The organism is Paraburkholderia sp. BL21I4N1 (genome assembly GCF_002973525.1).
Classification (GTDB): domain Bacteria; phylum Pseudomonadota; class Gammaproteobacteria; order Burkholderiales; family Burkholderiaceae; genus Paraburkholderia.
The window spans coordinates 115,063-230,405 of sequence record NZ_PVEN01000001.1 but is presented as its reverse complement, the minus strand read 5'-3'; the positions used below and the strand labels follow the sequence as shown (position 1 = coordinate 230,405).

103 protein-coding genes (2 of these 103 only partly in view) are annotated in these 115,343 nt (G+C 62.5%); 49 read left to right on the top strand and 54 right to left on the bottom strand.

Going from position 1 to position 115,343, the window contains the following annotated elements; genetic code table 11:
- The 6 genes from B0G83_RS01045 to B0G83_RS01020 all read right to left on the bottom strand — a co-directional run.
- On the bottom strand, positions 1 to 469 hold the 5' portion of the coding sequence (locus tag B0G83_RS01045; RefSeq protein ID WP_258167738.1) for a dienelactone hydrolase family protein. Its footprint begins 347 nt before the window's first position; only the first 469 of its 816 coding nucleotides appear in the window; it begins with the start codon at positions 467 to 469; its stop codon lies off the left edge, out of view.
- A gap of 259 nt (positions 470 to 728) precedes the next feature.
- Positions 729 to 1,832 (bottom strand): nucleoside hydrolase, encoded by a 1,104-nt coding sequence (locus B0G83_RS01040; RefSeq protein WP_105505587.1) that lies wholly within the window; start codon positions 1,830 to 1,832, stop codon positions 729 to 731.
- Between the two features lie 131 nt (positions 1,833 to 1,963).
- On the bottom strand, positions 1,964 to 2,902 hold the full coding sequence (gene rbsK / locus B0G83_RS01035) for a ribokinase (RefSeq protein ID WP_105505586.1): 939 nt from the start codon (positions 2,900 to 2,902) through the stop codon (positions 1,964 to 1,966).
- A gap of 31 nt (positions 2,903 to 2,933) precedes the next feature.
- Positions 2,934 to 3,935, bottom strand: coding sequence for an ABC transporter permease (locus B0G83_RS01030; protein WP_105505585.1), 1,002 nt, complete (start codon positions 3,933 to 3,935; stop codon positions 2,934 to 2,936).
- 2 nt (positions 3,936 to 3,937) lie between these two features.
- The gene (locus tag B0G83_RS01025; protein WP_105505584.1) at positions 3,938 to 5,551 is read right to left on the bottom strand and encodes a sugar ABC transporter ATP-binding protein; all 1,614 of its coding nucleotides are present in this window, start codon (positions 5,549 to 5,551) and stop codon (positions 3,938 to 3,940) included.
- Positions 5,552 to 5,620: 69 nt separating this feature from the next.
- Positions 5,621 to 6,586, bottom strand: coding sequence for a sugar ABC transporter substrate-binding protein (locus B0G83_RS01020; RefSeq protein WP_105505583.1), 966 nt, complete (start codon positions 6,584 to 6,586; stop codon positions 5,621 to 5,623).
- A 194-nt stretch (positions 6,587 to 6,780) separates the two neighbouring features.
- Between B0G83_RS01020 and B0G83_RS01015 the strand changes: the two genes are divergently transcribed.
- Positions 6,781 to 7,653, top strand: coding sequence for a LysR family transcriptional regulator (locus tag B0G83_RS01015; RefSeq protein WP_105505582.1), 873 nt, complete (start codon positions 6,781 to 6,783; stop codon positions 7,651 to 7,653).
- Between the two features lie 6 nt (positions 7,654 to 7,659).
- Here the strand turns inward: B0G83_RS01015 and B0G83_RS01010 are convergent, their stop codons facing one another.
- The 6 genes from B0G83_RS01010 to B0G83_RS00985 all read right to left on the bottom strand — a co-directional run bounded on the left by B0G83_RS01010 (position 7,660) and on the right by B0G83_RS00985 (position 15,208).
- Complete coding sequence (locus tag B0G83_RS01010; RefSeq protein WP_105505581.1) at positions 7,660 to 8,415, bottom strand: glucose 1-dehydrogenase; 756 nt, start codon at positions 8,413 to 8,415, stop codon at positions 7,660 to 7,662.
- 96 nt (positions 8,416 to 8,511) lie between these two features.
- A complete protein-coding gene (locus B0G83_RS01005) occupies positions 8,512 to 9,999 on the bottom strand; it encodes a SulP family inorganic anion transporter (RefSeq protein WP_105505580.1) in 1,488 nt (495 codons plus the stop codon).
- A gap of 212 nt (positions 10,000 to 10,211) precedes the next feature.
- Positions 10,212 to 11,756 (bottom strand): efflux transporter outer membrane subunit, encoded by a 1,545-nt coding sequence (locus tag B0G83_RS01000; RefSeq protein ID WP_105505579.1) that lies wholly within the window; start codon positions 11,754 to 11,756, stop codon positions 10,212 to 10,214.
- Positions 11,753 to 12,829, bottom strand: coding sequence for an HlyD family secretion protein (locus B0G83_RS00995; protein WP_105506516.1), 1,077 nt, complete (start codon positions 12,827 to 12,829; stop codon positions 11,753 to 11,755). The genes B0G83_RS01000 and B0G83_RS00995 overlap by 4 nt, the downstream gene beginning before the upstream one ends.
- Before the next feature lie 5 nt (positions 12,830 to 12,834).
- On the bottom strand, positions 12,835 to 14,472 hold the full coding sequence (locus B0G83_RS00990; RefSeq protein WP_105505578.1) for an MFS transporter: 1,638 nt from the start codon (positions 14,470 to 14,472) through the stop codon (positions 12,835 to 12,837).
- A 61-nt stretch (positions 14,473 to 14,533) separates the two neighbouring features.
- Positions 14,534 to 15,208 carry an antibiotic biosynthesis monooxygenase gene (locus tag B0G83_RS00985; RefSeq protein ID WP_105505577.1) on the bottom strand — a complete coding sequence of 225 codons (675 nt, stop codon included), beginning with the start codon at positions 15,206 to 15,208 and terminating at the stop codon, positions 14,534 to 14,536.
- A gap of 283 nt (positions 15,209 to 15,491) precedes the next feature.
- Here B0G83_RS00985 and B0G83_RS00980 point away from each other — a divergent pair, with 283 nt between their 5' ends.
- Positions 15,492 to 16,424, top strand: a complete 933-nt coding sequence (locus tag B0G83_RS00980) for a LysR family transcriptional regulator (protein WP_105505576.1) — start codon at positions 15,492 to 15,494, stop codon at positions 16,422 to 16,424.
- Here the strand turns inward: B0G83_RS00980 and mug are convergent.
- Both mug and B0G83_RS00970 read right to left on the bottom strand, forming a co-directional pair.
- Positions 16,385 to 16,915, bottom strand: a complete 531-nt coding sequence (gene mug, locus B0G83_RS00975; protein ID WP_105505575.1) for a G/U mismatch-specific DNA glycosylase — start codon at positions 16,913 to 16,915, stop codon at positions 16,385 to 16,387. The genes B0G83_RS00980 and mug overlap by 40 nt on opposite strands.
- A complete protein-coding gene (locus B0G83_RS00970; protein ID WP_105505574.1) occupies positions 16,912 to 17,937 on the bottom strand; it encodes a GlxA family transcriptional regulator in 1,026 nt (341 codons plus the stop codon). Before B0G83_RS00970 ends, mug begins: the two co-directional genes overlap by 4 nt.
- Positions 17,938 to 18,285: 348 nt before the next feature.
- On the opposite strand from B0G83_RS00970, the gene B0G83_RS00965 reads away from it, so the two are divergent.
- Complete coding sequence (locus tag B0G83_RS00965; protein WP_105505573.1) at positions 18,286 to 18,591, top strand: helix-turn-helix transcriptional regulator; 306 nt, start codon at positions 18,286 to 18,288, stop codon at positions 18,589 to 18,591.
- Between the two features lie 13 nt (positions 18,592 to 18,604).
- Here B0G83_RS00965 and B0G83_RS00960 read toward each other — a convergent pair whose 3' ends face one another.
- From B0G83_RS00960 to B0G83_RS00930, 7 genes are all read right to left on the bottom strand, one after another.
- Positions 18,605 to 20,167 (bottom strand): DHA2 family efflux MFS transporter permease subunit, encoded by a 1,563-nt coding sequence (locus tag B0G83_RS00960; RefSeq protein ID WP_105505572.1) that lies wholly within the window; start codon positions 20,165 to 20,167, stop codon positions 18,605 to 18,607.
- Positions 20,168 to 20,257: 90 nt separating this feature from the next.
- Complete coding sequence (locus tag B0G83_RS00955; protein WP_105505571.1) at positions 20,258 to 21,508, bottom strand: HlyD family efflux transporter periplasmic adaptor subunit; 1,251 nt, start codon at positions 21,506 to 21,508, stop codon at positions 20,258 to 20,260.
- Between the two features lie 19 nt (positions 21,509 to 21,527).
- Complete coding sequence (locus tag B0G83_RS00950; protein WP_105505570.1) at positions 21,528 to 23,030, bottom strand: efflux transporter outer membrane subunit; 1,503 nt, start codon at positions 23,028 to 23,030, stop codon at positions 21,528 to 21,530.
- Positions 23,031 to 23,069: 39 nt separating this feature from the next.
- Positions 23,070 to 23,507 (bottom strand): MarR family winged helix-turn-helix transcriptional regulator, encoded by a 438-nt coding sequence (locus tag B0G83_RS00945; protein WP_105505569.1) that lies wholly within the window; start codon positions 23,505 to 23,507, stop codon positions 23,070 to 23,072.
- A 653-nt stretch (positions 23,508 to 24,160) separates the two neighbouring features.
- The gene (locus B0G83_RS00940; RefSeq protein ID WP_258167634.1) at positions 24,161 to 25,177 is read right to left on the bottom strand and encodes an aminotransferase; all 1,017 of its coding nucleotides are present in this window, start codon (positions 25,175 to 25,177) and stop codon (positions 24,161 to 24,163) included.
- A gap of 214 nt (positions 25,178 to 25,391) precedes the next feature.
- Complete coding sequence (locus tag B0G83_RS00935) at positions 25,392 to 26,636, bottom strand: FAD-binding oxidoreductase (protein WP_105505568.1); 1,245 nt, start codon at positions 26,634 to 26,636, stop codon at positions 25,392 to 25,394.
- 97 nt (positions 26,637 to 26,733) lie between these two features.
- Positions 26,734 to 27,522 carry an ABC transporter substrate-binding protein gene (locus B0G83_RS00930; RefSeq protein WP_105505567.1) on the bottom strand — a complete coding sequence of 263 codons (789 nt, stop codon included), beginning with the start codon at positions 27,520 to 27,522 and terminating at the stop codon, positions 26,734 to 26,736.
- 237 nt (positions 27,523 to 27,759) lie between these two features.
- Here B0G83_RS00930 and B0G83_RS00925 point away from each other — a divergent pair, with 237 nt between their 5' ends.
- The 5 genes from B0G83_RS00925 to leuB all read left to right on the top strand — a co-directional run bounded on the left by B0G83_RS00925 (position 27,760) and on the right by leuB (position 34,113).
- Entirely contained in the window at positions 27,760 to 28,749 is a 990-nt protein-coding gene (locus B0G83_RS00925) for an ornithine cyclodeaminase family protein (RefSeq protein ID WP_105505566.1), read from the top strand.
- A gap of 5 nt (positions 28,750 to 28,754) precedes the next feature.
- A complete protein-coding gene (locus tag B0G83_RS00920; RefSeq protein ID WP_146120138.1) occupies positions 28,755 to 29,966 on the top strand; it encodes a succinylglutamate desuccinylase/aspartoacylase family protein in 1,212 nt (403 codons plus the stop codon).
- A 244-nt stretch (positions 29,967 to 30,210) separates the two neighbouring features.
- Positions 30,211 to 30,855: a transcriptional regulator gene (locus B0G83_RS00915; protein ID WP_105505564.1), complete on the top strand. Its 645-nt coding sequence runs from the start codon at positions 30,211 to 30,213 to the stop codon at positions 30,853 to 30,855.
- Positions 30,856 to 31,861: 1,006 nt separating this feature from the next.
- Complete coding sequence (locus B0G83_RS00910; protein ID WP_105505563.1) at positions 31,862 to 32,773, top strand: LysR family transcriptional regulator; 912 nt, start codon at positions 31,862 to 31,864, stop codon at positions 32,771 to 32,773.
- A 266-nt stretch (positions 32,774 to 33,039) separates the two neighbouring features.
- Positions 33,040 to 34,113 (top strand): 3-isopropylmalate dehydrogenase, encoded by a 1,074-nt coding sequence (leuB, locus tag B0G83_RS00905; RefSeq protein WP_105506515.1) that lies wholly within the window; start codon positions 33,040 to 33,042, stop codon positions 34,111 to 34,113.
- A 90-nt stretch (positions 34,114 to 34,203) separates the two neighbouring features.
- Here the strand turns inward: leuB and B0G83_RS00900 are convergent, their stop codons facing one another.
- The 11 genes from B0G83_RS00900 to B0G83_RS00850 all read right to left on the bottom strand — a co-directional run bounded on the left by B0G83_RS00900 (position 34,204) and on the right by B0G83_RS00850 (position 45,558).
- Positions 34,204 to 35,175: a fatty acid desaturase gene (locus B0G83_RS00900; protein ID WP_105505562.1), complete on the bottom strand. Its 972-nt coding sequence runs from the start codon at positions 35,173 to 35,175 to the stop codon at positions 34,204 to 34,206.
- 69 nt (positions 35,176 to 35,244) lie between these two features.
- A complete protein-coding gene (locus B0G83_RS00895) occupies positions 35,245 to 35,877 on the bottom strand; it encodes a glutathione S-transferase family protein (protein ID WP_105505561.1) in 633 nt (210 codons plus the stop codon).
- 28 nt (positions 35,878 to 35,905) lie between these two features.
- Entirely contained in the window at positions 35,906 to 37,222 is a 1,317-nt protein-coding gene (locus B0G83_RS00890) for an LLM class flavin-dependent oxidoreductase (RefSeq protein WP_105506514.1), read from the bottom strand.
- A gap of 67 nt (positions 37,223 to 37,289) precedes the next feature.
- Positions 37,290 to 38,066: a 3-oxoacyl-ACP reductase FabG gene (gene fabG, locus B0G83_RS00885; RefSeq protein WP_219848993.1), complete on the bottom strand. Its 777-nt coding sequence runs from the start codon at positions 38,064 to 38,066 to the stop codon at positions 37,290 to 37,292.
- A gap of 63 nt (positions 38,067 to 38,129) precedes the next feature.
- A complete protein-coding gene (locus tag B0G83_RS00880) occupies positions 38,130 to 39,650 on the bottom strand; it encodes an FAD-binding oxidoreductase (RefSeq protein ID WP_105505559.1) in 1,521 nt (506 codons plus the stop codon).
- 77 nt (positions 39,651 to 39,727) lie between these two features.
- Positions 39,728 to 40,624: a fumarylacetoacetate hydrolase family protein gene (locus B0G83_RS00875; RefSeq protein WP_105505558.1), complete on the bottom strand. Its 897-nt coding sequence runs from the start codon at positions 40,622 to 40,624 to the stop codon at positions 39,728 to 39,730.
- A 9-nt stretch (positions 40,625 to 40,633) separates the two neighbouring features.
- Entirely contained in the window at positions 40,634 to 41,059 is a 426-nt protein-coding gene (locus B0G83_RS00870) for a thioesterase family protein (protein WP_105505557.1), read from the bottom strand.
- 38 nt (positions 41,060 to 41,097) lie between these two features.
- Entirely contained in the window at positions 41,098 to 42,921 is a 1,824-nt protein-coding gene (locus B0G83_RS00865; protein WP_181156651.1) for an acyl-CoA dehydrogenase, read from the bottom strand.
- A gap of 79 nt (positions 42,922 to 43,000) precedes the next feature.
- Complete coding sequence (locus B0G83_RS00860) at positions 43,001 to 44,218, bottom strand: beta-ketoacyl synthase (RefSeq protein WP_105505555.1); 1,218 nt, start codon at positions 44,216 to 44,218, stop codon at positions 43,001 to 43,003.
- Positions 44,218 to 44,448 (bottom strand): acyl carrier protein, encoded by a 231-nt coding sequence (locus B0G83_RS00855; RefSeq protein ID WP_105505554.1) that lies wholly within the window; start codon positions 44,446 to 44,448, stop codon positions 44,218 to 44,220. The genes B0G83_RS00860 and B0G83_RS00855 overlap by 1 nt, the downstream gene beginning before the upstream one ends.
- A 39-nt stretch (positions 44,449 to 44,487) precedes the next feature.
- Positions 44,488 to 45,558, bottom strand: coding sequence for a beta-ketoacyl-ACP synthase III (locus B0G83_RS00850; protein WP_181156650.1), 1,071 nt, complete (start codon positions 45,556 to 45,558; stop codon positions 44,488 to 44,490).
- A 476-nt stretch (positions 45,559 to 46,034) separates the two neighbouring features.
- Between B0G83_RS00850 and B0G83_RS00845 the strand changes: the two genes are divergently transcribed.
- The 18 genes from B0G83_RS00845 to B0G83_RS00760 all read left to right on the top strand — a co-directional run bounded on the left by B0G83_RS00845 (position 46,035) and on the right by B0G83_RS00760 (position 67,837).
- Complete coding sequence (locus B0G83_RS00845) at positions 46,035 to 46,322, top strand: DUF1330 domain-containing protein (protein WP_105505553.1); 288 nt, start codon at positions 46,035 to 46,037, stop codon at positions 46,320 to 46,322.
- A 1-nt stretch (position 46,323) separates the two neighbouring features.
- Complete coding sequence (locus B0G83_RS00840) at positions 46,324 to 46,638, top strand: DUF1330 domain-containing protein (RefSeq protein WP_105505552.1); 315 nt, start codon at positions 46,324 to 46,326, stop codon at positions 46,636 to 46,638.
- A gap of 81 nt (positions 46,639 to 46,719) precedes the next feature.
- On the top strand, positions 46,720 to 48,153 hold the full coding sequence (locus tag B0G83_RS00835) for an MFS transporter (RefSeq protein WP_105505551.1): 1,434 nt from the start codon (positions 46,720 to 46,722) through the stop codon (positions 48,151 to 48,153).
- 75 nt (positions 48,154 to 48,228) lie between these two features.
- Complete coding sequence (locus B0G83_RS00830; RefSeq protein WP_105505550.1) at positions 48,229 to 48,717, top strand: flavin reductase family protein; 489 nt, start codon at positions 48,229 to 48,231, stop codon at positions 48,715 to 48,717.
- Between the two features lie 101 nt (positions 48,718 to 48,818).
- Positions 48,819 to 52,403: an indolepyruvate ferredoxin oxidoreductase family protein gene (locus B0G83_RS00825; protein WP_105505549.1), complete on the top strand. Its 3,585-nt coding sequence runs from the start codon at positions 48,819 to 48,821 to the stop codon at positions 52,401 to 52,403.
- Between the two features lie 304 nt (positions 52,404 to 52,707).
- Positions 52,708 to 55,080 (top strand): bifunctional salicylyl-CoA 5-hydroxylase/oxidoreductase, encoded by a 2,373-nt coding sequence (locus B0G83_RS00820; RefSeq protein WP_105505548.1) that lies wholly within the window; start codon positions 52,708 to 52,710, stop codon positions 55,078 to 55,080.
- Positions 55,077 to 55,859, top strand: coding sequence for an SDR family NAD(P)-dependent oxidoreductase (locus B0G83_RS00815; protein ID WP_105505547.1), 783 nt, complete (start codon positions 55,077 to 55,079; stop codon positions 55,857 to 55,859). The genes B0G83_RS00820 and B0G83_RS00815 overlap by 4 nt, the downstream gene beginning before the upstream one ends.
- Complete coding sequence (locus B0G83_RS00810; RefSeq protein ID WP_105505546.1) at positions 55,856 to 56,413, top strand: MarR family winged helix-turn-helix transcriptional regulator; 558 nt, start codon at positions 55,856 to 55,858, stop codon at positions 56,411 to 56,413. Before B0G83_RS00815 ends, B0G83_RS00810 begins: the two co-directional genes overlap by 4 nt.
- Before the next feature lie 28 nt (positions 56,414 to 56,441).
- Positions 56,442 to 57,293 (top strand): enoyl-CoA hydratase family protein, encoded by an 852-nt coding sequence (locus B0G83_RS00805; RefSeq protein WP_105505545.1) that lies wholly within the window; start codon positions 56,442 to 56,444, stop codon positions 57,291 to 57,293.
- Between the two features lies 1 nt (position 57,294).
- Positions 57,295 to 58,503, top strand: a complete 1,209-nt coding sequence (locus B0G83_RS00800; RefSeq protein ID WP_105505544.1) for an acyl-CoA dehydrogenase family protein — start codon at positions 57,295 to 57,297, stop codon at positions 58,501 to 58,503.
- Positions 58,500 to 58,943, top strand: coding sequence for a thioesterase family protein (locus tag B0G83_RS00795; RefSeq protein ID WP_105505543.1), 444 nt, complete (start codon positions 58,500 to 58,502; stop codon positions 58,941 to 58,943). The genes B0G83_RS00800 and B0G83_RS00795 overlap by 4 nt, the downstream gene beginning before the upstream one ends.
- A complete protein-coding gene (locus B0G83_RS00790; RefSeq protein WP_105505542.1) occupies positions 58,940 to 59,335 on the top strand; it encodes a RidA family protein in 396 nt (131 codons plus the stop codon). Before B0G83_RS00795 ends, B0G83_RS00790 begins: the two co-directional genes overlap by 4 nt.
- A gap of 122 nt (positions 59,336 to 59,457) precedes the next feature.
- Complete coding sequence (locus B0G83_RS00785; protein WP_105505541.1) at positions 59,458 to 61,098, top strand: AMP-binding protein; 1,641 nt, start codon at positions 59,458 to 59,460, stop codon at positions 61,096 to 61,098.
- Positions 61,099 to 61,182: 84 nt separating this feature from the next.
- Positions 61,183 to 61,860 (top strand): glutathione S-transferase, encoded by a 678-nt coding sequence (locus B0G83_RS00780; RefSeq protein WP_105505540.1) that lies wholly within the window; start codon positions 61,183 to 61,185, stop codon positions 61,858 to 61,860.
- Positions 61,861 to 62,045: 185 nt separating this feature from the next.
- Positions 62,046 to 63,539 carry a DHA2 family efflux MFS transporter permease subunit gene (locus tag B0G83_RS00775; RefSeq protein ID WP_105505539.1) on the top strand — a complete coding sequence of 498 codons (1,494 nt, stop codon included), beginning with the start codon at positions 62,046 to 62,048 and terminating at the stop codon, positions 63,537 to 63,539.
- Positions 63,540 to 63,634: 95 nt separating this feature from the next.
- Entirely contained in the window at positions 63,635 to 64,468 is an 834-nt protein-coding gene (locus tag B0G83_RS00770) for an AraC family transcriptional regulator (protein WP_105505538.1), read from the top strand.
- A gap of 110 nt (positions 64,469 to 64,578) precedes the next feature.
- The gene (locus tag B0G83_RS00765; RefSeq protein WP_105505537.1) at positions 64,579 to 66,615 is read left to right on the top strand and encodes a M3 family metallopeptidase; all 2,037 of its coding nucleotides are present in this window, start codon (positions 64,579 to 64,581) and stop codon (positions 66,613 to 66,615) included.
- 139 nt (positions 66,616 to 66,754) lie between these two features.
- Positions 66,755 to 67,837: a serine hydrolase gene (locus B0G83_RS00760; RefSeq protein WP_181156649.1), complete on the top strand. Its 1,083-nt coding sequence runs from the start codon at positions 66,755 to 66,757 to the stop codon at positions 67,835 to 67,837.
- A 21-nt stretch (positions 67,838 to 67,858) separates the two neighbouring features.
- On the opposite strand, the gene B0G83_RS00755 is transcribed toward B0G83_RS00760, so the two are convergent.
- Both B0G83_RS00755 and B0G83_RS00750 read right to left on the bottom strand, forming a co-directional pair.
- A complete protein-coding gene (locus B0G83_RS00755) occupies positions 67,859 to 68,623 on the bottom strand; it encodes a ParA family protein (RefSeq protein ID WP_105505535.1) in 765 nt (254 codons plus the stop codon).
- 88 nt (positions 68,624 to 68,711) lie between these two features.
- Positions 68,712 to 69,428, bottom strand: a complete 717-nt coding sequence (locus tag B0G83_RS00750; protein ID WP_181156648.1) for an AraC family transcriptional regulator — start codon at positions 69,426 to 69,428, stop codon at positions 68,712 to 68,714.
- 133 nt (positions 69,429 to 69,561) lie between these two features.
- On the opposite strand from B0G83_RS00750, the gene B0G83_RS00745 reads away from it, so the two are divergent.
- On the top strand, positions 69,562 to 70,236 hold the full coding sequence (locus B0G83_RS00745; protein WP_105505533.1) for a class I SAM-dependent methyltransferase: 675 nt from the start codon (positions 69,562 to 69,564) through the stop codon (positions 70,234 to 70,236).
- A gap of 6 nt (positions 70,237 to 70,242) precedes the next feature.
- Here the strand turns inward: B0G83_RS00745 and B0G83_RS00740 are convergent, their stop codons facing one another.
- The 6 genes from B0G83_RS00740 to B0G83_RS00715 all read right to left on the bottom strand — a co-directional run bounded on the left by B0G83_RS00740 (position 70,243) and on the right by B0G83_RS00715 (position 76,142).
- Positions 70,243 to 71,001, bottom strand: coding sequence for a GGDEF domain-containing protein (locus B0G83_RS00740; RefSeq protein WP_105505532.1), 759 nt, complete (start codon positions 70,999 to 71,001; stop codon positions 70,243 to 70,245).
- A gap of 11 nt (positions 71,002 to 71,012) precedes the next feature.
- Positions 71,013 to 71,399: a DUF1987 domain-containing protein gene (locus B0G83_RS00735; protein ID WP_105505531.1), complete on the bottom strand. Its 387-nt coding sequence runs from the start codon at positions 71,397 to 71,399 to the stop codon at positions 71,013 to 71,015.
- Positions 71,400 to 71,419: 20 nt separating this feature from the next.
- Positions 71,420 to 71,983 carry a SiaB family protein kinase gene (locus B0G83_RS00730; RefSeq protein WP_105506512.1) on the bottom strand — a complete coding sequence of 188 codons (564 nt, stop codon included), beginning with the start codon at positions 71,981 to 71,983 and terminating at the stop codon, positions 71,420 to 71,422.
- 14 nt (positions 71,984 to 71,997) lie between these two features.
- Positions 71,998 to 73,113, bottom strand: coding sequence for a SpoIIE family protein phosphatase (locus tag B0G83_RS00725; protein ID WP_105505530.1), 1,116 nt, complete (start codon positions 73,111 to 73,113; stop codon positions 71,998 to 72,000).
- Between the two features lie 301 nt (positions 73,114 to 73,414).
- Positions 73,415 to 75,013 (bottom strand): FAD-dependent monooxygenase, encoded by a 1,599-nt coding sequence (locus B0G83_RS00720; protein WP_219848992.1) that lies wholly within the window; start codon positions 75,011 to 75,013, stop codon positions 73,415 to 73,417.
- Between the two features lie 211 nt (positions 75,014 to 75,224).
- Positions 75,225 to 76,142, bottom strand: coding sequence for an AraC family transcriptional regulator (locus tag B0G83_RS00715; protein ID WP_181156646.1), 918 nt, complete (start codon positions 76,140 to 76,142; stop codon positions 75,225 to 75,227).
- Between the two features lie 101 nt (positions 76,143 to 76,243).
- On the opposite strand from B0G83_RS00715, the gene B0G83_RS00710 reads away from it, so the two are divergent.
- The 3 genes from B0G83_RS00710 to B0G83_RS00700 all read left to right on the top strand — a co-directional run bounded on the left by B0G83_RS00710 (position 76,244) and on the right by B0G83_RS00700 (position 78,485).
- Entirely contained in the window at positions 76,244 to 76,993 is a 750-nt protein-coding gene (locus B0G83_RS00710; protein ID WP_105505528.1) for an SDR family oxidoreductase, read from the top strand.
- Positions 76,994 to 77,049: 56 nt separating this feature from the next.
- Positions 77,050 to 77,808 (top strand): SDR family oxidoreductase, encoded by a 759-nt coding sequence (locus B0G83_RS00705; RefSeq protein WP_105505527.1) that lies wholly within the window; start codon positions 77,050 to 77,052, stop codon positions 77,806 to 77,808.
- A gap of 68 nt (positions 77,809 to 77,876) precedes the next feature.
- Positions 77,877 to 78,485 carry a septal ring lytic transglycosylase RlpA family protein gene (locus tag B0G83_RS00700; RefSeq protein WP_105505526.1) on the top strand — a complete coding sequence of 203 codons (609 nt, stop codon included), beginning with the start codon at positions 77,877 to 77,879 and terminating at the stop codon, positions 78,483 to 78,485.
- Positions 78,486 to 78,504: 19 nt separating this feature from the next.
- Here the strand turns inward: B0G83_RS00700 and B0G83_RS00695 are convergent, their stop codons facing one another.
- Complete coding sequence (locus B0G83_RS00695; protein ID WP_181156645.1) at positions 78,505 to 80,658, bottom strand: ATP-binding protein; 2,154 nt, start codon at positions 80,656 to 80,658, stop codon at positions 78,505 to 78,507.
- Positions 80,659 to 80,833: 175 nt separating this feature from the next.
- On the opposite strand from B0G83_RS00695, the gene B0G83_RS00690 reads away from it, so the two are divergent.
- Positions 80,834 to 81,331 carry a GNAT family N-acetyltransferase gene (locus tag B0G83_RS00690; protein ID WP_105505524.1) on the top strand — a complete coding sequence of 166 codons (498 nt, stop codon included), beginning with the start codon at positions 80,834 to 80,836 and terminating at the stop codon, positions 81,329 to 81,331.
- A 196-nt stretch (positions 81,332 to 81,527) separates the two neighbouring features.
- Entirely contained in the window at positions 81,528 to 83,468 is a 1,941-nt protein-coding gene (locus B0G83_RS00685) for an SMP-30/gluconolactonase/LRE family protein (protein WP_105505523.1), read from the top strand.
- A 102-nt stretch (positions 83,469 to 83,570) separates the two neighbouring features.
- Here the strand turns inward: B0G83_RS00685 and B0G83_RS00675 are convergent, their stop codons facing one another.
- Entirely contained in the window at positions 83,571 to 84,473 is a 903-nt protein-coding gene (locus B0G83_RS00675) for a LysR family transcriptional regulator (RefSeq protein WP_105505522.1), read from the bottom strand.
- A 239-nt stretch (positions 84,474 to 84,712) separates the two neighbouring features.
- Between B0G83_RS00675 and B0G83_RS00670 the strand changes: the two genes are divergently transcribed.
- The 3 genes from B0G83_RS00670 (at position 84,713) to B0G83_RS00660 (ending at position 88,661) form a co-directional block, all read left to right on the top strand.
- Complete coding sequence (locus B0G83_RS00670; protein WP_105505521.1) at positions 84,713 to 86,482, top strand: adenine deaminase C-terminal domain-containing protein; 1,770 nt, start codon at positions 84,713 to 84,715, stop codon at positions 86,480 to 86,482.
- 183 nt (positions 86,483 to 86,665) lie between these two features.
- Entirely contained in the window at positions 86,666 to 87,376 is a 711-nt protein-coding gene (locus B0G83_RS00665; protein ID WP_105505520.1) for a YitT family protein, read from the top strand.
- A gap of 208 nt (positions 87,377 to 87,584) precedes the next feature.
- A complete protein-coding gene (locus tag B0G83_RS00660; protein WP_374954890.1) occupies positions 87,585 to 88,661 on the top strand; it encodes a porin in 1,077 nt (358 codons plus the stop codon).
- Between the two features lie 76 nt (positions 88,662 to 88,737).
- Here B0G83_RS00660 and B0G83_RS00655 read toward each other — a convergent pair whose 3' ends face one another.
- The 5 genes from B0G83_RS00655 to B0G83_RS00635 form a co-directional block, all read right to left on the bottom strand.
- The gene (locus B0G83_RS00655) at positions 88,738 to 89,760 is read right to left on the bottom strand and encodes an alpha/beta hydrolase (RefSeq protein ID WP_105505519.1); all 1,023 of its coding nucleotides are present in this window, start codon (positions 89,758 to 89,760) and stop codon (positions 88,738 to 88,740) included.
- Between the two features lie 61 nt (positions 89,761 to 89,821).
- Positions 89,822 to 90,247 carry an organic hydroperoxide resistance protein gene (locus tag B0G83_RS00650; RefSeq protein WP_105505518.1) on the bottom strand — a complete coding sequence of 142 codons (426 nt, stop codon included), beginning with the start codon at positions 90,245 to 90,247 and terminating at the stop codon, positions 89,822 to 89,824.
- A gap of 157 nt (positions 90,248 to 90,404) precedes the next feature.
- Positions 90,405 to 90,971, bottom strand: coding sequence for a TetR/AcrR family transcriptional regulator (locus B0G83_RS00645; protein WP_105505517.1), 567 nt, complete (start codon positions 90,969 to 90,971; stop codon positions 90,405 to 90,407).
- Between the two features lie 98 nt (positions 90,972 to 91,069).
- The gene (locus B0G83_RS00640) at positions 91,070 to 93,343 is read right to left on the bottom strand and encodes a xanthine dehydrogenase family protein molybdopterin-binding subunit (RefSeq protein WP_105505516.1); all 2,274 of its coding nucleotides are present in this window, start codon (positions 93,341 to 93,343) and stop codon (positions 91,070 to 91,072) included.
- Complete coding sequence (locus B0G83_RS00635; protein WP_105505515.1) at positions 93,344 to 93,871, bottom strand: (2Fe-2S)-binding protein; 528 nt, start codon at positions 93,869 to 93,871, stop codon at positions 93,344 to 93,346.
- A 139-nt stretch (positions 93,872 to 94,010) separates the two neighbouring features.
- On the opposite strand from B0G83_RS00635, the gene B0G83_RS00630 reads away from it, so the two are divergent.
- Complete coding sequence (locus B0G83_RS00630) at positions 94,011 to 94,907, top strand: LysR substrate-binding domain-containing protein (protein ID WP_105505514.1); 897 nt, start codon at positions 94,011 to 94,013, stop codon at positions 94,905 to 94,907.
- Here the strand turns inward: B0G83_RS00630 and B0G83_RS00625 are convergent.
- Positions 94,894 to 95,781, bottom strand: a complete 888-nt coding sequence (locus B0G83_RS00625) for a LysR substrate-binding domain-containing protein (RefSeq protein WP_105505513.1) — start codon at positions 95,779 to 95,781, stop codon at positions 94,894 to 94,896. The genes B0G83_RS00630 and B0G83_RS00625 overlap by 14 nt on opposite strands.
- A 238-nt stretch (positions 95,782 to 96,019) precedes the next feature.
- Between B0G83_RS00625 and B0G83_RS00620 the strand changes: the two genes are divergently transcribed.
- From B0G83_RS00620 to B0G83_RS00580, 9 genes are all read left to right on the top strand, one after another.
- On the top strand, positions 96,020 to 96,976 hold the full coding sequence (locus B0G83_RS00620) for an amidohydrolase family protein (protein ID WP_105505512.1): 957 nt from the start codon (positions 96,020 to 96,022) through the stop codon (positions 96,974 to 96,976).
- Positions 96,976 to 97,902, top strand: coding sequence for an amidohydrolase family protein (locus tag B0G83_RS00615; RefSeq protein ID WP_105505511.1), 927 nt, complete (start codon positions 96,976 to 96,978; stop codon positions 97,900 to 97,902). Before B0G83_RS00620 ends, B0G83_RS00615 begins: the two co-directional genes overlap by 1 nt.
- Before the next feature lie 104 nt (positions 97,903 to 98,006).
- Positions 98,007 to 99,401 carry a UbiD family decarboxylase gene (locus B0G83_RS00610; RefSeq protein ID WP_105505510.1) on the top strand — a complete coding sequence of 465 codons (1,395 nt, stop codon included), beginning with the start codon at positions 98,007 to 98,009 and terminating at the stop codon, positions 99,399 to 99,401.
- Positions 99,398 to 100,000, top strand: coding sequence for a UbiX family flavin prenyltransferase (locus B0G83_RS00605; RefSeq protein ID WP_105505509.1), 603 nt, complete (start codon positions 99,398 to 99,400; stop codon positions 99,998 to 100,000). The genes B0G83_RS00610 and B0G83_RS00605 overlap by 4 nt, the downstream gene beginning before the upstream one ends.
- A gap of 40 nt (positions 100,001 to 100,040) precedes the next feature.
- On the top strand, positions 100,041 to 101,177 hold the full coding sequence (locus B0G83_RS00600; RefSeq protein ID WP_105505508.1) for a GTP-binding protein: 1,137 nt from the start codon (positions 100,041 to 100,043) through the stop codon (positions 101,175 to 101,177).
- Positions 101,178 to 101,292: 115 nt separating this feature from the next.
- Positions 101,293 to 102,633 (top strand): nucleobase:cation symporter-2 family protein, encoded by a 1,341-nt coding sequence (locus B0G83_RS00595; RefSeq protein WP_105505507.1) that lies wholly within the window; start codon positions 101,293 to 101,295, stop codon positions 102,631 to 102,633.
- 95 nt (positions 102,634 to 102,728) lie between these two features.
- Entirely contained in the window at positions 102,729 to 104,108 is a 1,380-nt protein-coding gene (locus tag B0G83_RS00590; protein ID WP_374954889.1) for an amidohydrolase family protein, read from the top strand.
- A gap of 13 nt (positions 104,109 to 104,121) precedes the next feature.
- Positions 104,122 to 104,853: an Asp/Glu/hydantoin racemase gene (locus B0G83_RS00585; protein WP_105505505.1), complete on the top strand. Its 732-nt coding sequence runs from the start codon at positions 104,122 to 104,124 to the stop codon at positions 104,851 to 104,853.
- A 300-nt stretch (positions 104,854 to 105,153) separates the two neighbouring features.
- A complete protein-coding gene (locus B0G83_RS00580) occupies positions 105,154 to 105,936 on the top strand; it encodes a DUF3050 domain-containing protein (RefSeq protein WP_105505504.1) in 783 nt (260 codons plus the stop codon).
- A 120-nt stretch (positions 105,937 to 106,056) separates the two neighbouring features.
- Here the strand turns inward: B0G83_RS00580 and B0G83_RS00575 are convergent, their stop codons facing one another.
- A complete protein-coding gene (locus tag B0G83_RS00575) occupies positions 106,057 to 106,959 on the bottom strand; it encodes a DMT family transporter (RefSeq protein ID WP_105505503.1) in 903 nt (300 codons plus the stop codon).
- Positions 106,960 to 107,200: 241 nt separating this feature from the next.
- On the opposite strand from B0G83_RS00575, the gene B0G83_RS00570 reads away from it, so the two are divergent.
- Complete coding sequence (locus B0G83_RS00570) at positions 107,201 to 107,926, top strand: helix-turn-helix transcriptional regulator (protein ID WP_105506509.1); 726 nt, start codon at positions 107,201 to 107,203, stop codon at positions 107,924 to 107,926.
- A 93-nt stretch (positions 107,927 to 108,019) separates the two neighbouring features.
- Here the strand turns inward: B0G83_RS00570 and thrS are convergent, their stop codons facing one another.
- Positions 108,020 to 109,234 carry a threonine--tRNA ligase gene (thrS, locus tag B0G83_RS00565; RefSeq protein WP_105505502.1) on the bottom strand — a complete coding sequence of 405 codons (1,215 nt, stop codon included), beginning with the start codon at positions 109,232 to 109,234 and terminating at the stop codon, positions 108,020 to 108,022.
- Positions 109,235 to 109,603: 369 nt separating this feature from the next.
- Between thrS and B0G83_RS00560 the strand changes: the two genes are divergently transcribed.
- Entirely contained in the window at positions 109,604 to 110,089 is a 486-nt protein-coding gene (locus tag B0G83_RS00560; RefSeq protein ID WP_035560247.1) for a GNAT family N-acetyltransferase, read from the top strand.
- A 27-nt stretch (positions 110,090 to 110,116) separates the two neighbouring features.
- On the opposite strand, the gene B0G83_RS00555 is transcribed toward B0G83_RS00560, so the two are convergent.
- The 3 genes from B0G83_RS00555 to B0G83_RS00545 form a co-directional block, all read right to left on the bottom strand.
- Positions 110,117 to 110,701: an isochorismatase family cysteine hydrolase gene (locus B0G83_RS00555; protein ID WP_105505501.1), complete on the bottom strand. Its 585-nt coding sequence runs from the start codon at positions 110,699 to 110,701 to the stop codon at positions 110,117 to 110,119.
- A gap of 85 nt (positions 110,702 to 110,786) precedes the next feature.
- Positions 110,787 to 111,119 carry a hypothetical protein gene (locus B0G83_RS00550; RefSeq protein ID WP_105506508.1) on the bottom strand — a complete coding sequence of 111 codons (333 nt, stop codon included), beginning with the start codon at positions 111,117 to 111,119 and terminating at the stop codon, positions 110,787 to 110,789.
- 232 nt (positions 111,120 to 111,351) lie between these two features.
- Entirely contained in the window at positions 111,352 to 112,893 is a 1,542-nt protein-coding gene (locus B0G83_RS00545) for a PLP-dependent aminotransferase family protein (RefSeq protein ID WP_105505500.1), read from the bottom strand.
- A gap of 122 nt (positions 112,894 to 113,015) precedes the next feature.
- Here B0G83_RS00545 and B0G83_RS00540 point away from each other — a divergent pair, with 122 nt between their 5' ends.
- The gene (locus B0G83_RS00540) at positions 113,016 to 113,738 is read left to right on the top strand and encodes a GNAT family N-acetyltransferase (RefSeq protein WP_105505499.1); all 723 of its coding nucleotides are present in this window, start codon (positions 113,016 to 113,018) and stop codon (positions 113,736 to 113,738) included.
- On the opposite strand, the gene B0G83_RS00535 is transcribed toward B0G83_RS00540, so the two are convergent.
- On the bottom strand, positions 113,735 to 114,268 hold the full coding sequence (locus tag B0G83_RS00535) for a GNAT family N-acetyltransferase (RefSeq protein ID WP_105505498.1): 534 nt from the start codon (positions 114,266 to 114,268) through the stop codon (positions 113,735 to 113,737). The genes B0G83_RS00540 and B0G83_RS00535 overlap by 4 nt on opposite strands.
- A 315-nt stretch (positions 114,269 to 114,583) precedes the next feature.
- Between B0G83_RS00535 and B0G83_RS00530 the strand changes: the two genes are divergently transcribed.
- A protein-coding gene (locus tag B0G83_RS00530) for a GNAT family N-acetyltransferase (protein ID WP_105505497.1) crosses the window boundary here: on the top strand, positions 114,584 to 115,343 show its 5' end (the start). The gene runs 1,433 nt beyond the window's last position; the window shows 760 of its 2,193 coding nt (coding positions 1-760); its start codon is at positions 114,584 to 114,586; its stop codon lies beyond the right edge, outside the window.

Sequence of the window (115,343 nt, the reverse complement as noted above, 5' to 3'; positions counted from 1 at the left end):
GGCCGCCACGGCCGCCCGAGAAATTGACGACGGCGATAACGCCCGGCGGAGAGTAACTGGCGGTAGCAAGCGAGGCGAATCCGCCCGCCGACTGCCCCACCAGGATCACATGATTTTTGTCGATTTGCGGCAATGTGTCGGCGAACGCGATCGTGGCCAGCAGATCCTGAGCCGCCGCATTGCCGGCCGCGACGAAGTCGGGCCGCTTGCACGAGCCGGTGTCTTCGGCGAACGTGCCGCCCGTCGCGCCATAACCCCGGCGTATCGGCACGATCACCGCAAAGCCCATGTGCACGAACTCGCGAATCTGCGCAAGCTTGCGATAACGGCCGACCTTCACGCGGTCGCGGGCATTCGGAGGATTGCCGTGACTGAGCACGATGAGCGGAAACGGCCCGGCGCCGTCGGGCATATAGGTCGTCGCGACGATCTCGCGCTGGCTCGTGCCGAAGAGTCCGTTTTCCGTCATTGGCACCACACGACGGTTTCGTGCAGGTCCGTCGCCAGGGGGTCCGATTCCGCCGCGATAGCGGAACATCGCCACAGCGCGAGCGTGACCGCGCAGGCAAACAATCCAGCGCGGAGCAGGTTCTTATTGTTCATATTGCCTTTTGAAAGACTTTATCTGCACGAGTTTGAAGAGAAGCGACCAAGGTCATTCGTCGTCACCGACGCTACCTTACTGCTTTTTCCTCTTGCTGCGGCAGGTCTGGTCTTTCCCGGCCGCGTCACGGCAGCGTAATCGGCACCGGGCGTGTCAGCAGGTCGACGTAGAGGCCAAAGAACCGGTTGTTGTCGAACTGCGTGACATACGTGATTCTGTTCGGCGAAGCGCCGGACGCAGGCTGATCCGGATAAACCGTCACATGCCCCTGATTCTCGCCGCTCGTGGTGTCGATATCGAGGTAAGCGCTTTGGGTCTGTGTGGCATACGTCGGATCGAGGAAGTACGCGATCGTCAACGTATCGAACAGATCGGTGTTGTCGGCGAACGCGCCCGCATTCGCAATGCCATAGGCCTTCGTCACCGCCGTTTGCTTGTTCGGGTTGTTGACGATCTGGTCGTACACGCTTTGCGTGAGCGGCACCGTGTTGGTCACGTCGAGCGGAATGACGGCCTGCGGAATCGTGGTCTGCAGTACCGTGCGCACGGCAAGCGGATCGAACCACCAGTTCAGCTCGGCCACGGCGTTCGCATTGCCCGGCACCGCCATCGCGCCGCCCATGTAGACAATCCGTTTGATCAGGGGCACGATCTCCGGCGCCTTCATGATGGCCGTGGCGAGATTGGTCGGCGGACCGACTTCGAGAATCGTCACCTGATTCGGGTAGCGCTTGATGGTCTGGATCATGAAATCCGCCGCGCTCTGCGTTTGCAGTTTCGTCGACACCGCGAAGCCATCCGGCGGCGGGACGAGTTGAGACTGTTGAGTCGGCTCAGGCCGGCTCCATGCGCCGAAATAGCCTTGCGGATTAGCCGCCTGCTGCGCGCGAATAGCCGCCACGTCGTATTGCAGCGGATAATCCGCGCCGCCGTAGACGCCCACCGCATTCTGCACGCCCATCCGTTCCACGGCCTTCAACGCGTCCGATTCTTCCTGCAGCAGCCAGTCGTTGCCGGTGACCACCGTGAGCCCGAGCAGATTGACCTTGCCTTGCCCCATCAGTTGCGTGGTCATGGCGAAGAGCTGGCCGTCGTCGCCCATTGTGTTGAAGTCAGAGTCGATGATGATTTTCGGCGCGCCGGCCAGCGGATCGGTAGCCGTTACGCTACCGCCGCAGCCAGCCAGAACTGTCGATATCATCAGGATGCCTAGACATTGTGATTTCATGTTTTTCGTCCAGTTTTAGAGCGTGATTAACGAAGCAACGCCCTCGCGAGAGGGTGTCGATAAATCAACGTCGAGCCACCCGGGGCGGGTGGCGGTACGGACAGCCTCACATTACACAACAGGCGCCCGTGTCAGGCTGCGCTATCCACTTCAGCGCGATTCGGAATGGACGGCTGCGCACCGGCGCGCGTCACGGAGATCGATGCCGCGCGTTGCGCGAGGCTGATGGCGCCTTCGAGCGGCTGGCGCGCGGCGAGCTGCGCGGCAAACACGCCGATAAACGTGTCGCCGGCGGCGGTCGTATCCACTGCCTGCACTTGCGGCGCGGGAAAATGCTTGCCTTCACCGCCGTCCACCAGCAGATAGGCGCCCTGCGCGCCCAGCGTGACGATCACGTTGCGCGCGCCGCCGCGTTGCAATTCCGTCGCGGCCCGTCGCGCGCCGCTTTCCGACTCGACAGGCAGACCGGCCAGGATAGCGGCTTCGACTTCGTTCGGCACCAGATAGTCGACCAGCGGCAGCCATTCCGGCGGCAGCGGACCGGTGGCGGGCGCCGGATTTAACACGGTGATCTTGCCCAGCCGACGCGCCAGCGCGAGGGTCGCGTGGACCGCATCCGGCGGCGTTTCCAATTGGCACACCACCACATCACAGGCCTTGATCGCGGCTTCGTGGCGAGCGACGCCTTCAGGCGTCAGTTCGCCATTGCTGCCCGCCACCACGACGATCGTGTTCTGTCCGTCGTCCGACACCGTCACCATCGCGACGCCGGTCGGCTGCGTGGGATGCACCTCGATCCCGCTGCAGTCGATACCCTCGGTTTCCAGATCCTTGACCCGCTGAGCCCCGTTCGCGTCTTTGCCGACACAGCCGACCATGGCCACCTGCGCGCCCATCCGCGCGGCCGCGACGGCCTGGTTGCCGCCCTTGCCGCCGGCGACCTGCGAAAACTCATGCCCGCCGATGGTCTCGCCGGGACGCGGCAAATGCGGCGCGCGCGCGACCAGATCGGTATTGATGCTGCCCACCACCAGGACGCGGCCCTGTTTCGTCTCTTTTGACACGTTCATTCTCCTGCTCACCATTCAGCGAATGGTCGATTTATACGGCGCGACGCCGGCTTCGATAGGTATCCAGCACGACGGCCACCACGATGACGGCCCCCGTGATGATGCGTTTGGTCGGCTCGGTCGCGCCGATCTGGGCCAGGCCCGCGGCCAGCACCGAAATGATCAAAACGCCAAAAAAGGTGCTCGTCACCGAACCGCGCCCGCCCATCAAACTGGTGCCACCAATCACCACTGCCGCGATCACCTGCAGTTCGATACCTTGCCCGGCATTCGGGTCCGCCGCTTCGAGCCGGGAAATCTGGAACAGCGCGGCCAGACCGGCCAGCAGGCCCATCAGCGCGAATACGGCGATCTTGTAAGGACGCGGATTGACCCCCGCGAGACGCACCGCCTCTTCATTCGTACCGATGCCGACGAGATAGCGGCCAAACACCGTGCGCGTCAACAGAAACTGGGCGGCCACCATCACCGCGATCGCAATCAGGAAGGCCGGCGAAATGCCGAACGCGATCGGGTTCGACAGAAAATCGAAAGCATCGCCGATATAAGCGGTGCGCGAATTCGTGAGTTGATACGCGACACCGCGCGCTGCTTCGAGCACACCGAGCGACACGATGAACGACGGAATCCGCCAGGCCACGGTGATTGCGCCGGTTACGCAACCGGTCAGCGTTGCGCCGGCCATGCCGAGCAGCGCCGACGGCAGCGCCGGCCAATGCCACTGCAAGGCCGCGACGCTGGTCAGCGCCGCGCCGAGCGCAAGCACGGAGCCCACCGACAGATCGATGCCCGCGATAATCAGCACGAAGGTCATGCCGACCGACATCACGACGAGGTCGGGAATCTGATTGGCAATCGTGCTGAACGTGTCGTAGCTCAGGAAGTGTGAACTCAGCAGCGAGAACAGCACGATCATGCCAAGGAGCGCGCCGAGCAGTCCGAGGTAGTTCGAGAAGCCGAGGCGCGTGCCGATCGACTTCGCCTTTTTCGGGGGTTCGCTCTGCAGCGTGGGCAGGCTGGTTGGTGCGGTCATGCTCAATACTCCACTAATTTTCTTTCGTCGGGCGCTTTCGCGTCGGGTTCGATAGGCGCGTGCAGCATGTCGTCGCGCTTCGCGTAGCCTGCGAACGCCGCGGCCAGCAGCGCGTCCTGAGTCCAGGCGCCGCGCTCGAACAGACCGGTCATGCGGCCGGCCGACATCACGCCGATCCGGTCGCAAATCGACATCAATTCGCGCAGATCGCTCGACACCACCACCAGGGCGCGACCTTCTCTCGCCAACGCGCCCATCAACGCATAGATGTCGAACTTCGCGCCCACGTCGATGCCGCGCGTGGGTTCGTCGAACAGCAGCACCGAACAGTCGCGAGCCAGCCAGCGGCCGATCACCACCTTCTGCTGATTGCCGCCCGACAACTCCGACACGGGCTGCGCCGGTCCCGCGCTACGAATGCGCATGGCGTCGATCTGCCGCGTGGCGAGCGCCGCCTCGCGACGGCCGTCCACCACACCCTTGCTCGACACCGAGCGCAGATGGCCCAACGAAATGTTGGCGGCGATCGGCTGGCTCAGTAACAGCCCCTCGCCTTTGCGGTCTTCCGTAATCAGCGCGATGCCGTGCTTCACGGCATCCGAAGGCGACGTGATCGTCACGGGCGCAGGTACGCCACCTCGACGCCCGATCGACACCGTACCGGCGTCCGCGCGATCCGCACCGTAGACGAGCCGCAGCAGCTCCGTGCGCCCTGCGCCGATCAATCCACTGATGCCGAAAATTTCCCCGGCCTTCACCTCGAACGACACGTCGCGCACCGCCGGTTCGCGGGTCATGCCGCTGACCTTGAACGCCACCTCGCCGATACGCCGCTCGCCGAGGTCGATCCGCTCGCCGATATCGCGCCCGACCATCAGCGTGACGAGGCGATCGGTCGTGAGATTCGCCATCTCATCGACATGCACGAGCCGGCCGTCGCGCAATACGGCGGCACGCCGCGCGATCCGCTTCAATTCCTCGAGCCGGTGCGAGATGTACACCAGCGCCACGCCCTGCGCCTTGAGCCGCTCGACCTGCTCGAACAGCAGATCCACTTCGCGGGCGGTCAGCATCGCGGTCGGTTCGTCGAGAATCAGCACGCGGCAATCGCCGATCAGATTGCGCGCGATCTCGACCATCTGCTGATGCCCGATACCCAAGGTACCCACCAGCGTGTCGGGGTCGATCGCGTCGAGCCCGACTTGCGCCATCGCATGGCGCGCGTCCTCGCGCAATCTGGCGCGATCGATCCAGCCGAACGGGCCGCGTCGCGGCAAGCGATTCAGAAAAAGGTTCTCAGCTACCGAGAGCGTGGGCAGAAGATTCAGCTCCTGCATGACCATGCGCACGCCCAACGCCTCGGCCTCCTTGCGGCTGGCCGGCGCGTACGGCGTGCCCGCCAGCGACATCGAGCCGGCGGTCGGCGTAACGAGGCCACCGACGATTTTGGACAGCGTGCTCTTGCCCGCGCCGTTTTCGCCGGTCAGTGCCAGCACTTCGCCCGCGTACAGATCGAGCGACACATCGGCCAGCACGGGCTCGGCATAAGTCTTACCGGCGCCATGCACCCGTAACACGGGCGCGGCATCGGCGACGGAGGGGATCGGAGTAGACATCAGATTGATAAACCGACAGATACCAGCCGGCGTGGCCGCTCGACGGAGCCGCCACGCACGAGGCGGGTCTTATTTGGTAACCAGATCGACCGGCGTTTCGACGACGCCCGACAACTCGGATTGCTTCTTGTGTTCGGCGAGCGCCTTCAAGGCGGTGTCGATACCGAACACAGCCTGTTTCGCGGCGTACTGATTGGCGGTCGCGAGCACGCGGCCGTCGGCCAGCATCGGCTTGATCGCGTTGATGTCGTCATAGCCCACCACCTGCACCTTGCCCGCCTTGCCGGCTGCGCGCACCGCGGACACCGCGCCGATCGCCATGTTGTCGTTGCCGCACAGCAGCGCCTTGACGTCCGGATTCGCGTTGAGGATCTGGCTCGCCACCGCGTTGCCCTTGTCGATCTCCCACTCGCCCGATTGCAGCGACACGACCTTCATGCCGCCCGTTGCCATGGCCTGCTTGAAGCCGGCGCTACGTTGCTGCGCGTTGGTGGTGGTCGACACGCCTTCGATAATGGCGACGTTGTCGCCCGACTTCAGGTGCTTCGCGAGGTAGTCGCCGACTTTCTGCGCGCCCTTCGCGTTATCCGGGCCGACGAACGGGATGTTCAGATCTTTCGACTTGAGCACGTCCGTGTCCAGCTTGTTGTCGATATTGACGACGATGATGCCGGCGTCCACGGCCTTCTTCAGGACCGGCACCAGCGCCTTCGAATCGGCCGGTGCGATCACCAGCGCGTCGACCTTCGAGACGATCATCTGTTCGACGATACGAATCTGGTTAGCCGTGTCCGTCTCGTCCTTGATACCGTTCGTGACGAGGTCGAATTTCGTCGGATTCTGCTTCTGATAATCCTTCGCGCCGGTTTCCATGGTCAGGAAGAATTCATTGGCCAGGGACTTCATGACCAGCGCGACCTTCGGCTTATGGGCGGCCTGAGCGAATGCCGACTGCATCGGCAAAATCGACACGGCGAGGAAAGCGGCGCTGGCTACGATGGCGCGACGGCGCGCCGGATGAAATTGACGAATCATTAAGTGTCTCCGTGTCGCTCATTCGCTCTGCTGCGAGCCCTTGAGTCGTGTGATGTGCAGGAACGCCGCGCTTGCCGCCGCCTGCAAAAGCCTTCATGGCTTTCCGCGCGATAACCGACAAGCATGGCAAAACTAATCCTATCCTTGGGAAGTGGGTTATGCTATGCCAAATTTCAAAACCTTGCGTTTCAAAAATGGAACACGTCGATTGGGACGACCTGCGGATTCTGGTGGCGATCGCCCGCGGAGGAACCATGCGGGCTGCCGCCACCGCCTGCGATCTGAGCGCGCCGACCCTGTCGCGCCGGCTCACCGAACTCGAACGAAAGCTCGGCGAGCCGCTGGTCGACCGGGTGCCGTCGGGCTGCACCATGACGGCGTTCGGCGCTCGGGTGCTGGCCTGGGCGGAACAGATGGAGGACCTCGCCCACAAGATCGAGCGCGCCGCGGACGTGAACGGCGGCGCGGCCGCTCACGGCACGGTGCGGATCAATGCGGTCGAATGGCCGTCGTACATCCTGCTGAAACTGCTGGGTTCGTTTCAGGACCGACTGCCCGGACTCGCCATCGAAGTGCTGACTTCGCGCCGCCCGTATAGCCTGGCGCGGCGCGAAGCGGACATCGCGCTGTGGTCGGAATGCCCTGAAGAGGGCGATCTCTACGTTCGGCGGATCGGCCGGATTCGTTTCGGGCTGTTCGGCTCGCGCGACTACTATCTGCGCCACAAGGCGGCGATCGTGAAGAAGGAGTGGGACAAGCTGTCGTTTGTCGGCTACGACGACCGGCAGCCCGATCATCCCGCCACGCAATGGCTGAAAGCGCTGCCTGGCGCGCCGGCACCGTCGCTGCGCAGCAGCTATGGCATGGGCGTGTTCGACGGCGTGCTGGGCGGTTCGGGGCTCGGCGTGCTCGCGCAACTGGCCGGCGATACGACGAGCGACCTTGTCTGCGTGGAAAAGCACATCAAGGCGCTCGATCAGGATGTGTGGATGGTGCTGCATCCGGCGCTGCGCGATAGCGAGCGGATCCGGACCGTGGCGAATCTGATCGCGGAGATTTTCCGCTAGGGGTGGCTACAGCGTCGCCGTCACGCCGCCGTCCACGTAAAGAATATGGCCGTTCACGAAGTTCGACGCATCGCTCGACAGAAACACCACCGCGCCCACCAGGTCTTCCACGTCGCCCCACCGCTTTGAAGGCGTGCGTCCGATCAGCCAGTTGCTGAAGGTCTCGTCTTTGACCAGCGCCTCGGTCAATTCGGTCTTGAAGTAGCCCGGACCCAAGCCATTGACCTGTATGCCGTGCTGCCCCCAGTCGATCGCCATGCCTTTGGTCAGCATCTTTACCGCGCCTTTGCTCGCCATGTAAGCCGCGATGTTCGGCCGGCCCAGTTCGCTTTGCACGGAGCAGATGTTGACGATCTTGCCGCGCTTGCGAGCAATCATGTGTCGCGCCACCGCCTGTCCAACCAGAAACACGCTGTCCACGTTGGTCTTCATCAGTTCTTCCCATTGCCTATGGGAAAACTGTTCGAGCGGCGCACGACGCTGCATGCCGGCGTTGTTCACGAGAATATCGATCGCGCCTATTTCGCTTTCGATGCCGGCAATCGCCTTTTCGACCTCAGCGGCGGAGGTCACGTCGAAACTCGCCGCATGAACGGTAGCGCCGTCGTCACGCAACCGGTTGACCGCCTCCGTCAGGCGCGCTTCGCTGCGCCCGTTCAGAATCACTTCGGCCCCCGCGCCGGCCAGACCTTTGGCCAACGCAAACCCAATACCGGTACTCGAACCGGTAACCAGAGCGCGACGCCCCGACAGATCGAACATCTTCAGATTAGCGTTCAACTCAGTTCCTTGTCGACGTTACGTCACGAAGGCGCGCGCCTTCGCCTGACCGTAGTCATCGTAACGCGCCCGCCGATATCACGCATGCTCGATCGCGGCGCCCGCTCGTTGCAGCAGGGCGGCACACCGCTCGGAGAGGTTGTCGAACCTGAGCGACTTGCCGGATTTGCCGTAGCGCTCCGCGAGTGTCTCCAGCGCATCGATCGCGGAATGATCCGCGACACGGAGATACTGGCAATCGATCGTCACGTCGGCCGGATCGTGTTGCGGCGTGAACAAGGCTGCGAAGTTCGCCGTCGACGCAAAGAACAGCGTGCCGTGCGGTCTGTACGTCTTCTTGCCGCTGTGCGTCTCATCGACGTCCGTACGGATTTCGCGCGCATGCTGCCACGCAAAGTTGAGGGCGGCGATCACAATGCCGCACAAGACGGCAATCGCCAGATCCGTGAAGACGGTGATCACCGTGACGGCCACCACGACCAGCGCGTCATGGCGAGGGATTTTGCTCAGGCTACGCAGCGAGCCCCACGCGAACGTCTGTTGCGCCACGACGAACATCACGCCCACCAGCGCGGCAAGCGGAATGCGTTCAATCAACGGCGACAGAAACAGGATAAACAGCAGGATCATCACGCCGCTCGTCGCCCCCGAGAGCCGCGACCGCCCGCCGGAACTCAGATTGATCATGGTCTGGCCGATCATCGCGCAGCCCCCTAATCCACCAAGAACGCCGGACACGATGTTCGCCACGCCGAGCGCCACGCATTCGCGATTGGGCTGCCCGACGGTCTCCGTGATGTCGTCGGTCAGGTTGAAGGTGAGCAGTGTTTCGAGCAGCCCAACGATCGACATCAGTACCGCATAAGGCAACACGATGCGCAACGTCTCGACGTTCCACGGAACGGCCGGCAGATGAAACACGGGCAGACTGCCCGCAATGTGCGCCATATCGCCGAGATTGCGCGTCGGCAGATGCATCAATTGGCTCAGTACGCCCACGCTGACAATAGCGACGAGTGCGGGCGGCACGGCCTTGGTGACGCGCGGCAGCAGATAGACGATCAGCATGGTCAGCACCACCAGCGCGCACATCACGACCAGCGGCGTGCCGTGCAGCCACTGCACGCCGGACGGCGTCGCGGCCTTGAAATGCGCCAGTTGAGCCATCGCAATGATGATCGCCAGCCCATTGACGAAGCCGAGCATGACCGGGTGAGGCACCATGCGAATCAGTTTGCCGAGTCGCAGCACGCCGAACAGCACCATCAGCAGGCCACCGAGCACTACCGTGGCGAGCAGATACTGCACACCGTGCTGCACGACCAGCGCGACGATCACCACGGCCATCGACCCGGCGGCGCCCGAGATCATGCCGGGCCGGCCGCCAAAAATCGCCGTCAGCGCGCAAATGATGAAGGCCCCGTAAAGGCCCGTTAAAGGGTTGACCTGAGCGACCAGTGCAAACGCAATACACTCGGGAACCAGTGCGAATGAGGACGTCAGGCCGGCCAGTACGTTCTGCCTGACATGGGAGAACCACTGCTCGTGGAAAGATTCAATCTTCATCTATGGGAATCGAAGCCAGACAATGCGGGGCGCGGCGAAATACGGCCGATCGTTGCGTGAGCATCGACTCGAAACGCGAACGCACGATCCGGAAACCGCGCGCGAGCGCCTCAGCAATCGCCTCAGCAAATTTATGCGGACGCTGAGTTTACAACATCTGCCGACTTCGCTCCCGCGGCCCCCCCCTGACTTCGCCGCGCCGGCTCGGTCCGTCAACGCGACGCGGTGGCGCGATTGGCGTATGACGACTCCCAGCCTCCGCCGAGCGCTTTACACAATGTGATCAGATTCGCATCCGCCGTGGCCCGGCTTTGTTCCATGTTGCTTTGCGCGTCGAGCAACTGTTTCTGCACGTTCAACACGTCGAGATAGTCGAGCGCGCCGGCCTTGTAGCGCTGCTGCGCGACCGCGAGCGCGCGCTGGTTCAGCGTTACCACCTCCGCGAGCCTGTCGCGGCGCTGTTGCTCGGCGTCGTAGACCACCAGGGCATCGTCCACCTCGCGCCAAGCTTCGAGCACGGTGCGCCTGTAGACGATCGCCGCTTCCTGCTGTTGCGCTTCGCGCAGATTCAACGTGCCCTTGAGGCGTCCGCCCTCGAAGATCGGCATGGTGATCGAGGGTCCGACGACAAACTGCCCCGATGCCCAACTGGCGAGACTCGACAACTGAAGGCTCTGGAGACCCGCGCTGCCGTTGAGCGAGATACGCGGATAAAAGTCGGCCTTTGCCATACCGATCGATGCCGTCGCCGCATGCAGTTCCGCCTCCGCCTTTCTGATGTCGGGCCTGCGTTGCACCAGCTCCGACGGAAAACCGATCGGCACCTGGCCGGGCAATTCGGGAACGTCATGCGCTTCGCCGAGCGTCGGCTGAAGTGCGCCGGGCTCCTCGGCGAGCAACACGCCGATCGCGTTGATCGTGGTCGTGCAGCGCGATTCGAGCGTCGGGATCAGACTTTCGATCGACGCCGCCTGCGCCGACGCGTTGGCCACGTCGAGATCGGTCGTCACGCCTTCCCGGGCGCGCACCTGCGTGAGCTTTGCCGTGTCGCGGGCAATCTCCAGGTTTTGCCGCGCGATACGCAACAGCGCCTGGGTGTCGCGCAACTCGATATAGTCTCGCGCGAGTTCAGCACGGGCCGATAACAACACCGCGTTTCGATCGTCGTAAGACGCATCGGTCAACGCGGACGCCGCTTCCACGCCACGCCGCACCCGCCCCCAGATGTCGAGCTCCCACGACGCGTCGAAGCCCGCCTGATAAAGGTTGTAAGCCGGTGAGCCCTTGGAACCCGGCAACGGCGCGACGCCAAGCGGCGTCGCACCCGAGGCGGATTGCGACTGCGTGCCGGTGGGGCTGACGCCGAGCAAACCCAGAATGCCGTTCGGGCTTCCGCGCTCCCGGTCGTACGAGGCGGCGCCATCCAGCGTGGGATATTCCGCCGCTCCCGCCACGCGCCGCTCCGCACGGCTTTGGCGAAGTCGCGCGGACGCCGCGGCCACATCGAGGTTCGCGTCGGCCAGTTGCTGTTCGAGCGCGTTCAACGTGGGATCGTTGAACAGCGTCCACCAATCCTGATTGAAGCTCGCCTCGACGGCCTTGCTCGGTGCCTGCGCGGATGCAGTGCGCGCGAACACCTGCGGCGGTGTGGCCGACGTCGGGGATTCGAAATTCGGTCCGACAGTGCAGCCGGTTATCACGAGGCACGCGAGCATCTCCAGCAGCAACGCGCGAAAAGAAAGGTCGCTCGTCTTCATTTTGTTTCTCCTGCGTCGGCCAATGCCTCCACATGCCCGCCAACGGCCACTTCCGCTTCCACGGAGAGCCCCACGCTCAACGCCGATGCCGCTGCCTGCCCACGGTCGATGGTGATCTTGACCGGTACGCGCTGCACGACCTTCGTGAAGTTGCCTGTCGCGTTGTCGGGTGCGATCGGCGCAAAGCTCACGCCGGTCGCGGGGGCGAGGCTATCCACGCGGCCGTGAATCACCACGCCGGGAAAGCTGTCCACCTTGATCCGCACGCTTTCGCCAGGCCGCATGTGCGTGATCTGGTTCTCCTGAAAGTTGGCGACGACATAGGCGTCCGACAGCGGCACGATCGCCAGCACCGGCGCACCCGGCGTCACGAATGCGCCCACCCGTGCGGAACGGCGCCCCACCTTGCCGTCGACCGCCGCGCGAATTTCCGTGTAGGAGAGGTTGAGCGTGGCCTGCTCCAGCGCCGCCTCGGCACGCGCGAGCGCACCGGCCGCTTTGTCGCGCTGCGTGCGTAATACCGCCAGGTTCTGCTCGGTCGACGCCAACGCGGCCTGGTCGTGCGCCTGCTGCGCGAGCTGCCCGGCGAGCGTGCTCGACGCGTGCTGCTGCTCCTGGGCCGTACCCGCGCCCGCATCCGACAGGTTCTGGTATCGCGCCGCATTGGCTCGGGCAAACTGGATCGACGCGTCGTCGGCCTTGAGCGTGGCGCGCGACTGGTCGACAAGCGACGGTTGCCGCGCGATCTCGGCGTCGTAGTTCGCGACGGAAGCGTTCGCCGCCGTCACGTCGGCTTGCGCGCTCATCAACGCGGCCCGGAAGTCGCGATCGTCGATCCGCACCAGCAATTGGCCGGCTTTGACCGACTGGTTGTCGTCGACGAATACTTCGGCGATCTGACCGGCGACGCGCGGCGCCACCAGCGTGAAATCGGCCTCGACATAGGCGTCGTTGGTGGACTCGCTATTCGAGCCATGGACTAATCCCGTGCAGGCCCATGCACCGACGCCGACCGCAACGGCCAGCGCGGCAATACGAATCGTCTTGAGAGGAGAAGGAGCAATGGTCGACATGATTTTCATCCCTTGGTGGGAGCAGAAGGCGTGCTGCACCACGGCGGATAAATACGCACAGGTAACACGGGCACGAGGAAAAGAAGAGCGATGGCGACACCCGCCATCACGCGATAAAGATCCGCCGAGGTCAGCACCAGCGCCTGCACGTGAATCCGGTGGGCGAGTTCGCCGAGACCGTGCGCCGCGTCGATGCTCTGACTCGTCACCAGCGCGTGATTGCCGAGCTGGTCCACGAGCAGGTTCGAATGCAGACGTTCGCGACGAGTCCCCAACCCTTCGATCAGCGACGTCGCGACGGCGGCGGAGAACGTCTTGATCGAGTTGAACATGGCCGAGGCAAACGGGCCCTCCGTGGGCGGCAAGCCGGTCGTGACACCCATCAGGATCGCCAGGATCACCATGGGTTGCGCGACGATCTGGATCGATTGCAGCCAGTAGAAGTTGTCGCGAATCCAGTCCGACGTCATGAAGCTTCCCAGCACGCAGGTGGCGGTCATGAGACACAAACCGATCGCCATCACCCAGCGGTGATCGGCCCGCCGCAGGTTCAGAACGGCCGCCGTCAGCGGCAGCACGATCAGTAGCGGCATCGCGACCAGCAAAGACAAGGGAGCGGTTTGCAGCGGCCGGTAGCCATGAACTTTGGCGAGATATTGGCCGGGTATCGCCGCCACACCGACCAGCAGGATCACCGCGCCGGCGAGCGTCGTCAGTCCATGCGCGAAGTTTCTGCGCGACAGCAATTGCAGTTTGAAAAAAGGCAGCGGATGAAACCACTCGTTGACGAGGAACGTCACCAGCAACAGCCCGCCGCCGACGAACATGACGCGAATCAATTCGGAATTGAATCCATCGAGGCGATCGCATTGCAACAGCCCGGTCACGAGCATCGCGACGGCGGGAAAACCCGTCAGAAATCCGCTCCAGTTGAAGGCACCGAGACGTTCCAGTTTGAGCGGATCGGACGGCAGTCCCCACTGGATCGCCACGCAACTGACGATACCGAGCGGCACGATCTGCCAGAACGCCATTTGCCAGCCGGCGTACTCGGTCCACAACGCGGCAAGCGGTGTGCCGAGCGCCGGCCCGAAAGTCGCCGTCAGCGCGTAGCCGGCGAGCCCGTACAGCTTCACTTTGGGCGGCAGGTAACGCAGCGCCACGATGATCAGCATTGGCGGCAGACAGCCGCCGGCGATTCCGTGCATCGCACGCAACGCGTAGAGCGTCGGCAGGTTCGGCGCGAACGGACAAAGGATTCCGAAGAGCATCGTCGCGACGACGGCGCCGATCGTGAATCGCTTGAGCGTGAACGTGATCCCGAACCACGGCGCGAACACCATCGCCGTGACGTTGGCCGCTTCGAACAGCGTGGTCAGCCAGGTGCCGTCGTCATGGCCGATCGAGAGCGCGCCCTGAATGTCCGCCAGCGACTGCGCGGTGACCTGTTCGTTGAGAATGGCCAGCAAAGACGCGAGCAGCATGCCGACCAGACCGGACGCCAGACGAGGCGTCAGCGCGGGCTGTTTGGGGGTCGACGGTGCGGGCGCCTCGGTGCGCGCCACAACAGCGGGAACCGTTACCGCCGACCGTGCGGCGGCCCGCGTCTGCGTTCCCGTTGTCAAAAGCTTGCCGGTAGTCATGGGGAGTCCTGTCGCTGCTCGTGTTTCGTTAGGATCGGGGTTTGATAGCGGAGCGCGCCGCTCAAGCCTTGGGTTGCACTTCCGCGAAGTATTGCGGCGCTTCCCGGCGATCGAACATGCCGTATTCCCGAACGATGCGGACGCTGCGCAGACGCGAATCGTTCGTCATCGCGCGGGTCGGTTCGAATGCTTCGAATGCGGCCTGGTCACGCCATGTCACGACCACGATCACATCGCCGGGCGACATCAGCGCGTCGAACACGTCCCACGAAACGAGACCCGGCGCGTCGACATCCACACCAAGCGATTTCGCCACCTGTTCCGCGCCGGCTTCCTTGAGCCATGCCGACGAGCATTTCGCATCGAGCAGCATCACCGCCGTGCCTTGGCCCGTCTCCGTCACATCGAGGCGCTGCTCGAGCAGGACCTGGCCCGCGGGAATGTGCGTATCGCTGACCACCTGGCCAATGCGCAGGCGATAGTCGGCAAACACGCGATCACGCGCGGCCTGCTGAATCTTGTGATGCGCCGTCGTGGTCCGCCAGCGCACCAGCGATTTCTCGTCACGCCAGCTCGACAGCGAGAGCAGCCATCCGGCCCGGCTCAAACTGGCATAACGGGTATTGTCGATAAAGCCGTCGATCTTCTCGAGTTCAGGACGCAGCATTCTGGCCATGCCGAGATAAGCGTCGAACTGTTCGGGGATGGGGTTGACTTCAAGCATTGCGGAAAACATGGCACACCTCTTTCATTGGGTTGGTCGCCGCATCACCGACACCTTGCGACTGGGTTAATTGTGTTGGATCGATCGACTTTGCAGGCACCCGAACGGGTCGGTATTGGGCCAATGAGCGAAGGATTTTTGCCAACCGATTTATCGCGGTATCGATCACCTTCACCGGCTGAAAGAGTCTTTTTCGAACGGGTAAAGTCGGCGTGGGGGCGCGAGATTCATGGACACCGATCGCAGCGCATAAAATCAGCGCGTACGAATACGTTGAAGAAGATGGAGAAGCGAAATGGACAAACTGCGTGAGATGGAAATATTCGTCGCGATCGTCGACCAGGGGAGCTTTACCGGCGCGTGCGACAAACTCGGCCTGTCGGCGCCGGCGGTCTCGCGGGCGGTCAATTCGCTGGAGTCGCGGCTCGGCACGCCGCTGCTGGCGCGAACCACGCGTTCGGTTCGTCCGACAGACGCCGGCTTGACCTACCTCGAAGCCTGTAGAAAAGTGCTGGACGTCATCACGGATGCCGAAGCCACCGTGGCAGCCGACTCAGCCAACCCCGTGGGCACGCTGACCATTTCCGCGCCGGTCCTGTTCGGTCAGCGGTATGTCGCGCCGCTGATCAACGCGTTTCTGCTGCGCTATCCGGACGTCGCCGTCAACGCGGTGTACAACGATCGAACCACGCGGCTTCTGGAAGAAGGGGTGGATATCGCGATCCGCATCGGGCATCTCGGCGACTCGTCGACATTCGCTTTGCCGCTGGGTTTCGTGCGGCGCCGGACGTATGCCGCGCCCGCCTATCTGGGCGAGCATGGCGAACCGCTTCACCCGAAGGATCTCGTCCAGCACCACTGCGTCTCTTTCACCGGCGTTTCCGCGCCGCTCGAGTGGGTCTTCAACGAAAACGGCACCCGGCTGCCCGTCCGGCTTCAGCCGCGGATGATCGTGGATCTGGGGCCCGCCGCCATTCTCTCGGCCGTGGACGGCGTGGGGATTATCCAGTTGCTGTCGTACCAGGCGGCGCCTGAAGTGGAGAATGGCAAACTCCAGCCAATCCTCACCGCGTTCGAACCCGAGTCGACGCCGGTCAGTCTGCTTCATGTGGAGCGGCGAAGCACCAGCGGCAAGATCCGCGCATTCGTGGAATTCGCGACCGAGACTTTGCGCAACAACGCGCATCTTCAGGGCGTGGACGCTACCGCAAGCCGCGCTTCGCGATAAGCGGCGACCAGCGCATCCAGGCTGAATCCTCGGTTCAGTCCGCTGGGATTGGGCAGGACCCATGCGTGCGCGCCACCGAATGGCGTGGCCTGCCGTCCCCATTCAGGATTCGGCGCGCCCGAGAGGGCCGAGAACGCCATCTTCCCAAGAAAGGCGACGTAGCGTGGCGCGTATTGTTCGATCTTCCGCTGAAAAGCCTCACCCGCCCTTTCGATCTCCGAGCGCGACAACTCGGCGGCCCGCGCGGTCGCCCTCGGCACGACGGTGGTGAGACCGCATCCATAGCGAAGCAGCGTATGGTCGTCTTCGGGACGAATCTGTTCAGGCGTGAAGCCTGCCAGATGCAGCACGCGCCAGAACCGGTTGCTTCTGCCCTCGAAATGATGGCCGGTCGACGCCGCACGCATGCCCGGGTTGATGCCGCAAAATACCAGCGACAGCCCCGGTTCGAGCAGGTCGGGAAGAGCCTGGAGAAGGGGCGCGTCGCTCACGGCGCGGAAAATCCATGAAACGCGACGTGCACGCTGGTTCCGCTAGGGGTTCGTGCCTGCGTGCCTGCATCGCCGCGAAATCGCTGCCGATATTGTTTGGGCGTGACGTCCAGGCGGCGGGCAAAGGTGGTGCGCATATGCGCGGCACTGCGGAAACCGCATTTGAACGCCACGGTCTTTAGCGGCGCGTCGGAGTTTTCGAGCAACTTTCTCGCGCTGTCCACGCGCACCTGCTCGACGAATGCGGACGGCGTGACCTTGGCATACTTCGCGAACACCCGCGAAAAGGTCCGCCGGCTTACGGCCACCGCGCCCGCGAGTTGTTCGATCGACAATGCGTCGGTTAGATGTTCGGTCACGTAGCGATAGACCTTGCCGATAATCGGATCTTCGTCCCTGCCGGCGCCGACATACGGGCTGTATTGCGACTGACCACCCTCGCGCTGGATATAGACCACCAGACGTTTGGCGACATGCACCGCGAGATCGTGCCCCCAGTCTTCGGCGACCAGCGACAGACACAGGTCGATGCCGGCCGTCACGCCCGCCGAGGTAAATAAGCGCCCGTCGCGAACGAAGATCTTGTCGGGCTGCACACGGGCTTGCGGAAATTCGTGAGCCAACCGTCCCGCGTCCGCCCAATGCGTTGTCACCGCCTTGCCGTCGAGCAATCCCGCGTGGGCCAGCACGAATGCGCCGTTGCACACCGAACCGAAGCGTGCCGCGTTGCGCGCCTGATGTTGCAGCCACGTCAGAAACCCGGCGGAAGGTTGGGCGTCGGGCAATTGTGGGCCGCCCGCGACCAGCAGCAGATCCCATTGCGCGTCGGTGTCCGCATAGCCGAACGGCACGGCAACCTGCATGCCGTTCGAGCAGGTCAGCGTGCCGGCGCGCGCCCCCACCAGGGACACCTCATACCGCTGTTCCTTGGACAGCATCGTGTTCGCTTCCGCGAACACGTCCAGAGGGCCCGCAACGTCGAGAGCCTGCGCACCGTCGAATATAACAATGGCGACTTTCATGCCGTGACCTTCGTGGAGTGGATTAGCCCGTTTCCGATAGCAACGTGGCCGATCGAGCGCTCCCGAACGACCGGGGCGGCCCGTCTGGCCACTATTTTCGAGCGACAGCCGAGCTTACCCCAATCGCCTGAAAACGGGCACGCAGCAGCCGGCAAGAGTCTTTTTCATTCAGGCAAGAGTCGGCCCATCACGGCGCCGTTGGCCTGAATCTCGTGCTGATTGGCCTGAGAGGGTCGGATTCACTGGTTTCCTCTCCCACGCCCGCTGATTAGACTTGGCTTCGATGGAAGCGGGCACGGTTGCCTCTTCCAACGTTGAAGCGCTCGGCTTCCATTGAGGTACCCGCCCATGTCCACCGTCGACGAAAATCTGATTCACAAGGCGCTTGCCAATCCGTTCCGACGCGACGTGTTGCGTTGGTTGAAGACGCCGGAGCAACACTTCTCGCGAGCCGGCATCGACCTGGGTCACGGTGTGCCCGTCAATGCCATCCGGGCGCGCAGCGGACTGTCACAATCGAACGTATCGGCACACGTCGCGGCATTGGTCGACGCGGAGTTGCTGGTGGCAACCCGCGTCGGTCAGTGGGTATTTCTGACGCGCAACGAAGCAGTGATTCACGCCTTCGCGGTACAGATCAGATTGCATCTGTAGGCGCCGCTCGCAATCAATGCCCACCCGCGCCGGCGGCCGCCGCTGAAGCGTCCTTCGACGGTTTCGTTAGCCAGATCAGCGGCACGATCACAATGAAGATCACGCCGGAGAGCCAGAAGATGTCGTTCAATCCGAGCATCGCGGCCTGCGCGTTCAAGGACTGCTCGAAGTACGCCATTGCCTGAGCCGAGCTTCCCCCCAGCGCGGCATGCAAGGCATCGAGCCCCTGCGTGAACACCGGATTGTTCACGCTGGTCTGCTCGGCGAGTTGCGAATGATGCAGGATCGTCCGGTTGTTCCAGCCCGTGCTCACGAGTGACGTCCCCACCGCCCCGGCAAACACCCGCACGAAGTTCGACAGACCCGCCGCGGCCGGTATCTTGTTCGGTGCGAGACCCGACAGAATGATCGCGGTGAGCGGCACGAAGAACAGCGCGGTTGGAATGCCCTGCAATAACGTGGGCAAAACGAGCGTCCACGTATCGACGCCCGTGGTGTAGTGCGAGCGCATGAAGAACACCGCCGCGAAACCGACGAACGCGAGCGTGGCCAGCACGCGGGCGTCGGACTTCGGCATGATCTTCGCCATCACGGGGGCGAGAAGCACGGCAAAAATGCCGAGCGGCGCGGTCGCAAGACCCGCATCGACCGAGCGATAGTTGAGGAAGCCTTGCATCCACTGCGGCAAGATCACGAGGTTCGAGAAAAACACCGCATAGGCAATGGAAATCGCCACGGTACCGCCAAGGAAATTGCGCCCCGCGAACAGACGGATGTCGATAATCGGATTCTTTTCGGTGAACTCCCAGATAAGGAAGAACACGAAGCTGATCACCGCGAACACCGTTAGCGCGATGATTACCGGCGAACTGAACCAGTCAAGGTCCTTGCCTTTGTCCAGCATGATCTGCAACGAACCGACCCAACAGATGAGCGACAGCAGACCGACCTTGTCGATGGGCAGACGCTTCGTCGGCGTTTCACGGGTGCGATAGATAAACCACGTCACCCCCGCCGCGAAAATGCCGACCGGAATGTTGATATAGAAAATCCACGACCAGGAATAGCTGTCGGTAATCCAGCCACCCAGCGCCGGACCGGCAATCGGGCCGACCGTCGCCGTCATCGCCCACAACGCCAACGCGGTCGAGCTTCGTTCCCTCGGATACGAGCCAAGCAGAATGGCTTGCGACAGCGGAATCAGCGGACCGGCCACCGCGCCCTGCACGATCCGGGCGGCGAGCAGCGTCGGCAGATTCGGCGCGATGCCGCACAGCCATGACGACAGCACGAACAGCAGAATCGCCCACACGAACAGTCTGATCTGGCCGACCCGCTGCGTGAGCCAGCCGGTCAGCGGAATCGCAATCGCGTTCGCCGCGGCAAACAAGGTAATGACCCACGTGCCCTCATCCACCGAAACGCCCATGTTGCCCGCGATCGTGGGCACCGCCACGTTCGCGATCGACGAGTCCAGCACGTTCATGAAAGTGGCCAGCGCCACGGCGATAGTAGCGAGGACCAGCTTGCCGCCGGTGAGCGGCGGCAGCGGCGCGGAATTCGTCGAAGCATTCATTGGATCACCTTGACAGGCTGCTGAGTGTTGGAGTGTTGACTCATCGTCTGACTTGTCAGATATCTGGATAAAAAAATAGAGGCGACGAACTCAACCCGCGCTGTGTTTCGTCTTGTCGCGCGCGGCGGTTGTTGCCGCAACCGTGCGGTTAGCCGGCATGTTCTGCGCGATGATGCTGGCGATTTCCGCGTCGGCCTGCGCGCCGTACTGGGCGAACACATCCGTGCGATACGACGTGTTGACGGCGGCGGCGAGTTGCGTGCCGGTTTCGTCGTGCGTGTCGACCTCCACGTCCATGGAAAGGCCGATTCGCAGCGGGTGCGCGTTCAGTTCGTTCTGGTCCAACTGGATGCGTGCCGGCAGACGTTGCACGACCTTGATCCAGTTACCGGTCGCGTTCTGCGCGGGCAGGACGGCGAATGCCGCGCCCGTGCCGGCCGAGAAGCCCACCACCCGGCCGTGGTATTTGACCTTCGAGCCATAGGCGTCCGCGGTCAGTTCGACCGGTTGACCGATACGCATGTGCTTCAGTTGCACTTCCTTGAAGTTGGCGTCGACCCAGACGCCGTTCAGCGGCACGATCGCCATCAGCGGCGTGCCGGGCCCGACGCGCTGGCCGACCTGCACCGAACGGCGCGCGACGTAACCGGTAACAGGAGCCGGCAACGTATTGCGCGCGTAGCTCAGGTAAGCGTCGCGGACCTTCGAGGCCGCGGCCTGCACATTCGGATGTTGTTCGATCGTGGTGCGATCGGTGAGCGCGTGGTTGGCTTCAGCCTGCTGGCGGGCGGCGTCGAGCGCAGCTTGCGCGGCGTTCACCGTTTCACGGGCATGGGCGATGTCCTCACCCGACACCGCGCCGGTGTCCGCGACGGCCTGACGGCGCTTGAGGTCGTCGTTGGCGCGTGACAGATCGGCCTCGCGCTGAGCTACCGTCGCCGCGTAGAAATCGTTATTCACATAGAGCCCGCTTACCTGGCGCACCGTCTGCCCCAGTGTGGCTTCGGCGTTCGAGAGCGCGACCTTGGCGTCGGCGTTGTCGAGTATCACGACCGGGTCGCCCTGCTTCACGACCTGAGTGTCGTCGGCGTTGACCGCGATGACCGTACCGCTTACTTGCGGCGTCAGTTGCACGAGGTTGCCGCTGACGTAGGCGTCGTCGGTGGATTGATAGAAGCGCGCCGACGTGTACCAGTACGCGCCGTAGGCCGCCGCCGAGAGCACGATTGCCGCGCCGAGCAGCGTGAGCAGCAACTTGCGTTTGCCGGGGTTTTGCGTGTCGTCCCGCTGGCCGGTTTGGGGTGCTTCGGCCGTCGTCCGTTCGGTGGTGATTTCACTCATGATGATTCTCCTGTGCGCTTTAGTGAGTCGCGACGGGGTTGGTTTGTGCGACGGATGTCGCGCCGTTCCGGTTGTTTTCGCTCGTATCGGTGTAGCCGCCACCTAGCGCCACGGCGAGCGCGATCTGCTGATCGCGGCGGTTCATCTTCAGGTTGGCGACGGCCTGATCGGCCGCCAGCGCGTTCACGTCCGCGCTGAGCACCGTCAGCTGATTCGTGAGACCGGCCTTGTATTGCGTGATCGCAAGCCGGTCGGCGCTGCGCGCGGCGTCTTGCGCGGCTTGAGCGTCGACGAGTTGCGCATCGGTCGAGCGCACCTGCGCGAGTTGCGTGGCAACGTCGGAGAGTGCCGTAACCAATGTCTGGTTGTAGGTGGCGACGGCGTAGTCGAAGTCGGCATAGCGGCCCTTCAACTGCGCACGCAGCGCACCGCCGTCGAAGATCGGTAGATGAATCGCGGCACCGGCCGACTCCGTGCGGCTCGCCGCCGTCAGCAGACGACCGAAGCCGAACGCGTCGAGGCCAGTCGCGGCGCTCAGGTTGATGTCGGGATAAAACTCGGCCTTCGCGACTTTGACTTCGTGCGTGATCGCATCGACGCGCCAGCGCGCGGCTGTCAGATCCGGGCGACGGCTCACGAGATCGGCCGGCAGGTCGTCCGGCAGTTGCACTTCATCGCCGATACCGAGCGTAGGACGTGCGATCGCAAGACCGCGATCAGGTCCCGCGCCGAGCAACGCCCCCAGTTGATAGCGCGTCGTGACGATGCTGCCGTCGATCGAGGACAACGCCGCGCGACTCGTCGCCAGATTCGCCAGCGCGGTCTTGCGTTCGACCTCGGTATCGAGACCGGTCGCGATGCGGCCGGCGGTGATGCGGTCGATCTGCTCGCGCTGGCCGATTTCATCCGCCGCGATGTCGCGCAGCACGTAAAGACGGGCCAACTGGTTGTACGAACGGGCGATCGACGCATCGAGCGTCAGCTTGACGACTTCGCCGTCGGCCTCGCTCGCTTGCAGTTGCGACATCGACGCCTTCAACGCTTCGCGGTTCTTGCCCCACAGGTCGAGGTCGTACGAAGCGCTCAGCAAACCCTGATTCTCCGACTGCCATGAACCGGCGTACGGCGGCGGAACCAGGGCTGTCGATGAATACTGCTGACGGGTGTACGAATAGCTCGCGCCGACTTGCGGCAGCGTATTCGCCTTCGCCGTCTCGGTGTAAGCCGAGGCGGCGGCGATCCGGGCGCGCGCCTGTTCGAGCGTCGGGCTGCCCTTCAGCGCTTCGGCGAGCAACGCCTTCAATTGCGCGTCACCGAACTGGTCGGCCCAGTCGGCAGCGGGCCAGTGCCCGGCTTCGGCCGGCAAGCTTTGCTGCGTCGCGAAACTTTGCGGCTGGGCCATTTGCTTGTCGCTGTGAATGCCGGCGTAGTTAGCACACGCCGACAGCACGGCTGCAAAGATTGCAGTCAGGCCGAGCTTCGCCACCGACATCGCTTTCTTCCTCTTTAATTGCATGTTCATTTTCTGACCTGTCAGATAATTGGGCAAAAAAAATCAGGTTCAGTCCGCCACGAACTTGAACAGCAGGCGCTGAAATTCCTTGAACTCAGCTTTCGTAAAGTGCTTCAGACGATTGTTGAGCACGACCGGCGCGACCTCGGGAATGCGGTTCGCCACTTCCTCGCCTTCGTCCGTCAGGCTCAGATTGACCACGCGACGATCCTCGACGCTGCGCGAGCGCGCCAGCAGCCCTTTGCTTTCGAGCTTGTCGAGCATGCGCGTCATCAGGCCCGTGTCGATGGCCAGCAGTTTGGCCAACTCGAACGGCGTGGTGGCCATGCCGCGGTGCATGGCCAGCAGAACACCCATTTGCTGGCTGTTGATCTCGAGGTCTTTCAACGCCGCGTCCATTTCGGCGATCAGAATGTTGCGCGCCTTGTTGATCGCAAAACCGACGCTCTGGTCAGGCGAAAAGCTGTCTTTCGAATAGTGGGCCATGGTGTCAATCCCTCAATGGCTACTGCGGAATCGCAGTGACTGACAGAACATTATCTGCACAATCAGATAATGTCAATGAAGAATTTTTGAGTCAACGTCCCGAGAAGCGATGTGACACGATATTGCTCAAGCAGTGCGGATCAACCCTGATCCAAGAGAATAAAGTCGGTCACGCTGTAGCAGGCGGGGCTGAGCGGCAGATCGTTGAGAGCGGACTTCGCGTCTGGATGACGAATGTAAATCCTGAAGTCAGGCCCACATCGTCTTATGTCCCGCCACTAAACGGGGAAGACCAGCGGACGACTGCGATGCTACTTTGGTCGTTGCAGACTCCACCATCTGACTTTGTCTGACAGGCGGTTTAGACAAACCGAATAGGCGCTAACGACCCATGGCGGACGGTCGTCAGTCCTACCTTGGTTGACGGCTGCTGAATGCAAAACAGCCGTTCGAAATACCGGCGGTCTCAACGTTTGTCACAGCCCCAATCAGGAAAAAACGCATAAAGGGACGAGCATCGGAATTCCGCCATTTGCGCGGCTTCTCGACTTACAGACAAGTGGATCGCAGGCCATTCAACGCCCCCTGACGGCCTGCGTGAGTGGACTACACGGAGCCCTTGCGGATTCGATAATACGATCGTCCGAGAAGGATCAATTTTGCCTCGCAAGAAATTCCGACAGTTTGCCGAGCCCCGCTTCGAGCACCCGCCGGTTGTTGGCGTATCCAAGGCGAACATAACCTTCCATGTCGAGTGCGCTGCCTGGTGTGAGCATCACACCGGTCTGTTCGATCAGCGCGGTACAGAACTCGAGTGAGGACATCCGCAGGTCATACTTCAACAGCGCGGTTGTTCCCGACTTAGGTTTGATATATGAAATCGCAGGTTCTCTAGCAATCCACGCGTCCACCATCGCCAGGTTGGTTCGCACGATGTCGTGGTTGCGGGAAAGAATCGCCGCGCGGTTTTCCAGCGCGATCGACGCAAAGTGATCGTCAATCATCCCGACGCTGATCGTGTTGTAGTCCCGATGGATCGAGACCGCACGGATCAGATCTTTAGGGCCGGCAATCCAGCCGAGACGAAGCCCCGCGAGCGAGTACGTCTTCGACATACTGCCCGTGCTGATACCACGCTCGTAGACGTCGGCAATCGATACGGTATAGCCATCGCCGTGCTGATCCGTGCCGCGATAGACTTCATCGCACAATACGTACGCGCCGCAGGAGCGCGCGATCTCGCTGACCTCGGTCAGGAATGCCTCGTCCATCAACGAACCGGTGGGATTATTCGGATTGTTGATCGCGATGAGCCGGGTTCTGTCGTTCACGAGGCTGCGTAGTTCCGCCAGATCGGGAAGAAAGTCATTTTCTTCCCGCAGCTTCAGAATGCGCACATCGGCGCCGTAGCTTTCGGGAATCGAGTAATGCTGCTGATAGGTGGGCAGAACCGAGATTACCGTGTCACCCGGTTCGACCAGCGTCTCGTACACCAAAGCATTTCCGCCAATCGCGCCGTGCGTCACGATCAGGTTCTGCGGCGACTGATGGTCGTACATCGCCGAAATCGCTTCACGCAAACGCGCCGATCCTTCGATGGCGCCATAGGTGAGTTTGAGTGCCCGTAGCTCGTCGAGAATACTGTCCTGCTTGCCGGCGAGCGTCAGCACTGGTCGACGGTCAGCGATTCCACACAGGTTTCCGCAAGGTTGTACGTGCACTTCGTCTCGTACTGATCCATCCACCGCTCAACGCCGAAGTCCCTGATCTTCATCTCACACTCCTCCGATATTCAATTAGGTCACTGTTCCAGACTGAGAACCAGTCAATAACAACTCGCGCTTCTCGCCAAGCCGCTTCTCGCGGCGCTGGCCAGAGCCGTGTCTAACTACAGAACCGTTCAGGGCGGAACGGACGCGCATCTACAAAGGTTTCTGTCCCGGTCATCATTTCCGCCAGCAGTCGCCCGGTCACGGGCCCCAACGTCAAGCCATGGTGGTTATGACCGAATGCAAACCACAATCCGGCATGGCGCGGCGCTCGCCCAATGACGGGCCGCATGTCGGGTGTACAGGGACGCAGGCCGAGCCACGGATTCGCGTCGAGCCGCTCGCCCAGACCGAAGCTCGGCCGCGCAGTGCGCTCCGCGCGTTCGAGCTGGATGCGCGTCGGCGCGGCATCGCGCCGGGCGATCTCGACTCCGGTGGTCAGCCGCAAGCGTCCTTCCATTGGCGCCACCACGTAACCCTGCTCGGCGTCGACGAACGGCATCGACAGCATCGGTCGGGTGGGGCGGTAGTGCATGTGATAACCGCGCTTGGCACGCAAAGGAATGCGGTAGCCGAGCGGCGCGAAGATGCGGTCAGACCAGGGACCGAGCGCTACCACGACTTCTTTTGCGCTAAATCGTCCCGACGACGTCTGAACTGTCCACGCCGCCGCTTGCGCCTTCAGAGTCGTGGCGTCGCCCGTCAACACCGTGCCGCCGCCTGCTTCGAAAAGACCGGCATAACCTTTGGTCAGTGCCCCGGGATTGACGATGCTCTTCGGGTCCTGCCAGTGCAGCGCGCCACAAAAGCCGTTCGGGAGTCCCGGTTCGCTCGCAGCCAGCGCTGCCGAATCCAGCACCGCAACCCGCAAGCCATGGGTCTTCGCAGTGATCGCGGCAGCGGCCGCCTGGCGCGAAAATTCCGCTGGAGTGCGATAGGCGTCGATCCAGCCGCTGTCGCGAGCGAGATGGCCGAGTTGCGCACGCTCGATGAGGCGATCGTGTTCCGCAACGCTCTGCTGGATCAACGGCAACATGTCGCGCGCGGCGGCCATTAATCGCTCGGCGGACGACTCCCACCAGAAGCGCGCCAGCCAGTTCGCAAAGTGCGGCAGCGCCCGATAGTCCCAGACCAGGTCAGTTGAACGATTCTTTGCATAGCGCAGCAACGTGCCGACATCGCGCGGAAAACCGTAGGGGATGACCGAAGAGCTTTCGATCAGCCCGGCGTTGCCGAAGCTGGTCTCTTCGCCCGGAGCGCGCCGGTCCACCAGCGCCACCCGGCGGCCACGGTCCTGCAACTGCAGCGCGGACGACACGCCGATGATCCCGGCGCCCAGCACGATCACATCGAAATCCATAAACTCACTTCGCTCTGTCTGTCAGGACTGGACGCCGCGCCATCGCGGTTTGCGCAGCAAGCCGGCGCCAGACCTCTCGCACGGGCTCGTGGAGCCTTCACTTCGCGATGATGTCGCGGTCGAAATATTTCCGTGAAAGGCTGCTCAGCGTGCCGTTTTTCTTCAGCGCGTCGAGCGCGGCATCGACTTTCGCGACCAGCGCCTTGTCGCCCTTGCGCAAGCCCCAGCCGGTGCCCTCGCCCAGCGTTGCCGGATCGCTAAGCGGTTTGCCGACGATCGCATACTCGTGGCCGTTGGGCTTGCTCAGGAAACCGTCCTGGGCAGTTTGCGCTTCCTGAACAGCGGCGTCGAGGCGCCCAGCAATCAGGTCGGCGTAGACCTGATCCTGGTCCGGGTACGAGACGATCGTGACACCTGCCGTCGCCCAGTGACGGTTGAGGAAATCTTCCTGCGACGACGCCTGCAACACCCCCACCCGCTTGCCCTGCAGACTCTTCACGTCAGGCAACAGGCCCGAGCCCCGGCGAGCCACCATCACAATCGGCACGACATAGATTGGTTTCGTGAAATCGATCGATTGTTTACGCTTGTCCGTAATATTCATCGCGGAATTGATCACGTCGAATTTGCGGGCTTCCAACGCGGGGATCAGGCCATCGAACGCATTTTCAACCCACACGCACTTCACGCCCAGCTTCGTGCAGACCGCATTGCCGACGTCGATATCGAAGCCCTGCAATTGCCCGCTCGGTGACTTGCTTTCGAACGGCGGGTAGGCTGCCTCGATCCCAAAGCGCAAGGTGTCCTGGGCCTGCGCGCCGACGGTCCCGAGCGAGCCCGTCAACGCAGCAGTGACGAAAAGTGAAAGTTGAAGCTTCCGAAACATAAGAGGTTCCTGTGTGTTTGGGCTACGACAATTGAGGGCATGCACGACGGTTGATCGACCGCTCCGAGAGATCGCATGAGGTAGCTGACACCCCAACCTCACTGCCTATCTGGATTGATAGTCTATTCTGGACAAATATAAAAGCAAGCAATTTGCACAATAAATGTCCAGACTGGACATTTATGCTTACAATCTCCACATCGCCGAACCCCGGCACACGTTGTGGAGCGCTGTTCAATGAGCCCGTCTGAAAATACGTTGCCCCTGATCGTCAATCAGTACGCCGTTCGCGAAGCGCTACCTCATCTCGACGTGCGCAGCGTGCTGGGGCAGATGTTTCGCGCGCTGGGAAGCCACATGGCCGTGCAACCGCCGCAGACGGCGACTCTTTTTCCGCAGGGCGCAGGCGACTTCATCACGTATCTGGGAGTGATGGCAGATGCGAAGGTGTTCGGCGCGAAGCTGTCGCCGTACATCGTCACGCAGGCGAAGCCGATCATTACCGCGTGGACAGCGTTGATGTCGATGGAAACGGGACAACCGCTGATGTGGTGTGACTCGGGTCCGCTGACGATTGAACGCACGGCGGGCGCGACGGCGCTCGCCGTGGAGCAGCTCGCCGCTGACGATGCGAGCCGGCTCGCGATTGTCGGCGTGGGTGCGGTGGGATTGGCTCACTTGCGTCATCTGGCGTCAACCCGGCCGTGGCAGTCCATCCGGGTGTTTTCTCCGGAGCTTTGGGACGACGCGCCCAGGCGTGCGCAGCTCATGGCGCTCGACGAACGGGTCTCCGTTTGCACACGCATCGAAGACTGTCTCGCCGATGCCGATGTCGTCGCGTTGTGTACTTCGTCGGGCACGCCCGTGCTGCGCGAAAACATGCTGAGCAAACCAGCTCTCATCACGTCCATCAGCACCAACGTGGCAAACGCTCATGAAATTCCTCCCGCATGGGTTCCCGACATGGACGTTTATTGCGACTATCGCCGTACGACTCCCGCCAGCGCAGGCGAGATGAGGCTGGCGTCAGAACACCATGGCTGGCGTCCCGAAGCCGTGGTGGGCGATCTCGCCGAACTCATGTGCGGCGAGGCGATCAAGCCATCCTATCGACGGCATGCGTTTTTCCGCTCTATCGGGCTGGGACTTGAAGACGTGGCCATTGCCTATGAGCTATTCAAATATCTGACTACGCGAGCACGCATCCAGGCGATGCCGGGCGCCTAGTCGCGTTGAATTGGAAACCGCGCCCGGCACTCCTTGAGTCAGACTTACCCCGAAAAGCAGGAGATACACCCATGACCTATCGACGCCTGGATATCCGGCTTCCGGCGCCTGCTCCGGGAGTCCAGCTGACTCTTCTCGCCCACCAGTTCGGCAACAGAAGCAACGCACGCAGCGCCTATCTGCATGCCGGGCTCCACGCGGACGAACATCCCGGCTTGCTCGTGCTTCAGCACCTGCTCGAGAAGCTTCGGCAACTCGATGCTGCGGGCGCAATCGACGGTCTCGTAACGGTGGTGCCCTACGCCAATCCGATGGGTATGTCGCAACGGCTGTTTGGCGCGGTCGCGGGCCGCTTCGATTTCGAGAACGGCGAAAACTTCAACCGCAATTTTCCGCTGCTCGATCAGCAGGTCGCGGCGTATCTTGCCGAAGCACCTGATCGCGCGATGTTGCCAGAGCAATGGCGAATCCTGTTCGCCGGTATGCTGGGCCAAGCTGCGGCGACAAGCCCGTCGCAGGCCTTGAAGCACGAACTCGCGAAGCTCGCGATTGCACATGACATTGTGCTCGACCTGCATTGCGATACCGACTGCATCGCGCATGTCTATGCGTCGGAGCTTCAGGCCGAGCGAGCTACGCGGCTCGCCGGCTTGATGGGCTCGCCGGTTGCGATGCTGGAACCGCGCGAGGCCGGCGGCGGTGCATTCGATCAGGTGCACTCCAGCGCATGGGGCACGGTGCAGGCAGCCGGTCTTCTCTCCGAGCGCGACAGCGGCTTTAGCGCCACCATCGAGTTGCGCGGACAGACCGATGTCACCGACGAACTGGCCGCTGCGGATGCGTCGAATCTGTTGCGCTTCCTCGAAAGCGAAGGCGTTCTGACTGCCGAATCCCCGGCAACGCTCAAGATGACGAATCAATCGGTCGAAGTTTTTCCACTCGACGGGGCTTCTCACGTTTCGTGTCCGTGCGCCGGCGTGATCGTCTACCGGAAGGCACCGGGCGATCAGGTCAGTGTCGGTGAGGTGATTGCGGAGGTAGTGCTACTCGATGGCAACGGATTCAACCAGCGTGTGCCTATCCTCAGCACCGTCAATGGGCTGATGATCGTGCGGCAACTCAAAAAGCTCGTGAGGCCCGGCGAAAGAGCGGCACTTCTGGCAGGCAAGCGTTCCGTGCGGGACAGACATGCCGGTAGTCTGCTACTCGATTTCTGAGCGTCAGTAGAACCACACCCGCCGGGGACGATCATCGCCGTCCACGCCGTGCTTCCCGAACGCATCGACGGCAAACTGCTGAATGATTGATCCGAGGCGGCCCGGTCCGCCGCTTCGCCCACTGGCCCGTGGGCGATCGAGCTGAAGTACCGCTCGCTCATGGCAGAATGAGGGACATTTTCGGACCTGCATTACCGTCCACCCACCTGAGTGAACTTTCAGAAAACTGCAAGCCCCCATCCTTATGCGAAAGCCCAAGACAACGGCCTCACGTCGGCTACTTCTGGATCGTTACAGCCGTGTCGCCGATGGCATCGCGCTGCTGTTTTTTCCGTACGTCGAAATCGTCATTCACGACCTCCAAAGTCAAACGGTCGCCTATATCGCCAATAATCTGTCGAAGCGCGAACTAGGCGACGACTCCGCGTTGGAAGAGATAGATCATTCCGCGGAGTCTGGTACGGTAGGTCCGTATGAAAAAATCAATTGGGATGGGCGACGGATGCGATGCGTCAGCACGGTATTGTTCGACGATGCCGGTAGTGCTGTCGGCGTGATGTGCGTGAATTACAACATCGCCGTGTTCGAAGACGTCAAACATGTGATCGATCGTGTGATCTCCGGCGCCGGCGTGGTGAAGCAGCCGGAAGAACTGTTCAGGGACGATTGGCAGGAGCGCATCAACACGTTCCTTCATAAGTGGCTTCAGGAACGACAGCTAGCGCTGAATTCGCTGACTCGCGAGCATCGTCGCGAGATCGTCGAAGCGCTGTGGGCGGAAGGCGCGTTCAAGGGAAAAAGCGCGGCCAACTACGTCGCAAATGTGTTGGGGATGGGACGCGCCACCGTCTATCAGCATATTAGAGATTTGCGAGGCACTGAAGCCTGATGCGGGACAAGCAAGACCGGCATGTACGAATGGATACGTTGACCAGTCCGTCGGTGCAGTAGTACCGGTCGTCGGGCCTTCTGCCTGCGGTTGTCCACAGAAATTGTTCAGAAGGCTGTGGATAACCCGCCGGCAATCGCGGCAAGTGATTGATGCGCCTATTTTTTCCTGAACCGGTGCGGGGCTGGGCGAGACGTCGTCCGGCACGCGGCATCGGTCGCCCGCAAGCCGCTTCGCGACGCGCTTGATACCCCGCATTGCCAATTCCGCCCCATGCGCGATTCATAAAAAACCCAAATCGCATAAACCCCGCCGTCCGTTGTCTTTTCAAAATAGATGACTTAGACTATGCCGAATTAAGTCATAAATAACATTATATTTCTCGCCAATACATCATTAGCTCAGTCCGCCGCCCTCGCGCATTAACAGATTATTAAATCAGACAAACCGATATCTTTAAATCTGGAATTGACATGCCGGGCGACGATGCATGAAGACGCGAGCGCCTGCCTCCCCGGCAGCCGCAATCAGGCAGGTCGGTTTCAGCCTCTTCGCGAGTCATCGGCAAGCAATAATTAAGAAAATAGTAATTGATTTGTAATTTAAATTCGCATCGAAGGAGACCGGTGCGGCCCGTGGTCCAAATCAGTTCGGAAATGCAGCACAGCGCCGCTCGCATCGGGCAGGCGTGGATATATCCGTTGGAATAAACCCTGGTCCGTTCATCGAATGAATATGCACACATCCGGTGCGGACTTAATGTTGTTGATAATTATGCGCGTAGCGTCAATGGCGGATTAACCCGAATCCGCCGATTCGCCGCGCGCACGGCAACCCGCGTCACGAGCGCCTCAGGTCGCCATTCGTCGTATCGACAATCGTCTGGTCACGACTTTCCTTCGCCGGCCATCCGTCCGGTTCGCATTGCCGCCTCATGCCTCACGCCCCACGCGCGGAGGGGCTTCGACAGTCGAATGAGTCTTTTGAACGCTCTGCGAAAGTTACTATGGAAAATTTGATCAGAAAGCTCGACTTGATTTCCCTACGCTTGTTCGTCGCTGTCTGCCAGGAAAAAAATATCGCGCGCGCCGCCGAGCGCGAATTCATCACCCCGTCCGCCGTTAGCCGTCGGGTCGCCGAAATCGAAGCGCTGGTCGGCTTGCCGCTGATCCAGCGACACGCGCGCGGGATCAGCGTGACGCCGGCCGGTGACGCCGTGCGCCGCAGCGCACTCGCGATCGCCAGCAATATCGAAGTGCTGAGCGCCGAGTTGTCGCAGTTTTATTCAGGCGCCAAGGGCAAGGTGCGCGTGGTCGCCAATCTGTCGTCGATCGTTCAGTTTCTGCCGGAGGACATCGCGGCATTCGGGCGTCTGTTTCCCGACGTCAACATTGAACTGGAAGAACACAGCAGCGCGGACGCCGTTCGCGCAATGGCCGAACGCGCGGCCGACTTCGGCATCTGCAACGCGGTCAGCGGCATCGAACAGTTCGAAAGTTTGCCGTACCGCACCGACCGGCTGTTCGTCATGCTGCCGAAGCATCATCGCCTCGCCGAGGCGAGTCATCTGCACCTCTCCGAATTGCTCGCGGAAAACTTCGTCGGGCTGCAGCGCGAAAGCGCGTTGATGCAATTGCTGGAACGCGAGAGCGCCGCGCTCGGCGGTACGCTGAACACCCGAATCCGCGTGCATAGTCTCGACGCGCAGTGCCGCATGGTGCACGTCGGCCTCGGCGTCACCATCGTGCCTCAGCATGTTGGCGAGCTTTACGTCGATACGCTCGACGTCGTGTTGCGCCCGCTCATCGAACCGTGGGCGTCGCGCCAGTTGTTCCTGATTTCCTATGGCCAGGAACAGTTGAGCGCGACGGCGGCCACGCTCGCCAACTTTCTGATTCAACGCGAACGGCCGGACTGAGCCGGCATCGCCCTTCGACAACGCCACCCACGGCAATAGCGTTCCCGGCGCGGCCTTTCGCTCTCGAATCGAGAGGCTTGCCATGCTCAGTCGTCACTACGACTGAGCAGGCGTTCTCGTATATTTGTCGGCGCCAACCAGGCACGCGCAGCACCATCCCGACAGCACGTTTCAGTGCGTGGCGACACCCGCCTGCGCAAGCCCCCCACATCCTCCGCGACCGTGGGCCACCTCTCTTTCAATTCGACAAGGCACATTACATGAGCATCAAAATCGCCGTTTTGCCCGGCGACGGCATCGGTCCTGAAATCGTCAGGCAGGCCGTCAAGGTACTCCAGGCACTGGACCGCCCGTTCACGCTGGAAGAAGCCCCCGTGGGCGGCGCGGGTTACGCCGCGCACGGTCATCCGTTGCCCGAACCGACACTCGCGCTGGCCCGCTCGGCCGATGCCATCCTGCTGGGCGCCGTGGGCGACTGGCAATACGACACGCTCGAAAGACCCCTGCGTCCCGAACAGGCGATCCTCGGCCTGCGCAAACATCTGGCGCTGTTCGCCAATCTGCGTCCCGCGAAGTTGTACCCGGAACTCGCGGGCGCGTCGTCGTTGAAGCCGGAAGTCGTGTCGGGGCTCGACATTCTGCTGATCCGCGATCTGACCGGCGACGTCTATTTCGGCCAGCCGCGCGGCGTACGCATGGCGCCCAACGGTCCGTTCGAAGGCAGCCGCGAGGGGTTCGACACGATGCGCTACAGCGAGCCGGAAATCGCGCGCGTCGCGCACGTCGCGTTTCAGGCGGCACGCAAACGCGGCAAGCGCCTGTGCAACGTGGACAAATCCAACGTGCTCGAAACCTCGCAGTTCTGGCGCGACATCGTGATCAAGACGAGTGCGGACTACCCGGATGTCGAGCTGTCGCACATGTACGTCGACAACGCGGCCATGCAGTTGGTGAAGGCACCGAAATCGTTCGATGTGATCGTCACCGGTAATCTGTTCGGCGACATTCTCAGCGACGAAGCGGCCATGCTGACGGGCTCGATCGGCATGTTGCCGTCGGCGTCGCTGGATGCGAACAACAAGGGTTTGTACGAGCCGTCGCACGGCTCCGCACCGGACATTGCCGGCCAGGATATCGCGAATCCGCTCGCGACGATTCTCTCCGCGGCGATGATGCTGCGCTATTCGCTGAATCTGCCGGACGAGGCCGCTCGCGTCGAAGCGGCGGTGGAGCGCGTTCTGGCGCAAGGTCTGCGCACTGCCGACATCTGGGAGGCCGGCACGCGCAAGGTCGGCACGAATGAAATGGGCGACGCGGTCGTCGCCGCGCTCACCGCTTAAATCCTCACGCTCGTCAACGCTGTCGAAGCGTTGACGCCGGCGCCCGCTCCATTCGGGAGCGCGAGCGCCGGCTCGGGCACCTCAACGACATCAACGCGCGGCGCGCTGCGCGATCTGTTCGGCCGACGGCACTTGAATGTTGCGTGCCAGACGCAGCCCGCCGAGCAAGCGGATGAACCAGAAGCCCGGATCGATCCGATACCACGCGAGACCGAACGAAGCCGAACGCGGAAACGCGTGGTGGTTGTGATGGTAGGACTCGCCGAAAATAAACGGCGCGAGCACCGCGAGATTGCGGCTGCCCTCGGCAGTCTCGAAACGGCGCTTGCCGAGCAGATGGCAGAACGAATTCAGCGACCACATGCCGTGCGCCAGCACGAACATACGGACCATGCCTCCCCACAGGAAGCCCGTGAGGAGACCCCACCACGATTGCTCGACCAGCGCGCAAGCCACAGCCGGAATCGCGAGGCCGACCACGACCCACTTCCGGTAGTGGCGATTCACGAACACCATGCGCTCGTCGCGCATCAGGTCGGGCGCGTACTGGCTCACATTGGGAAACGGATGCGCGATCATCCACGTCAAATGCGCGTGCAGCAAACCCTTCAACTTGCCGCGCAAACCGGGGCCCGCGAGATTCGGCGAATGCAGATCGCCTTCGCGGTCCGAACACTCGTGATGCCGCCGATGAATCGCGATCCACGCGAGCACACTGCCCTGCCCCGCCATCGACCCGCAAATCGCAATCAGACTGCGCACGAGCGGACCCGTCTCGTACGACTTGTGTGCGAACAGCCGATGAAAGCCCGCCGACACGCACAAACCGGTGACGATCCACATCGCGAAGAACGCCACGATTTCCGGTGCGCCGATAGGATGAACCCACAACAGCAACAACGCACACAGCGTACCGACAGCAGGTCCCACACCGAACAGCAGGAAATGCCGCCGCTGCAGTTTATGCAGATGCGGACTGTCGATGACCCGCCGTGCTCCCGCTGCTACCGGCGCCTCGCCGGGGACCACGGCTTCGCTGTCCGCTTCCAGATTGACCGACATGATTATCCTTATGACGGGTGACTCAACGTCACCCCGCAATTGATCAAAAGCGCGCTTTCGACGACGCCGTTACCAGATCGAGATGTTCTCAGCCGCAAGCGCCGCCTGAACCGCAGGGCGTTGCTCCATTCGTCGGGTGTGCTCGCACCAGTGGCCGAACTGGCTCATGTCGAGCTTCAGCTGATTGCCCCACTTGAAGAAGATCAGCAAGGTCGGATCGACGATCGAGTAGCCGTCGTCCAATGCCCATTGCCGGTCGGCGAGCCGCTCGTTGATTTCCGCGTAGGCGATCAGCAGGTTTTGCGTGCCCTTTTCCTTCACGCCGGGCTGCCCGTGCTCCTCGTTCGTGAAGCGCTCGGGACGCACATGCTGACCGACGGGACCGGCCAGAATCGTGCTCAGCCAGTTGGTCCATTCGATCGCGCGCGACACGCCCATTGCGGAATCCGGCACCAGCTTGCACTCGGGGTTCGTGAGCGCGAGGTAGTAGAGAATCGCCGCCGATTCCGTGAGAATTTCCGAGCCCGTATCCAGTACCGGAATCTTCCCTTTCGGATTGATGCGCTTGAATTCGGGCGACTGCGTCGCGCCCTCCTTGATCGACACGGTGATCGCTTCGAACGGCTTGCCGATCTCGGTCAAAATCACATGCGACGCGAACGACATGTGGCCGGGGCAATAATAGAGTTTGGGATGTCTCATGTTGGCTGGTGGCTTCCGGAGCAAACCGTCATTCGACGCGACTGTCGGGGCGCGGCAAACCGATCGTGTCCCGCAGCGTGCCGCCCTCGTAGCGGGTGCGGAACAGTCCGCGCCTTTGCAGTTCCGGCACGACCATGCGCGTGAAATCGTCGTAGCCGTCCGGTGCGGAGTGGAACACCATCATGAAACCGTCGCACGCTTCGGTCTTCAGCCACTCCTCCATCTCGTCCGCGACCTCGGACGGCGTGCCGATCATTTCGCCGATACCCGAGCCGGCCGCGCGTTTCGCAAGCTCGCGAACGGTCAGGCCTTCGCGTCGCGCCAGCGCGATCCACTCTCTCTGGTGACCTTTGCTCTGTTCGGTCTCCGGCAGATCCGGCAACGGCTTGTCGAGGTCGAACTCGCTGACGTCCACGCCCAGCTTGAGCGACAGATTCGGCAGATTGCTGTCCACGTGCACGAGATCGTCCATTGCCTGCTTCTTGCGAAACGCCTCTTCGCGCGTTTCGGCGACGTACACCTGATTGGCCGGCAAGATCTTCAGATGATCGGGATTGCGTCCCGCCGCGATCGCGCGCGATTTCACGTCCTTGTAGAACGCGCGCGCGGTATCGATCGTCTTCGCATTGCCGAACACGAGATCCGCCGACTCGGCCGCCATCTGCCGCGCGGCATCCGACGCGCCCGCCAGCGCAATGACCGGCCAGCCTTGCACCGGCCGCGCAATGTTCAACGGCCCCTTGACCGAGAAGTACTTGCCCTTGTGATTCAGCGGCTTGACCTTTGCGGGATCGAAGAACACGCCGCTTTCCTTGTCCATCAGCAGTGCGTCGTCGGACCAGCCGTCCCATAGGCCCGTCACCACCTTGAAGAATTCGGCCGCGCGTTCGTAGCGCTCCGCATGCAGCCGTGCCGACTCCAGCCCGAAGTTGTAGGCCGCTTCGGTATTGACGGTCGTCACGATGTTCCACCCCGCGCGGCCGTTGCTCAAATGATCTAGCGACGCAAACCGGCGCGCGGTCAGATAGGGCTCTTCGTAGCTCGTCGTACCGGTCGCGATCAACCCGATGTTCGTCGTGCACGCGGACAGCGCGGACAACAGCGTCAACGGTTCGAACGACGTGATCGTGCCGCTGCGCTTCAATGCATTCGTCGGCATGTTCATCACCGCGAGATGGTCCGCGAGAAACACGGCGTCGAAGCACGCGTCTTCGAGTTTGCGGACCAGATCCCTGATGATCGGAAAATCGAAATTCGCCTGCGGTGCCGCGTTCGGATGCCGCCACCATGCGGTGTGCAGGCTGATTGGGCGCATGAATGCCCCGAGACAGAGTTTCTTGTTCACGAAGATATCCTTCTGATTGGAATAACCGATCGCGACCCTGGACACTGGGCGCCGCGTCGCTGCGAAACTACGAGATCAAGCCGCCGTCCACGACCAGGACCTGGCCCGTGATGTACGACGCGTCGTCGGAAGCCAGAAACGCGACGGTTCGGGCGACCTCTTCCGGCGTGCCCAGACGGCGCATCGGAATGGTGTCGGCGGCGGCATCGAGTCGGCGCTCGCCGAGCGACTGCGTCATGTCCGTGACGATGTAGCCGGGCGCCACCGCATTGACGCGAACGCCGCGCGACGCGCACTCGGCCGCCAGCGCGCGGGTCAAGCCGATCAGGCCGGCCTTGCTCGCGCAGTAATTCGTTTGTCCCGGCACGCCGATCATCCCCGCGACGGAGGCGATATTGACGATCGCGCCGCGCCGCTGTTCGAGGAAATGCGGGATCACGGATTTGCAGCTATAGAACGAGCTGTCGAGGTTCGCGCCCAGCACGTAACGCCAGTCTTCGGCGCTCAACGCGGTCACACCGCGGTCTCTCTTTACTCCCGCGTTATTGACCAGCACGTCGAGCTCGCCGAAATGCGTGAGACACCGGCTTACGGCCGCGCTCACGGCGTCGCTGTCGCGGGCATCCGCGTTGACCCCGATAACCTGCGTTGCGTCGAACTCGCGCGCCAGTTCGGCTGCGGCGTCCGCATTGCTCAGGTAGGTAAAACAGACGCGATGGTTGCGGCGCGCCAGTTCGCGCACGACTGCCGCGCCGATGCCGCGCGAGCCGCCGGTCACGAAAGCAACCGGCCGTTCCGCGTTGTGTGTGCCGCCTTCTTGATGGATTCCGTTTTGCGTAGTCAAAGTTCGAGCGTCCGGGAGAGGAGTGTCGCGCGTCGTGTCATGAGCAAACGGCGCGTGTTGCATTCAGGCAGTGAGCGGTAGCGGCACGCGCGATTCATCCACGCGATCCACGGCCTCCGATGCGGCGCCGTGGTGTGCGTGACCGTGCAGCACCTTGCCGGGATTCAGGATGTTCTTCGGGTCCAGCGTGCGCTTGATCGCCCGCATCATTTCAACGGCGCCAAGACCGGCTTCCTGCACCAGAAAGTCCATCTTGTGCATGCCGATCCCATGCTCGCCGGTGCAGGTGCCGTCGAGCCGTATCGCGCGCGCGACCAGCTTGCGGTTCAGCGATTCGGCCGTCGCGCGCTCGTCGGCCGAATCGGGATCGATCAAGTATCCGAAGTGGAAATTGCCGTCGCCGACATGCCCGACCAGGAAGTACGGCAGGCCCGTGGCATTCGCTTCCTCGACGGATTCCAGCAGGCATTGCGCGAGACGGCTGATCGGCACGCAGGCGTCCGTGCTGACCGCCCGGCAACCGGGCTTGGTCTGGATCGCCGCGAAATACACGTGATGGCGCGCGCTCCACAAACGCGAGCGCTCCTCGGTACTGGTCGCCCATTCGAACGACCCGCCGCCGAATTCATCGGCGATCGTGCGGACGGTTTCGGCCTGCTCCGTCACGCCGTGTTGCGTGCCGTGGAACTCCATCAGCAGCATCGGCTCTTCCGGCAAACGCAGCCCGCTGTACGCGTTGACCATGCGGACGCTATTCGCGTCGATCAGCTCCATCCGCGCGATCGGAATGCCGGCCTGGACAATCTGGATCGCCGTGCGCACCGCGTGTTCGATCGACGGAAACGAGCACACCGCCGCGCATTCGGCTTCCGGCAACGGATGCACGCGCAACGTGATTTCCGTCATCACGCCCAGCGTGCCTTCGCTGCCGACCATCAGCCGCGTCAGGTCGTAACCGGCGCTGCTTTTCTTCGCTCGCGTGCCGGTGCGGATCACCTCGCCCGCGGCCGTCACCACCTGCAACGCCAGCACGTTTTCGCGCATCGTCCCGTAGCGGACCGCGTTCGTGCCGCTGGCGCGCGTCGCGCACATGCCGCCGATCGACGCGTCCGCGCCCGGGTCGACCGGAAAGAACAGGCCGGTGCCCTTGAGCGCCTGATTCAGTTGCTTGCGCGTGACGCCGGGCTGCACGGTCACCGTCAGATCGTCGGTGTCGATGGCGAGCACCTCGTTCATGCCGCTCACGTCGAGGCTGACGCCGCCCTGCACCGCCAGCAGATGACCTTCGACCGACGAGCCCGCGCCGAACGGGATCACCGGCACCTCGAAACACGACGCCAACTTGAGAACGTCGGCCACGTCCTGCGTGTTCAGGGCAAACACGACCGCGTCGGGCGCGGTGACGTCGACGAACGACGACTCGTCGCGGCCGTGTTGCTCGCGAACCGCCATGGCGGTGGACACCTGCGCACCGAAGCGCTCGACCAGCGCGTCCAGCATGAGCGGCGGCAGCGGACGCTTGCCCGCCGACGGCGCGTGCGAAGCGAGTGCATGCGACGATTCGGAATCTTGATTATTTTTCATTCGTTCACGCCTTGATTGTTTATTCGCGTTACCGGCGCGGTGACACCGGCGGCGATCGCCTATCGCGCTTAACGCGCTTAACGGGCGACGAGCGACGCCTCGCGTCGCGCAGCCGGCATATCGTACGGACGGCAATGCTGCCGCTGCGCACCCAGCCCGGCGATCTCCGTCTCCACGACATCGCCCGGCCTCAGATACGGCTTGTCGGGACGGCTGATCGCCATGCCGCCCGGACTGCCGGTCAGGATCACGTCGCCGGGTTCCAGCACCATGAAGCGGCTCAGGTAATGCACCAGCGCCGCGACGTCGAACACCATGTCGCTGGTGTTGTCGTTCTGCATGAGTTCGCCGTTGACGCGGCAGCTCAGTTGCAGCGCATTCGGATCGCCGATCTCGTCGGCCGTGACGAGGTACGGGCCGAGCGGCGCGAACGACGGAAACGACTTACCCTTGAACCACTGGCCGCCGCGTTCGAGCAACCAGCTCCGCTCCGAGATATCGTTCGCGGTGCAATAGCCGGCGATGTACCGGTTCGCATCCGCCGGCGACGCCAGGTACTGCGCACGTCTGCCGATCACGACGCCCAGCTCGACCTCCCAATCCGTCTTCGTACCGCCCGGCGGCAGCAGCAGATCGTCGTACGGGCCGGCGAGCGCATTGCAGGCCTTGGTCGACACGATCGGTTCTTCCGGCACCGCCATGCCGACTTCGGCGGCATGGCGGCGATAGTTCAGACCGATCGAAATGATCTGTTGCGGACGCACCGGCGGCCCCACGCGCCGCCCGTTCAGATCGACGGCGGGCAAGCGGTCCCCTTCCCACGCCACCTTGCGTTTCAGCAGGGCGATCGCCTCGGGATCGAGGTTGTCCCCGGCCCAGTCGTCCACCCAGCCCGACACGTCGCGAACCACGCCGTCCGGACCGATCGCGCACGGGAATTCGTGCCCAGGCTGTCCTACTCGAAGCAAACGCATGACCGGCTCCTATACCTTGATCGCGCGGCGATCTTCGAAGAAGCGCTCGAGAAACGCCTCTTCCCGCGCATCGATACGACGCAGATGACGGCCCTCGTAGTTATACGGCGCCATGGCCGTCGTCGCGACCGCGTACACGGTGTCGTCGTCCTTGATCTCGTAGTCGATCGTCACCGAGGCCGCGCGAATCTCCGACACCCACATATGAATGTCGATCGGCACATGGCGGTGCACCAGCGGGCTCTTGTAGACAATCGAATGACTCACGACCACCGAGCCGCCGCTGAAAAACGCATCGCCATTCTGCGCGCCCAGCCGCCAGATCAGATCCACGCGCGCCTCTTCGAGCAGCCGCAGAATCGACACGTTGTTGACCACGCCGTAGACGTCCATATCGGCCCAACGAATGGGACACGGGTAAACATGCACCGCCATTACTGACTCTCCAGTCTCGGTTCGAAGGGCTGTTCGCTTTACTGCGCGTCGGCGTTGACCTGGCGGCAGAACTCGGTGGCGTAGTCGTCGTACGCGATCGGGGCGCGCAACAGTTCCGGCGTCAGCGCGAAACCGTCGAGCAGCATCGGCACGTGGTCGCGCAGCGCGACACACAGCGCGTCCAGCACGGCCGGCAACGCCAGAACCTGTTCGCTGCTGATCACGCCGTGCGCCAGATACCAGCCGGTCTGGCGTTGCAGTTCGGCCAGGCCGAACAGTGCCGCCAGCAGCTTCAACGCCGTGCCGACTTCCTCGTTTTCCGCTTCGACCGCCGCCGTGTGCAGGCACTGCAACGCGTGGCGGATGCCGTGCAGCCGCGCCATCTCGATGCCGCCGTTGATCACGTCGTTCCACGCGCCGAAATAGCCTTTGTCTTCCGACGCCTCTTTCTGCTCGCGCGCCGCCGTCCACAGCTTGTGCTCGCGGAACAGCAGCAGTTCGATCAGGCGCGCGCCGTCGGTCAGATCGCTGCCCGCATGCTCATGCGGCACCGGCGTGCTTTCGCTCCACGGTTGGGCGAGCATCTGCGCGGCCGTCGCGGCGAGCAGCACCTGGTTGTCGCCCTCGGCGGTGACGACGCCCGGCAACAGCGTGCCGAAATCGATGATGCGATTGATGCTGAAGATGCCCTGCGCACCGCAACGTTCGCGGCACAGGTTGACGACACCGTCCATCTCCCACGTCGCGACCGCTTTTACGATGTTGATGAGGTTGAGGATCTTCGCCGATGGACGCTCGATCTGCCCGACGTACTCGCGCTTCACGTAGTTGGCGAAGAGCGTCAGCGCGTACGCCTTGGACAGCGCGGTAAACGTCGACAGCTGATGGCTGCGGAATTCGATGATCGGCACGTCGTCGTTGCCGGGCGCGTTGGTCAGACGCTGCTGCGCGTAGCGCAACGCGATGTACGTGCTGGCGCGACCCAGCGCGGTCGCCGCACTGGACACGCACAGGCGGCCCGGAATGATGCGCGACAACGCGCGGTGAAAACGCGTGCGCGGATTCGCGATCGTGGCCTTGAACTTGCCGTCCGCGGTGATCTCGGCGGCGTCGCCCAACAGGATATTGCGTGCCGGAATGCGCACGTGGTCGAACCAGGTCAGACCGTTGTCGAGGCCCTGCACCGGTTTTTCCGGGCACGACACCGCGCGAATGCCTTCGCACAGGCCCTTTTCCGTGGACAGACGCACGAGGAACGGGAACACGCCGCAGTCGGCGCCTTCGACCTTCAGGCGTGCCATTACGACGGCGATCTTCGGAATATCGACGAAGCCGCTATACGACATGAACTTCTGCGCGAGCGGGTCGGGCGTGTTCAGCACGAAGGTTTGCGTCGCATGATCGTAGATGGCTTCGGTGCGCAGCGCGGCGAGGTTGTTGCCGTAGCCGAGTTCCGTGGCCATGTACGGGCTGAACGTAGTCAGCGAGTTCATGTCGTCGAGGTAGTCGGCGATATCGTCGCGTGCGAGGCCGTGGTCGTACACCGTCCCCACGCTCAGGTTGTAATGCACCATTACCAGCGAAAAACACGACACGTCCAGCAGCCCGCACCACTCGGCCAATGCGTAGAGCCGCAGCGGATTACGCAGAATGTCGAGCGGCTTTTCGAGCTTGCGGTGCAACGCGCGGGCGCGCTCGTACGACAGCCGGCCTGCCTGGGCGAGCGTCAGATTCGAGCGGTGCGCGAAGATCGGATCGAACAGGATGTCCCGGACGTCCTCGTGCACGCTCTCGTAATTGCCGTCGAAGACGATCCGGACCAGTTCGTCACGCGTCGTGAGCGAAGCCTGATCCCCTTTCAAAGCTGATACCGTTGACATAACGTCCCTTAGCTGTGTTCGTGGTGAGTGCGCAGATCGAGTCCACTCGACGGGCGCGCTGTTAAGCACCGAAAATGAGCGACGCGTTCTGTCCGCCGAAGCCGAACGAATTGGACAAGGCCACCCGCTTGTCCAGCTTGCGCGGCGCTTGCTGGATCAGATCCAGATCGATCTTCGGGTCGGGGGTCTTGAGATTGGCTGTGGGCGGCGCCGTGCCTTCTTCCGCCGCGAGCGCCGCGAAAACCGCTTCGATCGCGCCGGCCGCGCCGAGCAGGTGGCCGGTTACGCCCTTCGTCGAGCTGACCGGCACGCGGGCGCCGAACAGTTCGCGAATCGCGCCCGACTCCACCACGTCGTTGCCCGGCGTCGAGGTGCCGTGCGCGTTGACGTAACCGACGGCGGACGGCTCGAGCCCGGCATCGCGCAATGCGGCTTTCATCGCGAGCGTCGCGCCGAGGCCCTCGGGATGCGGCGAGGTCAGATGGTGGGCATCTGCCGACGCACCGTAGCCGAGCACCCGGCTACGAATCCGCGCGCCACGATTGCGAGCGTGTTCCTCCGATTCCAGCACCACGATGCCGGCGCCTTCGCCGATCACGAAGCCGTCGCGGGTGGCATCGAACGGACGCGACGCCGTGCGTGCGTCCGTGTTGCGCGACAGCGCCCGCATGCGGGCGAAGGCCGACAGGTAGAAGCGCGTGATTGGCGCCTCGGTGCCGCCCGCAATCACGATGTCGGCCGCGCCGCTGCGCAACAACTCCTTGCCGAGACCGATCGCCGATGCGCCGGATGCGCACGCGGAACACGGCGCGAAACACGGCCCCCGCGCGCCGATCGCGATCGCGACCTGGCCGGCGGCCATGTTCAGCAGACCCATCGGCAGCGTGAGCGCGGACACGTCGTCCGGGCCTTCGCTCAGCAGCATGGCGTGCTGCTCTTCCAGCGTGATCGTGCCGCCCGCGCCCGAACCGATGATCACGGCGACACGGCTGCTGTCCTTCCATTGCTTCGGTTCAAGGCCGGCATCGCGCAATGCTTCGCGCGTCGCCAGCAGCGCGAACTGCGCGTAACGGTCCCACTGCCACGGCGTGGACACGCCCAGATCCGCGTCGGCGAACTCCGGCACGCGGCAGGAAATCTCGACGGGCAGGTCCTTGAGAGACGCATCGACACTCGCCGTCGACTCGCCGGACAGCACGCGCCGCCAGTTATTGGCGACGCCGATGCCGGCGGGCGTCACGAGACCGATGCCGGTAACGGCGGCCGGGAACGGGGCCATCACGCAGCGCCGTTAGCCACGGCCAGAATGTCCGAAATCTTTTCGATTTCGTAGACCTTGGCGTCGCTGATCTTCAGACCTAGCTTGCGCTCCAGCAGCACCACCAGATCGACGGTGGACAGCGAATCGAAACCGAGCGCCTCCAGCGTCGCTTCGGGAACGATCTGCGCCTGCGCGATCTTGAAGCGTTCGGAGATGACCTTACCCAGCGAGTCGATAGATACGTTCATGACTTGTTCTCCCAATCAGGATTGTTCGGTTAGTGAGGGTTATGCGGCTTGTTGAGCCGTTGAAACGCGTGCTTCGGATACTTCGGCTTCCGGCCATTCGATGCCTCGCACGTCGAGCTTCGGCCACGTCATCACGGTCGAGCCCCACGACAGACCCGCGCCGAATGCGCTGATCAGAATGCGGTCCTTTGCGGCGAGCTTGCCGCCGGCAGCCAACTCGGTCAGCAGGAGCGGAATCGATGCCGTGACCGTATTGCCGACCCGGCCGATGTTCACGGCGATCCTGTCGCTCGGAAAACCCAGCTCGTAGCCGATCGTGTTGAGAATCCGCACGTTGGCCTGGTGTCCGACGAACCACGCGATGTCGTCGTATCCCCAGCCGGCTTTACCGAGTACGCTGCGAGCCGATTCCGTCATGCGGGCCACTGCGTGCCCGTAGACCTTCGTGCCGTCCATCTTCAGATACCAGTCTTCGATCGCGAGCTCGCCGTGCCCGAGTCCGTTCGACGCTCGCTGGCGCGAACCGCCCGCATCGATCGACAGCAGGTCCGGCCATTCGCCGTCGCTGCCCAGATCGAACGGTCCCAACGCACCGTCTTCGTCGGCGTGGCCGGCGCGCAGGACCACCGCACCGGCGCCGTCGCCGAAAATCGGCCGGGTATTACGGTCGTTCGGATTGACCATGGTCGAGAACGCTTCGGCGCCGATGAACAGCACGTAACGCGCGATGCCCGAAGCGATCAGGCCGGACGCCGTGGCGAGACCGTAGACGAAGCCGCTGCACGCCGAGTTGATGTCGTAGGCCGCCACCTTGCCGAGGCCGAGGCGAGTCGCCACTTCCGGCGCCACCGCCGGGCAGATCCGGTCGGGCGAGGCCGTGGCCACGACCACCGCGTCGATCTGCGGATGCCCGGCCGAGGCCAGCGCCCGAGTGCCGGCCTCGATCGCCAGATCGCGCGTCGACAGCCCGCCCGTCACCATGCGCCGCTCGACGATGCCGGTCATTCTTTCGATCCAGTCCGACAGGCGCCGCTTTTCGCCGAAGATCTCGTCGTTGCTGACGATTCGTGGCGGAATGCATCCGCCAATGCCGCAGAGCACAGCGTTCATTTAATATTCCCGAGAATTACGTCGATGATTACGGAATAGCTAAAGCATTCGTACGGACGAGTGCCATCCTCTAATTGTTAATTAGTCACCCTTAGTATTTAACCTGGACTTAACAAAATTAGAGACGGTCGATCGCCTCGTTTGTTTTTATGTGCAAAGCGGAAATCCGTTAGATCGCAGACTCGATTTCCGACGCTGGGAAGTCTAACGGAGGATAAAAAAATCAGACATGTCAAAACGAGATGCCACGCATCGCCAATCGTCACCCGGACGCACGGCGAACTTGATATCGTGACGGCCATGTTGATCTGCAATGCTATGCATCGACTGCGCGCCGAGTAAAGCGGCGGCCGGCAGCGGTTTTCCGCCGGCCTTTACTACTCAATATGCATAGTCAAATCGAATCGCATTCAAACGAATAAATCGTGTCAGCAGCGCGATCGGCGTGACTGGCAACTGCACCAGGAGAGAGATCGATGGCCAGGGGTTACATTATCGGCAGCATTACCGTTACCGATCCGGAAGGCTTCAGGCATTATGTTGCCGCCGCTTCGGAGGCAATCAAGTTTCACGGCGCCAGATCGCTGGTCCGCGGCGGGCGCTGCGAAATTCTCGAAGGCGATGGTCTGACGCGCAATGTGATTCTGGAATTCGAGTCGTATGCGGACGCGCGCTCGTACTATTACTCGCCTGAGTACCAGGCGGCGATGAAACATCGCCTCGGTAGCGCGGTCGCCAACATCGTCGTCGTCGAGGGAGTCTGACATGGCCAAGGGATATTGGATCGGTCACGTCGACGTGCATGACTTCGAGCGCTACAAGTCGTACATCACCGCCAATGCGAACGTGTTCTCCCGCTACGGCGGCCGCTTCGTCGTGCGTGGCGGCGAGCGACTCGTCAAGGAAGGCGAAAGCCGCTCGCGCACCGTCGTGATCGAGTTTCAGGACTACGCGACCGCCGTTGCCTGCTACGAGTCGGCCGAGTATCGCCTCGTCAAGGCGAAACGCGACGACTGTTCGACGGCGGATATCGTGATTATCGAAGGCTACGACGGCCCGCAGCCCGGTAGCCCGGCATGACGCGCCGCGCCGCGCCTGCAATAACCGCTTACTGTCGCGCCGAATCGTTAAATCGGTATTTTTGTTTTTTTCATTTCCACCATGACTGACGGCCTGCCCAATCCACAACGTTCCTTTGCTTTTCTCACCATCGCGATCGCCATCGTCATCGCGGTGCTGGATACCTCCATCGTCAACGTGGCGTTGCCCGCCATCGGCCGAGATCTGGCGGTGTCGCCCGCGCAGGCGATCTGGGTCGTCAACGCCTACCAGCTGGCGATCACCGTTTCGCTGCTGCCGCTCGCCTGTCTCGGCGACATCATGGGCTACAAGCGGATCTACTGGTCCGGTCTGGCTGTGTTTACTGCCGCGTCGTTCGCATGCGCCAACGCGCACACGCTGCCGGTCCTCGCGGCCGCGCGCGTGGTGCAAGGGCTGGGCGCGGCCGGCATCATGAGCGTCAACATCGCGCTGGTGCGCTTTATCTATCCGAAAGCGCAGCTCGGCGTCGGCGTCGGCTACGCATCGTTGATCGTCGCGGTGGCGTCGGCAGCCGGGCCGAGCGTTGCGTCGGCGATTCTTTCCGTCGCTCACTGGCAGTGGCTGTTCCTTGTGAACGTGCCGCTCGGTTTGCTCGCGCTCGTGGTCGGCGCGCGCACGCTGCCCATCACGCCGGCATCCGGCAAGCGGCTCGACAAACTCAGCACGGTCCTCAATGCGATCACCTTCGGCTTGCTGATCTCCGGTCTTGCGGCATTCAGCGAAGCGGGCGGCGCGGCACGCGGCGTCGCGATGGTCACGGCGGGTCTGCTGGTCGGCGCGGTCTTCGTGTGGCGCGAAAACCGTCTCCGCGAACCGCTGCTGCCCATCGACCTGTTGCGCATGCCGGTGTTTTCGCTGTCGATGGTCACGTCGATCTGCTCGTTCGCCGCGCAGACCATGGCGTTCATCGCGCTGCCCTTCTACTTCGAAACCACGCTCGGCCGTCCCGCCACGCAGACCGGTCTGCTCATGACCCCGTGGCCGCTGATGACCGCGCTGATCGCGCCGATCGCCGGCCGGCTCTCCGATCGCATGTCGCCGGAGCGGATCAGCAGCATCGGCCTCGTGTTCCTCGGTTGCGGGCTGGCTTCGCTGTACTGGCTCGGCAGCGATCCTTCGATGTTCGACGTTGCGTGGCGGCTCGCCATCGGGGGGCTCGGTTTCGGGCTGTTCCAGTCGCCCAATAACCGCGTGATCATGGGCAGCGCGCCGCGCGAACGCAGCGGCGGCGCCTCCGGCCTGCAGTCGATGGGCCGTCTGCTCGGCCAGTCGCTCGGCGCAGTAGTGGTGGCCCTCGTGTTCGGCCTCGCGCATCAGCGCCAGGCGCAACTCGTCACGGCGATCGGCGCGGCGCTGGCCTTGATCGCGGCCAACGCAAGTGCGTTGCGCCGGGTCAAGTCGTCGCGCGCGCCGGACGTGGCCGCGAGTCCCGTCGCCGCGAGTCCCGCCGTGTCCGATCGCGCCGTGCCCGACCGCGCCTTGTCCGACCGATAACGCCCCTCCCCCCAGCCAGGACACCGCCAAACCATGTCTCCATGCGACGCCGTAGACCACGCCGGACCCACGACGATGCTGGACTCGCGCGCCTTGCGCAGTGCGCTCGGCCACTTTGCGACCGGCATCACCATCGTCACCGCGCGCAACGCCGACGGCAACGCGATCGGCTTGACGGTCAACTCCTTCAACTCCGTTTCGCTGGACCCACCGCTGATCGTCTGGAGCCTGTCGCAGACCAGTTCGCGATTCGATGCGTTCCAACGCGCCGAGCACTACGCAGTGCACGTGCTCGCGTCCGATCAGATCGAACTGGCGCAACGCTTCGCCACCAGCGGTGTGGACAAGTTCCTCGGGCTGCGCACGTCGACGGGACTCGGTGGCGTGCCTTTGCTGGAGAACTGCTGCGCGTGGTTCGAGTGCCGCAATGAAACACGTTTCGAAGCCGGCGATCACCGCTTGTTCATTGGCGCCGTACAGCGCTTTTCGACAGCGCAGATTGCCGGGCGTAAGCCGCTGATTTATCACGGCGGAAGTTATCGGGAGTTAAGCGCGCAACACTGAGCGCCTGCCTGGCAACCGCACTGCCATTACCAGAACAACACGGTCCGCATTCCGTACGTCGCCGTACGTCGCGCCCCATCAAGCCGCTGGAGACTCCACGCATGAACGCCCCGCTATCGTCCCCTCTACGGGATGCCCTCGCCAATGCGTCGCTCGACGACAAGTACACGCTCGGCAAAGGCCGTGTCTATCTGAGCGGAACGCAGGCGCTGGTCCGCCTGCCGATGTTGCAGAAGGAACGCGATCAGCGTGCGGGACTGAATACGGCGGGCTACGTATCCGGCTATCGCGGCTCGCCGCTAGGCGGACTCGATCAGGCGCTCTGGAAGGCCAAAAAACACTTGCAGGACCATGAAGTCGTATTTCAGCCGGGACTCAACGAAGATCTCGCCGCGACTGCCGTTTGGGGAACGCAGCAGCTCAACCTCTGGCCCGGCGCGAAAGTAGAGGGCGTGTTCGGCATGTGGTACGGCAAGGGGCCCGGCGTCGACCGGACCGGCGACGTCTTCAAGCACGCGAACTCGGCCGGCACCGATCCGCACGGCGGCGTACTGGTTCTGGCGGGCGACGATCACGCGGCGAAGTCGTCGTCGGTCGCGCATCAGTCCGAGCACATGTTCGTCGCGAGCGGCATTCCGGTGCTGTATCCGGCGACCGTGCAGGAGTATCTCGACTACGGCCTGCATGGCTGGGCGATGAGCCGGTACGCGGGCCTGTGGGTCGCGATGAAATGCGTGACCGACGTGGTGGAATCGAGCGCGTCGATCGAGATCGATCCGGAACGTCTGCAGATCGTTCTGCCCGACGACTTCGAGATGCCCGAAGGCGGACTCAACATCCGCTGGCCCGATCCGCCGCTCGCGCAGGAAGCGCGTCTGCTCGACTACAAGTGGTACGCCGCGCTCGCGTATGTTCGCGCGAACAAGCTGAATCGCGTGGTGATCGATAGCCCCACGCCTCGGCTCGGCATCATGACGGCGGGCAAGGCGTATCTCGACGTGCGCCAGGCGCTGGCCGATCTGTCGCTCGACGAGGCAACCTGTGCCCGCGTCGGCATTCGCCTGCTGAAGGTGGGTTGCGTGTGGCCGCTCGACGCGCAGAATGCCCGCGACTTCGCCACCGGTCTCGACGAGATTCTCGTGGTCGAGGAGAAACGCCAGATCCTCGAATACGCATTGAAGGAAGAGCTGTACAACTGGCGCGACGACGTGCGTCCCAAGGTGTTCGGCAAGTTCGACCAGCGCGACGACGAAGGCGGCGAATGGTCGGTGCCGCGCGGTCAGGCGCTGTTGCAGTCGCACGGCGAACTGTCCCCTGCGTTGATCGCGAAGGCGATCGCGCGGCGTCTTGCCCGCTTCAGTCTACCGGACGACGTGCGCGCTGGTATCGAGGCGCGCGTCGCGATTATCGAAGCCAAGGAACGCGAAGCCGCCACGCCGCGCGCGGTAACGCAGCGGCAGCCGTGGTTCTGCTCGGGCTGCCCGCACAATACGTCGACCCGCGTTCCACCCGGCTCGCGCGCGCTGGCCGGCATCGGCTGCCATTACATGTCGATGTGGATGGACCGCGATACCGAAACGTTCAGCCAGATGGGCGGAGAAGGCGTCGCGTGGATGGGCCAGATGCACTTCACGAACGAGCGGCACGTGTTCGTCAATCTCGGCGACGGCACGTATTTCCACTCCGGCTTGCTGGCGATACGCGCGTCGATCGCGGCAAGCGCGACGGTCACCTACAAGCTGCTCTACAACGATGCCGTGGCGATGACCGGCGGCCAACCGGTGGACGGCGTGCTGACGGTGCCGCGCATCGCGTTCCAGGTGGCAGCAGAAGGCGCGAAGCGCATCCTGATCGTGACCGACGATCCCGCGAAATACGATGCGAGCGTGCGTCTTCCGGAAGGCGTCACCGTGCATCACCGCGAGGAACTCGATCGGCTCCAGCGCGAGTTGCGCGAGGTTTCAGGCACGACGATCCTGATCTACGACCAGACCTGCGCGACCGAAAAACGCCGGCGGCGCAAACGCGGCACCTATCCCGATCCGGCAAAACGCGCGTTCATCAACGACGCCGTGTGCGAGGGTTGCGGCGATTGCTCCGTGCAGTCGAACTGCCTGTCCGTCGAACCGTTGGCGACGCCGCTCGGTACGAAACGCAAGATCAACCAGTCGTCTTGCAACAAGGACTTTTCGTGCGTGACTGGTTTCTGTCCGAGCTTCGTGACGGCGGAAGGCGCGCAACTCAGGAAGCCCGCGCCGCTTTCGTCGCAGCGCGAATTGCCCGATTTTTCCGCGCTGCCGCGCCCTGTCGCGCTGCCGCTTGCCAAACCCTACGGCGTGCTGGTAACGGGTGTCGGTGGGACCGGTGTGGTGACGATGGGCGGCCTGCTCGGTATGGCTGCGCACCTCGAAAGCAAAGGCGTTAGCGTGCTCGACATGACGGGGCTGGCGCAGAAAGGCGGTGCCGTGCTCAGCCACGTGCAGATCGCGGCGACGCCCGACCAGTTGCACGCAACGCGAATCGCGACCGGCGAGGCGCGGCTGATCATCGGCTGCGACGCGATCGTTTCTGCGTCCCCGGATGTGCTCGCCCGTACCCAGCGTGGCGTCACGAAAGCCGCGATCAACAACGGCGCCACACCGACCGCGGAGTTCGTGCGCGATCCGCAGTGGCAGTTCCCTGCCGATCAGACGCGCGATGATCTGCGCGGCGCAATTGGCGACGACTGCGATTTCATCGACGCGAACCGCCTCGCGTTGAGCTTGCTGGGCGACACGCTGTATTCGAATCCGTTGCTGCTGGGTTTTGTCTGGCAGCGCGGCTGGCTGCCGGTCGGTTATGAGAGCCTCCATCGTGCTTTCGAACTCAACGCGGTTGCGGTCGAGAAGAACCTGCTGGCCTTCGAATGGGGCCGCTATATCGCACAACATGGCGAAGCGGGCGCGCATGCGTACATGCCTCACGCCAACCGGCAACAGGCGATTGTCGTGCAAATGCCGGAAACGCTGGACCGCGTGATCGAGAATCAGACCGCGCGATTGCGTCTCTATCAGAACGAACGTTACGCGGCGCGTTATGCGACGACGGTGGCATTGATTCGTGCGACGGAAACGACACTGGCCGCTGGTGCGCGACTTCGGCTTACGCCGGTCGTTGCGCGTAATCTCGCGAAATTGATGGCCTATAAGGACGAGTACGAGGTCGCGCGTCTTTATGCCGATCCGGCGTACCTGGACAAACTCCGCGAGCAGTTCGAAGGCGAGCCTGGCCGCGACTACACACTATCGTTTTATCTTGCGCCGCCGTTGCTGGCGAAACGCGACGAGCACGGGCATCTGAAGAAGCAGCGTTTCGGTCCGTGGATGTACTCGGCGTTTCGTTTGCTGGCGAAATTCAAGTTCTTGCGCGGTGGTGCGTTCGATCTGTTCGGTAAGACGGAAGAACGCCGAAGCGAACGCGCGTTGATCGAGCAGTACATCGCGATGGTCGAAGCGTTTTCGACGACGCTGGACAACGAGCGGTTCGACCTGGCAATGAAGCTGGCGAAACTGCCCGAAGAGATCAGCGGGTTCGGGCATGTGAAGGAAAGGAAGATGCAGGCGGCGAAGGAGAAGCGGGAGAGGTGGATGGGGGAGTATCGGGAGGTGGGGAATGGGGGTGCGGCGGCGGCTGTGGCGCGGTTGTGAACGAGCCTTTCTTAGCGGGTTGATTTGTCCCAGGCTGGGTGTCGTGCGCAACCGAATAAATGCGTCTCTAGCCATATCTGAGAAGGCTTTGACCGTTTCGGCACTCCCCGTCAGGGAAGCCTCCATGACGAGGGCGAGGGACACTTTCATTTTTGCCGGGCAGCAGACTCATTCCCAGCAGACGCTGACGGCCCGCCGTCACCGACTTCGCCAGATTCCGACCGTTCACCCCCCACATTTACTTGACATCTAAAATATCTAAGCCTAAATTATCTCCAAGCGGAATCCACCTTGGAGAACAAGCATGCGCATCGTCTGCATCGGCGGCGGCCCGGCCGGGTTGTACTTCGGCCTGTTGATGAAGGGCAGGAACCCGGCCTACGAAGTCACCGTCGTGGAGCGCAACCGCCCGTACGACACCTTCGGCTGGGGTGTCGTGTTCTCCGACCAGACGCTCGGCAATCTGCGTGCGGCAGACGCGCCTAGCGCCGACGCGATCCTCGAGGCGTTCAACCACTGGGACGACATCGAGATCAACTTCCGCGGCGAGCAGATCCGCTCGTCGGGCCACGGCTTCTGCGGCATCGGCCGTAAGCGTCTGTTGAATATCCTGCAGGCGCGCTGCGAGGCGCTCGGCGTCAAACTGGTGTTCGAAACCCAGGTCACCGACGACACCGTCTACGAAGCCGACCTGATCGTCGCCTGCGACGGCGCCAACAGCGCGGTCCGTCAACAGTACGCGGCCACGTATCGGCCCGCCATCGACATGCGCGATTGCCGCTTCGTCTGGCTCGGCACCCAAAAACTGTTCGACGCCTTCACCTTCGCGTTCGAAGAAACCGAATTCGGCTGGTTCCAGGCCCACGCATATCGCTTTGACGATCAGACCTCCACGTTCATCGTCGAAGCGCCGGAGCGCGTGTGGCGCGCCGCCGGCCTCGACGAAATGAGTAAGGAAGACAGCATCGCCTTCTGCGAGAAGCTGTTCGCCAAGTACCTGGACGGCAATCCACTGCTGTCGAACGCCTCGCATTTGCGCGGCTCGTCGCAATGGATCCGCTTTCCGCGCGTCGTCAACGAAGAATGGGTTCACTGGCGCCACAACCCAGACGGCTCGCAAACGCCGGTCGTGCTGATGGGCGACGCCGCGCACACCGCGCACTTCTCGATCGGCTCGGGTACCAAACTCGCGCTCGAAGATTCGATCGAACTCGCCAACAGCATCGGCGCGCATCCGGGTGACCTGCCCGCCGCGTTGCAGCACTACACCGACGTACGCAGCATCGACGTCCTGCGGATTCAGAACGCCGCGCGCAATTCGACCGAGTGGTTCGAGCACGTCGACCGTTACACGGCGTTCGAGCCCGAACAGTTCGCGTATTCGCTGCTCACGCGCTCGCAACGCATCTCGCACGAGAACCTGCGTGAACGCGACGCGGCGTATCTGTCGGGATTCGAAGACTGGCTTGCCGAGCGTTCGGGCGTACAACGCGCGCCCGAAAAACATTCCGTTCCACCGATGTTTACGCCCTTCACGCTGCGCGGCGTGACGCTGAAAAACCGCGTGGTGGTGTCACCGATGGCGCAATACTCGGCCGTCGACGGCATTGCCGGCGACTATCACCTGATGCACCTCGGCGCGCGCGCCATGGGCGGCGCCGCGCTCGTCATGACGGAAATGACCTGCGTGTCGCCCGAAGCGCGCATCACGCCCGCTTGCCCCGGCATGTATACGCCCGAACATCTGAACGCATGGAAGCGCATCGTCGATCTCGTGCATGGCCAGTCGGACGCGAAGATCGGCATTCAGCTCGGCCATTCCGGCGCGAAAGGCTCGACACGCGTGGCGTGGGAAGGCATCGATCAACCGCTCGCCGACGGCAACTGGCCGCTCGTCTCGGCGTCGCCGCAGCAGTATCTGCCGGGCGTCAGTCAGCATTCGCACGAAGCCACGCCCGAGGAGTTGCGCGAGATCGAAGCGCAATTCGTTCGCGCGACCCGAATGTCCGCAGAGGCTGGTTTCGACTGGCTCGAATTGCACTGCGCACACGGCTATTTCCTGTCGAGCTTCCTGTCGCCGCTAACCAATCAGCGTACCGACGAATACGGCGGCTCGCTTGAAAACCGGCTGCGTTATCCGCTGCAAATCTTTAAAGCGATCCGCGCGGTGTGGCCGCAAGACAAGCCGATTTCCGTGCGGATTTCCGCGAACGATTGGGTCGAAGGCGGCACGACACCCAACGACGCCGTGCAAATCGCACGCGCGTTCAAAGCCGCCGGCGCCGACATGATCGACGTGTCGTCGGGTCAGGTCAGCAAAGCGGAAAAGCCGGTCTACGGCCGCATGTTCCAGACGCCATTCGCCGACCGCGTGCGTAACGAAGCCGGCATCGCAACGATCGCGGTCGGCGCGATCTCCGAAGCGGATCACGTCAACAGCATCATCGCGGCGGGCCGTGCGGATTTGTGCGCGATAGCGCGCCCGCATCTGGCGAATCCGGCGTGGACACTGAATGAGGCCGCAAAAATAGGTTATTTCGATGTGATGTGGCCCAAACCCTACACGGCAGCAAAGTCCCAACTCGAACGCAATCTGGAACGCGAGCGCGCTCAAGCCGCCGCGAACGCCGGTCTCTCGCCGCAAGAACGCGCGCAACGCGCGGAGGGCATCACGTGAATACAGCCACGTCCCACTCCACAACGCTCGCCGGACACCATGCGGTGGTGACCGGCGGCGGCAGCGGTATCGGCGCGGCCGTGGCGCAAACGCTGCTGCGCGCGGGCGCGCGCGTCACGCTGATGGGCCGCAACGCGGAACGACTGGCGGCGCAGCGGGAACAATGCGAAGAGCTCGGTGACGTGGCCTGCATCTGCGTGGATGTCACGCAGGAAGAGTCCGTCGCGAATGCATTCGCCCAAGCGGGCGCAGTGGACATTCTCGTCAACAACGCCGGTCAGGCACAGGCCGCGCCGTTCACGCACACCGACACGGCCCTATGGCAGCGCATGCTCGACGTGAACCTCACCGGCGTTTTCCTCGGCACGCGCGCCGTGTTGCCCGGCATGCTCGAACGTGGTCGCGGGCGGATCGTCAACGTCGCCAGTACGGCAGGACAAATCGGTTACGCGTACGTGGCCGCCTACTGCGCCGCGAAACACGGCGTGATCGGCCTGACCCGCTCGCTCGCGCTCGAAGTCGCGACCAGAGGCATCACCGTCAACGCCGTCTGCCCCGGCTACACGGAAACCGAACTGCTGCACGCATCGCTCGAACAGATCACCAGCAAGACCTCGCGCACCGAACAACAGGCGCGCGACACCTTGCTGCGCTCGAATCCACAACGCCGCTTCGTGAGTCCGCAACAAGTCGCCGACGCCGTGCTCTGGCTGTGCCAGCCCGGTTCGGACGCAATCACGGGGCAATCCCTTTCCATCTCCGGTGGAGAAGTCATGTGACCAAGTCAACGAACCTCAAGAAAACGGCGGCCAGCGAGTCGAAACCGCCGCGCAAAGGCGTCGCCAAACCCGCGGAGAACGTCGTGGACCTCGAAATGAGCACGGGCGCCGATAGCCACATGGGTCTGCGTTTGTGGCTGCGCATGCTGACCACCACCAATCTCGTGCAGGCCGAACTACGCAAGCGCTTGCGTAACGAATTCGACACAACGTTGCCCCGTTTCGATCTGATGGCGCAACTCGAACGTCATCCCGAAGGCCTGAAGATGACAGAGTTGTCGCGCCGTTTGATGGTGACGGGTGGCAACGTCACCGGCATTACGGACCAGCTCGAAAAAGAGGGCCTCGTTTCGCGCGACAACGATCCGAACGATCGCCGTTCGATCAGCGTGTGCCTGACGCCCGCCGGCCGCAAGGCATTCGACCGGATGGCGGTCGCGCACGAACAGTGGGTGGTCGAACTGTTCGGCGGCCTGAGCCTCGACGAAAAATCGCGGACCCATCAACGTCTCGGCAAGCTCAAGCAACACTTGCTCGACACGCTGAAAGACTGACCCCGCACCGCCGCCCCTGGAGACACCCATGACACGATCCAACGCCGACGCGCTGCTGGCCGGCAACCGCCTGACGCTCGCCGGTTACGAAGCCCAACACTTCGGTTGGCACGTCGCCGACAAGGTCGCGACGATCACGCTGAACCGCCCCGAGCGCAAGAACCCGCTGACCTTCGAGTCGTATGCGGAGTTGCGCGATCTGTTCCGTCAATTGACCTACGCGACCGACGTCAAAGCCGTGGTGATTCACGGCGCGGGAGAGAACTTCTGCTCCGGCGGCGACGTACACGACATCATCGCCCCGCTGATCGATCTGCCGATGCCGGAATTGCTGCTCTTTACGCGCATGACCGGCGACCTCGTCAAAGCCATGCGCCATTGCCCGCAACCCGTCATCGCCGCCGTGGACGGCGTCTGCGCCGGCGCCGGCGCGATTCTCGCGATGTCGTCCGATATGCGCCTCGGGACTGCCCGCAGCAAGCTCGCGTTTCTGTTCTCGCGCGTCGGCCTCGCCGGCTGCGACATGGGCGCTTGCGCGATCCTGCCGCGCATCATCGGTCAGGGACGCGCCGCCGAATTGCTGTTCACGGGTCGCTCGGCAAGCGGTGAAGAAGGTCACGCATGGGGTTTCTACAACCGCCTGTGCGATCCCGCCGCGCTGCTTGAAGACGCGCGGAAACTCGCCGCCGATCTGGTCGCCGGCCCGACTTTCGCGCACGGCATCACGAAGAAGATGCTGCACCAGGAATGGAGCATGAGCATCGACGAAGCGATCGAATCCGAAGCGCAAGCGCAGGCGATCTGCATGAGCACGCGCGACTTCGAGCGCGCGTACAGCGCGTTTGCCGCGAAATCGCGTCCCGTGTTCGAGGGAGACTGACTTGAGCGCCGACAACCATACGGATCTGCATAGCGCGTTGGCGTGGCCGTTCTTCGAGCCGCGCCACCGCGAACTGGCCACGGGTATCGAAGCGTGGTGCCGGGCGAATCTCGGCCATGAATCGCACGACGACGTCGACGCCACCTGCCGTCGTCTGGTGCGTGAACTCGGCGTGGCCGGTTGGCTGAAATACGGCGTGGGCGGCGTGGCCTACGGCGGCCACGGCGATACGATCGACACACGCGCCGTCTGTCTGCTGCGCGAAACGCTCGCCAAACATTCCGGCCTGGCCGACTTCGCGTTGGCGATGCAGGGGCTCGGTTCGGGCGCCATCTCGCTTGGCGGCACGCATGAGCAAAAAACGCGCTACCTGCCGCGCGTTGCCAACGGCACGGCGCTCGCCGCGTTCGCATTGTCGGAGCCTGAGGCCGGATCGGACGTCGCAGCCATGTCGCTGTCCGCGCGCGAAGACGGCGACGCGTACGTGCTCGACGGCGACAAGACGTGGATCTCGAACGGCGGCATCGCGGATTTCTACGTGGTGTTCGCGAGAACCGGCGAAGCGCCGGGCGCACGCGGCATCACCGCGTTTATCGTCGACGCGGATACACCTGGGCTCGAGATCGCCGAACGGATCGACGTGATCGCACCGCATCCGCTCGCGCGCCTGCATTTCGCGGGCGCACGCGTGCCGCGCAGCCAGATGCTCGGCGCGCCGGGCGAGGGTTTCAAACTTGCAATGCGCACGCTGGATATTTTCCGCACGTCGGTGGCGGCCGCGTCGCTGGGATTCGCGCGTCATGCCATGGCGGAAGGTCTTGCGCGCGCTGCGTCGCGCAAAATGTTCGGGCAGACGCTCGGCGATTTTCAACTGACGCAAGCCAAGCTTGCACAGATGGCATTGACGATCGACAGCAGCGCGCTGCTCGTCTACCGCGCCGCCTGGTTGCGCGATCAGGGCGCCAACGTCACGCGCGAAGCCGCCATGGCGAAGTGGCAGGCCAGCGAAGGCGCGCAGCAGGTGATCGACGCGGCCGTGCAACTTTTCGGCGGCATGGGCGTGCAGCGCGGCACCGCGGTCGAGATGCTGTATCGCGAGATTCGCGCGCTGCGCATTTACGAAGGCGCGACCGAGGTGCAGCAGTTGATCATCGGCCGCGATCTGTTGAAGGCGCGCGCCGCCGATGCCGCCCGGGGTGATACGAAATGAACGCGTCTTTCGAAAGGCCCGTGCGTATCCGCTTCTCGCACTGCGACCCGGCGGGCATCGTGTTCTTTCCGCAGTATCTGGTGATGACCAACGCGCTGGTCGAGGACTGGTTCAACGAAGGCCTGCACGTCGACTACGCAACGATGATTAGTCAGCGCCGCGTCGGCCTGCCGATCGTCAAGCTCGACTGCGAGTTTTCGCGGCCGAGTCAGATGGGCGAAACGATCACGCTAACGCTCAACGTGGCGGCAATCGGCCGGCGTTCCATCTCCATCGAGATTGTTGGCCATTGCAACGGCGAGACCCGTTTCCGCGCGAAACAGGTGCTGGTGACGACGTCGCTCGAACGCGGCGTCTCTATCGACATTCCCCCGGACATCGCGAGCGCGCTCGCGGCGTTCGCCCCTCAGCCCGACTCCATCGAGGCGCATCGCTCATGAAAAAAGCTCTTCTCCCCGCCGGCTGGATCAAACCGCGCGGCTACGCGAACGGCGTCGCGGCCACCGGCACACAAGTGTTCATCGCCGGCCAGATCGGCTGGGACGAACAGGCGCGCTTCCAGACCAGCGACTTCGCCGCCCAAGCCATCCAGGCGCTCAAGAACGTCATGGCCGTACTGCACGAAGCGGGCGGTACACCGGAGCATCTGGTGCGAATGACGTGGTACGTCACGGACAAACGCGAATACCTCGCGGCACTGAAGGACATTGGCCGCGCGTTTCGCGAGTTGATCGGCGACTACGACATCGCGATGAGCGCGGTGCAGGTCGTCGCGCTGATCGAAGACGAAGCCAAGGTCGAAATCGAAGCGACCGCGGTGATTCCGCGGTAACGCCGTACGCCGCATACGCAAGCAACACGCAAGCAGCACGCAACAACACGCAAACGCAGCACGAGAAAGCCCACCAAGCCCACCGCAGCGCATTCAGCCGGCACACCGCCCCGGAGACCATGATGGAACCGTCAGCACACGTCGATACCTTCGCGCGCGACAATCTTCCGCCGCAGGATCAATGGCCTGTCTTTCTGCTGGACAACCCGGACGTGGCCTACCCTGCGCGGCTGAACTGCGCGACGGAGCTGCTCGACAGAAGTATCGAAGCGGGCCACGCGGATCATCCGGCGATCTGGTCGGAAGAGGACGGCAAGCCGCACGCCACCACGTACGGCGAATTGCTCGCGCTGGTGAATCGCAGCGCTCACGTGCTGGTCGATGAAATGGGATTGCAGCCGGGCAACCGGGTACTGCTGCGCGGCCCCAACACGTTGCATATGGCAATCACCGCGCTCGCGGCGCTGAAAGCCGGGTTGGTCGTGGTGCCGACCATGCCGCTGCTGCGCGCCAAGGAACTGAAGCAGATCATCGAGAAAGCGCAGGTCGGCGCGGCGTTGTGCGACGCGCGCCTGACCGAGGAACTGGCGCGCTGCACCGATCCTCACGACGAGTTCTACTGCGCGGGCCTGAAGCAAACGCGCCTCTTTCACGACGACGCCGCCGATTCGCTCGATACGCTGGCCATCAACAAGCCCGACGATTTCGCCGCCTGCGATACCGCCGCCGACGACGTCTGCCTGATCGCCTTCACGAGCGGCACGACCGGCGCGCCGAAGGGCTGCATGCACTTTCATCGCGACGTCGTGGCTATGTGCGATCTGTTTCCGCGTCACGTGCTGAAGCCGACGTCGAGCGATATCTTCTGCGGCACGCCGCCGCTCGCGTTCACGTTCGGGTTGGGCGGGTTGTTGTGCTTTCCGCTGCGCGCGGGTGCCTCCACGGTGCTGATCGAAAAACTGACGCCGGAAACGTTGCTGCAAACCGTCGAACGTTTTCACGCGACCGTGATGTTCACCGCGCCGACGTTCTACCGGCAGATGGCGCCGCTCGTCGCGCATCACGACCTATCGACGTTGAAGAAAACTGTCTCGGCGGGCGAGGCCTTGCCTGATTCGACGCGGCGTTTGTGGCACGACGCGACCGGCATCGACATGATCGACGGCATTGGCGGCACCGAGCTGATCCACATTTTCATTTCCGCGCAGGGCGACACGATCCGCCCGCACGCGATCGGCCGCGCGGTGCCGGGTTACGTCGTGCAAGCTGTCGACGACGACATGCACCCGGTCGCGCCTGGCACGATCGGCAAACTCGCGGTGCGCGGCCCAACCGGCTGCCGCTATCTCGCCGACGAGCGGCAACAGAAGTTCGTGCGCGACGGCTGGAATCTGCCGGGCGATTCGGTCTATCTCGACGAAGACGGCTACGTGTTCTACCAGGCGCGCGCCGACGACATGATCGTTTCCGCCGGTTACAACATCTCCGGTCCCGAAGTGGAGAGCGTGCTGTTGCAACACGAAGCGGTCGCCGAATGCGGCGTGATCGGCGTGCCCGACGACACGCGCGGGCAAATCGTCAAGGCGTTCGTGGTGCTCAATCCCGGTTACGAGCCGGACGCCCAAATGATCGCCCTGCTGCAGGATTTCGTGAAAAACAGCATGGCACCGTATAAATACCCGCGCGTGATCAGCTTCGTCGGCGCGCTGCCGCGCACCGAAACCGGCAAGCTCAAACGTTTCGAGCTGCGGTCCATGGCCTAAGTCGAACCCGGAGACGTAACTAGAGCCCCGCCTCTGCGTAACGCCCCTATGATGTGACACTCCACTGGCTACCGTCCTCGACCCATGCTGACTGTCCATCATCTGAACAACTCCCGTTCGCAACGCGTGTTGTGGCTGCTCGAAGAACTCGGCGTTCCGTACGAGATCAAGCGTTACCAGCGCGACCCGAAAACCATGCTGGCACCGCCGGAATTACGCGCGGTGCATCCGCTCGGCAAATCGCCCGTTATTACCGACGACGGCCAGACCATCGCCGAATCGGGCGCCATCATCGAATATCTGATCGGCAAATACGGCCAGGGCCGCTTTGCGCCGGCGCCGGGCACGCCCGAGCATCTGCGCTACACGTACTGGCTGCACTACGCGGAAGGCTCGGTCATGCCGCCGCTGCTGCTGAAACTGGTGGCGCTGCGCATTGCCGGCGCACCGATGCCGTTCTTCGCGAAGCCGATTGCCCGCAAGATTGCCGCGACGCTGCAATCGACCTTTATCGACCCGCAGTTGAAGTTGCATCTCGGCTACATCGATAAGGAATTGAGCGCGACCGGCTGGTTCGTCGGCAACGACTTCACCGCCGCCGACGTGCAGATGAGCTTCCCGCTCGAAGCCGCCACCGCGCGCGGCGGCATGGAAGGGCAGATTCCCGCGATTGCCGGCTTCCTGAAGCGCATTCACGCGCGACCGGCTTATCAGCGTGCGCTGGAGCGCGGCGGCAAATACGAAATCGTCGGCGGCGACTGATCGGCGCAGCACCCAGAAACTCGTAGTTGTGACGCGAAAGTGCCGGGTGCTAAACTGAAATTCCTATTGTCATCAACGGGTTGCCGGCGTTTCTTGCGCTGAACGGCGGCCGATCCGTTATCCGCGCGAACCGGCGGGGTGCATCCCCCAGGAAGTCGGTCGGCAGCGGCACAGGAGCTCCCCGCATGCCCCATTCCCTCCACGGCAGGCAACGCTGGCTGGCGCTGATCGTTCTATGCCTCGGCGTGTTGATGATTGTGCTCGACACCACGATCGTGAACGTCGCGTTGCCGTCCATCGCGGCAGATCTCGGCTTTACCGAAACGTCGCTCGTCTGGGTGGTCAATGCGTACATGCTGACCTTCGGCGGCTGCCTGCTGCTCGGCGGGCGGCTCGGCGATCTGTACGGCCATCGCAGGCTGTTTCTCGGCGGCATTACGCTGTTCACGCTGGCGTCGCTCGCTTGCGGCATGGCGAACTCGCAAGGGCTGCTGGTCTGCGCGCGTGCCGTGCAGGGTTTGGGTGGCGCGATCGTGTCCGCGGTGTCGCTGTCGCTCATCATGAATCTGTTCACCGAACCCGGCGAGCGCGCCAAAGCCATGGGCGTGTACGGCTTCGTATGCGCGGGCGGCGGCAGCATCGGCGTATTGCTCGGCGGCCTGCTGACCAATCTGCTTAGTTGGCACTGGATCTTTCTCGTCAATCTGCCTATCGGCATTGCCGTTTACGCGCTGTGTGTCGCGCTGCTGCCGTCCGCGCGCGGTCATGCTCACGGCGAACGGCTCGACGTGGCGGGCGCGGTGTCGGTCACGGCGTCGCTGATGCTCGCCGTCTATGCCGTGGTGAACGGCAACGAAGCGGGTTGGACCTCCCTGCAAACGCTTGGCTTGCTGTTCGCGGCGCTGGCGTTGCTCGCCGTATTCCTCGTCATCGAAGCGCGCGTCCCGCATCCGTTGATGCCGCTCGCACTATTCCGCTTGCGCAATGTCGCGACCGCGAATGGGGTCGGCGTGTTGTGGGCCGCCGCGATGTTCGCGTGGTTCTTCATCTCGGCGCTGTATCTGCAACGTGTGCTCGGTTATCGGCCGCTGCAGGTCGGGCTCGCGTTTCTGCCCGCCAACTTGATCATGGGCTTCTTTTCGCTGGGTTTGTCGGCGCGGGTGGTGATGCGTTTCGGCCTGCGTATTCCGCTTGCGGTCGGCCTGCTGGTCGCCGCGTGCGGCCTCGCGTTGTTCGCGCGCGCACCGGTGGGCGGCAGCTTCGTGATCGACGTGATGCCGGGCATGATCCTGCTCGGCTTCGGTGCCGGCATCGCGTTCAATCCCATGCTGCTGGCCGCCATGAGCGACGTCGATCCGAGCGACTCGGGTCTCGCTTCCGGTATCGTCAATACGTCGTTCATGATGGGCGGCGCGCTTGGTCTCGCGGTGCTGGCGAGCCTCGCCGCCGCGCGCAGCGACGCGATGCAAGCGTCGCAAGGCGCCGTGGCGGCGCTCAATAGCGGCTATCACCTCGCGTTTCTGGTCGGCGCGATTTTCGCGGCGTCGGCGGGCGTGTTGGGCGGGTTGCTGCTGCGTCCGGGTCAGCAAGCGGCCGTGAGCGCAACGCAGGAACACGATGCCACACCGTCAGCGCGCTCATCCGTCGCGCAGAGCAAAGCGGCGGCGCAGAACCCATAAATTCTTTCATCTGAACGGCTGCAAAAGCGCAATTCCGATCAAATGGGTCTGTGCGCCATTGGCTAAGCTGGTCTCATGCTGATGTGAGAGCCGATATGGACCCGGTTGGAAAAGCGCTCTGGTTTATCGAAAGTCACTTTGCCGACGAGTTGACGCTCGACGACATTGCCGACTGCGGCTGCGTATCGCGCTTTCATATGGCGCGTGCTTTCGAAGCGGCCACCGGGCTGTCGGTCATGCGCTACGTTCGCGCACGTCGTTTGAGCGAGGCCGCGCGGCGTCTTGCCGGCGGTGCGCCCGACATTCTGGCGGTCGCGATCAATGCCGGTTACGGCTCCCACGAAGCATTCACGCGTGCGTTTCGCGAGCAATTCGGACTCACACCCGAAGCGCTGCGCGCGCGATGTCATCTCGACAACCTTGCTCTCGTGGAGCCGATCAAAATGGACGAAACTCCTCTCACGCATCTGGAGCCGCCGCGCTTTGTGGACGGCGAGCCGTTACTCGTCGCCGGTTTAAGCGAGCGCTATACGTGCGACACCAGCGCCGCGATTCCGTCGCAATGGCAGCGCTTCAACGCCGACTTCGGCAAGGTGTCGGGACAGGTGGGCGGCGTCGCCTACGGCGTCGGCTACAACGCCGACGAAGCCGGCAATTTCGACTATCTGTGCGGCGTCGAGGTGAGCGACTTTTCGGCCTTGCCGGCAACGTTCAGCCGCGTGCGGATTCCCGCGCAACGGTATGCGGTGTTCAGCCATCGCGAGCATGTGTCGACGATTCGCCGCACCATGAATACGATCTGGAATCAATGGCTGCCGGCGTCGGGACACACGCCGGCGGATGCGCCTCATTTCGAGCGCTACGACGAGAAATTCGATCCGGTTAGTGGTATGGGTGGGTTGGAGATCTGGTTGCCGTTAAAGAGCTGATTCGTAGCGGTAGTGGAACGCTTTAGCATCGGTTTCCTTGCGCTCACCAGTCGACTGCAATGTCTTATCATGTCAGCTCCTGGACCCTGACGCCCACAAGGCAGATCGCGATGACAGACCACAGCAACCCGCTGTTGAAAGACTGGCAAACCCCTTATCAACTGCCGCCGTTCGCGCAGATCAAGCCGGAGCACTTTGCGCCGGCTTTCGCCGTCGTATTCGCGGCGCATCTCGCGGAAATCGACGCGCTGGCCACCAATCCGGCCGCCCCCACGTTCCACAACACCGCAGTCGCGTTCGACGCCGCCGGCGCAGGGCTGAATCGCGTGCGCCTCGTCTTTGAAAACCTGTGCTCGTCGGAATCGTCGCCGGCGTTGCAGGCGGTGGAACGCGACATGGCGCCGCTGCTGGCCGCGCACGACAGCCAGGTTTCCCTGCATGCCGGCTTCTTTGCCAGACTGAACGCGGTGCACCGGCAGGCCGCCACGCTGGAGTTGAACGAAGAACAGCAACGCCTGCTGCAACGACTGCATACCGATTTCGTCCGCACCGGCGCCCTGCTGGAAGGCGCCGCCCGCGAGCGCTTCGCCGCGATCGCGGAGCGGCTCGCCGAGCTGTACACCCGCTTCGCGCAAAACGTCCTCGCCGATGAATCCAGTTACCAGTTGCCGCTGAGCACCGAGGCCGACCTCGCGGGTCTGCCCGATTTCCTTCGCCAAGCCGCGCGAAGTGCAGCTCAGGAACGCGGCGTCGACGGCTATGTCATCACGCTTTCGCGTTCGCTGGTGCAGCCGTTTCTCACATGGTCCACGCGTCGCGATTTGCGCGAAGCCGCATGGCGCGCATGGACCGGCCGCGGCGAAACGCCCGAACGGGACAACCGCCCGCTGGCACGCGAAATCCTGGTATTGCGCGCGGAACAGGCGCGTCTGCTGGGCTACGACAACTACGCGGCCTACGCACTGACCGACCGCATGGCGGGCGAACCCGCCGCCGTGTATGACCTGTTCAGCCAGGTGTGGGAACCGGCCAAGGCGAGCGCCGAGCAGGAGCGTCAGGCGCTGGTCGCGCAGGCCGCCGCACTCGGCGAACCCACCGACATCGAACCATGGGATTGGTACTACCTCGCCGAGAAAGTGCGCGTGGCCCGCTACGCGCTGGACGACGCGGAAGTGAAACCGTACTTCAGCCTCGATGCCATGCTGAACGCCATGTTCGATTGCGCCAGCCGCCTGTTCGGGGTTCGCTTCGTCGAACAGACCGGCGTGCCGCTGTATCACCCCGACGTGCGCCTGTGGGAAGTGCGGCGCGGCGACGAGCTGATCGGTGTGTTCCTCGGCGATAACTTTGCACGGCCGAACAAGCAGGGTGGCGCGTGGATGAGCGTCTATCGGACTCAGACGCGCAACGGTGGCAAAGCGATTCCGCTGGTGGTGAACAACAACAATTTCGCGCGCGGTGGCAACGGCCCGACGCTGCTCAGTTTCGACGACGTCCGCACGCTGTTCCACGAGTTCGGCCATGGGCTGCATGGCTTGTTGTCAAATGTGACGTATGGACGTCTGGCCTGCACCAACGTGCCGCGAGACTATGTCGAACTGCCGTCGCAGCTCATGGAAAACTGGGCCACCGTGCCGGAAGTGCTGGCAAAGCACGCACGCCATGTGACGACCGGCGAGCCGATTCCCGCTGCGCTGATCGAGCGTATTCGTGCTTCGCAGACGTTCAATCAAGGGTTTGAGACGGTGGCGTACGCGTCGTCGGTGCTGGTCGATATGGCGCTGCATCTGCATGAAGATCCGGCGAGTATCGACATTGCCGATTTCGAAGCGCGCGAGTGCGAGCGTCTCGGCGTGCCGCGTGAAGTGGGCATGCGTCACCGACTACCTCACTTCGGGCATGTTTTTGGCGGCGCGTATTATGCCGCAGGTTACTACGTCTACATGTGGGCGGAAGTGCTGGAAGCCGAGGCGTTCGACGCGTTTGAAGAAACCGGCGATGCCTTCGAGCCGGTGTTGGCCGACAAGCTGCAGCGTTACGTCTATAGCGCCGGGGATAGCCGCGAACAGCGTGCTGCGTTCCGCGCGTTCCTTGGCCGCGATCCTAAGGCGGCGTCGATGTTGCGCAAACGGGGCTTGCTGGCCTAGTGGTCGCAAGGCGCCGCTGACATACATCGAAGCGACAGCGAGCCAAACCGTGACGGAGAGGGGAAATATGTCAGGTCCGCGCCAAACGAGCCGGCAAGGCGGAACATCTCGCCTGCTTATCACCGCGGGAATCGTATCGATGCTCGGCGCATGTGCCTCGGGGCAACCCTCGGCATCGTCATCGGCGCCGTCTTCAGACACGTCCAACCCTTCATCCCCGTTTCCCGGCATCGACTGGACGCAAGCGGCGCCGACCACGCAGGGCTTCTCGCAGGAAGGTATCGATCGTGCGGTCGCCTACGCCCAACAGCAAGGTTCGACATCCGGCATGATCGTCCACAACGGCGTGGTCGTGGCCGAATGGGGCGACGTATCGAGAAGATCGAACCTCTATTCGGCGCGCAAAAGCTTCATGAGCGCACTGATCGGCATCGCGGTCGAACGTGGCCAGATACACCTCGACGACACGCTGGCGCAGCTCGGTGTCGACGACAACGAGCCGGCGCTTTCGCCGACCGAGAAGCAGGCCACCGTGCGCATGCTGCTGGAGGCGCGCTCAGGCGTCTATCACCCGTCCGTGTACGAAACGGCGGAAATGCAGGCGGCCAAACCGCCACGCTATAGCCATCCGCCCGGTACGTTCTGGTACTACAACAACTGGGACTTCAATACGGTCGGCGCGATCTACGCGAAGGCCGCCGGTACGGACATTTTCCAGGCCCTTAAGACGGAGATCGCGAACCCGATCGGTATGCAGGATTACCGGCCATCGGATGGTCACTATGTGTCCGGCGGTCTTGCCACGCGCTATCCCGCCTATCTGATCGACATGAGCGCGCGCGATCTTGCCCGTTTCGCGCTGCTGTATCTGCATGATGGCCGTTGGCGCGACCGGCAGATCGTGCCGGCGCAATGGGTCGCCGAATCGACGCAATCGTATTCGGACACGGCAACTGGCGGTTACGGCTACATGTGGTGGACGAGCCTGCCGGCAAACCGGCCTCGCGGCCCGAAAGCAGCGCTGCTAAGGCCCACGTTCTGGGCCGATGGCCACCTGGGTCAATATGCCGTCGTCGTACCGTCGCTCGATCTGGTGGTGGTGAACCGGATCGATTCGCGCCTCACGTCGAAGCGCATGGGGCAACTGAAAATGGAGAAGCTGGTGTGGTTGACCGAGTCCGCGCAAAATGCGAGCGGGATCGGTCCTGAACCCGCCAACTAAAGCTGGAACGAAAGCTTCCCGCTATGCGCTCAGTTCCCGATGCAACGCGCGATATTCCTGCGAGAGCTTATGCCCCGGATCGAGGTGAATGACGGGCTTCGCCTGCTGGTGTGACTCGCGAATCTTCACCGACGAAGACAGTCGCGAAGCCAGCACCGGCAAGCCCTCGGCGACGAGTTCATCAACCAGTTGCTGCGGCAGGCTCGCACGCGGTTGAAACTGGTTGATGACGATACCTTCCACTTCCAGCGCGTCGTTATGATCCTGCTGGATCTCCTTCACATTTTCCAGCAACGTGTACAGCGCGCGGCGGGAGAAGTCGTCGCAGTCGAACGGAATCAGACAACGTTCGACGGCAATCAGCGCGGAGCGGGTATAGAAGTTCAGCGCCGGCGGCGTGTCGATATAAATGGCGTCGTATCTATCGAGCTCGTTGAGCGCATCACGCAGTTTGTAGATCTTGTAGCGCGATTCCAGCTTGCCGTGCAACGCGTCGAGGTCGGCATGGGCAGGCATGACGTCCAGATTCTCGAACGGCGTTGGATGAATGAACGACGTGATTTCCACGGGTTTGAAGCTGAACGTCAGCGCGGTTTCGAAGAAACCGGCAACGGTCGGATGCGCCTCGCCGGTCTTGGCGCCGAGCAGGTATTGACTTGAATTCGCCTGCGCATCCAGATCGATCACCAGCGTGCGCAGACCCTCGCTGGCGCTGATGGCCGCCAGGTTGCACACGATCGTCGATTTACCTACGCCACCTTTCTGATTGAATACGACGCGCCGCATATTCTCCCCTTGCACGGAAGCTAACCCGAAGACCCCAGCATACCTGAGTCGTGTGTCTCGGGACGCCGCGCGCCAGGCTATTTTCCGGCTAGCCGCTCGCTGCTGTTTCGCAAAACGTCACGCTAACGCGGCCACGCTCGAACAGGAACGACGGCGCAATGCCGAACATCGCGCGAAACGTACGCGATAGATGCGCCGAGTCGGCAAAACCCGCCGCATGCGCCGCGCGGGTCAGGCTCGATCCGCGCATGGCCTCTTCCATCGCCGCGCGAAGGCGGCACCACAAAACGTAACGTCGCAACGGCACGCCGGTCGCGGCGCGAAAGCGATGCGCGAGCCGGCCGGGCGAGCGATGCACAGCCTCGGCCAGCGCCGCCAACGTAATCGTTTCATCGAGACGCTCGCGGACCAGCGCGCAAACCTGCAAGACGAGAACATCCTCGGCCGACGCGCCGTGCGCCGGCGCTCCGATCAGACTGTCCACCAACGACTGCGCGGCAACGGCATCGCCGGCGGCGGCATCGCGCGCGAGAGCCCGCAACCGCGGGTCAAACGGCAACGCCGCCAGACCGGCGCTTTCGCGGCCGTTAAAGCGAGCCCATTCGGTACTCTCGGGCTCCAGATACAACACGGCCGAGGTGCCGAACGCGGAGTGAGCGTGCGGGACATCGGGCGGAATGAGCAACAGATCGGCGTGGTGCATGCCGCTTTGCGGCGACTCGAAGACAACCGGCCCGTCGAGACCGAACGCGATCTGCGCCAGATGATGCCGGTGCAAGTCCGACGCGTGAGCGGGCGCCAGCATGAGCAGGCGCTGCGGCCAAACATAAAGGCGAAAGGGAGTCGCAGACATATCAGCCAGTTTATTCAAGTGCGGAGAGCATGACCGCGCGCATGCTGGCGCCTCGATCCCTAACCCGCGTCCTCGAGGTGCATGAATGTCTTCCGATAACGGCTATATCCACGCGCTGCGCTTCGCTTCCCTGACCGCGCTATACGACCCCGTCGTTGCGATGACGTCCCGCGAGCGGACGTTCAAATCGGCGCTGCTCGACGGCGTTGCGCTGCAACCGGAACAACGCGTGCTCGACGTGGGTTGCGGTACGGGAACGTTAGGCTGCATGGTAGCGCAGCGCGAACCGGCGCTGGAGATGCATGGCATCGACGGCGATCCGGCGATTCTGGCGCGCGCCCGGCGCAAGTCGGTGGAACGTGGAGTGTCGGTCAACTTCTCGCACGCAATGTCGGCCGAGCTACCGTTTCCCGACAGTCATTTCGACAGCGTGCTATCGAGCCTTTTCTTCCATCACCTGGATTACGACGCCAAACAGCGCACGTTAGCTGAAATACATCGAGTGCTGAAGCCGGCCGGACGGTTGCATATCGCCGACTGGGGTGCCGCGCAGGACTCGCTGATGCGCGCGGCGTTTCTCATCATTCAACTGGTGGACGGTTTCCGCACGACGCAAGACAACGTCCGCGGCAAATTGCCGGGCATGGTTGAGCAGGCGGGATTCAAGGAGGTTCACGTCGACGGACGATTCCGCACGATGCTCGGTACCATCGAGATCGTGCGCGCCGAGAAATCTCACGCTACCCCGACCTCGTGCTAAGCCGCTTCAATCCTCGCCCGCCACCGCCTGCGACGCCAGTTGCTGATCGGCGAACTCCACGCGATCGCGCCCACCGCGTTTCGCTTTGTACAAAGCGGAATCGGCCAACCCGTACGCCGTGTCGAAATCGGTTCGCATCGCATTGGCGCTGACGCCGAAGCTGGCCGTAATGCGACGATTCACGGGCGCCGCGAACACATGACTTCCGATCGCCGCGCGCATCTTCTCCGCCAACTGCAATGCGTCGGCGAGATTGTGCCCCGGCAACAGCACCGTGAACTCTTCGCCGCCAACCCGGCCGATCACACCCCGATCGCCGACAATGCGCCGCAAGCAATCGACGATGCCGAGAATCACGGCGTCGCCAACCGGATGGCCGAAGTCGTCGTTGACCTTCTTAAACTCGTCGATATCGAGCAGTATCATCACGGCGCGATCCACTCGCAGCGCCTTGATGGTGCGCTCGATCACCGCACTGCGGTTCAGCACATCGGTCAACGCATCGTGCGTCGCGCGATATTGCAACTGCTGGGTCAGCGCATGCATCTCGCGCTCGGCGCGGTCGCTGCGTCCAATCAGGCGGCGCGTTTCGCGCATCAGCCGCTCGAAATGCCCGATCAGTTCAGCCAACGCCAGGCGGGACTGTTCGGCGTCCGCGTCGGCATTCGCATGAATCGCGCGGGCCTTCTCCAGCGCCTCGCTCTCGTTCCGGAACAGGTCCGGCGCGTCGTTCGAAGGTGTGTCCGAAGAGGAAGTTGACACCACCGTAACCGTCCTTATGTCGCCACCGGGCAATCGGTAAACTGGATCGCCGTGAAATCGGCCTGCAATTCTTCACCGAATTCGAGAATGGTTTCGTCTTCGGCGTCGCGGAACCACCGCACGAGGACCTGATTGCCCGCCGAAGCCGCCTGATCCAGTGCATCGAACACGCTGAACAGCATTTTCGTGCTCGAACTGTTGAAGTACGTGAGCGTGACCTCGACCGTGATCGTGGCGTCGTGACTACCCGCCAGGTAGGCGCGCAGCTGCTCGATGATAGGGGCATAGAACGCGGCCGCATTCTCGGGATACGACTCGCCCCGGAACGTCAGCATGTTCTGATCGAATTGAAAATCGACTTCCGGCGACGTCGTCGTGGCCGCAATATAAAGATTATCCATGGCGCGTACTCGTCACTGGGTCAGATGATGGTCTTGAGGCAAAACAGCGTGGTTTCCGGGGCATCCACACGCGGATAAAAAGCGAACTCCAGCGGAGCGCTGGCGTCGCGTGCCATGGTCAGGAACCCGAGCCCCGCGCCTTTGCTTTCTTCCGGCGTATCCGCGCGCAGCGTCAGCTTGTAGGCCTGCTTGATTTCCTCGAACGACATGTTGCGCAACGGTTCGAGCCTTTCGCGCAGACTACTCACCGCCGACGTCGCAATCGGATTCATGCACAGCATCAGATGACGCTCGCCCTCCGTGCTGATGCACACCGCGCCCTCGCGAATTGCGCCGCCCTCGACGCCGCCCTCGACCAGCGAGTCCGACGAATAGTGGACGATATTCTGCGCGAGTTCGATAAACGACGAAAACAATTTGCGCCGGGTCGGTCCGCTGACCCCCGCCACTTCCAGTTGCAATTTCACGACTTCGCTCATGGCCGCGACGATGCTGTGAGAGAAGTAGCCTTTATGATAAAAAATCAGGTTGCGCCGCTGAGCGAGTTCAAAGAATGCGGCATCCTGTTCGAGGAGTTCAAACATGTTCATGGACTACCCTAAACGCGTGCAAAAAAGAGCGTGACGTCATCGCGGCGCGCCTGGGCGCCCTGCCATTCGGCCAAGGCGCGCTGCAGACCTGCGCAGATGACGGATAACGGTTGAACGCGGTTCTCGACAATGAGGCCGAGCGCCCGACGCTTTCCAAAAGCGATTTTTCGCGGACCGCCGATCTGATCGATCAATCCATCTGTCGAAACGAACAGCAGGCTGCCTGGCGGAAGCTCAACGGTGTTCAGCGCCCACGCGTAGTCCGCCTGACTGTCCACGTAACCCACGCCCATGCGCTCGCCCGCAATACTGTCGAACGCCTCGGCATCGGGCCGCAAAACGTGCAACGCAATACGTGCGCCGGAAAAATGCAATTGCCGCGCTTGCGCGTCGAACCAGAAGAACGCGGCGTCGAGGCCGTCGTTCGACTGCGGCGACTCGCCCGCCCCGTGCTCCTGACCGAGCAGACCCTTGACGTTGCGATTGACCGCCGCCAGCAGCGCGGCCGGGTCGCGCGGCCCGATCCGTTCGAGCGCCTGCGACAGCGAAGCCGAGGCCAGCAGCGTCATGAAGGCGCCGGGCACGCCGTGGCCGGTACAGTCGGCGACGGCGCAGAACCATCCATCGGGAAACGACGCAAAATGATAGAAGTCGCCGCCCACCACGTCACGCGGCTCCCAGACGAGGGCGGCATCCGCCAGCATGGACGACAACGCGTCGCGCGAAGCACGCAGCATGGCTTGCTGGATCACGCTCGCATATTCGATGCTCTGCATGATCTGACGGTTCTTTTCCGCCTGCACTTCGGCCACGGCGCCCAATAACTGAAAGCCGCTCGCCAGGCCGACGAAGCGGCCCTGCCGCGTCACGATGAAACCGTCGGACAGCGCCTTGTTGCCCGCCTCGACCGTCTTGAACGTCAGCGCCTCGATGCTCATGTCGGCGTCGACGATGAGCGGCTCCTTGTCCATGAAGGCGATACAGCTTTTCTTGTCGTAGAGCTCGCGATGAAACGGCTTGCTCATTTGCGACAGGAAAATATCGCGGTTAATCAGTCCGATCGGGCGATCGCCTTCCACCACGGCCAAACTGCCCATGTCACGCCGTGCATAGAAAATCTCCATGGCGAGGGAGTTTGAATCGGCGGCATCGACAGCGGGAAATTCCTGACACAAATCGCCGGCGCAACGCGGGCTTGCGGTGACTCCGGGGCGACGAAACTGCGCAAGCGCGGGGTGCATTTCGAGACTACCCGATGAACAAGAAATGAGCACGCTAATGCGTCTATATGTCAGTTTCGTTACGGTCAATAATTAAAGAAAGCCTCCTCCAAAGTGAAACGGGAGGTCGATTCGCTGAAAGGCCTGTTGCAAACGTTTTCCTCTTTGTTATTAACTTTTTGCGATTATTTGAGCGTGCGTTGCATCACGACGACTCAGGCGTGGCGGTGCTCCGTGAGCAGACGACGTCCCGGAGATAACGCTCCAGCAAGGTCACGTCCGTCGACGTGCCCCGCAACGCGATCACCTGGTCGGGGCGAATCAGCACCCATCCCTCGCCTTCGAAGCCGTAGCGCCGGCGCGCGTCGCCCGCCGGGTCGTCGGCGGTATCGAGCGTGACGCTTTGAACCGCGTCGGCGAACGGCGCGACGATGGCTTCGGCACGCCGCGCCTCGCTGCCGCGAAACACGACCAACGTGTGACGTGCATCCAGCAGCGGCCATAGCGTCCGCTGCTGCCCGTCGCTGGCCTGAGTCCAATGCAGATCGAGCGCACGCGTCCCCGGAAAACCGCGCGACGGATGCGCCGGCGCGCCGCCGAGCGCGACCAGCGGACCATCGTGATAGGTGATGTCCGTCTCGGCCATCTCGGTTCGCAAACGCTCCTGCAATGCCGGCAGGTGATCGAGCACGGACACCGCCGCGTCGCGCGCAAGACGCGCCAGCGGATGCGGCGCCATGCCGACATGCAGCAGTCGCGCCGCGTTGTCGATCACACGGCGCGCCACGGGCCGCCGCTCGGCCTCGTAACTGTCGAGCAGCGTGGCGGCCTCGCCGCGCCCCTGGAGCACGTAGGCTAGCTTCCAGCCGAGGTTCGCCGCGTCCTGTATGCCCGTGTTCATACCCTGCCCGCCCGCCGGACTATGAATATGCGCGGCGTCGCCGGCGAGAAACACGCGCCCCTCGCGATAGCGTGCCGCGAGCCGCTCATTGATGCGGAAAGTCGATAACCAGCCGGGCTCCGACAGCGTCGCGTTCGGTGGCCCGTGGCGCGTCACCTTCTGCTGGAGTTCATCGAGCGTCGGCGGCTCGTCGCCTCGCGACGCCGCGTCGTGGCCGACGCGGCGGCTGATTACGCGCCACACGTCATGCGCGAACGGAAACAGCGCGACCGTGCCGCCGTCGTGCCACCAGATGTGAATGCTGTGCTGATCGAGCTCGGCGCCTGCGATACGTACGTCCCCGAGCAGATAGGTGTCGGGTTCCGTATCGCCTTCGAACGCGATATCGAGGGCGTGTCGCACCGCGCTGCGCGCGCCGTCTGCGCCGACCAGCCACGATGCGGCCGCTTCCTCGATCCGGCCGTCCGCCTGTTTTAGCGTGGCCGTCACGGTATCGGCTGTCTCGCTCAGACCGGTCAGCTCTACACCACGCTCGATCACGCCGCCCATCTCGACAAAGCGCGCCGTGAGAATCGCTTCGGTGCGCGACTGCGGCAGCAGGAGCGGTTCGGGATGCGCACTGTCGATGCCGTCTTTCATGGACACGCGCGCCAAGCGCCGCGCGCCGTCGCCGAAGGTCACCGCGCTCATGGCGACGGCCGCCTCGTCGAACGCCGCTTCAACGCCGAGGCTGCTCAGCAGTTCCAGGCTCGCCGGCCACACCGCGAGCGCTTTCGACAGGTCCGCGGGTTGCTCCAGCCGGTCGATCACCCGCACCGCGATGCCGTAATGGCGTAGCGTCAGCGCCAGTGTCAAACCGGTCGGCCCGGCGCCGACGATCAAAACCGGAACGCGATAATCCATGGCCAGTTCCTCGCAAAAGTGGGCGGGCATCGGCGTGGCGGAGCGTGATCGACGATCGGACGGCGGCGCGGATGCACGACAGTACCCTCAGCCTGGTAATCTTTGGCACGGAACGCAAGGGCTAATGCTGGGCACGACATAGGCCCGGCGCATGACCTGTTTCCCGCCATGCGAAGTTTTCGTGGCGGTCGAACCGAACCGGCCGCCCGTCTTACGCGTCGTTCGCGACCGCCTGTTCCTCACGCGCGTATTGCGCAGGCGGCCGGCCGACGTGCCGCGTGAACGCCACGCTGAAGGTGCTGGCCGAGCTGTAGCCGACGCGCTGCGCCACTTCGGCGACGCGGCCCTCGTTGCGGCGCAGCAGGTCTTTTGCGAGCGCCATGCGCCACGCGAGCAGGTATTCCATCGGCGCGACGCCGACTGCACGGCTGAAGCGCTCGAAAAACGTCGACCGCGACAGCGCGGCTTCTTTCGCGAGTTCCGCCACCGTCCACGCGTGTGTGGGGCGTTCGTGCATGCCACGGATCGCTGCCGCGAGCCGGCTGTCGGCGAGTCCGCGCACCAGACCCGGCGATGCGTTCGTTCCCGCCGTTGAGCGCAGCGCCTCGATCAACAGCACTTCCAGCAGCCGCGACAGCACGACCTCGCGCGCGGGCCGCTGCTCCTGCGATTCCTCGCGCACCAGTTGCACCAGCGTGGCCAGCCGATGCTCGCCGCGAACGCGCACGATTTGCGGCAGTAGCGAAACCAGCAGCGACGCATCCGGCGAGCCGAAGCGGCAGTGGCCCGCCATCATGCGCGTGTCGATCGGGCGGTCCGGCGCGCCGATCCGGTATTCGCCGCTGCCGAGCGCGACCGGGACCGACGTCTCGATGCCCGACGGCGGCGCTTCGAGGCTGGCGATCGCGACGCCGTATGCCGCGGGAATCAGGACGAAATCGCCGGACAGCAGTTCGAGCGGCGCGTGTCCGTCGATCGTGATGCGGCACCCGCCTTCGAGAATCGCGCAGTAGAACGGCTGGCCCGCATCCGAACGACTGACCCGCCAGGGGCTCGCGCTGTGGACGAGTTTGGAGAACCGCGCGCTGGGTTGCAGCAACGTCACGACTTCGGCCAAGGGATCGATCATCGCCGGACTCCTGCCAATGAAATTCGGATTGTCGATTGTAGCGAGTACGGCGCTGGCGATCTATCGTATGAGCACACCCCACCCCAATCATCGGAGTTTCCATGAAAACCGTGCTGATTACCGGCTGCTCTTCCGGCTTCGGCCTCGAAATCGCCCGCTACTTTCTCGCGCGGGACTGGCAAGTCATCGCCACCATGCGCACGCCGCGCGCCGACGTGCTGCCGGCTTCGGAGCGCCTGCGTGTGCTGGCGCTCGACGTCACGAATCCGGACAGCATTCGCGCAGCCGTCGAGGCCGCAGGTCCGATCGACGTGCTCGTCAACAACGCGGGTTTCGGCGCGGCGTCACCGGCCGAACTCGTGCCGCTCGAGACGGTGCGCGAGGTCTTCGAGACCAATACCTTCGGCACGATTGCGTTGACGCAGGCGGTGCTGCCGCAGTTTCGGCAACGTCGAGCGGGCGTGGTCGTGAATGTCACGTCGAGCGTGACGCTGAAGGCCTTGCCGCTGCTCGGCGCGTATCGCGCGAGCAAGGTCGCGGTGAACGCCTTCACCGAATCGATGGCGCTGGAACTCGAACAGTTCGGCGTGCGGGTGCGTCTCGTGCTGCCGGGACGGGCGCCCGACACGCGTTTCGGCGACAACGCGCGCGCTCACATGCACGGTTTCGACCATGAGGCTTATGCCGGCCTCGTCAGGAGCGTCTTCGCGCAGCTGCAAGATACGTCGTCGCCGATCACCCACGCACAGGACGTCGCGGAAGCGGTGTGGCGCGCGGCGACCGATCCGTCTTCGCCCTTGCGTATTCCGGCGGGCGCGGATGCCGAACAGTGGGCGGCCGAGGCTGGCTGAACGAATGATGCGCGGCTCGACTGCTTCGAGCCACGCAATACGACAAGGAGAGGCTCATGCAGGACAAACCTATTGCACTCGTCACCGGGGCGAATCAAGGCATCGGTCTTCAGATCGCCAAGGACCTCGCGGCGCACGGCTTCACGGTACTGGTCGGATCGCGGGACCTGGCGCGCGGCGAAGCAGCGGCCAGCGAGGTGGGGCCAGACGCCCGCGCGCTTCAACTCGATGTGACGGATCAGGCCTCTATCACGGCCGCGGCGGAACGTATTCGTGCGGAACTGGGCCGGCTCGACGTGCTCATCAACAACGCCGCCATTTCGAATACCAGCAAGCAGCCCGGCCAGTCCGTCGAGGAGTACGCGAAAACGACCCGCCCGAGCAACGTATCGCTCGATGAAATGCGCGCGGTGTGGGACACCAATGTGTTCGGCGTTCTCGCGGTTTATCAGGCGATGCTGCCGCTTCTGCGACGGGCGCCGGATGCCCGGATCGTCAACGTCTCGAGCGGCGTCGGCTCGCTGACGACGAACTCGGACCCCGCCTTCCCGTACCGTGCGATTTTTGGACCTGTCTATCCGGCGTCCAAGACGGCGCTCAACGCACTGACTCTAGCCATGGCTCTCGAACTGGAGCCGGAAGGAATCAAGGTCAATGCCGTTTCTCCGGGCTTCACCAAAACCAATCTCAATGGCTATGCGGGCACGGAGACGGTGGAGGAAGGGGCTCGCGAGGCGGTGCGCGTCGCGCTGCTCGGTGCGGACGGCCCAACGGGACAATTCACGCGATGGGAGAACCAGACGATTCCGTGGTGAGCGGACTTCAGGCGTCACTTTTGCTACTCAGGTCATGGCTGCTTTCGTCTGGCTGAGGAGGAGTAGCAATGGAAACGAATCTTCATACCACGGTGGGTTGGTTATCGACGCCGTTCGTCGATGCCGACTTCACTCCGCCGCAGCACAGCCGACGAGGAAAGCTTCGCACGCTTCTGCTTCTGCTTTTGCTGCTGCTTCCGCTTCTCGCGCTCTTCGACGGGTTAAGTACCGCGCTTGCGCAGCAACAACAACAGGCGTCCACCGTGGACACCACGCATGCGAACCACAAGGCCGCGAACAACGCGCCCCTCGATCGCTCCGGCAAAGCTCGCAAAGGGACAGCCTCTTACTATGGAAAGAAGTTCTACTCGAAAAAAATGGCCGACGGCACGCGGATGAATCCTCAGTCCAATGTCGCCGCCAGCAAGACGCTGCCGATCGGCACGCAGGCCAAAATCACGAACCTGGACACCGGCGCGAGTGCGGTGGTGGTGATCAAGGATCGCGGGCCCTATGTCAAAGACCGGATCGTCGATGTATCGCCCAAGACCGCCGATAAACTCGGCTTGAAAGAGAACGGCACCGCGCCGGTGGAAGTGAAGCCGGTCGAAGTCCCGCAGTCCGACGGTAGCGTGAAGCCGGGCGCGGGCGCGGTGCAAACGCCGGGCGGCAAGTAGCCGCCCGGCGGTTCCGAACTCACTGCGCCGGCAGGTTGCCGACACATTGCTGCAACACCTCGCAAAGCTGTTCGAAAGAGACGGGTTTCACCAGATGACGCTCGAATCCCGCCTCACGCGTTTTAACGCGGTCGTCCGCCTGCCCCCACCCCGTCAGCGCAACCAGTGACGTTTGCGCAAGCGTCGTGCGCGCACGCAACTCGCGAGCGAGTTGTATCCCGTCCATGTCCGGCATGCCGATGTCCAGCACCGCGACGCGTGGCTCGAATACCTTCACCGCCTCAAGCGCTTCAGCGCCGCTATGAACCACGCGGGTCGTGCAGCCGCTCATGTCGAGCAGCATGCCGAGGCTCATCGCGGAATCGACGTTGTCGTCGACGATAAGAACGCGAAGTCCTTCGAAGCGCATCGGCTCCGTTACTCGGGTGGACGATTTCACGTGTACGGGTTTCTCCACAATCGGCAGATAAACGGTGAATGTGCTCCCCAGACCTCGTCCGGGGCTTTCGACGGCAATATCGCCGCCCTGAAGTTCCATCAAACGTTTCGCGAGCGCCAGGCCGACGCCCAAGCCCTCGCCGCTAGCTTGAGGCGCGTCGAGTCGCTCGAACAATCGGAACAGCTTCGGCAAATCCGTTGCCGCGAGTCCGTTGCCGTTGTCGGATACGCGAATCACCACGCGGTTCTCGTCGCGGCCGATCTCCAGTTCGATACGACCACCGGACGGCGTGTAGCGCGCCGCGTTGTTCAGCAGATTCGACAGCACCTGCGTGAGCCGCACCTGATCGGCGTGAACGTGCAACCGCTCCGGCGGATAGCGCACGCGCAGCGCATGGCCGCCTCGATCGAGTAAAGGCCGGCTCAACTCAAGCGCCGAGCGCACGGTGTCTTCGACGTCGATCTCCGTTCGCGACAACTGCAACGCGCCGCTGCTGATGCGCGCCACTTCCATCAGATCGTCGACCAGTCGAACCATGTGATCGACTTGCCGGTCGAGCATGTCCAGGATCGGCAACGATGTTTCAGCCGCGCCCGCGCATCGCAGAATTTGCAGGCCGTGTCGAACCGGCGCGAGCGGATTGCGCAACTCATGGGCCAGCGTGGCGAGAAACTGGTCTTTCATACGGTCGGCGTCGAGCAGCTTTTCGCGGCTCTCACGGAGCGCGTGCTCCGCTTCGACGCGAGCCGTGACGTCACTGGCCGCACCGAACCACTCGACGATCTTGCCGTCGGCGTCGAACAGCGGCACCGCTCGCGAGTGCGCCCAGCCCCACGTGCCATCCACCTTTGCGACGCGATGCTCGAGCTCGAACATGGTGCGCGATTGGAGCGCCAGCTGGATCGCGCCGAGGAGCCTGGGTTGATCGTCCGCGTGGACATAGTTGCGCACCCAGTCTTCGCTGACATCGGTCGTATCGCGCAGGAAACCGCGGCCGTCCAGCGCACGCATCAATTTCCAGTCGGGACTCATGCGATAAAGCGAGTACGACGTGGCGGTGACCAATGCGCGCAGACGCGCCTCGCTCAGACGCAGGGCCTCTTCCGACCGCGCACGCTCGATCAGATCGGCCGTCAGTCGCGCCATGATGTCTATCAGGCTCAACTGGCGCTCGTCGGGTTCGTGAAAGCGGCTCCAGTGGGTGGAGATCATGCCGATGAAAGCGCCGTCGCGAGAGCGCAGCGGCGTGGACTGCATGGCCTTGATGCCGGTCTCGCGAAACACGTCGAGGTCGACCGTGTCGCAAAACGGTGCGTGGTGTTCGATATCGGCGACCACGACGCGTTCGCCACAGGCCCACGACTCGCCGCAACTGGTCGTCGATTCGATCAGGACCGTGCGCCAGTGGTCGGCCGCGTGAGCCGTGAAGCCGCTGTGCGCGAGAAGGTGCAGATGCGGTTCCTGCGTGCCCGCCGACATGTCGAGCATCTGCAGGCTGGCAAAGTCCGCGCTCATCAGCACACGGGCCGTCTCGACGACCTTGGCATAGAGCGACGGTAAATCGTGACGTTCGAGCAGCGAGAGCGATAGTTCGTGCAGCAGGCGGCTGTCGTTGAGATCGGCGGGTAGCGAGCCTAACGGCTCGGCGCTGTCGCTGCGGTTGTTGTCGCGTATGCTTGGGTCGCCGCGGAGCCGGGATTCGAGCGGCTTTACGATTCCTGGGAGTGGCGTCATTCGGCTTGGATGCGTTGATTTGGTTGATGCATTATAGGTTGAGTGCGTGAGGGGATGGCGCGCAAGGTACAGGACATAACCGTGGTGGACGCAACGGGTTTGCCTGGAGTCACGCGCTACCGACGATTGCTTCATCCACCGGATTTTTCGCTCTCTAACAGCCTGGAACCCTGACATGCAGCCCACCATCGACGAAATCCTTGCCCTCGATGTACTCACGTTACGTGAACACACGGAACTGGCCGGCGATGTCTTCGATACGGATCGGCAACGCTTGCGCTTGCAACTTTCCCTGAACGACAGCGAGGTGTGCTCAGTGCGACGCGAAGGCGTGCTGGTCGCCTATGCAACGCTTCGACCGGAGTCGGAGAACTGCTGGTTCGTAGGCGCATTTAGCACGCACCCTTTGCACCGAACCGCTACGGTTGTATCCGAGTTGCTTGCGAAGGTCGCCACGCTCGCAAGCGAACGGGGAATCGCCGAACTCAGAAGCCATGTCTATAAGACCAACCGCCTGTCCGTCGCTTTCCACCGCAAACTCGGTTTTCAGATTACGCGTGAGAACGAAAAGGCTATCGAGTTCTTCACGTCAGTGTCGAAGCTTCGCGAACGGCCGGCAATTCGGCGCGCGGCCGGCGGTAACGCTGCAACGCCGGCTATGCCTTGCGCATGACCCGAATAGATACCCGAAGAAAACAATCGCGCGTCGCGCATGACCACTGCGCCCGTCCATGTGCAAAGTCACGATGCGAGCTTGTAAAGGAACCATGAGTTGCCTATGTTCCTACGTGGGTCGCCGCACACGAATTTGAAATCTGGCCGACCGACTATTCTCGTGAACGATCGCCACATTCCGGAGAACACCCGTCATGGTCGAGAACAAAAGGATTCACGCCGCGCTCCTCGTCGCCGCGTTCACAGCGATCGCCGCAATGGCCCCAGCGTGTTCCGCGGAAAACACCACCGACTGGCTGGCGAACACCTACGGCACGCTCGCTGCCCACGTGGGTAACACCGCGCGCTCCATGTGGGTCGCGCCCGAAGGCGTCATCTATACGGCTTCCATGTGGGACGAGTACGAGGGCGGTGTCGCTTTCTACCAGGCGGGCAAAAGCCTCGGCGCGATCGGTGCCCACGGCGAGTTTCAAGGGAGCGCGATCACGGGCAACGCGACATCGATCTTTGTAGCATTGCAGCCGGGTGGAACATTTGGAAGCGGTGCGGTGGGACGATACAACCGCACCACCAAAGCTCGCGATCTGTTGATTCAAGTGAGCGCGTTTAACAACCTGCCGCGCGTCGACGTCGTGACTGGACTCGCCACGGCGGGCTCGCTCCTCTACGCCAGCGACTTCTACGGCAATCGTGTCCGCATCTTCACTACCGCCGGCGTCTGGCAGCGGGATATCAACATGACGGGCCCCGGCGCTCTCGCCGTGGATAACGCAGGCAACGTCTGGGTGGCGCAGAAGAGCGACGGCTCGATCGTCGGGTTCAGTCCAGCCGGCGCACTGTTGAACACGATCCGGATGCCAGCCGGGTCGCAGCCGTCGGCGCTCTATTTCGACGCGTCGTCGGGGCAACTCATGGTCGGCGACGAAGGCCCCGACATGAACATCAAGCGCTACACGCTCTCGGGCACACCGGTGCTGGCCGGTACATTCGGCATTCAGGGCGGTTATCTCGACACCACGACGGGCATCAAAGGGCAGGTCGGCGACAAGCGCTTCACTCGCGTCACCGGCATCGGCAAAGACACCGCGGGCAACCTGTATGTCCTCAACAATCCGTGGGGTGGAAGCTGGGATCTCGGCCGCGACGGAGGCACCGACATTCACGCTTACAACAACGCCGGGCGCCTTCAATGGAAGCTTCAATCTCTCAACTTCGAGGGAATCGCCGCGCCGGACCCGGCTACCGACGGCCTCTACTTCTATAGCGGCACCAACATCTACAGTGGCACTGCGGGCGGAACCTTCGTAGCGAACACCGTCGATCCGATCGCCTATCCGTCCGATCCGCGCATCGACATCAACGATCGCTCACGGGACGAGCACTTCGGTCTGCTCGCCAGCGTCGGCGCAAACCGCATTCTCGTGGCGACGGGCCAGAATCCCGATACCTACTACTTCTTCCACTTCAATGCCGCGAATGGCTACATCGCCATACCGGACGCCACACTTCCCGGGCCGGCGTTCAAGACCACGGCATCCGTCAGAGACGGGTTCTGCATCGACAGTAAGGGCGGCGTGTGGGCCGGCCTCGACAAGACCGGGAACATCTACCACTATCCGCTGATCGGCTTCGACGCCAGCGGCAAGCCAACATGGGGGCCCGGTATCGCCATTCCCATTCCCGAGAGCGTCAAGCCGTTGACGCGCATCGTCTACCTGGCGGACAGCGACACGATGATTCTCGGCCAGGGCGTTGTCGGGGGCACAGACTGGACAGCGATAGGCACGCGGATCGAGGTGTATCACGGCTGGAGTGCGGGCAATACGACGAAACCCAATCCGGTGGTCAACCTCCCCCACGTCGGCGCCAAGTCGATTGACGCAGCCGGCAACTATCTATTCGTCGGCTACTGGTTCGGTAGTGGAGAAGCGTTGCCGAACATCGACGCTTTCAATCTCGGCACAGGCAACCTCGATACCACGTTGGTCAACACGAGTCCCGCTACGGTCGACACCAGCAGTGCCATCGATTCGATGTACGGCGTCAGAGCATACCTTCGATCGACGGGCGAGTACGTCGTCACGAAGAACAACGTCAAGGGGTCCAGCATCACGGTGTATCGATGGACGCCTTGAGCGGCCCGTCGAACACTTGACGCGCGATCAGGAAGTTACCGCGAGCACGCTCGCTGGCATGACTCAGATCGTCGTCTTGCCAGAAGATCGTGCGTAAAGCACTCACCCGCTCATTGCGCCCAATACGCTCATGATTTCCTCGGCAAGCAGGAGGCTCGCAAGGCCGTGCCCGTGTTTCTCGCGACGAACGAGGGAAAGGGTGTTCTTACTGAATGCCCGGTCGCGAATCTGCCGATAGGTGAGCAGCTCCTGGCGATGCTCCTCCGCGATATCGAACTTGCTGAGAAACGCGATGCTCTCGCTGGCCGCCGCAAGACGCTTCATCGTCTCGATCGAATTCGTCCGGAAGGCGGGCTCGACGTTCAGTCCCGCTTCCTGGAAGGTATCGGCGACGATGCCGTGCATCAGCATGGACCGGTCAGCGAAGATCAGCGGATAAGAGGTGCAGAAGGCCAGCGGTATCGACTCCATGCGCGCCAATGCATGCGTTGGCGCGATCACGGCGCCGAGGCTCGTGTCCATTTCCCACAGGCTTTCCAATTGCGGCGAAGGCGGCAGGTTGAAGCCGAGACCCAGATCGGCTTCGCCGCTGCTGAGCGCATCCGCGATTTCGCGCGTGAACATGACCCTGATCGAAATCTGAATGTGAGGGTGGCTCGCACAGAAACTCGTCGCGGCCGTGGAGGCAATACCGCTCGCCAGACCGGTCACGGTGGCGATGATGACCTCGCCTTTCTGCAGCGTCTTGAGATCGCGTATCTCGGCTTCGACCTGGCGGTATTCGAGAATGGTCTTGCGCACATGGGCGAGCAGGATCTCTCCCGCCGGCGTGGGCCGCAGTCCGCGCGGCAGACGCTCGAACAGCGGCTCGCCGATCTCCTCTTCGAGAATCAGAAGATGCTTGTTGATCGCCGACGGAGCAATGTGCAGTTTTTCGCCGGCGCCACGGATGGAGCCGGAACGCGCGACCTCGTCGATATACCGCAGCAAGCGTGAATGAAGCATGTTCGTCTGTCCCCCGGCTGGCTTCAGCGTACTCGAAAAGTGCACGCTCCGTGCAAAAAACGTTTCTTTTTATAAACGCTCAGTTCGGTCCTAATGACATCAGCCGCGGGCGTAGGCGCTGAGAAGTCGACAAGGGAACGACCTGCTCCGAGCGACCTTTTCAACACCTATATCGACCCGACGTGGTTTGTTGCGGCGCGACAGAAGCAGATTCAATCCATTTAGGAAGAGAGACAACCATGTATCAAGAAGTCAGCGAGAGAAGCGTCACGGCAGCGGGACCGCATGGCGAGGTCAATGCCCATTACGATCAGGTGAGAGCGATCTTTGAGGTTCTCAACGGCAGGAAGGAGGCCGATCTTCTCCTGAAGAATCTGAACATTCTCGATGTCCACAGCGAATCGGTTTATCAAGGGTCCATTCTCGTTTACAACAAGCGCATCATCGCCTTGAATCCCGACGAAACGGCTATCAAGGTGCGCGAGGTTTTCGACGGAGAAGGTCTTTACGCCATTCCGGGTTTGATCGACGCCCACGTTCACTTCGAAGCCCAGTTGGCCCATCCGGCCGCGTTTGCTGAAGCCATCGTCCCCTGCGGTACGACCACCATTTTCTCCGAGTGCCTCGACTTCGTGAGCGCGGCAGGCGCGGACGCAGTGCAGGCCACCGAGCAGCTTTTCAAAAACCACGACCGTTTGCCGTATCGGGTATTTGCGTTTGCACCGGGCAAGAAAACCTCGGTGGAAGTCACCGATGCGCTGCTAAAAATGGACCCTATCATCGGACTCGGCGAACTCGCGCACCTCACCTACAGCGTGGGCAATGACGACGACTTCCGGAAATCGGCTCTGGGGCGCGCCAAGGGCGGCTTTATGAACACGCACTGGGGCGTGACCACGCTGTCGGACATGATGTTGAACTACATGCCCGCGATCGGCGCGTTCGCCAACCATGATGTGTGGAAAGAGGACGACATCGAAAAAAGCGTGCGTTACGGCCTGCAGACGCAAATCAAGTTCGGCGTTGGCAGCCCCGAAGTCATCAAGATCATGCTGCGCGCCATCGTCAAACGAAAGTGGCCTGCCGAGAATTTCCAGCTGTGCGCCGACAATATTTCGGTGGACCGGCTGTTGACGAAGGGCCACATGGACTGGATCGTTTCGCTGTGCGCCGAAATGGGCATTGAGCCGATCAAGGCGATCAAGATGGCCACGCTCTACACGGCGCGCGCGTTCCGGATGGACAACAAGTTCGGTTCGCTGACACCGGGCCGATTCGCCGATATCGTGTTAACCGACAGCCTGTCGAAGATCAACCCGCGTTTTGTCTTCAAAGATGGTGAACTGGTTGCCAAAGATCGCAAGCTGCTGAAGCAGGCCGACATCGACTATTCCGGCATGGTGAGAAAGGCCGTGCCGGGTCTCGGCGACCTGACGCCGGAACAGCTAGACCTGGCGCCGCTGGAAATCTCCGCGGATGGTCAGCAGGCCAAGGTGTATCTGTTCGACGTCTATGGCCGCGGCCACGAAAAGTTCTTCCAGGAAGTGTGGGTGCCATTCCGTGACGGCAAGGTCGTCCCCGAATTGGGCGGTGTCAGGCTCAACCGGATCGCCGTCGTGCAGCGATATGCCAATGGCAAGCGCCATGTGGTCAATGGTCTGTTCAAAGGCGTCTATATTGATCGTGGCGCCGTGGCGACGTTCTGGCCGGCGCCTAAAGCCTACTTCGTGGCGGTTGGTCAGGATAGCGAGGAAATGTGCCACTGTCTTCAGCAGGTCGACGGCTATGCAGGCGGCTGCATCGTCACCGAGAATAAGCAGGTGAAGGCCGTGCTGCCGCTGGAGATCTACGGTGTCCAGGCCAACATGAACCTCGCGGAACTGCTCAAGGCGACCCGCGAGATTGACGCCGCCCTCGAAGCAATGGGGAACCACAACGAGGGCGAGCCCGTGGTGAACAAGCTGCTGACGCTGTTCATCTCCCTCGACCGTTTCGGTTTCATGGCTTGACGTAGTCCCGCAGTAGCTTCAGGTCCGCCGGGGGCACGAATCCCCCGGCGGCCCGAGCAGCGAAGGTGGAACCGGCGCGGTTGACGGGATATGCCGCGGAATACCCCCACAATAACGTGGCGTGCCGTTGCCGAGACTGGCGGACGGCACCGCACGAAGCAGGCAGACAACGAAGGGACAGTCATGGCGCACCATGCAAGGGAAGCTGAAGTCATTGATAGCGGCAGTCTGACACGGCGCTGGTTCACGTACGTCGTTGGCATTTACATATTGACCATGGGAATCAGTCTGGCAATCAGGGCGGGCATCGGTATTTCGCCGCAAAGCAGCCTGACCCGCACCATGACACTGGTGTACCCGCATCTGAGTCAGGGAACGTACAACTTCATTCTCGAGTTGTTCATGTTGTTCCTCACCTATCTGGTTGCGCGTAAGGATTTCACCCTGAAGAACTTTGCCTCGTTGATTCCGGCTTTCGTGCTGGCGACGTGCCTCGATCTGAACCTGATGCTGACCCGGTCGATCGGGTTTCAGGACTATTTCATGAAGTTCCTGCTGCTCGCCTTCGCCGACGCGTTGCTTGCGTTTGGCCTGTTCCTGATGATCCGTGCGAATCTGGTCCTCATGCCGATCGACATGTTCGTCAACACACTCTTCAAGCGGACGGGCTTCAGATGGGGGGACATCAAGACGAGTTTCGATTGCACGCTTCTGGTTATTAGCGCTGCGATCGGTTTCGCGCTTCTCGGCGGCCCCAGGTTCATTCGCGAAGGCACGTTCATGAACGCGATTCTGGTGGGACAGTACATCAAACTCTATTTCTTCCTGTTCCAGAAAGTCAAAACGGCGATTTCGTCCTATCAGCGAAGATCGCTGGAACATCGAACTTACTGACTTCACGTAGTGTGTTGTTGATGTTCATGGTCGTGTGATCGCCTGCGGATAGCTTCCGGCGCTCCGCTGTTTCTGATCTGCGACCGCCTGGCGGGCACCGATTCCCGTTCCGGCTGTCCGCTTTCGCCTCCGCTATGACTCCGATTTCGAGACGTCGATCATGACGTCGGCATTCACTCGCCCCTTGAAAAGAGAACACACCATGCTTATGGAACGCGCTTGCATTGTCACGATGAAAAGAATCTGTCGAATTGCCGCGACCATCGCCTGCATCGCAATAGCGACGCAGACACACGCCCAATCGAGCGTTCAGATTTATGGAATCGTCGACACCTGGGTCGGCGTCCAGAGATACCCCAGCAAATCCGTCAGTTGGCAGGAAGGCGGCGGCGGTTTGTCGACTTCGTTCTGGGGGTTTGGCGGCAAGGAGGATCTGGGCGGCGGTTACAAGGCAATTTTCGCTATCGAGGGCTTCTTCCGCCCGCAGAACGGCGCATACGGTTCCTTCAACGGCGATCCGCTCTTCTCGCGCAATGCTTATGTCGGGCTCTCGACACCAGCGGGCACGATCACGCTTGGACGCCAGAGCAGTCTGTTGTATTTGCAGGCCTGTCAGTTCAATCCGTTCTACGCGTCGTTCACGTTTTCCCCGACCATTGTCCAGATGTATGCGGGGCTAGGCACCTATCCGGCGTACAAGACCGATCAAGGGATCATAGGCGGCACCGCCTGGAGCAATGCAATCCAGTACGGCACGCCGGAATTGCGCGGTTTGACCGGGCGCGCAATGTACGCATTCGGCGACAGCAGCACGGGCAATGGCAGCAAACAATATTCGGTGCAAGCTTCTTATCGCAATGGGGGTTTCGCCGCCGGCGGCATCTATCAATACGCGAACTTCAACTCGACGGCAGGCGATCTGAATGCTCTGCTCAAGGGATTTCATAGTCAGTCGGCAGCGCAGTTGGCTGCTTCATATGAATTCTCGATTGCCAAGCTATATGGCGAATACACCTATACGAACGACAACGTGATCAACAGGAACTTCCACGTGAATATGTTCGAGGGCGGGCTGTCGATTGCTGTCGGCACCAGCAGAATTCTCGCTTCATACGCGTATTCGCGCGATTCCGGCGGATTCAACCAGACGCGCCAGACTGCCTCTCTGGGATACGACTACCCGCTTTCCAAGCGCACCGATCTGTATGCGGTGTATATGTCCGACCGGTTTGCCGGGATGTCGTCAGGCGAGACGGCCGGAGTCGGGATCCGCTCCCGGTTCTAGGCATACCCGCGTGCGTCGACTAACTCATAACGGTGCGGCCTGATCGCATCTTGCCATCAGGCCGCACCACCCACACTTATTGCAGCCGCGCCTTCAACTCATTCGCAAGTTGGCGGGTAGCGGCCTTCGTCGGCGCGTCATTCGCCAGCGCATTCAGCAAACCGAAATCATGGATCGTGCCGTCGTATCGCACGGTCGTCGCTTCATCACCCGCCGCATCGAGTTTGCGACCGTAAGCCTCGCCCTCATCGCGCAACACGTCGTTCTGCGCAACCTGAATCAGCGCGGGCGGCAATCCTTTCAACTGATCCACAGACGCGCGCAGTGGCGACGCATAGATCTCGTTGCGCTGATTCTGATCTTTCGTGTACGCGTCCCAGAACCACTTCATCATCGGACGCGTCAGGAAATGCCCTTCCGGGAAGGCGTTATACGATCCATCGTTGAAGTTGTTATCCGTGACGGGCCACATCAAGCCCTGAAAACGGATGTCCGGGCCGTGTTTGTCTTTAGCCATCAAGCTGACCACTGCCGCCATGTTGCCACCCACGCTATTGCCGACCACAGCGAGGCGGTTACCGTCCACACCGATTTCGCTACCGTGCGCGGCCACCCATTTCGTGGCGGCATAGGCCTGGTTGATTGCAACCGGATAGCGCGCCTCGGGCGAAGGCGTGTAGTTCACGAAGACCGCGACCGCGCCGGACTGCACCACGAGGTCGCGCACCAGTCGCTCATGCGTCGGGAAGTCACCGAGAATCCAGCCGCCGCCGTGGAAAAACATGAAGACCGGCAACGTGCCCGTCGCGCCCTGCGGCTTGACGATAGTAATGGGCACGCTGATGCCGTCCTGCTCGATCGTCTTGTTGGACACGTCGATACCGGAAAGGTCGACTTTCACGCCGTTCTGTGCGCCGACCAGGACTTCACGCGCCTTCGCCGGCGACAGTGTGTTGATTGCCGGCCCTTTGCCGCTGTTAAGCGCGGCGAGGAACTGGCTGGTGACGGCGTCGGGCGTTGCCGGGCTCGGCGTAGCGGCGAAGCTCGTGTTGGCGGCGAGAACGGCAGCGGCAAGAATGAGGGGCTTGAAGGTCTTCATGGTTCGCAACTTCCAGTGGAGGGTGTGAGTTTGCTTAAAGGAAAAGAGAGACCGCCGCCGCTCAAACGATCGTGAGCGTGACGTCGATATTGCCGCGGGTAGCGTTCGAATACGGGCAAACCCCATGCGCCTTGTCGACGAGTGCCTGAGCCGCGTCGCGCTCCATGCCCGGCAGCGAAATCTTCAGTTCGACTTCGATACCGAAGCCGTTCGGGATCGCGCCGATGCCGACGCTGCCGTCGATAGCGACATCTTTCGGAATGGCGATCTTGTCGCGCACCGCAACAAACTTCATTGCGCCGAGAAAACACGCGCTATAACCGGCGGCGAACAATTGCTCTGGATTCGCGCCTTCACCACCGGCACCGCCCAGTTCACGCGGCGTGACGAGCTTGAAGTCGAGCTTGCCCTCGGGGACCACGGCGCGGCCGTCACGGCCTCCGGTGGCGTGAGCGTGAGCGCGGTACAGAACGTTTTCAATCGACATGATGAAACTCCTAAAAATTTGATTTATCAATCTACTACTAGATAGATTTACACCCACACAAAAAACCAACATCCAGCGTTTTTCCTACACAACTTATCTATGTGTAGATAGACAAGCGGCCCAGATAAAAGGTGGCACGCCACCTCTTTTATTGCAATTACCTGACAACCTTGACCGTGGTCTCGACGTCTTCAAGACGAGCCTTGGTCTTGAACAATCGGCTCGCCAACACACTCCCCTGGTAGGCGGCAAAAAGCGCACGCGCGGCGTTTTCGGGCTTGCCGTTGATCGCCAGCGTTCCTTCTTCAACGCCTTGCACCAGCACCTTGGTGAGCCACCGCTCATTAGCCTTAAAAAAAGCTTGCACTGCCTGCCGGATGTCGTCCGGCAGCGATTCGATGTCCGCTGCGAGCATGCCGCACAGGCAGATCTGATCGCCGTCGCCCAAGGTCTTGCCGAACAGCTTGGTGTACTTGCTGAGCTTGGCGTCCGCGGGCAACGTGTCGCCAATCGCGTTCATCGAACTCAGTACTTCGTCGCTGTACGAACTGACCGCCTCCAATACCAGATCGTCTTTCGACGGAAAGTAGTAGTGAATGCTCGCCGTTTTGATTCCAACCAGGTTGGACAGATCACGGTAGCTGAAACCGTTATAGCCGCGCAGCATGATGAGCGTGACTGCGTGGTCCAGAATCTGCGAGCGTACGGGCGATGGCGTGTTCATGTGCCAAACTTTATCTACCTGTAGATAGATAGTCAAGCATTTTTTTTGCGCCCATGCGTGACATGGGCGCTCGTGGGTTCGAAGCCGTCTGGACCGACCTACGCGCTGATTTTTACTTTTCCCGCCGCATGGGCGCTCACCTTGCTCAAATCAAACGGGGTGTCTCTCAATCGCTGCCCCGTCAACTTGAACACCGCATTCGCTACCGCCGGCGCGACCGAAGGACTCGACAACTCCCCTACTCCACCCGGTTTCGACGGATCGCCTTGCACGATCTGAATATCGATCTCAGGCATGTCGGTCATCCGCATCACGCGATAGGTATCGAAGTTCTTCTGCTCGACCTGCCCATGACGAATGTCGATGCGATCACCAATAGCATGTCCTAGGCCCCACATCAGCCCGCCATACAACTGTTCCTCGACGCCACCCGGCGAGACCGCCAAGCCGCAGTCCGCGACGCAGGTCAGCTTGTCGATCACAACGGTATTCCCGTTACGCTTCACTCGCGCAACCACGGCCACATAGCTGCTGTAGGCCTGATTCGTCGCAACACCGAGCGCCGTACCGGGCGGCAACGGCTTACCCCACCCCGCTCGCGCCGCAGCCTCACGCAGAACAGCCTGATGACGCGGATCTTTCATATGCGCGAGCCGAAAGTCGACGGGATCACGCTTGCCCGCGTGTGCCGCTTCATCCATAAACGACTCAACCGCAAACACGTTCGGGATATAACTCACCGCGCGATACCACCCGGTCGGCACGCCGGTTTCATGACGCACCCAACCGATATCGACGTGCGGCGCGTCATAGGCGAATTCATACTTGCTGATCGCCTCGGTCGTGCTGTAATCCATTCGATCAGGACGATCGAAGTAACCCGGCTCCCATTGCTCCGGCGAAGCCGGCATCACCGCGCGCAATTGCAAGGTGCTCAGCTTGCCGTGCGTATCCAACACCGCTTTCCCTCTGTGATAACTCGCCGAGTGATAGTAAAGCGCGCGCATTTCATCTTCACGGCTGTTCATCAGCTTGACCGGCTTACCGACTTTCAGCGCGAGCCACGTCACTTCGAAGAGCCAGTACTTCGATTCGCGTGACCCGAAACTCCCGCCCGACACAAGCTCATGCAATACAACGCGATCCGCGGGAATCGCGCCGATCACCTCGGCCGCCTCCTGCACCGTCGACGGCACTTGCAATCCGCCCCAGTACTCCATGCCTCCGTCTTTCGCCCACGCGGTAACATTGATCGGCTCCAGCGGATTCTGCGCTTTATACGGCATTGAATACGCCGCCTCGATCACGCGCGCGCCATGCGGCCACGCGGTGCCCGCGTCGCCGTGCTGAATGGTCGGCACGACACGCGCGGCGGGATCGTCGAGCCATCTGGCCTGCTGCGCGGCGAGCGTACTGCTGTCGAACGTCTCGAGCGGACTATCGTCCCATTCCACGCGCAATGCAGCTTGCCCTTTATGCGCCGACCAGTAGTCATCGGCCAACACCGCGACGCCCGCCTGATTGCCGCCGAGAATGTCCGGCCGCCCGGGAATCTGCACGATCTGCCGCACACCTGGTACAGCCAATGTATCCTTGGCATCCACGCTACGTACACGCGCATTGATCACCGGCGCGCGTGTCACCGTCGCCACGAGCATGCCCGGCAACGACACGTCGATACTGTACGGAAACACGCCCATCGCCTTTTGCGCAGCACCGCGTTTCTTCTGCAATTTACCGATGTATTTGAACTGCGACAGATCTTTCAATGCGACGTCTTTCGGCGCCGACATTTGCGCCGCGACACTCGCGAGCGACCCATAATTCGCCCGCTTGCCGCTCGCCGGATCGACCACGAAGCCGTTTTCCGTCGTCAATGCCGACGGCGCCACATTCCATTGTTTCGCGGCCGACGCGATCAACATTGCCCGCGCGGTTGCGCCCGCACGTCGCAAGCGCTCGTATTCGAGCGACACGCTGGTACTACCGCCCGTCGAAAACACCTTCCACAGCGGATGAATGTATTCGCCAAAAAACGGATTCTCCGGCGTGATCACATCCACACGAAACGGATCGACATCCAGCTCTTCCGCCACCACCGCAGCCAATGCGGTGCGCGTGCCGGTGCCGGAGTCATGCTTATGGACCACCAGCTTGATCGTATCGTCAGATAGCACCCGGACCCAGGCGTTCGGTTCGAATTCGCCGGGCAGCGGCCGCGGATCGCCGCTTGCGTTTTCGGCTTTCGCGAGCGCGTCGGGTAATTGGAAACCAATCGCGAGTCCCGAGGCCAGCAAGGCCGAACTCTGCTTGATGAACCGGCGTCGCGCCGCGCCGCGCGCGCTTGTCAGTGCCTCGTTATCGTGGCGCATTCAAGCCTCCTTAGCCGCAACGTGAGACGCGCACGCCGACGTGCAGCCCGGCATCGCCACTTCGGCCAGCGCCGGATCGCCCGACGCGGCTCGCTTGATCGCCTTGCGAATCCGCGAGTACGTTCCGCAGCGACAGATGTTCCCCGACATCGCCGTCGAGATGGTTTCATCGTTGACGTTCGGCTTATCCTTCAGAAACGCGGCCGCCTGCATCAACTGGCCGGACTGACAGTAGCCGCATTGCGGCACGTCTTCCGCGACCCACGCCAGTTGCAGCGGATGCCGGCCGTCCTTCGACAAGCCCTCGATCGTCGTAATGTTCTTGCCGGCCACCGCCACCGCCGGCAGCAGGCACGAGCGTACCGCCTCACCCTCCAGATGCACCGTACACGCGCCGCAGAAGCCGCCGCCACAGCCGAACTTCGTGCCGGTCAACTTGAGCCGGTCGCGCAACACCCACAACAGGGGCATGTCTTCCGGTACATTGTCGAGCGAGTGCCGCGTGTCGTTGACCACGATCTCGATCATGCGCTGTCTCCTGAATGTCGTTGTGCGACGCGGTGTGTGCGAGGGCCGCGCAGGCCGCGTGCTTGCGGCCATTATTGAAAGCCGTTAAGTCCAGCGCCAGCGACGATTTCTTCCATCACCCGTAAGTCCGGCTAACACCATGTTGAAGCGCTACCCGTCTCTTCAGTCGATGCAGGCGTTCCTGCAGGCCGCGCGCGTCGGCAGTTTTTCGAGCGCGGCGCGCCAGTTGTCGCTTACGCATAGCGCGATCAGCCAGCAGATCCGCACGCTCGAGGAGTTCGTCGGGCAGCCCCTGTTCGTGCGCGAAAGCGGCCGCGTGGTCTTGACGGACGCGGGTGTGCTGTTTGCCAATCAACTGGCGGATGGCTTCGAGCAGATCGATCGGGCGTTGTCGTCGGTCAAGGAGCGCACGGTCAAGCGGTCGATCACGCTCGACGTCGACCCCGAACTCGCGCAGAGCTGGCTGGTCGCGCGTCTGCCCGCCTTGCTCGGCACGCTGATCGGCACCTCGTTGACGGTGTTGTCCACACCGCGTCACGAACGCAGCGCGTTCGAGCGTGTGGATATCGCGCTGCGATACGGGTACGGGGAATGGGACGGCTTCGAAAACGCGCTGATCTGCACCGACCGGTTGACGGCGGTCGGGTCACCTGCGTTGTTGCCGGCGTACGGCCTCGACACGCCGCTTACGCCGGAGCAATTGCTGGAATTGCCATTGCTCGGTTACACGAAGCGCTCATGGATTCCCTGGCTCGCCGCAGCCGGCATGCCCACTGTCGAGCCGGATGCGGTCGCTGTCTTCGACAACGCCGCGGGGTTGATCGCAGCTGCCAGTGCAGGTGTGGGCGCGGGTCTCGCGCGCGGCCTGCTCGCCGCCGACGCGATCCGCAACGGCACGCTGATCGAACTCACGCAAGTGGAAATTCCGACGCACTACAACCTGTACGCCGTCTGGCCGCGCGACAAAGCGGAGCGGGTCGCGCCGTTGATCGACGCTATACGCGAACTGGTCGCGCAAACGATCAGCTCACGCTAGCCGCGACTTCCCGTACGGTCTCGAGAAACAGCGCCAGCACGGGCGACGGCGCCTCGGCGCGATAACGCGCATGCAACGACACTTCCGGACGCGGTGCGGCCACCGGCACGAACACCACACCGCCCGTGGACAATTGCCGCGTCGACGAAGGCAGCAACGCCACGCCCAGTCCTTCACGCACGAGGCACAACAGGGTATGCACCTCGACCACTTCCTGTTCGATTCGCGGCGTAAACCCTGCTTCGACGCAGCAGTCCTGTAAGAAGCGCGCAAGCTGCGACTGCCGCAATCCGAACGACACGAAGCGCTCCGTCTCCAACTCGCGCAACGCCAGTTCGTCACGCGCGGCGAGCCGATGCCCCAACGGCAGCGCTACCACCGCCGTTTCCCGCATGACCACTTCGCTGCGAATCTCCGGGTCCTCATGCGACACACGGAAAAAACACACGTCGAGCCGCCGCTCCTTCAGCGCCAGAATCTGCGCCGCCGGCGTCATCTCGTGCAGCGTCCATTGCACTTGCGGATGCTTCTCCGCGAAAACCCGCAGCGCGCGCGGAATCGGTTCGACCATTGCCGAGCTGATGATGCCAATCTCCAGACTTCCCACTTCGCCGCGCCCCGCGCAACGTGTCAGATCGATCGCGCGTTCGAACTGCGCGAAGATCAACGGCACCTGCTCCTTAAGTGTTTTCCCTGCATCGGTGAGTTCGACACGGTGTTGCGAACGCGAAAACAACGCGGTGCCCATCTCCTCTTCGAGGATGCGAATCTGCTGACTGAGAGGTGGCTGCGAAATGTGCAGCCGCGCGGCTGCCCGGCCGAAATGCAGTTCGTCGGCAAGCACCGCGAAGTAACGCAACAGCCGGATGTCCATATCGCAAACGTATCAAGATGGTGGTTAAAAAATATTGTACAGAGCGTTTTTCTCTTGTGAGACTGCATCGCAAGCAGCAGTGCACATCAGTGTGACACTCGATGCCGGCGAGGGGAAGGCGCACAAAAATGCGCCTTGCAAAGGGCCGCATGGGTCAGCCCAATGGGCGAGTCCATCGATGCGCCTGCCCGCGATCCGGCAACTGGATACACCAGTTCCTCTCAAGGAGATCGAGTACATGATCATCGACACCAGCTGTTATCCGACCAACCTGGTCGACCTCGCGTGGCGCCATGACGGCGAACCATTTTCCGGCGAGCGTCTGATCGAGGTGATGGACGGGCCGTACTTCATCAACGGCAAACCTCGTCGCATCGACAAGGCTTTCATTCAACCGCCGCAAGGCAACACCATTTATACGTGGACCGACGGCGAACGCTCGGGCCGCGAGTCGATCGACGACTACATGGCCTACACCGTGGAAATGGTTCAGAAGTACCCGGACCGACTGCTCGGTTGTTTCGTCTACAACCCGCGTTGCGGTCCCGAGAACGGCGCGGAAGCGATCGAGTTTTATGCAAAGGAACACGGCTTCAAGATGGTGCAGTTGCAGGCCAACATGCATGCGTATCGCCCCGACCGCGCGCTCGACTGGCTGCGCCCCGCGCTGCGCAAATGCGCGGATCTCGGCCTGCTGGTGAAGCTGCACACCGGCGACGGCCCGTACAGCATTCCGAGCGAGTGGTATCCGCTGATTCGCGAATTCCCGTCGGTGAATTTCATCATGGCGCACTTCGGCGTGCAGACGGGCGGCGTGTATTGCTTCGAACCCTATCAGATGGCGCTCGACACGCCGAACGTGTATTGCGAATCGAGCTGGTGCCTGCAATCGCGAATCGTGGAATTCGCAAAAGTACTGCCCACGCACAAGATTCTCTACGGCTCCGACACACCGCCGAACGAACCCGGCATGTGGCTGCGCCTGCTCGAAGTGTTGTGTCACGAGCCGCCGCAAGGTCTCAACCTCGACGAAGACACGCTCGAGGACTACCTCGGCAATAACCTCGCCCGCATGATCGGACTGGAACCGAGCGCGCCGCCGCGAAGTGTCGAGGAAGCACAAGCCTATCTGAAACAACATGCCGGCGCCGCGAAGCAACACGCCGGCCAGGCCGACTACGCAGGAGCCCGCTGATGATTATCGATACCCATCTGCACCCCACCAATCTCGTGGACGAAGCGTGGCGCCATACCGGCGAGCCATTCACCGGCGAACGTCTGCTGAAGATGATGGACGGTCCGTACATCATCAACGGCAAGCCGCGCCGTATCGACATGGGTTTCATTCAGCCGCCGCCGGGCAACACCGGCTATCGAGACGGCAATCGGCGCGGCCGCGAAGGCATTCGCGACTACATGTCGTATATCGCCGAACTCACGCAGAAGTACCCGGATCGCTTTATCGGCAACTTCACTTACAACCCGCGGTGGGGTCCGGAAAACGGCGCGGCCGAACTCGAATTCCACGTGAAGGAATACGGCTTCAAGATGCTCAAGCTGCACGCGAACATGCACGGCTACCGGCCGGATCGCGCGCTCGACTGGTTGCGTCCGGCCATGAAGAAGTGCGCGGAGCTCGGCGTGGTGGTGCTGATTCATACCGGCGACGGACCGTACACGATTCCGACGCAGTTCTATCCCATCATCCGCGAATTCCCGATGGTGAATTTCATCATCGGTCACTTCGGGATTCAGACGGGCGGCAACTATTCCTTCGAAGCCTTCTGGATGGCGATGGATACGCCGAACGTGTATTGCGAATCCGGCTGGTGCTATCAGTCGCGCATCGTCGAATTCGCGCGCGAGTTGCCGCGTAACAAGATCGTGTTCGGTACGGACTCGCCCCCCAACGAGCCGGGCATGTGGCTGCGCGAACTGGAAATGCTGTGCGGTCCCGCGCCGCAAGGCATGAATCTGGATGAAGACGGTCTCGAAGACTACATGGGCAACAACATCGCCCGTCTGGTCGGCATCGAACCGACCAAGCCGCCGAAGGATCTCGCGGAAGCGGAGAAACGTTTGAAAGCGACCTATGTGACCGACGTCACGCAGCCGGCTTAAGGCTCGTCGACGCTGTGAGGCGGGCGCGGTATGTGCCGCGCCCGCCTCACACACCGCTTTCGTTATCGCTTTAGTTTTGGCTTTCGCTTTGGACGGAGTTCACTATGGCGGATAACCTCTTCCGCGCCACGCAGGATGTTCATCGCTTTGCGCATGCGTATCGCGAGCACTATCCCGACGATGTATTGACGCTCTCACAACCGCTTTCCGCCGATCAGGACGTAACCGCCGTCGTCGCAGAGCTCGCGGCACGCGGACAGCATCCGATGCTGGTCTGCGAGCACGTCGACGGCATCGCAACGCCGCTGGTCACCAATTTCTTCGCCTCACGCACTCGCATTGGACGGCTATTCGATGTCGACGCATCGGGTTTGTTCGACGCGTATCAGCAGCGTGCGAATGCGCCGATTGCGCCGGTGTATGTTGCCAGCGGTCCCGTTCTCGATCAGGTCATGGAAGGCGACGCCGTCGATCTCGACCAACTGCCCATGATCCGCCACTTCGACACCGACCGTGGTCCGTACATCACCAACGCGGTGATCGTCGCCGAAGACCCGGTAACGGGGGTTGCCAATCTCAGCTATCACCGGTCGATGCGGCACGCGCGCAATGCACTCGCCACCAGCCTGCATTCGCGTGGCCACCTCTGGCGCATGTTGCAAACCGCCAAAGCACGCGGCGACACGTTGAAGGTGGCGATGGTGATTGGCGCGCATCCGTTGTTCATGCTGGCCGCCGCCGCGCGCGTACCGTTCGGCACGGATGAGCGTGCCATTGCAGGTGGTCTGTTCGGCGCACCGCTGGAGCTGGTGCGCACGCCGCGCTACGGCATTGGCGTGCCCGCATCGGCCGAGTTCGTGCTGGAAGGCACGATCGATCCGGATGCGCATGCCGAAGAAGGGCCGTTCGGCGAATTCACCGGCTATTCGTCGGATCGCTCGACCAACAACGTACTGCGCGTCGACACGATGATGAGACGCAACGGCGCGTGGCTCATCGACGTAGTCGGCGGTCCCTACGCCGAGCATCTGACGCTTGCCCGTCTGCCCCGCGAAGCGGAAATGAGCGAAAAGCTGAAGGCACGTTTTCCGTCCGTCACTGCGCTGCACTACCCGAATTCAGGCACGCACTTCCACTGCTACGTCGCACTGAATCAGACACGCGACGGCGAAGCGCGCCAGATCATGCTCGCGTTGCTCGGCTGGGACCCGTACCTGAAAAACGTCGTGGCGGTGGACAGCGATATCGACATCACCAACGACTCGCAAGTGCTGTGGGCCATCGCGACGCATTTCCAGCCGCACCAGGACGTGTTTATCGTCGACGGCTTGCCGGGCAGTCCGCTCGACCCTTCGTCGTCGGCGGCGGGCACGACGTCACGCATGGGGATCGACGCGACTCGCGGCTCGCACTTCGACGGCATTCGCGCGCAGATCAGCCAACACGCGTCGCAACGCGGAGTGGAATTGCTGGCCCGCGCCGCCGGAGCACAACGATGAGCACGCGGCGACTGGTAGTCGGCATCAGCGGCGCCTCCGGGTTTATCTACGGCGTGCGTCTACTGCAATTGCTCCGTGAACTCGACATCGAAACGCACCTGACAGTCTCGCGCAGCGCGTTACTCACGATGACACACGAAACCGACTACAAGCTCGCCGACGTGAGCGCACTTGCCAGCGTTACCTATCGTTGCGACGACATGGCCGCGGCCATTTCCAGCGGGTCATTCCGCTCGATGGGCATGATCGTCGCGCCGTGTTCGATGAAGACGCTCGCCGAAATCGCCAGCGGTATGTCGTCGACACTGATTTCACGCGCCGCCGACGTCACCTTGAAGGAACGTCGTCCACTCGTGCTGCTGGCGCGCGAGACGCCGTACACGCTGGCCCATCTGCGCAACATGACCGCCGTCACCGAAATGGGCGCGATCGTCGCGCCACCCGTGCCGGCGTTTTACGCGCGCCCGGCTTCGCTCGACCAGATGATCGACCACACGCTAGGCCGTGTGCTGGATCTGTTCGGTCTTGAAGCGGGCACCGTCAAACGCTGGCGAGAAACTGACACACCCGCGAACGCACCCGCACCGCAACCCGCCTGATAGCCGAACCGCAGCACGAACGACGAAACGGAGAAGAGCCATGAATCACATTCACACCACCCACAACGACATCGAGAAAATCCCCGTCACGGTGTTGACCGGCTTTCTCGGCGCCGGCAAGACCACGCTGCTCAACTACATCCTGCGCGAAAAGCATGGTCGCAAGATCGCGGTGATCGAAAACGAGTTCGGCGAGATTGGGATAGACGGCGGCCTCGTGCTCGAATCGACCGAAGAGATCTACGAAATGACGAACGGCTGCGTGTGCTGCGTCGGCGCGGTGCGCGAGGATCTGGTGCGGATCGTGCGGATGTTGGTGGAAAGGCCGGATCGGCTCGATCACATCATCGTCGAAACGAGCGGACTGGCCGATCCGTATCCGGTCGCTCAGACCTTCTTTCTCGACGATCCGATCGCGAAGCAGGTGACGTTGGACGCCGTCGTCACGATGGTCGATGCGAAGCATATCGCCGCGCATCTCGACGACCTGGTGCTGGACGGCAGCGACAACCAGGCCGTCGATCAGATCGTGTGCGCGGATCGGATCGTGATCAACAAGGTGGATCTGGTCGGCCCCGACGACATCGCCTCGTTGACGCAACGTATTCGCGGACTCAACGCGACGGCGGAGATCGTCGAATCGAGTTACGCGCAGATCGATCTGGACAGGATTCTCGGTGTGGGCGCGAACGAGTTCTCGCAGATTCTCGTCGAGTCCGACGGGTTGCATGAAGAACAGCACGCGCACGGTACGCATCAGGCACATGCGGACCACGACGAAGAAGAACATGAACACGATCACGCCCACCACCACGACGGGCATGACGCCCCCCACCAGCACGCCGACCACGCCGACCACCAGCATGACGAAAGCGTCTCCTCGGTGGGCATCGAAGTCGACGCCGACATCGACCTCGACGCGCTGCAAACCTGGCTCGCCGAACTGCGTGATGCCGACGCTGCCAATCTGTTCCGGATGAAAGGCATTCTCGCCGTGCAAGGCCAGTCGCACCGGTATGTGCTGCAAGGCGTGCACAACGTCATCGAACTGCGCGCCGCGCAAGTATGGGGCAGCGAACCGCGCTCGTGCCGCATCGTATTCATCGGCCGCGATCTCGATCGCGCCGCGCTGACCGACCGCTTCCACGCCTGTCTTGCCGTGCCGGTTGCGGCCTGACGGGAGTCCCGACCGACGTGCGAATCAGGACTGCACGGCCAGCGCCGTGCGGCACGACCTCGCGCGCCGATCGACAACCACAATCGCAGCAACCCTCTTGCATGGGAGACACGCCATGAACACCGCCCTACACCCCGTCGATCGGATATTGCCGAAACGTCAGATGATCACGCTGGGTTTGCAGCACATGCTGGTGGCTTATATCGGCGCCATTGCGGTGCCGCTGATCGTTGCGTCGGCATTGAAAATGTCGCCGGCCGACACGACCGTGCTGATCAGCACGGCCCTGTTTTGCTCCGGCATCTCGACAGTTCTGCAAACCGTCGGCTTCTGGAAGTTCGGCGTGCGTCTGCCGATTCTGCAGGGTGTCGCGTTCAGCAGCGTCGGGCCGGTGATCGCGATCGGCACAAGTCCCGGCGTCGGCTTTGCCGGCGTCTGCGGCGCGGTGATCGGCGCGGGTCTGTTCACGATGTTCGCCGCGCCGTTGGTAGGACGCTTACGACGATTTTTCCCGCCCGTGGTGACAGGCTGCATCGTCACCGTGATCGGCTTGCAGTTGTTCCCCGTCGCATACCAATGGGCGGGCGGCGGCGAGGCCGCGCAGCAGCAATTCGGCGCATTGCCCTTTCTCAGCGTCACGCTGTTCGTCGCGATCGTGATTCTGGCGATCAACCGCTTTGCCGGTCCGTTCCTGCGCAATCTCTCGGTACTGATCGGCTTGATCGCGGGCGGCATTCTGGCGTGTTCGCTCGGCATGGGCAACTTCGCGAGCGTGGGGGCCGCGCCGTGGTTCACGATGCCGCTGCCGTTTCACTTCGGCACGCCCGTGTTCTCGCTTGTGCCGGTGTTGACGATGATCGTCGTCATGGTCGTGCAGATGGTTGAATCCATGGGCCTGTTCGTCGCGATCGGCGATATCGTCGACAAGGAAGTCAGTGAAGACGACGTCGTGCGAGGCATGCGCGCCAACGGTCTGGCGAGCGCAATTGCCGGCATGTTCGCGGCGTTTCCATTCATCGCGTTCATGGAGAACGTCGGCCTCGTCATTCTGACGGGCGTGCGCAGCCGCTGGGTGGTGGCGATCAGCGGCCTGCTGATGTGCGTGGTGGCGCTGGTGCCGAAGATCGGCGCGGTGGTGGCGTCCACGCCATCCGCGGCGCTCGGCGGCGCCGGTATCGCGATGTTCGGTGTGGTGGTCGCGGCCGGCGTGCAGACGCTGGCGAAGGTGGATTTCGAACGCAATCGCTACAACGTGCTGATCGTCGGTTTCACGATCGCCACCGCGCTGATCCCAGTCATGGCGCCGCAAGTCTTCAAGCACATGCCCGACTGGACACAACCGTTCCTGCACAGCGGCGTGGTACTGGCGTGTCTCGTCTCTGTCGTTCTGAACGCGGTGCTCAACGGCGCGCATGAAGAAGAAGTCGTGCCCGCCCACAACCTGGTCCGCGAATAGGCGGTCGACCTCCATGCGGCGCACGCGACGGTTTCATACGCGGCACAGAGCGTGCGACCGCTACGCGGCAACTGAAAGGACATTGAATCGTGAGCATGCAAACTGAAGCGTTGCTGATCAAGAACCCCGTCGCCGTAATGAGCGGCATGAGCGCAGACCGCGCGCGGCTGGGTCAGGTCGATCTGCGAATCCGCAACGGACGGATCGAAACCATCGCGCCGAATCTCGTCCCCCGCGCCGACGAACGCGTGATCGACGCCCGCTCCTGCGTCGTCTATCCGGGCTGGGTGAATACTCACCACCATCTGTTCCAGAATCTGCTGAAGGCGGTGCCGTCCGGCATCAATGCGGACTTGCAAGAGTGGCTCGCCGCCGTGCCGTATCCACGCCTCGCGCGTTTCACGCCGGATCTGGCGCGCGTCGCCGCGCGTCTGGGCATGGCTGAACTGCTGCTCTCCGGCGTCACGACCTGCGCCGACCACCACTACCTCTATCACGCGGAAGGCAGCACCGAAACCGGCGACCTGTTGTTCGACGAAGCGGCGTCGTTCGGCATGCGCTTCGTGTTGTGCCGCGGTGGCGCTTTGCAGGCGGCGGGCGATCACCCCGGGTTCTCCAAACTCGCGCTCAAACCTGAGACGCTCGATCAGATGCTGGCCGACATCGAACGTCTGAAGGCGCGCTATCACGATGCAGGCGATGCGTCGATGTGTCGCGTCGTCGTCGCGCCCACCACGCCGACCTTCTCGCTGCCGCCCGAGTTGCTGCCGGAAGTCGCGCGGGCGGCTCGTCGGATGGGCCTGAGGTTGCACACGCATCTATCGGAAACGACCCGCTATGTCGATTTCTGCAAGGAGCGCTTCAACCAGCTGCCGGTCGAGTTCGTCGCCGACCACGAATGGCTCGGCCCCGATGTGTGGTTCGCGCATCTCGTGCATCTGCAGCCGAGCGAAATCGCCCTGCTCGCGGAAACCGGCAGCGGTTGTTCGCATTGCCCGGTGAGCAATGCGCGGCTCGGCAGCGGCATTGCCCCCGCGCCGCAAATGGCCGCGGCCGGTGTGCCGATGTCGCTGGCCGTGGATGGCGTGGCGTCGAACGAATCCGGCAGCATGACCAACGAAGCGCATTTCGCCTGGCTCGTGCATCGCGCGGCCCAAGGCGCGGCGGCGACCACCGTCGAGGAAACGATCCAGTGGGGCAGCGCGGGCGGTGCGGGCGTGCTCGGCCTCGACGCGGTCGGTACGCTCGAAGTGGGCAAGGCGGCGGACTTCGTGCTCTACGACATCAGCGATCTGCGCTTCAACGGCTTTCACGATCTGGCGGTGGCACCCGTGACCGCCGGCGAGCCGGCGCGCGTACGCTACAACGTGGTGAACGGCCGTGTGGTGGTGGACAACGGCGTGATTCCGGGCCTCGATCTCGACGCGCTTCGCCATGAAGCCGCCGAAGGCGTGAAGCAACTGCTCGCCGATTAATCGATCCACCGCCATGCAAAACAGACGAATCCGGCTCGGCATACTGACGCCGTCGTCGAACACGGCGCTCGAACCGATCACCGCCGCGATGTTGGGCGAGTTGCCGCACGTCAGCGCGCACTTCGCGCGTTTCACCGTGACGGAGATCGCCTTGTCGGAGCCGGCGCTCGGCCAGTTCGACGCGAGCCGGATTCTGGCGGCCGCGCATCAACTGGCCGATGCGCGCGTCGACGTAATCGGCTGGAGCGGCACGTCGGCGGGCTGGTTGGGATTCGAGCGCGACCGTGCGCTATGCCGTCACATTACCGAAGCGACCGGGATTCCCGCGACAACCTCGGTCCTCGCGCTCAACGAAATCTTCGAGACCACCGGCGTGCGACGCTTCGGACTGGTATCGCCGTATCTCGACGAGGTCCAGCAGCGAATCGTGCGCAACTACGAAAAACTCGGCATGGAATGCGTCGCGGAACGGCATCTCGGCTTGCAGGACAATTTCAGCTTCGCCGAGGTGTCCGATACGCAACTCGCGATCATGATGCGCGAAGCCGCGTTCGCGCGACCCGATGCGCTCACCACCTTTTGCACGAATCTGCACGCGGCGCATCTCGTACGCGCTTTTGAACGGGCCACCGACATCCCCGCCTACGACACGGTCGCGACCGTCATCTGGAAGGCTCTGCGGATGCTGGACGTCGATACCGCGCCGCTCGCAGGTTGGGGACGCCTGTTCACCGACGTAACGTAGGGTCGTGCGGCATCGCCATTTGCGATATTCAAAAGGCATAGACCGCACAGAATTCTGTAATTGCGCGTTCTTAAATAATAAATCTGGCCTATCTTATTCCGTGACGTGGCTTTCAAAACCCACGTCATGGGATATCGCCCGCTTATCGGCGCATCCCGCTTCAAACCCAAAGCGTTTTACTTAATACAGGCGCCGAATCGGCATGGGAACGGTCGTCCCGCTTCCGCAACCGCGACGGGTGTGCGCTGTCGCCGTTCCCTTGTCCGCTATCGGAGCGACATTCCGAGGATAACGATCACCATGAACGACATCGAACAGCTCGAAGCGCAACTCGCGCGACGCCATATGGCGCTCGCTCATCACCCGGTTTTCCACGCGATTGAAACCCTCCACGGTTTGCGGACCTTCATGGAATGGCACGTGTTCGCCGTGTGGGATTTCATGTCGCTCGTCAAACGGCTGCAAGCCGATCTCACGACCGTCACGCTGCCGTGGATCGCACCGCGCAATGCGAGCGCCGCGCGGCTGATCAACGAGATCGTGCTCGGCGAAGAATGCGACGAAACGCCGAAGGGCCCAATGAGTCACTTCGATCTGTATCTGCATGCCATGCGCGACGTCGGTGCGAACACCGGGCGTATCGAACGGATGATGGGTTTGCTGGCCGACGGCGCAAGCGTGCAAAGCGCGCTGAACACGGTCGACGCACCCGCGCCGGTGATCCGCTTCGTCAATTCGACCTTCGCGACCTGTTACGAGGGCGCGACGCATCAGGTGCTGGGCAACTTCTTCTACGGCCGCGAGAACGTGATTCCGGATATGTTCCGCACGCTGCTCGCCGGTTGGAAGATCGATCGCGCCGGCGTGCCGCTGCTGAGTTACTACCTCGATCGTCATATCGAGGTGGATTCGGGCGAACACGGTCCCGCCGCCCGCACAATGATCGCGGAAGCCGCAGGCGGCGATCCGCGCAAATTGCGTGAGGCACTGGAAGCGGGCCTGGCGGCGATCGACGAGCGCGTGTGTCTGTGGGACGGACTGCACGCGCATCTGATCCGTCAGCGGGATGTGATCGCCGTTTGAGGCGGTGCGGCGGTGCGTGGCGATGACAAACGGTTTTCGCCACGCGCCAGGCGGACGCGCGCGCAAGACGCTTCGCCGTTTTGCACCGGCGCGACGGGCGGATGCTCTCCACGCTCTGTGTCATGGCCGCGCCGCCGCTTCCGTTACAGGCCGCTTGAACATCTGCGCGACGATCACACCGACAAGCGCCGTCCCGCCGCCGAGCAGGTGATATGGATGCAAGGTCTCCCCAAGCATCGCAATAGCAATTAACGCGGTCGCGATAGGCAGCACGTTCATGAACAACGCGCAGCGATTCGGACCGAGATGCTTGACACCCTGCATCCACAGGAACGGCAGCACGACCGACGCTAGCACGCCCGCATACAGAATCAGCGGCACGCTCGCGCGAGTCGGCACGGCTTCGGCGGCCGGTAGACGCAGCAGCATCGGCAGCATGAACAGCAGCGCGAATAGTGCTTGCAGGTAGGTGGATTGCCACGACGGCAAGCCGACATGCCAGCGCTTGAGCAGCACACCGTACAACGCGTAAGCGAGCGCGGCGAAAATCATCAACAGATCGCCGAGATGCGCCCCGTTGTCGAGCAGCATCGCGGGATTGCCCTGTGTGATCAGATACACCACGCCGACCAGCGACAGCACGCCGCCGCCTACCATCCCGCTAGTCGGCGCCTCGCCAAGCAGCAGGGTGCTGGCGACCATCGTCATCAGCGGCACCAGCGCGGTGATGATGGACATATTGGTCGCCGTGGTCGTTTTGGCCGCTTCGTACGAGAGACTCTGGAACAGCGCCATTGCCAGAAAGCCGAGCACGGCAAGCTTCGGCAGTTGCGGGACGATCGCCGCGCGGTTGCGCCAGGCCGGCCTCAGCGTGAACAGACTCATCAGCGCGACCGCCAGCAGGAGGCGGTAGAACGTGATCGCCGACGGGTCGATGGTATGGGCGGACAGCTTCGAGACGACCACGTTGCCGGCCCACAGCAGGATTGCCACAAAGGGAAACAGGAAATACGATCTCTTCATATCGCGCTCGGGCTGATTGTCGTTGGGATGAAACGGGCTTCGCAGTGAACCGGCATGGTGAGCCCGCAAGCCAGGTCCGTCTCGCGCGAAAGGGTCTTTACTTGTCGCGAAACGGTCAACCCTTCGATCCATGGCAAACACACGAATGCACGCGCGCGCCGCTCACGTCACCCTCGCTGCGCAAAAACGCGCTGAAACGCCCACCGCGCCCGGCGCGCACGTGCCGTTCGAAACCACGCCCATGCCGGTATCGGCCATGGCCGCGTGGTATCCGCACGGCACGCTGATCGCGGCGCATCGGCATCGGCGCGCGCAGCTGCTGTATGCGATCGAAGGGGTGATGATGATCGAGTCCGCCACGGGTTCGTGGGTCGTGCCGCCTACGCGCGGCGTCTGGCTCGAACCGGGCGTCGATCATTCGGTGCAGATGAGCGGCGACGTGAAGATGCGCACGGTATTCGTCGAACCCGGCGCGGCCGCGCATTTGCCCACGCGCAGTTGCGTGGTCGAAGTGCATGCGTTGCTGCGCGAGTTGATCCTCGCGGCGATCGACGTGCCGCAGGACTACACCGCCGGATCGCGCGACGATCACCTGATGCAGTTGCTGCTGGCGGAATTGAACGCGGTGCCGTTGCTGCCGCTGTATCTGCCGTGGCCGTCCGATGTCCGTTTGCGCGCGGTGTGCGACAGCGTGCTCGCCACCCCCGACGACAATCGCACCATCGGCGCATGGGCGGATACGCTGGACGTGTCGGAGAAAACATTTCATCGCTGGTTCCAGCGTGAAACCGGGATCACGTTCGGGCGTTGGCGGCAGCAGGCGCGCTTGCTCCTGGCGTTGAAACGGCTCGCGCATGGCGAGAAGATCATTGCCGTCGCAATGGACCACGGTTATACGAGTCAAAGCGCGTTCGCGGCGATGTTCAAGCGGCATTTCGGCGTGGTGCCGTCGGCATTTTATGCGTAGGTTGTTCGCGGGTTACGTTCGACGTAGGCGTGCAGCGAGAAGAACGCACAAGACCGCGCTCTATCGCGCCCTTGTGCGAACCCGGTATCGGTATCAGCGTCTCGACCGCATCGCCGGCGGCCGCGCCGCGAGCCTCAAATGCTCGACACCGTCCTGCAGCGACAACGTCGCTTGTTGCCCGTCGCGCTCGCGGATGCTGATCGTCCGATCACGCTCGTCGCGCGAACCGACGACCACCAGAAGCGGCACCTGCTTTTCGCGTGCGTCGACGATCTTCTTCTCCAGCCGCTCGGGCCGGCTATCGACCAGCGCCCGAACGCCCACATCATCGAGCGCTTGCAGAACCTCCCGCGCATAGAGCCCATTCGCGTCGCTGATGGTGGCGACGACGACCTGCTCCGGCGCGAGCCACACCGGCAACCATCCCTCATGATGTTCGAGCAGCATCGCGATAAATCGCTCCATGCTACCCAGTACAGCGTGATGAATCATCACGGGCCGCTCGCGTTCATTGCGCTCGTTGACGAACTCCGCGCCAAGCCGCTCGGGCAACACGAAGTCGAGCTGGATCGTGCCGCATTGCCAACTTCGCCCGCGACTGTCCGTGAGATGAAACTCCAGTTTCGGCCCGTAAAAAGCGCCCTCGCCGTCGAGCAGATCAAACGCCAGACCTGCCGCGCGCGCGGCATTCGCCAACGCGCTTTCCGCGTGATCCCACGTTGCTTCGCTGCCCGAGCGCGACGCCGGCCGCGTCGCGAGCGCAACCTTGAAGTCGGGAAAACCGAGATCCGCGTAAACCGCGCGCAGCAGCGAGCAGAAGCGCCCCACTTCCGCCTCGATATGCGACTCCGTGCAGAACACATGGGCGTCGTCCTGCACGAACGCGCGCGTGCGCTTCAGGCCTTCGAGCGAACCAGACGGTTCGTCGCGATGACACGCGCCGAACTCGCTATACCGCACCGGCAACTCGCGATAAGAACGCACGCGCTGATTGAACACCTGCACGTGGCACGGACAACTCATAGGCTTCAGACACAGCGCGCGCCCTTCTTCCGCGTCGGCCAACGAATACATTGCCGCGCCGAACTTCTCCCAATGACCGCTCGTTTCCCACAGCGAGCGGGCCAGCAATTGCGGCGTACGAATCTCGCGAAAGCCGGCGCAACGCATCCGGGCGCGCACGTAATCTTCCAGCACGCGATACAGCTCCCAGCCACGCGGATGCCAGAAAACCATTCCGGCGCCCTCTTCCTGCTGATGAAAAAGGTCGAGTTTATTGCCTAAAACACGATGGTCGATGTCGTTCACAGTCACGCTCCGTTTAGTCGAATACCGCTCAGCGCGGTGAGGGTTGCCGCAAACGGAGGTCCAGAAATGCCAAAGGCCCCGTCCGTTTCCGGCGGGGCCCTGGGTGGTCTGCCACTGCTTCGTGTCGCTAGCGTGCGCAACCTCCCGACGACCCGCCTGTGAAGGTGGTCGTCGTGGTGGTGACGGCGGCGAAGGGAATCGAGTGGAAGTCCATGGCTCGACAGTAAACGATCGGGTGACGACACGTCAATCGCAATCGCCGAGAATGCTGGTCAATTCACGCCGATCAACGCTACGATGTCTGTCTGATCCGAACCCGCGTGTTGACGCGCGAAGCCGGCCCCTCTTCAACCGATCGAGCACCTCACCTTGACCATTCACATTCGCCGCGCCCACGCAGCCGACGCCGCGCTGATTCTTCGCTTCATCACCGAGCTCGCCGTGTACGAGAAGGCGGAGCATGAAGTCATCGCGTCCGTCGAAGACGTCGAAACGAGCCTGTTTTCCGCGACCGCCACCGCGAAAGCGTTGATCTGCGAAATGGACGGCGAGCCCATCGGCTTTTGCGTCTATTTCCATTCGTATTCCACCTGGCTCGGCAAACACGGGCTGTATCTGGAAGACCTTTACGTGTCGCCGGCCGCACGCGGCAGCGGCGCGGGCAAACGGATGCTGCGCCACCTCGCGCAGATTGCCTGCGAAAGCGGCTGCGGGCGCTTCGAATGGAGCGTGCTCGACTGGAACGAACCGGCAATCGGTTTTTACGAGGCGATCGGCGCGAGCGCGCAAAGCGAATGGGTGCGTTACCGGTTGGCGGGCGACGCGCTCAAGGCGTTTGCCGAAGGCGTCGAGTAAGCGCGTGCGCGCGCACTGCGCACGCCGCTAGCGGGCGAGCAGCAGCAAGGCGTCCGCGAGTGACAGCACGGTCGTGCGCGATTCGAACGCCGTGGCGAACAGATGCTCGTGGACGACCTGATCCGGGTCGTAACAGCAATCCTTGACGGTGTAGAGGCGGAAGTCGGCGTCGCTTGCATAGGCGACCGACGACAGCACGACACCCGTCGACGCAATGCCGACCATCATCAACGAGTCAATACCTTGTGCCGAGAGCCGCACCTGCAAATCCGTGCCGAAAAACACGCTGGCGCGATGTGCGACGATCAGCGGCTCACTCGCCTGGCGGTCTAATTCGGGTGAGAGCCGGTCGTCGACGAAAAGCCCCAATTGCTTGATACCCTGGCCATTCCGGTTCAATGGGTTGACTTCCGGATAGCCCGGATTGAAGCGGAGATTGGCGAAATAAACACTAACGCCCGCAGCTCGCGCGGCGTCGCAAAGCCTGCGCGTGTTGGAGAGCAAGGTCGGTGCGACCGAAGGAAAGAGGCCGAGAATATCGGTCTGATAATGCATCACGACGAGCGCGGTTTGCGCCGGGACGATTGCGGAAATCTGCGAACTCGTGGGCATGTAGAAAGGGCGTCTGGAACGCTATGAAGGCAAGCGCGGGCAGCGGCCTGTCGGCCACCGCCCGCGCTTGCCTCGATCAGTGCGATCAGTGAGGCGCTTTACCGTTGGGCACCGCGTCCAGCGGTTTGTGCTGTTCTTCGCCCAGTCCGGGGAAGAAGGCGTTCCATGCGGCGCGCACCCCTTCGGCGGCGGTGGCTTCGGCGGCGATCGATTCGGTTTCGCCCTCTTTCGCTTTCGATGGATCCGCGGACAGCCCGCGCCAGTGCGTAAAGACCAGCAACGGTTTTTCGGTCCAGATGCCCTCGCCGAATTTGGCGAAAGCGGTGTCCCCGCTCGTCAGTTGCACCTCATACCAGCCCTCGCGTGCGGGTGTGTGGGCGGCAAGCTCAAACCACGGGGTCGGTTCGATTTCCTTCATGTCGTCTCCGGTCGGATAGATCGTCATAGATAACCACAACAAAGGCATTCTTCATGCCCGGGCTCGACAACGGCCCGGCGGGCGCGCTCCGCCTGTTGCGCGATGTTGCAGTGCGGCGCGCTGGGCATGAGTTGCGGGGCGATGCGTCGACGCTGCGTCTGTCGATTTCGCCGCGCATAAACGACACGATAGCGCGACATGGGCTGCGCGGACAAACGCAAAAACTTACACGTCAGGGTGGCGGCCGATTGCTTTTTTTTGCCTTGGTTGTCGGCCCGCTTGTTGGCCCGCTTGCCGGCTTACCGTCCAGCTCGCGCGCCAGCGCGGCCAGCACGTGGGCCGCGGCCGCCAGTTGCTCCGGCGGCGTACTGCCGTAGCCGATCACGAGCCCATTCGTCTGCACATCGGGTTGCAACGCGAACCCGGATAGCGCGCGCGGATTGAGCCCCTTGGCGACAGCGCGCGCCGCCAAAGCGCGGTCGTCGAGGGTCGGCGGCAAGCGCAGCGTCAAATGCATGCCGCAGTTGCCGCCCAGAATCTGCGCCGGCGCGAAGTGCACCGTGAGCGCGTCGCGCAACGCCTGCTGGCGCTCGCGGTACACCCGCCTCATGCGCCCCAGATGCCGCCCGAACTCGCCACTTTCGATGAAATGCGCAAGCGCCATCTGCTCCAGCCGATGCCCGCCGCGCAGCATCTCCTGCAACGCCACCGCCGATTCTTCGACGATCGCGCGCGGCAGCACCACGAATCCGATGCGCAGCGCCGGGAACATGGTCTTGCTGAATGAGCCGACGTACAGCACCGGCGCGTCGGCAACGAGCCCCTGCATGCTGGCGATCGGCTCGCCGGTGTGGCGGAACTCACCGTCGTAGTCGTCCTCGATCAGCCACGCGCCGCAGCGGCGCGCCTGCGCAATCAATTCCAGACGCCGCGCCACCGACAACACCGCCCCCGTCGGATACTGATGCGCGGGCGACGTGTAGATCAGCTTCGGCGGATGCGCGCGCCACGCGTCGGGCGGCACGGCGATGCCTTCGGCGTCGACCGGCATGGGCAGCGTGGTCAGGTCGCCGACGTTGAACGCGGCCTTCGCGCCGCGATAACCGGGGTCCTCGACCCACGCGACGTCGCCGGGATTGGTGAGCAGCCGGACGCACAGGTTCAGCGCCTCCTGCGCGCCCTCGGTGATCACCACCTGCGAGCCGTCGCAGCGCACACCGCGTGCGATGCGCAAATGCGCGGCAATCGCGTCGCGCAGTGCGGGTTCGCCGGCCGGCGCGCCATAGCCGAGCGTGAAGGGCAACGCGCGCTCCAGCGAGCGTTCGAGCGCGCGCCGCCAGGCGCTCAGCGGAAAGCGGTCGAGCGCGGGCGTGCCGGGCGTCATCGGAAAGGTGTTGTCGGCGTGCGTGCGGGTGGCCGCGAACTGGCCGACGCGCGCCGCGTACGCCACCTCGGGCGCAGCGCAGGGCGCCGCCGGCTCGCCGCGTGCGGCAGGGCTGGACAGCGGGCTCACGCGGGTGCCCTTCTTGTCGGCCACCACGTAGCCGGTCGCGACCAGATGTTCATAGGCGATCACCACCGTATTGCGCGACACGCCCATCTCCGCCGCCAGCAGACGCGACGAAGGCAGCAGCGAGCCGGCCGGCAGCCGTCCGCCGAGAATCGCCTGCTGCAAACGTTCGATCAGCTGTTTTTGCAGCGGCGGAGGTTTGTCGGCGGCACGCGTGGCTCTCGCCGCAGCCGGGTTGGCGAGCGGACCAATGATTTCCATCATTGCGGCTGGACCTATGAAATGGGTTTGGCGTGGATCTTTTTAACATACCACGTTTGCCGTATCGTTCCTGTTGAACGGCAGCCGCCGACGATCATCGATGCCGCAACAACAGGAGAACAGTGATGGAACCCAGACACAACGAGTTCGAGCAGCCGATCGGCGTGCCCGTGCCGGACTGGAAAGGCGCCGAGGCGCCCGGCAGCGCGCCGCTGACGGGCCGCTATTGCCGGATCGAACGGGTGGACGTGGAACGCCACGCCGCGGACCTGTACGAGGCCTACAGCTCGGCCGCGGATGCGCGCGACTGGACCTATCTGAACGTGGGTCCGTTCGACAGCCTGGCCGCTTACCGCGAGCATTTGACGCGCATGGCCGCGTCGCCGGATCCGTTGCACCACGCGGTGATCGATCTCGCGACCGGCAAGGCGGTCGGCACACTGGCGCTCATGCGGATCGACCGGGTGAACGGTGTCATCGAAGTGGGCCACGTGACGTATTCGCCGCGTCTGAAGCAGACGCGCATTGCCACCGATGCCATGTTCCTGGTGATGTCGCAGGTTTTCGACGGGCTGGGCTATCGACGCTTCGAATGGAAATGCGACTCGCTGAACGCACCGTCGCGCGCCGCCGCGTTGCGCTACGGCTTTACGTTCGAAGGGATCTTCCGGCAGGCGATCGTGTATCACCAGCGCAATCGCGATACCGCGTGGTTTTCGGTGCTCGACGGCGAATGGCCCGCGCTGCGTGCGAGCTACACGCGCTGGCTCGACGCCGGCAATTTCGATGCGCAAGGCAAGCAGATCGAGCGGCTCGCGCAGTTGATCGCGCAGCAGCGGGCGGCTTAGCGCGCGTTCGGCGCGCGGCGCAGGACGATGGTTGGACTGCCTTTGTAGGGCGTGCGCAGCCGTTCGCGGTAGCCGCACTTGCGCGCCACACTCAGCGACGCCAGGTTTTCCGGCGAGATCAGGCACACGGTGTCTTTGTCCGGCCATTGCGCATCGGCCCAATCGAGCGCGGCGCGTACGGCTTCGGTCGCATAACCGCGGCCGTGCAACGCCGGGTTCAACGCCCAGCCGATTTCCGGCGTGCCCAGCAACGACGGCTCAATCTCGCGGTGATAGTCGGCTAGGCCGACTTCGCCGACAAAGCGGCCGCTCTGCTTTTCCCGCACCACCCAGTAGCCATATCCCAGCATTGCCCAATGCCCGGCGTAACGCAGCAGACGCGCCCAGACTTCTTCGCGCGTGAAGGGCTTGCCGCCGATGTAACGGATCACCTCGGCATCGGACCACATCGCGTAACTGTCGAGGAAGTCGCTCGTGGTGTGCGGGCTCAAGGTCAGGCGGTTGGTGGTGAGGGTGGGTTGGGTGGGCATGGGAATCGGCTTGATGAGTTCGGAAGTCGGACATTCGATCTTCTCAGATTTGGCGCTCGATAGGTTGGCGAGGACAATGGAAAACCGGAAAGCGAATAGTTTTCAAGCGCTCTTGCAAGCATCGAATATTTCTCTGCCCGTCCCGTTATTACGTTTGCCTAATCGATGGTAAATTTGCGCGTCCGCCCTTGCCGCGCTTTATGCACGTCTCCCAAGGGCCGTCCAAACTAACCAGCCCGCAACGGCCGTCCATGTGAAACTACTTCGCAGGGAAAGGCACGCCTGCGGCGACATGCAGAGAGGCCAGGCACTGCGATGATCGTCGAAAACTCCTTTATATCCATTCTGGATAATCATGGCGACGTTGCGCCATTCGTTTCATCCGTTATCGAGGCAGCTGACAGCGATAAAAACGCCCTTGGATTTTTCCCTGCCAGTGTCTTTGCGGACTTTGCACGAAAGGAGCAACTGCTGGTTGCAGTCGAGCGGCGTGCGGACGGTCTGATTTACGCGGGTCATCTGCTATTTGAAGCCAGGCATCCGAAAGGGCGCGTGCTGCAGATGTTCGTCGTCCCTACCTTCAGAAAACGTGGCGTTGCGGCTCGCCTGCTGAGTCACCTTAAGCAGCATCTGACAGATCACGCTTTCATCTCCATGTACGCGCGAGTCGGACAGGATATGAGTGAGGCCAACCGCTTCTGGGAAAACCAGGGCTTCTATGTTCAGCGCGTCGTCAAAGGCGGCGAAACGAGAAATCGAACCATCCTCGTCCGCAGTCACGAACTGGACACGCCGCAATTGTTTGCTCCTAGTGGTGTCAGCGCTGCTGATCCGCTCGGGCTCAATTCGACTCAAACAGCGGAAATTCCGCTGTTTCTTCTGGATCTCAACGTGCTGTTCGACCTGGGGCCCCGCAGAAGCAGAAACGAGGAGATTCTGGATCTATTCAAGCTTGAGCGTGCCGGCTCCTGTCAATTCGCTCTCAGCACAGAGATCGCCGCCGAGCTTACGCGCACAGCAAGCGTCGGCATCACGGATCCCATGCTGGCCTATGCCCGCATCTTCCCGTCGTTCC

Bases quoted from the DNA above. Each gene is read 5' to 3' on its own strand.
- B0G83_RS01040 (WP_105505587.1), bottom strand. From the start codon at position 1,832: ATGAAATCACAATGTCTAGGCATCCTGATGATATCGACAGTTCTGGCT.
- rbsK (WP_105505586.1), bottom strand. From the start codon at position 2,902: ATGAACGTGTCAAAAGAGACGAAACAGGGCCGCGTCCTGGTGGTGGGC.
- B0G83_RS01030 (WP_105505585.1), bottom strand. From the start codon at position 3,935: ATGACCGCACCAACCAGCCTGCCCACGCTGCAGAGCGAACCCCCGAAA.
- B0G83_RS01025 (WP_105505584.1), bottom strand. From the start codon at position 5,551: ATGTCTACTCCGATCCCCTCCGTCGCCGATGCCGCGCCCGTGTTACGG.
- B0G83_RS01020 (WP_105505583.1), bottom strand. From the start codon at position 6,586: ATGATTCGTCAATTTCATCCGGCGCGCCGTCGCGCCATCGTAGCCAGC.
- B0G83_RS01015 (WP_105505582.1), top strand. From the start codon at position 6,781: ATGGAACACGTCGATTGGGACGACCTGCGGATTCTGGTGGCGATCGCC.
- B0G83_RS01010 (WP_105505581.1), bottom strand. From the start codon at position 8,415: ATGTTCGATCTGTCGGGGCGTCGCGCTCTGGTTACCGGTTCGAGTACC.
- B0G83_RS01005 (WP_105505580.1), bottom strand. From the start codon at position 9,999: ATGAAGATTGAATCTTTCCACGAGCAGTGGTTCTCCCATGTCAGGCAG.
- B0G83_RS01000 (WP_105505579.1), bottom strand. From the start codon at position 11,756: ATGAAGACGAGCGACCTTTCTTTTCGCGCGTTGCTGCTGGAGATGCTC.
- B0G83_RS00995 (WP_105506516.1), bottom strand. From the start codon at position 12,829: ATGTCGACCATTGCTCCTTCTCCTCTCAAGACGATTCGTATTGCCGCG.
- B0G83_RS00990 (WP_105505578.1), bottom strand. From the start codon at position 14,472: ATGACTACCGGCAAGCTTTTGACAACGGGAACGCAGACGCGGGCCGCC.
- B0G83_RS00985 (WP_105505577.1), bottom strand. From the start codon at position 15,208: ATGTTTTCCGCAATGCTTGAAGTCAACCCCATCCCCGAACAGTTCGAC.
- B0G83_RS00980 (WP_105505576.1), top strand. From the start codon at position 15,492: ATGGACAAACTGCGTGAGATGGAAATATTCGTCGCGATCGTCGACCAG.
- B0G83_RS00970 (WP_105505574.1), bottom strand. From the start codon at position 17,937: ATGAAAGTCGCCATTGTTATATTCGACGGTGCGCAGGCTCTCGACGTT.
- B0G83_RS00965 (WP_105505573.1), top strand. From the start codon at position 18,286: ATGTCCACCGTCGACGAAAATCTGATTCACAAGGCGCTTGCCAATCCG.
- B0G83_RS00960 (WP_105505572.1), bottom strand. From the start codon at position 20,167: ATGAATGCTTCGACGAATTCCGCGCCGCTGCCGCCGCTCACCGGCGGC.
- B0G83_RS00955 (WP_105505571.1), bottom strand. From the start codon at position 21,508: ATGAGTGAAATCACCACCGAACGGACGACGGCCGAAGCACCCCAAACC.
- B0G83_RS00950 (WP_105505570.1), bottom strand. From the start codon at position 23,030: ATGAACATGCAATTAAAGAGGAAGAAAGCGATGTCGGTGGCGAAGCTC.
- B0G83_RS00945 (WP_105505569.1), bottom strand. From the start codon at position 23,507: ATGGCCCACTATTCGAAAGACAGCTTTTCGCCTGACCAGAGCGTCGGT.
- B0G83_RS00935 (WP_105505568.1), bottom strand. From the start codon at position 26,636: ATGGATTTCGATGTGATCGTGCTGGGCGCCGGGATCATCGGCGTGTCG.
- B0G83_RS00930 (WP_105505567.1), bottom strand. From the start codon at position 27,522: ATGTTTCGGAAGCTTCAACTTTCACTTTTCGTCACTGCTGCGTTGACG.
- B0G83_RS00925 (WP_105505566.1), top strand. From the start codon at position 27,760: ATGAGCCCGTCTGAAAATACGTTGCCCCTGATCGTCAATCAGTACGCC.
- B0G83_RS00915 (WP_105505564.1), top strand. From the start codon at position 30,211: ATGCGAAAGCCCAAGACAACGGCCTCACGTCGGCTACTTCTGGATCGT.
- B0G83_RS00910 (WP_105505563.1), top strand. From the start codon at position 31,862: ATGGAAAATTTGATCAGAAAGCTCGACTTGATTTCCCTACGCTTGTTC.
- B0G83_RS00900 (WP_105505562.1), bottom strand. From the start codon at position 35,175: ATGTCGGTCAATCTGGAAGCGGACAGCGAAGCCGTGGTCCCCGGCGAG.
- B0G83_RS00895 (WP_105505561.1), bottom strand. From the start codon at position 35,877: ATGAGACATCCCAAACTCTATTATTGCCCCGGCCACATGTCGTTCGCG.
- B0G83_RS00880 (WP_105505559.1), bottom strand. From the start codon at position 39,650: ATGAAAAATAATCAAGATTCCGAATCGTCGCATGCACTCGCTTCGCAC.
- B0G83_RS00875 (WP_105505558.1), bottom strand. From the start codon at position 40,624: ATGCGTTTGCTTCGAGTAGGACAGCCTGGGCACGAATTCCCGTGCGCG.
- B0G83_RS00870 (WP_105505557.1), bottom strand. From the start codon at position 41,059: ATGGCGGTGCATGTTTACCCGTGTCCCATTCGTTGGGCCGATATGGAC.
- B0G83_RS00860 (WP_105505555.1), bottom strand. From the start codon at position 44,218: ATGGCCCCGTTCCCGGCCGCCGTTACCGGCATCGGTCTCGTGACGCCC.
- B0G83_RS00855 (WP_105505554.1), bottom strand. From the start codon at position 44,448: ATGAACGTATCTATCGACTCGCTGGGTAAGGTCATCTCCGAACGCTTC.
- B0G83_RS00850 (WP_181156650.1), bottom strand. From the start codon at position 45,558: ATGAACGCTGTGCTCTGCGGCATTGGCGGATGCATTCCGCCACGAATC.
- B0G83_RS00845 (WP_105505553.1), top strand. From the start codon at position 46,035: ATGGCCAGGGGTTACATTATCGGCAGCATTACCGTTACCGATCCGGAA.
- B0G83_RS00840 (WP_105505552.1), top strand. From the start codon at position 46,324: ATGGCCAAGGGATATTGGATCGGTCACGTCGACGTGCATGACTTCGAG.
- B0G83_RS00835 (WP_105505551.1), top strand. From the start codon at position 46,720: ATGACTGACGGCCTGCCCAATCCACAACGTTCCTTTGCTTTTCTCACC.
- B0G83_RS00830 (WP_105505550.1), top strand. From the start codon at position 48,229: ATGCTGGACTCGCGCGCCTTGCGCAGTGCGCTCGGCCACTTTGCGACC.
- B0G83_RS00825 (WP_105505549.1), top strand. From the start codon at position 48,819: ATGAACGCCCCGCTATCGTCCCCTCTACGGGATGCCCTCGCCAATGCG.
- B0G83_RS00820 (WP_105505548.1), top strand. From the start codon at position 52,708: ATGCGCATCGTCTGCATCGGCGGCGGCCCGGCCGGGTTGTACTTCGGC.
- B0G83_RS00805 (WP_105505545.1), top strand. From the start codon at position 56,442: ATGACACGATCCAACGCCGACGCGCTGCTGGCCGGCAACCGCCTGACG.
- B0G83_RS00795 (WP_105505543.1), top strand. From the start codon at position 58,500: ATGAACGCGTCTTTCGAAAGGCCCGTGCGTATCCGCTTCTCGCACTGC.
- B0G83_RS00790 (WP_105505542.1), top strand. From the start codon at position 58,940: ATGAAAAAAGCTCTTCTCCCCGCCGGCTGGATCAAACCGCGCGGCTAC.
- B0G83_RS00785 (WP_105505541.1), top strand. From the start codon at position 59,458: ATGGAACCGTCAGCACACGTCGATACCTTCGCGCGCGACAATCTTCCG.
- B0G83_RS00780 (WP_105505540.1), top strand. From the start codon at position 61,183: ATGCTGACTGTCCATCATCTGAACAACTCCCGTTCGCAACGCGTGTTG.
- B0G83_RS00775 (WP_105505539.1), top strand. From the start codon at position 62,046: ATGCCCCATTCCCTCCACGGCAGGCAACGCTGGCTGGCGCTGATCGTT.
- B0G83_RS00770 (WP_105505538.1), top strand. From the start codon at position 63,635: ATGGACCCGGTTGGAAAAGCGCTCTGGTTTATCGAAAGTCACTTTGCC.
- B0G83_RS00765 (WP_105505537.1), top strand. From the start codon at position 64,579: ATGACAGACCACAGCAACCCGCTGTTGAAAGACTGGCAAACCCCTTAT.
- B0G83_RS00760 (WP_181156649.1), top strand. From the start codon at position 66,755: ATGCTCGGCGCATGTGCCTCGGGGCAACCCTCGGCATCGTCATCGGCG.
- B0G83_RS00755 (WP_105505535.1), bottom strand. From the start codon at position 68,623: ATGCGGCGCGTCGTATTCAATCAGAAAGGTGGCGTAGGTAAATCGACG.
- B0G83_RS00750 (WP_181156648.1), bottom strand. From the start codon at position 69,428: ATGCTGGCGCCCGCTCACGCGTCGGACTTGCACCGGCATCATCTGGCG.
- B0G83_RS00745 (WP_105505533.1), top strand. From the start codon at position 69,562: ATGTCTTCCGATAACGGCTATATCCACGCGCTGCGCTTCGCTTCCCTG.
- B0G83_RS00735 (WP_105505531.1), bottom strand. From the start codon at position 71,399: ATGGATAATCTTTATATTGCGGCCACGACGACGTCGCCGGAAGTCGAT.
- B0G83_RS00730 (WP_105506512.1), bottom strand. From the start codon at position 71,983: ATGTTTGAACTCCTCGAACAGGATGCCGCATTCTTTGAACTCGCTCAG.
- B0G83_RS00725 (WP_105505530.1), bottom strand. From the start codon at position 73,113: ATGGAGATTTTCTATGCACGGCGTGACATGGGCAGTTTGGCCGTGGTG.
- B0G83_RS00720 (WP_219848992.1), bottom strand. From the start codon at position 75,013: ATGGATTATCGCGTTCCGGTTTTGATCGTCGGCGCCGGGCCGACCGGT.
- B0G83_RS00715 (WP_181156646.1), bottom strand. From the start codon at position 76,142: ATGATCGATCCCTTGGCCGAAGTCGTGACGTTGCTGCAACCCAGCGCG.
- B0G83_RS00710 (WP_105505528.1), top strand. From the start codon at position 76,244: ATGAAAACCGTGCTGATTACCGGCTGCTCTTCCGGCTTCGGCCTCGAA.
- B0G83_RS00705 (WP_105505527.1), top strand. From the start codon at position 77,050: ATGCAGGACAAACCTATTGCACTCGTCACCGGGGCGAATCAAGGCATC.
- B0G83_RS00700 (WP_105505526.1), top strand. From the start codon at position 77,877: ATGGAAACGAATCTTCATACCACGGTGGGTTGGTTATCGACGCCGTTC.
- B0G83_RS00695 (WP_181156645.1), bottom strand. From the start codon at position 80,658: ATGACGCCACTCCCAGGAATCGTAAAGCCGCTCGAATCCCGGCTCCGC.
- B0G83_RS00690 (WP_105505524.1), top strand. From the start codon at position 80,834: ATGCAGCCCACCATCGACGAAATCCTTGCCCTCGATGTACTCACGTTA.
- B0G83_RS00685 (WP_105505523.1), top strand. From the start codon at position 81,528: ATGGTCGAGAACAAAAGGATTCACGCCGCGCTCCTCGTCGCCGCGTTC.
- B0G83_RS00675 (WP_105505522.1), bottom strand. From the start codon at position 84,473: ATGCTTCATTCACGCTTGCTGCGGTATATCGACGAGGTCGCGCGTTCC.
- B0G83_RS00670 (WP_105505521.1), top strand. From the start codon at position 84,713: ATGTATCAAGAAGTCAGCGAGAGAAGCGTCACGGCAGCGGGACCGCAT.
- B0G83_RS00665 (WP_105505520.1), top strand. From the start codon at position 86,666: ATGGCGCACCATGCAAGGGAAGCTGAAGTCATTGATAGCGGCAGTCTG.
- B0G83_RS00660 (WP_374954890.1), top strand. From the start codon at position 87,585: ATGGAACGCGCTTGCATTGTCACGATGAAAAGAATCTGTCGAATTGCC.
- B0G83_RS00655 (WP_105505519.1), bottom strand. From the start codon at position 89,760: ATGAAGACCTTCAAGCCCCTCATTCTTGCCGCTGCCGTTCTCGCCGCC.
- B0G83_RS00650 (WP_105505518.1), bottom strand. From the start codon at position 90,247: ATGTCGATTGAAAACGTTCTGTACCGCGCTCACGCTCACGCCACCGGA.
- B0G83_RS00645 (WP_105505517.1), bottom strand. From the start codon at position 90,971: ATGAACACGCCATCGCCCGTACGCTCGCAGATTCTGGACCACGCAGTC.
- B0G83_RS00640 (WP_105505516.1), bottom strand. From the start codon at position 93,343: ATGCGCCACGATAACGAGGCACTGACAAGCGCGCGCGGCGCGGCGCGA.
- B0G83_RS00635 (WP_105505515.1), bottom strand. From the start codon at position 93,871: ATGATCGAGATCGTGGTCAACGACACGCGGCACTCGCTCGACAATGTA.
- B0G83_RS00630 (WP_105505514.1), top strand. From the start codon at position 94,011: ATGTTGAAGCGCTACCCGTCTCTTCAGTCGATGCAGGCGTTCCTGCAG.
- B0G83_RS00625 (WP_105505513.1), bottom strand. From the start codon at position 95,781: ATGGACATCCGGCTGTTGCGTTACTTCGCGGTGCTTGCCGACGAACTG.
- B0G83_RS00620 (WP_105505512.1), top strand. From the start codon at position 96,020: ATGATCATCGACACCAGCTGTTATCCGACCAACCTGGTCGACCTCGCG.
- B0G83_RS00615 (WP_105505511.1), top strand. From the start codon at position 96,976: ATGATTATCGATACCCATCTGCACCCCACCAATCTCGTGGACGAAGCG.
- B0G83_RS00610 (WP_105505510.1), top strand. From the start codon at position 98,007: ATGGCGGATAACCTCTTCCGCGCCACGCAGGATGTTCATCGCTTTGCG.
- B0G83_RS00605 (WP_105505509.1), top strand. From the start codon at position 99,398: ATGAGCACGCGGCGACTGGTAGTCGGCATCAGCGGCGCCTCCGGGTTT.
- B0G83_RS00600 (WP_105505508.1), top strand. From the start codon at position 100,041: ATGAATCACATTCACACCACCCACAACGACATCGAGAAAATCCCCGTC.
- B0G83_RS00595 (WP_105505507.1), top strand. From the start codon at position 101,293: ATGAACACCGCCCTACACCCCGTCGATCGGATATTGCCGAAACGTCAG.
- B0G83_RS00590 (WP_374954889.1), top strand. From the start codon at position 102,729: ATGCAAACTGAAGCGTTGCTGATCAAGAACCCCGTCGCCGTAATGAGC.
- B0G83_RS00585 (WP_105505505.1), top strand. From the start codon at position 104,122: ATGCAAAACAGACGAATCCGGCTCGGCATACTGACGCCGTCGTCGAAC.
- B0G83_RS00580 (WP_105505504.1), top strand. From the start codon at position 105,154: ATGAACGACATCGAACAGCTCGAAGCGCAACTCGCGCGACGCCATATG.
- B0G83_RS00575 (WP_105505503.1), bottom strand. From the start codon at position 106,959: ATGAAGAGATCGTATTTCCTGTTTCCCTTTGTGGCAATCCTGCTGTGG.
- B0G83_RS00570 (WP_105506509.1), top strand. From the start codon at position 107,201: ATGCCGGTATCGGCCATGGCCGCGTGGTATCCGCACGGCACGCTGATC.
- B0G83_RS00555 (WP_105505501.1), bottom strand. From the start codon at position 110,701: ATGCCCACGAGTTCGCAGATTTCCGCAATCGTCCCGGCGCAAACCGCG.
- B0G83_RS00550 (WP_105506508.1), bottom strand. From the start codon at position 111,119: ATGAAGGAAATCGAACCGACCCCGTGGTTTGAGCTTGCCGCCCACACA.
- B0G83_RS00545 (WP_105505500.1), bottom strand. From the start codon at position 112,893: ATGATGGAAATCATTGGTCCGCTCGCCAACCCGGCTGCGGCGAGAGCC.
- B0G83_RS00540 (WP_105505499.1), top strand. From the start codon at position 113,016: ATGGAACCCAGACACAACGAGTTCGAGCAGCCGATCGGCGTGCCCGTG.
- B0G83_RS00535 (WP_105505498.1), bottom strand. From the start codon at position 114,268: ATGCCCACCCAACCCACCCTCACCACCAACCGCCTGACCTTGAGCCCG.